Here is a 97750-nt window from a genome sequence, read left to right as displayed (position 1 = left end):
CTGGAACCACGAGTCACCCAGGAACGCGAACGCGACCCAGGCGAGGGCGAGGCTGCCGACGAGTGCGCCGAACAGTGCCCAGTAGAAACCGGTACGACGGCGGAGCAGGCCGTTCTCCTTCACCTGCGCCAGCAGCGCGGAGTAGGTCGAGGTGCCCTTGCGGGCTCCCGTAGCGGGACGAGTGCGGGTGTAACCCGGAGCGAGCGGAGTGGTGGTCATGAGGACCGACCTTCTTGACGGACCGACCCTTCAGCCGGTTCGAGAGAGTTCACGCGATTGCGCTTGGGGCGACCCTAGGTGCCGAACATGCGTGTTGACCGTGCTGTCCGGAACCCGTCGTCCACCGGCCGGCCCGACCCGTCCGTTCCGCCCCGTCCATCCCGCGTCCGCCCGCTACGGTGAGCGGATGGGCAAGGTCACGCTGCAGGACGTCGCCGCGCACGCCGGCGTCTCGATGAAGACCGTGTCCAACGTCGTCCGCGGCTACCAGCACGTCAGCGACCCGATGCGCAGCCGGGTACAGGCCGCCATCGACGAGCTCGGCTACCGCCCGAACGTCTCGGGCCGGTCCCTGGCGACCGGACGCTCGAACATGCTCGCCTTCGCGTTCCCCGACCTGCGACGGCCGTACTTCGCCGAGCTCGCCCACGTGTTCTCGCGGGTGTGCGCCGATCGCGGCTACCAGCTCCTGCTCGAGGAGACCGGCGGTGACCCGGACGGCGAGCGCTCGGCGGTGCGGGGACGTGAGGCCGGAGTGGTCGACGGGGTCGTGATCCACCCGCAGGTGCTCACACCCGAGGCGATCGACCGGATCCGCGGGGACACCGCCGTGGTGTTCCTCGGCGAGGACGTCCGACCCCCGCACGCCGACCAGGTCGTGATCGACAACGCCGGGGCCGCCAGCGAGGCCGTCGCGCACCTCGTGGCGCTCGGCTGCCGCCGCATCGGGTTCTTCGGGCACGAGACCGGCCCGTCGTCGCGCACGTCCGGACTGCGTCTGGACGGCTACCGCGCCGGACTCGTCGCCGCGGGCCTGCCGCTCGACGACGCGTTGCTGGTCCCCCGCGAGGTCGGTGACGCCGCCGGCGCCGAGGTCGCCTTCGGTGCCGCGCTCGACGCCGGACTCCACGTCGACGGGCTGCTCTGCCGCGACGACCTGGCCGCACTCGGGGCGCTCCGCGCCATGCGCCTGCGCGGCCTGGACGCACCCCGCGACGTCGCCGTCGTCGGGTGGGACGCGGTCGGACTCGGGTCGAGCCTGGTGCCGAGCCTGACCTCCGTCGCGCCCGACACGGTCGCCCTCGCCGACACCGCGCTCGACCTGCTGGTCGAGCGGATGGACGGCTCCGACGTGCCCGGCCGGCTGGTCACGGTCGGCCACCGCCTGCTCGTCGGCGAGAGCGCGCCGTACGCGGACGGCACGTCCGACCGGGCGGCGCACCAGGGCGCGTGAAGTGCGGACTGGAGGCCCGTGGCGGTGCCGCCACGGGCCTCCAGTCGGATCTTCCCCTGTCGCGTGCCGTCAGCGACCTGCGGGAGCAGACTCCCCCGGGTGCACGCTGCCGAGCAGCTCGACGACGACGTCCCGCAGGGCGTCGGGCAGGCCGACGGTGCCGAGCCCGACGATGCGGTCCGCACGCGGCAGGTCCTTCGCCACGACCTCCCACGCCTCGAGCTTCTCCGGGTTGCCGGCCTGCGCGCCCTCGAGGACCCGCCGCACGGCCTCCCGTGCGTCGACACCGACGACCGGAGCGCCGACCAGCGTGACCGTTCCGCCCGACGCCGAATCGACGGACACGTCGACCGAGAACCGGTCGGCAGACCGTGCCGATGTCGGTTGTCCGTCGGCCGGCGCGGCGAGGAACGTGACCCGCCACTCTCGGTGGGCGGGGACGACGTCGAGGGCCCCGGTGGTGGCGTGCACCCGGAACTCGGCGTGCTCCGGGTCCCAGGTCAGGCGGGTCCGGGCCGTGCGGCTGCCCTCGCCCTCGTGGTCCTCGACCAGGGTGAAGTCACCCGCCGCGCCCGGTGCGACGAGGACCTCGAACGCCGTCGGGTTGACGGTGGCGTCGAGCTGGTCGACCGCCGCGAGCGGCAGGATCCCACCGGCGCGCAGCAGGACGGGCACCGTGTCGAGCGTGCGGTGCAGGTCGACGAACCGGTCGCCCGCGTACACCGTGCCGGTGAAGACGTCGGTCCAGGTGCCCGGCGGCAACCAGGCCCGGGCGACCCCGTGCCGGCTGACCGGGTCGCGCGGTGCGACGATCGGGGCGACGAGCAGCTCCGATCCGAACGCGTAGGTGTTCGGCACCCGGTACGCCTCGTCGCGGCGCGGCTCCAGGTGGTAGAGCGGTCGGACCAGCGCGGTGCCCTCGGCGGTGCCGTGGTTCATCGTGTGCAGGTACGGCACCAGGCGGTGACGGAAGCGGAGCGCCTCACCCATCGCGGCACGGGCCTCGGCGGGGAACACCCACGGCTCCTTGCGGATGAACGGGTTGTTCGCGGAGTGCAGGCGCATGATCGGTGAGAACACCCCGAACTGCACCCAGCGGGTGGCGAGCTCGTCGTCACGGACGCCGCGGGTGTGGCCGCCGATGTCGTGGCTCCACCAGGGGTAGCCGATGTTCGCGGCGGTGGCGGTGAACTCGGGCTGGAACGCCAGGGACGCCCACGACACGACGGCGTCACCGGAGAACCCGACGGCGTACCGGTGGCTGCCGGGGCCGGCGTAGCGCGAGAAGGTCATGCCGTCGACGGGCGCTGCGGGTGCTCCGGCGACGGTGGCGGTGTCGCTGGCGGTGGCGGTGACCGCGGTCGTGTCGGCGGCTGCGTCTCCGCCCGACGCCGCGTGTCGCGCCGAGTCGAGCAGGTGGAAGTGGTTGAGCAGCCACAGCGGGTCGACCCCGGGCAGCCCGGTCTCACGACCCTGCTGCCAGTCGATCCACCAGAAGTCGACGCCCTGCTCCTCGAGCGGACGGTGCAGGTGTTCGAAGTAGGCATGCAGGAACCGGCGGTCCGTCGGGTCGAACGGGATCGGCTGCTCGGTCTCCGGGTCGACGCCTATCGCCCGCGCCACCGCGGGGTAGGCGTCCTCGAACGCCCGCACGCCGTCGGCCGGGTGCAGGTTCAGCGTCGTGCGCATCCCCCTTCGGTGCAGTTCGGCGAGGAACGCCCGCGGGTCCGGGAACAGCGACGGCTCCCACGAGTACCCCGTCCAGCCGTTGCCGAAGCGCGGTGGGACCGAGTCCACCCGGTGCCAGTCCATGTCGATGACGGCGACCGAGAACGGCAGGTGCTCCTCCGCGAAACGGTCGAGCAGTTCCAGGTACGAGGCGTCGCTGTACGGGTGGTACCGGCTCCACCAGTTGCCGAGCGCCCACCGCGGCATCCGCGACGGCGGCCCGGAGACGGCGTGGTACGTGCGGAGTGCCGCGTCGTAGTCACGCCCGTACGCGAAGACGGTGACGTCGCGGCGCCCGGGGACCCGCGTGCCGATCCAGCCGTCGTCGGCGAACAGGAACGACTCGCTGTCGTCGAGCGCGGTGATGCCGTCGCGGGCCAGGATCCCCGGTTCGAGCGGCATCCGGCCGTCGACGTCGTCGAGGGTGCGGCCGGTGCCGCCGAGGTCGCGCGGCTCCTGCCCCCAGCGCCAGCGGTTGGCGTCCGGGCCGGTGGTCTCGACGACCAGGCCGCTCGGGCTGAAGGGACGACCGTCGTAGCGCAGGCGGGCGCGGTCGGTGGTGACGACCACGCCGTCGGTGTCGGTGCTGCCGCCGCCCGTCCGCTCCACGGCGAACGCCGGCACGGGCAGGCGGCGGCGCATCGCGAAGGTCGACGCCCGGTCCTCGAACCCGCCGTCGTCGCTCCACTCGATCCGGAAGGCCCCGGCGTCGAGCACGGTGATGCGCCAGTGCTCGCCGGTGACCACGGCCGCGGGGTCGGCGACCGGGTCCGAACCCGGGAACGGACGGATGATGGGGAGGACGGTGCCGGTGCCGGTGGTGCTGGTGGTGCTGGTGCCGGTGGTGCTGCTGCTCACGTGGTGCCTCTCAGCTCTTGACCGCACCCTGCGTCACGCCGCTGATGACCCAGCGCTGCGCGAACAGGTAGACGATGATCGTGGGTGCCATCGCCATCAGGTACGAGGCGAAGGCGACGTTGTAGTTGGTGCCGAACTGACTCTGGAAGATGTTCTGGACCACGGGCAGGGTCTGCAACCCCGGATCGGCCGTGATGAGCGACGGCATCATGAAGTCGTTCCACGATGCCAGGAACGCGAAGATGCCGACCGTCGCGTTCATCGGGCCGAGGAGCGGCAGGATGATCCGCCAGAAGATCTGCCACGTGGACGCCCCGTCGATGCGAGCGCTCTCCTCGAGCTCGACGGGGATCGACCGCAGGTACGCCGAGTAGAGGAGCACGCTGAACGACAGTTGGAACATGGCGTGCAGGATCCCGACGCCGATCGGGTTGTCGAGGCCGATCTCGGCGGTCAGCTTGATCTGCGGCAGCGCCACCACCGGGAACGGCAGGAACATCGCCGCGAGCAGGTAGACGAACGAGTACCGGAAGAACCGCTTGTGCCAGTTCCGGACGATCGCGTACGAGGCGAACGAGCTGAGCAGCAGCGTCGCGACGACGGTGAGCGCCGCGACGCCCAGGGACACCGAGAAGGACACCGGGAACCGGGTCAGCTGCCAGGCCTCGGCGAACGAGCCCGGGTTGAACGGGAACGGCAGCGACAGGGCGTTGCCGTCGACTGACTGCTCGGTCGTCTTGAACGCCATCGAGAGCGTGACGTACAGCGGGATGAGCACGGTCAGCGACGCGAGGCCGAGGACCACGGTCAGCGTCCAGTTCGTGCCGCCCAGTCGTCGGCGGTGGCCGCGCCCGGAGCGACCGCCGCCGGTGGTCACGGTGCGGGTGTCGGTCGGGGGTCGTGTGTCGATGGCGGTCATGCGAGTCGCAGGTTCCTTCCGCGGGTCGCCGCGAGCTGCAGCACGGAGATGAGGACGGTGATGATGAAGAACACGGTCGCGTTCGCCATCTGGTAGGCGTAGTCGCCGCCGGTGAAGCCGCCGAAGATGGTCATCGCGACGCTGCTCGTCGCGCTGCCGGGGCCACCGTTGGTCAGACCGACGATCACGTCGTAGGCGCCGAGGTAGCCCTTCACACCGAGCACGGTGTTGATGACGATGAAGCCGCCGAGCAGCGGGAGCGTGATCGAGCGGAGCTGCTTCCAACCGGTTGCGCCGTCGAGCGCACTCGCTTCGTACAGCTCCTCGGGGATGGACGTCAGGCCCGCCGTGTAGATCAGGAGCGCGCCGGGCACGGTCTGCCAGGCGGACACGATCACGATCGCGAGCCAGGCCAGGTTCGGGTCGCCGAGGATGCTCTGCTCGAGCGGGCCGAACCCGACGCTCGTGGCCAGGGCCGGCACGGTGTTCGAGAACAGGAAGTTGAACACGTAGGCGACGATGATCCCCGAGATCACCATCGGGATGACGAACACCGACCGCAACCCGGCGGCGAACCGGATCTTCTTCGCCAGGGCGATCGCCAGGGACAGCGCGACGACCTGCGTGACGACGACGGTGACGGCCGCGAAGCCGAGCGTGAAGCCGTACGACGCCAGGATCGCAGGGTCGGAGACGAGCGCCCGGTAGTTCTCGGCGCCGATGAAGTCCCACTGCCCGAACCCGAGGTAGTCGGTGAAGCTGTAGAAGACGCCGACGCAGGCGGGCGCGACGACGAACGCCGTGAACAGCACGAGGGCGGGCACGAGGAACAGGTAGTACATGCCCTCCGTGCGCCGGAGGGACCCGGCACGACGGTGCGTGCGGGCGGCCGCGGTCGCCGGCCCGGAGGTCTGCGGGTCGGTGTCGCGGGAGAGCGGGGTCTGCATGGTCATGGTGGCTCCTGTGTCCTGGTCCGGGCTCAGACCGTCGCGGAACGGCCGGCGAGCCGCCGCCAGTCCGAGTCGAGCCGCTGCAGCATCGAGGTGAAGTCCCCGCTCCGGATCGCCGACTGCAGGTAGTTACCGAGCGGGATCGACGTGGGGATGAAGGTGCCGGCGCCCTGGTAGAACGCGGCGTCGTCGACGTACCGCTGCAGGCCGGCGAGACGCTCGTCCTGCTGCGGCGGTGCGTCGATGCGTGGCGAGTACGCCAGGTTGTCGCGGTTGTAGGCGTCGATGACCTCGGGCTGCATGAGGAACTCGACGAGCTCCTTCGCCTGCTCCGGGTGCTCGGACGCCGTGGGGATCCAGAGCCCCAGGTCGATGTTGACCCGGGCCTTGCGGTCGGCCGGGTCGTTCGACACCGGCAGGGCGAAGGTGCCGACGGGCAGCTCGTCGTCGATCAGCGCGATCTGCCCGAGCGCCCACGGGCCCTGCAGGTACATCGCGGCCTCGCCCTTGCCGAACGCCAGGTTGCCGTCGGCGTAGGCCCGGGTGGCGTGGTCGCGGTTGAAGAAGGACGAGATGGTCTTCGCACGCTCCATCGGCACCGCGAAGTCCTTCTCGAACGACACCTCGGAGTCCGGGCCGACGTCGGCGCCGAGGGCCTTCATCTTGCGGAAGAACGAGCCGGTGTCGACGAGGCTGCCCACCGAGTAGTCGAACAGGCCCTGCCAGAGCGTCCAGGTGTCCCGGTCAGTGGCGTAGATCGGTGTGGTGCCGGCCTTCTGCAGGGTGCGGCAGACCTCGACGAACTCGTCCCACGTCGTCGGGACCGGCAGGTCGTGGTCGGCGAAGATCCGCTTGTTGTAGATCACCCCGGCTGCGGCGAGCGAGTACGGCAGCACGCTCGTGCGGTCCTCGAACTTCGCGTACTGGTTCGTCAGGGTGTCGATGTCCGGTCGGACCCGCGCTGCCGACGGCAGGTCGCTGAGGTCGCTGAGCACGCCGCGCGAGATGTACCGGGCGAGCTCGAGGTTGTCGTTGAAGCACCCGACGTCCGCCGGTTCACCGCGCACGAACTGCGGGGCGATGGCCGCCGTGCTGTCGTGCACGACCGACAAGCCGGCGTGCTCCCCCTCGAACTTCCGCAGCAGCTCGTCGAAGTACGCGATGACCTCCTGCTTCTGCTCGTAGAAGCGGAGCGTCGTGGCAGCACCGGCGGCACGCCCCGGGGTCGCGCACCCGGCGAGCGCCATCGTGCCGAGTGCGATGCCACCGGCCGCGCCCGCGAGGAACCCCCGCCGGCTCACCGCCGCCTGGAGTGTTGCGGTCCTGCTTCCCACCATCGGGTCTCTCCCTCGTCGCGCATCGTCGCGCAGCCTCTTGTTTACAGCGCTGTAAAGCCTACGTCAACGTTGTAATCGCATGTGGCGGTGGTCGGTGCGCCCCACGGCCGCGCCTTGACGGCACGCCACGACACGCCTGCACGAACGCACAGGAACCCGAGCAGGCACCATGGTCCGCATGGCAAGCACCACTCCTCCCCTGCCCGGACCCGTGACCACGACACCCCGGTTGCGGCGGTGGGTGTTCTGGCCCGCCGCCGTCATCGTGCTGGGGTTCGTGGCCTTCACCCTGATCTCGGCCTCGACCGCCGAGGCACTCTTCCTCGGTCTGCAGGACGGCATCGTCAAGAACTTCAGCTGGTACTACGTGCTCATCGCCGCGTTCTTCGTCGGCTTCTCGCTGTTCGTCGGCTTCAGCCGGTTCGGTGACATCAAGCTCGGCAAGGACCAGGACGAGCCCGAGTTCTCGACCGGCTCGTGGTTCTCCCTGCTCTTCGCCGCCGGCATGGGCATCGGCCTCGTCTTCTACGGGGTGTCCGAACCGCTCAGCCACTTCGCCTCGCCGCGGCCCGGTGTCACCGGCACCGAGAACGAGCTCGCGCAGCAGGCCCTGACCCAGACGTTCCTGCACTGGGGTCTGCACGCCTGGGCGATCTACGTGGTGCTCGGGCTCGCTCTGGCGTACGCGATCCACCGTCGTGGTCGCCCGGTCTCCATCCGTTGGGCCCTCGAACCCCTGCTCGGCAACCGCGTGCGCGGTGGCTGGGGCAACCTGATCGACGTGATCGCCCTGGTCGGCACGCTGTTCGGCGTCGCGACCTCGCTCGGCCTCGGGGTCATCCAGATCGGCGCCGGACTCGAGAGCGCAGGCATCGCCGACAGCAGCATCGTCAGCCAGATCGCGATCATCGCCGTGATCACCGCCGTCACGATCGTCTCGCTCGTCACCGGTGTGACCAAGGGCATGAAGATCCTGTCGAACTTCAACCTGCTGCTCGCCGCAGCGCTGCTGCTGTTCGTGCTCATCGTCGGGCCGACGCAGTTCCTGCTCCGCGACTTCGTGCAGTCGATCGGTTCCTACCTGCAGAACATCGTCGGCCTGTCGTTCAACGTCACCGCCCAGCAGGGCACCGAGGGCGTGGCCTGGCAGGGTGCCTGGACCACCTTCTACTGGGGCTGGTGGATGTCGTGGGCGCCGTTCGTCGGTGTCTTCATCGCCCGCATCTCCAAGGGCCGTACCGTCCGGCAGTTCGTCTTCGGCGTCCTGCTCGTGCCGACCGCACTCACGTTCCTGTGGTTCGCCGTCCTCGGCGGCACCGCGATCCACCGCCAGACCGACGGCTCGGGGGGCATGATCGGCTCGGACGGCTCGGTCGACATCGAGGGGTCGCTGTTCGCGGTCCTCGGCGACCTGCCCGCCGGCGTGGTGCTGACCTACGGCGCGATCCTGCTCATCGGCGTGTTCTTCGTGACCTCGTCGGACTCCGGGTCGCTCGTGATGGCGATGATCGCGTCGGGCGGTGACATCGAACCGAAGAACTGGCTGCGGGTCTTCTTCGCCGGGGTCGCTGCGCTGCTCGCCGTCGCCCTGCTGCTCAGCGGCGGACTGAACGCGCTGAAGACCGCGGCGATCACGACCGCGTTGCCGTTCAGCATCGTCCTGCTGCTCACCTGTTGGTCGACGATCATCGCCTTCACGCGCGAGCGCCGTGCCTACGACAAGGCCGAGCGCGAGGTCCTGCTCGAGCACGTCGGCGCTTACTACGGGCTCGAGGTCGAGGCGCCGACCGAGCGTCCGGCACGGTCCGGCCTCGGCCGTCCGTGGGCCGCGGTGCGGAACCGCGTCCGCGGCGGTCGCGGGACTGCGTCGCCGACGGTGGGTGCGAGCGCGCTCGAGGACTTCCCGGTGCGGCCGGAGTCGATCTCGGCCGACCCGGCGGTCGACCCGAGCCTCGACGCGCGTCCGGCGTCGGACGACGGGCGCGCGACGGAGCAGCCCGGGCGCTGACGTGGCGCGCGGCGCGCCAAGCGCCGCACGCGCCGCGTGGTGCGAGGTTCCGTGTTCGGTGCGACGAACGTGCCCTCGCACCAGAGACGCAACCGCGCACGGGCCGTCGACGCGACCACCTGACGGACAGGAGGCACGGTGCAGGCTGGCACCGTGCCTCCCGTCCGTCGTCGGTCAGGTCTCGGTCTGTGCGGACGCGACCTCGAGGGTCACGACGACCGCCACCACGGCGAGCGCCGTGGTGGGCAGCGACACGGCCGGCACCGCGATCGACGCGAGGACCACGAGCACCAGGACCACCACGACGGCGTTGGCCCGTGCCGACAGCGACGGCCGGATCGCGAGCGCCCAGATCGACAGCACGAACACGGCGACCGGCACCGCGACGGTCGCCGCGACCGAGGCGGACGACAGCGCGACGTGTCCGGCGTCGGCGCTGACCGCGACCTCGATGCCGGCGGGCAGGGCACCGGCGGCGGCGAAGACGAAGTAGTGGCCGTAGCCGAACACGAGCGCGGTGGGCAGCGAGCGGATGTGCGCGTGCTGCTCGCGGGAGAAGTAGATCCACCACATGCCGACGGTGATCACCAGCCCGCACCCCGCGAGCGCCAGCAGGGCCCCGAGGTGCTCGGTGTGCGCGAGGGCGTCGATCACCGCACCGGCCGAGGCCACCAGCCCCTCGCCCAGGACGATGAGGGTGAACAGGGAGAACCGCTCGGCCAGGTGCCGGGTGTGCCACGGGGCCGTGCCCGTCGAGGTCTGCGCCCAGATCGGCACGGAGAGCTCGGCGAGCACGAGGAACGGTGCCGCGTACGACCAGACGTCGTCGGGCAGGGCCAGGGAGACGACCCAGAGCACCTGCACGACCGTGATGCCGACGGCGTGCAGGGTGGCTGTCCTGCGGTAGCGGGTGGAGGACGCGGCGGCGCGGATCCACTGCCCGACCAGGGCCAGCCGCATGACGACGTAGCCGATGACGCCGATCGTGAAGTCGTTCTCGACCATGGCGGCGTGCACCCCGGCGGCGAGGACGAGCACCCCGGCCATCTGCACGAAGGTCATCACCCGGTAGAGCCAGTCGTCGGTGTCGAACGACGTGGCGAACCAGGTGAAGTTCATCCACGCCCACCAGATCGAGAAGAACACCAGCCCGTAAGCCAGGACGGCGGAGGTGACGTGTCCCTCGAGCTCGATCTCGTGCAGGTTCGTCGCGGCGAAGCCCACCGCGACGACGAACACCAGGTCGAACAGGAGCTCCAGGGGGCTCGCGGCCCGGTGTCGCTGGTCGGGGTCGCGCGGCACCATCCGCCGCAGTCCGATGGTCGGCATGGGGGCAACGGTAGGGCATCCCCGGAACGCGGACCACTGACGGCGGGACCGGCCCTGCCGATCTGTCCGTGTGCAGGCCCCGCACCACCAGACCCAGCCCGTCCCGGCCGTGTACGTCGTGTCCGGCCGATCCCCTCCGACAGGAGTCCCGGTGACCTCACCGCGTCCCGCCGTCCGTCCCAGGTCGTTCCGCCGAGCGGCCGTCAGCGCCACCGCCGGCGCACTGGCCGCCGCCACGCTGCTGGCGTTCGCCGTCACCCCGGCGAACGCCGCGACCTCGGACACTCCGCGCTCACCGGCCGATCCGACCGCTGCGGTGGCCGCACAGGAGGGCCAGCCTGGAGGCCCGTCCAGCGTCGGTCCCGCCGCCGACGGCGTGCAGGTGGGTTCCGGTTCGTACGCGCCGGCCCCGCCGGACGAGATCACGGACATCGCCGACGTGCGGAAGACGCTGGACCAGGAGCTGTACATCGACCCGTCGAAGGCCGGCGAGCCGGTGCCGACGAACCAGTGGTGGACGGACCTGCTGGTCAGCAAGTACTCCGGCGACATGTGGGCGTACCCGTTCGTCTCGTCGAACAGTGCTGCGGGCACGAAGCTCACGATCCCGACGCGGTGGAACAGCGACGGCACGGCGATGCGTCTGGAAGCCCCGGTGACGGTCGGCGGGACCGTCGAACCGAGCCCGGACGCGAGCGACCGCACCCTCGCCGACTTCGAGGACGGCCTGCCCGACGGCTGGACCACGACCGGCGACGCCTTCACCGCCACCGCCAGCGGGACGGCCAGCGGGCAGAGCGCGGTCTCCGGGTGGCTCGGCGGACGCTTCCTGAACTCGTTCACCGACGATGACGGCGACGGCGCGACGGGGACGCTCACCTCACCGACCTTCACCATCGACCGTTCGACCCTGGCGTTCCTGGTCGGCGGTGGCCGGCACCCCGACCACGAAGCCGTGCAGCTCCTGGTCGACGGGGACGTCGTGGCGAGCAGCACCGGGACGGACAGCGAGCAGCTGCGCTGGGAGAGTTGGGACGTCTCCGCTCACCGGGGGCAGTCCGCGCAGCTGCGGATCGTCGACGATCTGCGGGCCGGGTGGGCACACGTGCTGGTCGACCAGGTCCTGCTCACCGACACCCCGGACGGTCTCGCCGACCGCTTCACGACCACGTTCCGGGCGAAGCAGGCCGACGCGCTCCGCTGGGGTGACTGGAACGTCAGCTGGCGGATGCCGCAGGACGGCCCGGGCGGGCAGTACATGGACGTCACGAGCGTGCAGGGTTCGCCGTACGAGTGGTTCGAGTTCCACGGCATCAGCCCGCGCCTCACCCTGCAGGACGGTGCCGAGATCACCGACGGGGACGGCGAACCGCTCGACCTGCCGGTGACGACGGACCGGTTCGAGATCCGCCAGGACGGCCACGTCTTCGGCGTGCACGCCCCCGACGGGACGACCTTCACCCGTGTCGGGGACGCGCTGGAGGCATCGTCCGGCACGCCCTACCTGGTGCTCAGCGCGGTCCCCGAGCAGGGCCTGTCCCTCGACGACCTGCACCGCACCGCCTTCGCGGTCCCCCGTGACACGACGATGACGTACTCGTACGACCCGGCGGCGGCGAACGTCCGCCAGCAGTGGGCGATCCGCACCGACGCGCTGCAGGGCGACGACCACGACACCGTGCAGGGCTGGCTGCAGCACCAGTACGCCGACGCCACCACGAACCTGCGCTTCACCGGCGCCACCTACGAGACCCCGCGCGGCACCATGCGGACCACCGTCGGCCACGGCGGCTGGACCCTGGACTACGCGTTCACGGGCATGACCCCGATCGGCGCCACACCCGAGGCGGTCGGCGACGACCCGTACTCCGAGGAGGTCATGCGCGAGTACCTGCACGAGTACGCCGCGAAGACGACGTACGGCGGAGACACCTACTGGGGCGGCAAGGACGTCCTGCAGCTCGCCGAGTACATGACGATCGCGCGGCAGATCGGTGCGACCGAGGACGCCCGGACGCTGCAGGCCACCCTCGAGCGTGCCCTGACCGACTGGTACACCTACACGGACGGCGAGGCGGAGCACTTCTTCGCGATGTACCCGACGTGGAAGGCCCTGATCGGGTTCGCCGACTCGTACGGGTCGGCCCAGTTCAACGACAACCACTTCCACTACGGGTACTTCGCCGTCGCGACAGCCATGCTCGGCCGGGTCGACCACGACTGGGCCGCGGAGTACCAGGGCATGGCGACGCTCGTCGCGAAGCAGTACGCGAACTGGGACCGCGACGACGCCCGGTTCCCGCACATGCGCACGTTCGGCGTCTGGGAGGGTCGCTCGAACGCCGGTGGGGTGTCGTCTCCCGGCGGCAACAACCAGGAGTCCTCGTCCGAGGCGATCCAGTCCGAGGCGGGGCTCTTCCTGCTCGGCTCGGTCCTGGGCGACGAGGAGATGCAGGCCGCCGGTGCCGTGCAGTACGTCACCGAGCGCGCCGCCGTCCGCGACTACTGGCAGAACGTGCGCGGCAACCCCGCCTCGGCGTCGTACGACGGAAACGGCGCGTTCCCGGACGAGTACGAGCACGCGCAGGCGGGGATCCTGTTCGACTCCGGGCAGGCACACGCCACGTACTTCTCCGGCGACCCCGCCTGGATCTCCGGCATCCAGTGGATGCCCATCGCCCCGTGGTTCGACTACTTCGGCTGGGACCCGGGCTTCTCGAAGGCCCTGATGCGCGAGATGATGGCCGCCCGCCCGGAGTCCATCGGGCAGGCCGGCGTCACCGACGGCAACGCGGCACGCATCCAGATGCTCACGAAGAAGTGGTGGGGCGTGGGCAGCTACGGCGACGTCGAGATCACCCGCGACCGCCCGGCCGCGATCGGCGAGTTGCAGGACGCGATCCGCGCCGTCGAGGCGAACCACCCCGGCTACGTCACCCGACGCACCGCGGCGAATCCCCTGTACGACCCGGCCACCGACACCCTGCTGGTGAGCGTGGACGACAGCGGACGGGTGGTGTTCCCGGACCGGTACTGGACCCCGGACACCCTGCCGGCCGCGCTGGTGCCCGCCGAGCTCGACGGTCCCACCGCCGACCGGAACCCCCGGGACTGGCCGACGCCGTCACCGCTGATGCCGTTCCTGGTGGACGACTTCCGCGCCGACACCGCGACCATCGACCAGCTGTACGGCGTCGACCTCACCGACCACACCCCGGGCGAGGACACCGAGCACGCCGCGCGGGTGTTCAGCGGCATGGGCGACGCCCTCGGCAACGTCGTGCTCGGGTTCCTCGGACAGTACGACCCGGACACCTACGCCGACGTGCACGCCGCGCTGTGGGCCGCCGACGACCCGGCAGTGACCGGACAGTCGATGGCCGGCCTCGTGTACCACCAGGCGATGTCGAACCGGACCGTCGGCACCGAGGTCACCGACCGGCACACCTCGGACCCGCTCAGCCAGGTGTTCCGCGCACCCGACGGCACGATCAGCTACGTGCTCGACAACCCCGACACCGTGCAGCACACCTACGACGTCTACGAGGGCACCGAGGTGATCGGCCAGATCGCGGTCCCGGCGCAGACGCAGATCACGTCGCACCTGGACGCGCGGCTCACCGAGGTCGTCGTCAGTGCCGAGGGCGCCCCGAAGACGATCGTCCCCGGCGCGACCACGACCTTCACCGCCACCGGGTCCGACCAGTACGGCGCCACCGTCGCCCTGGACGACGTCACCTGGTCGACCGACACCGGCACGATCGGTGCCGACGGCGTCCACCGCGCATCGGAGCGCGCGGAGCGGGCGACCGTCACCGCCACGGTCGGCGGCGTGCACGGGTCGTACGCCTTCCGGGTCGCACCGGCACCGGTCCTCACCGGGTTCGACGTCACGCCCGGCTTCGACCGGCTCGTCGTCGGGACGCCACAGCGGTTCCGTGCCGCCGGCCACGACCAGTACGGCGACCCGGCGGACCTGCCCGCGGACGTCACCTGGTCGTACACCGGCGCCGGGAGCGCCGGGACCGACGGCACCGTGACGACCACCGCCGAAGGCTCCGGGTACGTCGTCGCGACCGGCGGCGGTGTCGAGGGCTCGGCGGTCGTCGCCTCGGTGACCTCGATCCCCGACGCCGCACTGGGTGCCGACGTCGACGCGAGCTCCTCGGACGGCGGCAACGTCGCCGGGAAGGCCGTCGACGGGGACCGCAGCACCCGGTGGGAGAGCGCGCACGGCGTGGACGAGGTCGACTACACGATCGACCTCGGGCGACTGACCGATGTCGACACGGTGCGGGTGGACTGGGAGAACGCGGCCGCTGCCCGGTACGTGCTGCAGGTCCGGGACACCGCCGACGGTCCCTGGCGCGACGTGCGGACCGTCGACAAGACCACCGCCGACGCGGACACGGTGGCCGTCGGCGAGACCGCCCGGTTCGTGCGCCTGCACCTGACCGACCGGCTGACGGGGTACGGCTACTCCATCTGGGAGGTGCACGTGTCCGGCACCCCGGCCGCCTCGACCGTCGACGTCGAGGACGTACTCGTCGCACCGCGCGCCGCGACGGTCCGCGCCGGTGACACGCTCCGGATGGCGGCCTACGGGTTCGACCACGACGGGTTCGGCGGCCGGCTCGCCGCGGACCGCCCGGAGTGGACCGTCGACGGTGGCGGCGGTGTCGACCGGGACGGCGTCGTCACCGCAGCGGCCGAGGGCGGTGTGACCGCGACGGTCACGGCCACGGTGCCGGGAGCGTCCGGGACGGCGACGGTCATGACCCTCGACGGGGCGACCGACGGTGACGACGACGGAACCGCACCCGCCCGCTCTCGTGACGTGGCCGCCGGCAAGCCCGTCACCACCTCGTCGGACGAGCGCAGCGACCTGTCCGGCGGCAACGCGGTCGACGGCGACGCCCGGACCCGATGGGCGAGCGGAGCGCGCGACGGTGAGTGGTTGGCGGTCGACCTCGGGCAGGTGGTGTCGATCGACCAGGTGCAGCTCGACTGGGAGGCCGCGTGGGCCGAGGCCTACCGCGTCCAGGTGCGCGACGACGACGACGCCCCCTGGCGGACCGTCGCGGAAGAAGCGCACGGGACCGGCGGCGAGGTGACCCACCGGTTGGAGGGCGACGACGTCACCGGCCGCTGGGTCCGGGTCGTCGCGGACCGTCGGCACACCGAGTTCGGCGTCTCCCTCTGGGACCTCCGCGTCACCTCGACGCAGGGCGACCCGACGCCGGACCTGGCACGACGGGCGACCGTGTCGTCGTCGGCCGACGAGGGCGACGGCGTCCCCGCACGGAACGCCGTGGACGGCGACCCGGGCTCGCGCTGGGCGAGCGGGCACACCGACGACCAGTGGCTCGCCGTCGACCTCGGCGCATCGCACCGCCTGCACGGCGCGGTGCTCCGGTGGGAGGACGCGTTCGGGCGCGTTTACCGGATCGAGGCGCGGAACGCGGGCGACGACGGGTGGACGACGCTCGCCATAGAGACGGACGGTGACGGCGCGACCGACCGGCACTCGCTGGACGGCTCGTGGCGGTACGTCCGCGTGCACGGTGTCGAACGCGCGACCCCGTACGGCTACTCGCTGTACGACCTCGAGATCCGGTAGCGCTGACGCCCTGTTTCCCGCACACTCGACCGAACAGCCGACAACCGACGGAGAGACCATGTCACAGCCGCTCGAATCGCTCATGCACGCCAACCTGTTCGAGGTGTTCGGGGAACGGGACCCAGAGCGCCGCCGGGCCGCGATCGAGCGCACGTACGCCCCGGACGTCGTGTTCCTGGACCCTGACGAGGTCGTCACCGGGCGCGAGGCCCTGCACGCCAAGGCGCAGCGCCTGCTCGACGAGGCCCCCGGCTTCGTGTTCTCGCCGGCCGGCCCGGTCTACGAGAACCACGGGATGGGGTACCTCGCCTGGCACTTCGGCCCCGAGGGGCAGCCGCCCGTCGTGTCCGGCATGGACATCTGCTTCATCGAGGGCGACGTCATCGCGAAGGTCTACACGCTGCTGACCGCCTGACCGCCTGACCACCCTCAGCACGTGCGGCGATCGTCGGGCGTGAGCGATGCGGTCACCGCGACCGGCTGACGGACGGGAGGCCCGGTGCCAGCTGGCACCGGGCCTCCCGTCCGCCTGTGGTTACGGTCGAGTCGTTGCCGCATCGAGACACCGGTCCGACCCGTCATGCGGCATGGTTGAGCCACCGATGGTGGACAGGACGGAGCACACTATGGAACGAGTGGTGGGGTGGGCCACGGTCGCGGTGGTCGTCCGATGACGCGCACGGGCCCTGCGGTGAGTCCGCAGCCGTGGACACTGATCGCCGTCGTGGTGCTGGTGGGCTGGGCGGTCGTGACGGCACTGCTGTTCCCGGTCACCGGGTCCGAGGAGCACGAGGGACCCGGTGACCAGGTCTGGCGGACATCGTCGAGCGCGCTCGGCGTGCCGCTCTCGCCAGAGTGGGACCTCCTGGTCTGGCTCGCCGCGCTCGCGCTGGTGCCGGCCGTCGTCGTCGGTCTCGCGTTCCTGCTCCGCCGTCGACGACCGCACACCGCGCCCGTCAGTCCGTCGCCGGGTGGCCCTGCCCGCTGAGGTGCGCTCGGAGCACGTCACGGACACTCGTCCACGGCTGCACGCCGTAGCGGTCGTTGTCGACGTGGCGCAGCTGCGCCTGTCCGCTGAACATGCTCACGAAGTACTGCATCCCCTGCCATGCCGGGAACGTCTCGTCGGGGTCCTTCGACAGGCGCCTGCCGACGGCGCTCATCGCGGACAGGGTCCCGGTCGTGCCGGCCCACTGCAGCCGGAAGCGCTCCCCCGTCAGCTCGCCCACGGTGCGTGCGACGTCGCGCGCGGTGACCTGGTCGCCCGCCATCTCGATCACCCGTGGAGCATCGTCGTCCAGGGCGGCGAGCGCCGTGACCCGGGCGACGTCGTCCTTCGTGGTGAAGTCGAGCACCTGGTCCGCGGACGACCAGAACAGCACGAGCCGGCGGCCGAACAGGATCATCGGTGCCTCGCCGGTCAGCAGGTCGGTGAACATGCCGGTCAGGATCGAGGTCGCCTGCACCGGGGCCGCGTCGAGGTCGGCCGCGAACTCCCGCCGCAGCTCGAAGTTGCGGTTGGTGCCGGGTGCGATCCGCCGGTAGTCGGCCGAGTAGTCGGACGGGATGAACCGCCGGACGCCCGCCGCCACGGTCGCCGCGAGCAGCGCACGCTGGGCGTCGACGATCACCGGACGGGTCCCGCTCACGGCGGAGACCACGACGTCGGCCCCGCTCACGGCCCGGGTCAGGGCGTCGTGGTCGCCGTACTCGGCGGCGACGACGTCGATACGAGGGTCGCCGCCGAAGCGCTCATCGGCGGTCCTGCTGCCGGGCCGGGTGAGGACCCGCACCCGCACGTCGTGCTGGGTGAGCTCGCGGACGATGCGGTGCCCGAGGTCGCCGGTGGCGCCGGCGACGAGGATGGTGGTGGTCATGGGCGGGGCCTCACTGCAGTGGTGGTGGACGTGGTCTTCGCGGTGCGCCGTCGGGATCGCTCCGGGACGGCGAGGGGGTGTTGGAACGTGGGGTCCGCCTGGTCCGGTCCGGCTGCGCCGAGCCCGGCGGTGAGCGCGACGCGGGCCAGGAGCCGACGCAGCGTCGTCTGTTCGTCGTCGTCCAGGTGTCGCATGAGCACGCCCTCGGCGCCGCGCAGGGCGGACCGGGTCCGGGCGAGCAGGGTACGGCCGGCGTCGGTGGGGTGGACCTGCCGTACCCGCCGGTCCGTCGGGGCGGGGCGGCGTTCGACGAACCCACCCGACTCGAGCGCGTCGACGATGTAGGTCATCTGGGTCTTGTCGATCCCGAGCCGCTGCGCGAGTCCGAGTTGCGACGACGGTTCCTCGGTGGTGATCGCGACGAGCACCTGGTACCCGCGGGGCCCGCCCGGCACGTCGTCGACCGCCTCGCTGCCCATCCGCGTGAAGCCCTGGAGCGCCAGCGGCAGCGCCCACCCGAGCTCGGATTCGATCCCCTCGGCACCCCAGTCGATCTCGGGGAGCGCTCCTGCCGACGTCGGACTGTCCATGTCAGAGATCGTAGCCGGTCAAGATCGTCTTGTGCAAAGATCATCTGCAATCAAGACGGACAGCCGTCACCAACCGAGCAGCCGAGGACCCATGCCGGACACCACAGTCATCACCCCGTTCACCCTCGACGTCCCCCAGGCGGAGCTCGACGACCTGCGCGGTCGCCTGTCGGGAACCCGCTGGCCCGACGCCGAGACGGTCGAGGACACCTCGCAGGGACCCCGACTCGAGAAGGTCCGCGCCCTCGTCGAGCACTGGACGACGGAGTACGACTGGCGTCGGACCGAGGCGCTCCTGAACGGCTGGGGTCAGCACACCACCCACATCGACGGACTCGAGGTCCACTTCCTGCACGTCCGGTCTGCCGTCCCCGGTGCCCGCGCGCTCCTGCTCACCCACGGCTGGCCCGGATCCGTCCTGGAGTTCCGCCACGCCATCGGTCCACTCACCGACCCGGTTGCGCACGGCGGCGACGCGGCGGACGCGTTCCACGTCGTGATCCCGAGCCTGCCCGGGTTCGGGTTCTCCGGCAGACCGACGACGACCGGGTGGAACACCGCTCGGACAGCCAGGGCCTGGTCGGTGCTGATGTCCCGGCTCGGCTACACGGACTGGTTCGCCCAGGGCGGTGACCTCGGCGCCACCGTCACCGCGGAGCTCGCAGCCCTGCAGGCCGCGGGGGACATCGGGCTCGCCGGCATCCACCTCAACATGGCGCTGTTCATGCCGACCGACGACGAAGCCCGGAACGCCTCCCCTGACGAGCAGGTCATGCTGCAGGAGAGCGGTCACTACTGGCAGGAGCTGTCGGCCTACTCGCAGCAGATGTCGACCCGCCCGCAGACCATCGGGTACTCGTTGGCCGACTCCCCCGTCGGACTGGCGTCGTGGATCTACGCGATGTTCCAGGACGTCGGCGGCTCGCACGACGAACACGGCGACGCCGAGCGGATCTTCCCGCTCGACGAGATCATCGACGACGTCATGCTCTACTGGCTGCCGAACACCGCTGCGTCCTCGGCGCGGATGTACTGGGAAGCCACCCGGACCGGCTGGGCCACCCCGGGCACCGTCGAGGAACCGCTGACCCTGCCCGTCGGACTGAGCATCATGCCCGGCGAGTACGTCCGCCGGTCGCGCCGCTGGGCGGAGCGCCGCTACACCGACCTGGTGTTCTTCAACGAGGTCGCGCGCGGCGGGCACTTCGCAATGCTCGAACAGCCGGCGCTGCTCGTCGACGACGTCCGGGCGACGTTCCGGAAGCTGCGCTGACGCCGGACGGGAGGCACGGTGCCAGCTGGCACCGTGCCTCCAGGCCGTCACGGCGAGCGCTCCGGACCCGCCCGTTACGCTGTCCCCGTGTCAGAGCCGCGCCGCAGTCCGGGGAACCAAGCTTCACTGCGTGAAGCCAACCGGGGTCGGGTCGTCAGCGCGGTGAAACGGCACGGCGGGCTGACGCAGGTCGAGCTCGCCGGGGTGACGGGACTGTCCCCCGCGACCGTCTCGAACATCGTCAAGGAACTCGTCGCGACCGGCGCCCTGCACGCGACGCCGAGCACCTCGAGCGGCCGCCGGGCGCTCCGCGTGACCCTGCCGCACGGCCTCGGGCTGGTCGCCGGGGTGCACGTCTCACCGCGGCACCTGCGGCTGGCACTGTCGGACCTGAACGGCGCCGTCCTGGCCGAGCGGCACATGCCCCTGGCCCGTGACCACCGTGCCGACGCCGAGCTCGACAAGACCGCGCTGCTCGTGCTGGACATGGTGGAGTCCATCGAGTCGTCGATGGACGAGGTGCTCGCCGTCGGCCTCGCCGTGGCCGCCCCGATCGACGCGCGCACCGGGATGACGGCGCGCGGCGGAATCCTGCGCGGCTGGGACGGCGTCGCGCTCGGGCAGTCGCTCGCCCGGCGGATGGACAAGCCCGTGCAGGTCGGCAACTCAGCCAACCTCGCCGCACTGGCCGAGCACCGGAGCGGGGCGGCCCGTGGCCGCGACACCGTGGTGACGCTCGACGTCGGCAACGGCATCGGTGCCGGACTCGTGCTCGGCGGGCACCTGTTCCGCGGGCACCACGGCATCGCCGGCGAGTTCGGACACACGCCCGTCCTGCCGAACGGGCCCCTGTGCCGGTGCGGCAACCGCGGCTGCCTGGAGGCGATCGCCGGCGCGCCCGCCGTGCTCGAGGGTGTCCGCGACGAGGTCGGCACCCTGAAGCTGGCGGACCTGATCCTGCGCGCGATGGGCGGCGACCAGGTCTGCATGCGCGCCGTGGCCGACGCCGGGCGCGCGATCGGTTCGGCGGCGGTGGGGCTCTGCAACGTCCTCGACCCGGAGCGGGTGGTGGTCACGGGCGAGTTCGCGCGGGCCGGTGAACTCCTGCTCGGCCCGATGCGGCACGCCCTCGAGTCGTCGTTGATCGTCGACGTGGACGGCACCCCGGACGTGGTGCAGGGGCAGCTCGGCGAGAAGGCCGCGGTGACCGGCGCGCTGGCCCTGGCGATCGAGGCCGTGGACGTGACGCGCGCACGCTAGGAGGACCCGCGCCGGGCCGTGCCGACCGGGCGCTCCGTTCTGCACCGGCCGTGCCGCTCCGTGCTGCACCGGCCGTGCCGCTCCGCGCCCTCCGGGTAACGTTTTCGTCACGGCGCGCGGTCGTTGCGTTCAACTCTTGCAGCCAAGAACGCTCACTGTCACACTCAGGGCACCGCCGATGGGGGCGGTCCACTGTTGGAGGACGTTTCAATGAAGAAATCCACCACACGAGCGATGCTGGGCGTCAGCGCCCTGCTGCTCGCGATCACCACCCTGGCGGGCTGTTCCAACGGCGCGGACGCCGGAACCGGGTCCGGCGGAGGCGGCGGGGACGCGTCGAAGGCCAAGATCGGCCTGCTCCTGCCCGACTCCGTCACCGCCCGCTACGCCAGCGCCGACCGCCCGCTCTTCACCGCCGAGGTGAAGAAGCAGTGCAGCGGCTGCTCGGTCGTCTACGCGAACGCTGACGGCGACGCGTCGAAGCAGCTGCAGCAGGCCCAGTCGATGCTCACGCAGGGCGTCAAGGTCCTGGTCCTCGACCCGTTCGACGGCGAGGCCGCAGCGTCCATCGTCCAGCAGGCGAAGGCGAAGAAGGTGCCGGTGATCTCCTACGACCGGCTCATCAACAGCCCCGACCTGAGCTACTACATCTCGTTCGACAACGAGAAGGTCGGTGAGCTGCAGGGCCAGGCTCTGGTCGACGCACTCAAGGCGAAGAAGGTCCCGGAGGGCTCGGGCATCATCATGGTGAACGGCTCCCCCACCGACAACAACGCCTCGCAGTTCAAGAAGGGCGCGCACTCGGTCATCGACGACAGCGGCTACAAGGTGCTCGCCGAGTACGACACCCCCGGATGGGACCCCGCCAAGGCGCAGGACTGGGCAGCCGGCCAGATCAGCAAGCTCGGCAAGGACAAGATCACCGGCGTCTACGCGGCGAACGACGACACGGGCGGCGGCGTGATCGCGGCCCTGAAGTCGGCCGGCGTCACCGAGCTCCCGCCCGTCACCGGGCAGGACGCCTCGCTCGCGGGCATCCAGCGGATCCTCGCCGGCGAGCAGTACATGACCGTCTACAAGGCCTTCAAGCCCGAGGCGTCGAAGGCCGCCGACCTGGCGATCCAGTTCGCCAAGGGTGAGACCCCGAAGGGCGACACCACCGTCGACACCGCCGGCGGCGCCAGCGTCCAGTCGACGCTGCTCGACCCGGTCGCCGTCACCACGGACAACGTCCAGTCGACGGTGGTCAAGGACGGCCTGTACGAGGTGTCGAAGATCTGCACCGCACAGTACGAGGCAGCCTGCGACAGCGCCGGCATCAAGTAGGTCCGACCCCCTCTGCCCGCCCGGTCCGACTGCGGACCGGGCGGGCCTCACCGATCGAGGACGACACCCGTGAGCACGACACCCGTGAGCAACGCGTCACCAGCAGCACACCCCTCCGCCGACCCGGTGATGTCCCTCCGCGGGATCACCAAGCGGTTCGGCGCCGTCCAGGCCCTCAGCGACATCGACTTCGACGTCTACCCGGGCGAGGTGGTCGCCATCGTCGGCGACAACGGCGCCGGCAAGTCGACGTTCGTGAAGATCCTCGCCGGGGTCTACACGCCCGACGGCGGCACGATCACCTTCGGCGGCGACGAGGTCAGCGTCCCGAACCCCGCGGCGGCCCAGACCCTCGGCATCGCCACGGTGTTCCAGGACCTCGCCCTCGCCGACAACCTCGACGTGGTCTCGAACCTGTTCCTCGGTCGCGAGATCGCGCACCCGTTCCTCGACGAAGAGGAGATGGAGCGCCGCTCGTGGGAGCTCCTGCAGCAGCTCGCCGCGCGGATCCCGTCGGTGCGGATCCCGATCGCGTCGCTGTCCGGTGGGCAGCGGCAGACCGTGGCGATCGCCCGCTCGCTGATCGGCGACCCGCAGGTGGTCGTGCTCGACGAGCCCACCGCCGCACTCGGCGTCGCGCAGACCGCCGAGGTCCTGAACCTCGTCGAACGCCTGCGCGAGCGCGGCCTCGGCGTCGTGCTCATCAGCCACAACCTCGCGGACGTGCAGGCCGTCGCCGACCGGGTCGCGGTCCTGCGACTCGGCCGCAACAACGGCACGTTCCGCATCGACGACGTCTCCTACGAGGAGATCATCGCGGCGATCACCGGCGCCACCGACAACGCCGTCACCCGTCGCGCCGCCGCCCGGACCGAGCAGGAGACCAGCGCATGAGCAAGACCGACGAGACCCTCACCGCAGCGACCCCGACGCCCTCGGCCGCGGACCTGCAGGACGAGCGGCTCCTGCGTGACGCCGGGCTCGGCGGCGCGGCGAAGGCGTTCGTCCGACGGGTCCGTGGCGGCGACATCGGCTCGCTGCCGGTGGTCGTCGGGCTCATCGTCATCTGGGCGGTGTTCCAGGCGCTCTCCCCCGACTTCCTGTCCCCGGGCAACCTGGTCAACCTCGCCCTGCAGTGCGCCGCGGTCGGCACCATCGCGATCGGCATCGTGCTCGTGCTGCTGCTCGGCGAGATCGACCTGTCCGTCGGCAGCGTCAGCGGGCTCTCCGCCGCGATCCTCGGCCAGGGCCTGACCACACTCGGCTGGCCGCTGTGGCTCGTGCTCACCGTCGCGCTGGCCGTCGGCGCCGCCGCCGGTCTGCTCTACGGCCTGCTGTTCACCCGCTTCGGGGTGCCGAGCTTCGTCATCACGCTCGCCGGTCTGCTCGGGTTCCTCGGGCTGCAGCTGTTGATCCTCGGCCCGAACGGCTCGATCAACCTGCCGTACGACTCACCGATCGTGCAGTTCGCCTCGGCCTCGTACCTGCCGCCGTGGCTCGCCTACCTGCTCGCTGTGCTGGCAGCCGGCGGCCTGTTCTTCACCGAGGTCCGTCGCGCTGCCCGCCGCCGCCGTGCCGGGCTGTCGACCGGGGCGATGTCCCTGACCATCGTGAAGGCCGTCGCCCTGTTCCTCGGCCTCGCGCTGATGGTCTGGTACCTGTCGCGCGACTTCGGCACCGGCACCTCGTTCGTGTTCTTCGTCGTGCTGGTCGTGCTGATGAACTTCGTGCTGAAGCGCACCCGCTGGGGGCGCTCGGTCTTCGCGGTCGGCGGCAACGTCGAAGCCGCACGGCGCTCCGGCATCCGGGTGAACCGCATCTACATCTCGGTGTTCATGCTGACCTCGCTCTTCGCCACCGTCGGCGGCATCCTCGCCGCCGCCCGCCTGAACTCGGCGAGCCTGTCCTCCGGCGCCGGCGACACCAACCTCAACGCGATCGCCGCAGCCGTCATCGGCGGGACGAGTCTCTTCGGTGGCCGTGGCAGCGCCTGGTCGGCGCTGCTCGGCATCATCGTGATCCAGTCGATCTCGAACGGGCTCACCCTGCTGAGCCTCGACTCGTCGATCCGCTACATGATCACCGGCGCGGTCCTGCTGCTGGCCGTCATCATCGACTCGCTCTCGCGGCGCAGCCGCGCCAGTCACGGCGCGGCCTGAGCGGGGCCCTGGACCCCACCACGCCGACGGACGGGAGGCACGGTGCCAGCTGGCACCGTGCCTCCCGTCCGTCTCGGCGCGCGTCTCCGATCCGGGAGACGCCGGCGTCTCAGCGCGCGCTACTTGCTCTTCGAACCCGAGGTTCCCGGCAGGCTGAGGATGTTGTCGGTGCCCTGCGGCACGACGATCAGGGAGCCGTTGTCGCCAGCGCTCTTGAGGGCCTCGATCTCACGCTGCTTGAGCGCGGCGTCCGAGAGCGGGTGCTCGTTGAGGACCTCGTTGGCGTCGGCCTGACCCTGCGCTTCGGCGACTTGCTGCTGTGCCTGCACCTTCTTGGCGTCCAACAGTGCGCGCTCCTTCGTGACCTGGATCTGCGCCTGCTGTGCCGTGGCGTACGCCTCGGTGACCGACTTCGGCGGGGTGATCTCCTGCAGCGCGAAGTTGTCGACGTGCACGCCGGAGCCCTTCCACCGCGTCTCGAGCGCCTGGATCATCGATTTCTCCACCGTGCCGCGCTTGGTGATGAGCTCGATCGTGGTGAAGTCGTTCGGCACCTGACGGACGACGCTGCGCACCGAGTTGCCGATGAACTGCGTCTTGAAGTTCTCCTCGGTCTTGTACGACCGGTAGATGTCGGTGACCGACTTCGCGTCGATGCTGTACTGCAGGTTCAGGCTGACGTTCGACGAGACGCCGTCCTGGTCCTGCACCGTGACGTACGGGCCGGAGCGCACGTTGCCGTTGTTGTCCGAGTCCGAGCCGTTCACCGCGTTGATGTAGGTGACGGTCTGGTTGCGGATGTTGAACGTGTGGAGCGTGGCCCACGGTGCCTTGAAGTGGAACCCGGAGTCCGTGGTCTGCCCGACGATGTTGCCGGAGATGTCCACCTGGACCTTCGACTCGCCCGTGTCCTGCGCGTAGAGCGTGCTGCCGAGCGTGAGCCCGACGAACAGGACGCCGGCTGCGGCCGCGGTCCACGCGGCGATGAGGTTCGGGCGGCGGGTCGGGACGGCGGGGCGTGCCTCGCGACCGGGTGTGGCCGGGCGTGCGGGGGTGGAGTAGGTGCGTGTTCGGAAGTAGAGCGCGACGAGCGCGATGACGAGGAAGACGATGGCGGCGACGAACATGACGATCACTCCTGGATGCTTGTCCGAGCAGTCTGCCGTACCCGGAGGGGTGCGGGTGACGCGGGTGCGCGTGGGGCGCCGTGTCGCGTGGGGTGCCGTGTCGGGTGGGGCGCCGTGTCGCGTGGTGCGCCGTGTCGCGTGGTGCGAGGTTGTACGCCTGGTGCGACCCTGGCGCCTCGCACGAGGTGTGCAACCTCGCACCGCGTGTGCGACCGCGCACTGCGCGAGGTCAGGAGACGGGCGCGCCGACCCGATCGAGCTCGGCCAGGACTCGGCGGCTTCGACGCACGCCGATCACCGTCGCGACCGTGACGAACACCACGACGACGGCGATGAACACCAAGAACGCCCAACCCCATCCGAACGTCGTGGCCGAGGCACCTCCGAGTCCCACCAGGCTCAGCCCGGTGCCGATCAGGGTCGGGGCCGAGGCCCGGGTGGAGCGTCGCTGCCACGCGAGCATCGCCCGTACGAGCGGCACGGTCTCGGGCGTCACCGGTGCCCGTCCGCTGATCTGTCGGGTGACGGACTTGCGGTCCGCCGGGGTGAGCGCGCCGAGCGGCTGCTCCGGCGTCTCGACGAGGTACGGCAGCAGTCTGCGGTGGCGTCGAGCACGGACCCATGCGGTCACGTTCACGACCGCTCCGGCCAGGGCGAACAAGAACCAGATCACCGAGTCGGTGCGGAGCACGGAGGGAACGCTGATGAACGCCCACAGGATCGACATGCCGGCGAACCCCGCCTGCTGCGACAAGACGACCGCCGTCGGTCCGTGCTCGACCAGGTGGTCGGCGCGACGCGTCGCCTCGACGAGGTCACTCGGGCTCACCACCCCGGCACCTGAACCCGGACCGAACTGATCCGACCGGCGCGTGTCTTCGCCGTCACGGCCGGGTCGTAGCTGTCGGCGGTCGCCAGGTAGAGGGTGCGACCGTCCTCGCCACCGAGCGCACAGTCGATCGCGCAGTCCCCGGGCGCGTCGATGCGGTCCGTGACCTCGCCGCCCTCGACGACCCGCAGGAACTCCCCCGTGTCGACCGAGCAGACCCAGATCGCGCCATCACGGTCGACGGTGCTGCCGTCCGGGGTCACGCCGCCGGGCAGGGCTGCCCACTCGCGCCGCCCGGTCAGCGAACCGTCGTCCTCGATGTCGAAGGCGGTGAGGCGGCCACCCCACGTCTCGCTGACGACCAAGGTGCGGGTGCCGGGCAGGACGTTGGCACTGTTCGGGAACACCAGGCCCTCGGCGGCCAGGCGGACGGAGCCCTCGGGGTCGATCACGTAGAGCGGGCCGGGGCGCAGTTCCTCGCCCGCGTACAGGTCGTAGCCGAAGGCACCGATGTACGTCCGGCCGGTCTGCGCGTCGACCACCAGGTCGTTCACGAGCGACGACTCGATCGTCGAGAGGTCGGCGAACACCGACGTGCTGCCGTCCGGCTCGACGGCGACGACCGTGCGGGACTCCATCGAGCTGACGATCAACCGCCCGTCAGCGAGCCACCCGAGTCCCGACGACTGCCCGTCGACGGTGGCCTCGAGCCGGGGGCCGGCGGTCGAGGACGGGTCGACCGAGAACACCTCGCCGGTGTGCATGTCCGAGTACCAGAGCCGTCCGTCGTGCCAGCGGTTGCCCTCCGGGAACCGGATGCCGGAGATGACGATGTCGGTCGCGGAGTCCAGGGTGATGTGCACGGATCCAGCCTGCCAGCGGGACCGGGAAGCTGCCCGGACGGATGCCGTGACGGCGGCCTAGGGTCGTCCCATGCCGGGTCGTCACCTCATCCACCACCTGGGCGTCTTCGCCAGCGACTTCGCCGCGAGCGACGCGTTCTACACCGCCGCCCTCGCGCCCCTCGGTATCGGAGCGGGCTACCGCACCGACTCCGTGGCCGAGTTCTGGCAGCACGGGGACGACACCCCGAGCGTCTCGCTCGAGACCGCCCGGATCCCCGAGGCGACGACGCGCGGACTCCACCTGGCGTTCGAGGCCGGATCGCGGAGCGAGGTCGAAGCCTTCCACCGCGAAGCCGTGGCTGCCGGTGGGGTGTCACGGCACGAGCCGCGCTACTGGCCGGAGTACCACGCGTACACCGCGTTCGTTTCCGACCCGGACGGCAACAACGTCGAGGCCCTAATCAAGGAGAGCGGTGGCTGACCCGGTGGCTTCACCACGGTCACCGACGGACGAACGGCACGACGCATCTGGCACGATCGACCCATGCCCCTCGACGGAACCCCTCTGCGCCGGCTCGGCTTCCTGACGATCGGGTCGTTCGACCCCGCCCGACCGTCCGAGGGTCACGAGGACACTCTGCGCGTGATCGAGCGCGCCGAGGCCCTCGGCTTCGACAGCGCCTGGCTGCGCCACCGCCACCTGCAGTACGGCATCTCCTCCCCCGTCGCGGTGCTCGCCGCGGCCTCGCAGCGCACCTCGCGCATCGACCTCGGCACCGCCGTCACCCCGATCGGTGCTGAGAACCCGTTCCGTCTGGCGGAGGACCTCAGCACGGTCGACGTCCTGCTCGGCGGCCGCCTGAACCCGGGGTTCTCGGTCGGTACCCCGATGAACTTCGACCTGTACCGCGACGCGATCTACCCCGACACCCTGGAGCACGAGGACCTCGGCAACGACCGGCTCCTGCGCTTCCGTGACCTGGTGCGCGGCGACCCGGTGACGGCCACCGAGACCGTCGAACGCCGCGGCATCGAGGAGTTCGCGAGCACCGTCCAGCCGCACAGCGCCGGCCTGGCCGAACGGATCTGGTACGGCACCGGCAGCACGAAGTCGGCCGTGTGGGCGGGTGAGAACGGCTTCCACCTGCTCACCTCGAGCGTCACCCGCAGTGAGAACGGCACCGACTTCGCCACGAACCAGCGCGCTCAGATCGACGCCTACCTCGACGTCCACCCCGACCCCGCTGCCGCCCGCGTCTCGCAGGGCCTGGTCGTCATCCCGACCGACACCGCGACCGCCGAGCAAGAGGCCCGCTACCGCGCCTACGTCGACAGCCGCTCGGGTCGCGTCGGCGTGCCGCAGGGCCCCGCCGGAATGCTCTTCGCCGCCGACCTGGTGGGCACGTCGGCCGAGATCGCGGACCGGCTCCGTGCCGACGTCGGCTACCAGGCGGTCACCGAGGTCGCCTTCGCGCTCCCGTTCTCGTTCGAGCCCGACGACTACGCCCAGATCATCACGGACATCGCCGAGCGGCTGGGTCCGGAACTCGGCTGGGCGCCGAGATCCGACGGGTGGGACCCGCAGCACGGATGACGAGTCGGCCGATTGCACCGGTGGTCACGGCACTCGATGTCGGGCAAGATCAACGCGAGGGTCATCAGCACCCGTCGACTCTGGGGGGTCACATGCACGACCAGCGTCCCGAAGAACCGGTCCGACAGCACTCGACCGACTTCCTCCCCGGGGTCAGCGGCAACCCGGTCGCCCCGTTCCAGCGAGACCATCGACCGGGTAGCGCGCCGATCCGGAACGACTGGATCTTCTTCGTCCCCATCGGCGGTGTGGTCGTCCTCGGGGTCGTCGCGTACGTCATCTGGGGCTCGTGATGCGGCTCCGGGTGGGGTTCGCAGAGTCAGAGCCCGGCAGCACGCCGACGATCGAACACAATGAACGGCTCATCCGGACCTTCCGGCACACCGCGAGCCGACTGTTGTTCTGGGGGTGCGTGCTGTGTGCGCTCGGCGGCGTCTCGATCGGCTGGTCAGTAGTCGGCCCGATCCGCCTGACGGGGCTGGCTCTGGCGGGCTTCTTCGTCCTCGTGGGCTCGGGCTTCCTCGTCCTGCGGGGCCGAGTGATCCGACGGGCTCGGCCTGCCGTGGCGGCCGCGCAGGGTCGCATCGACCGTTTCCGATCATGGCAACGCTCGCAGCCAGGGTGGGTCCCCCTGGACGCCCTGCGCCGGTCCGGTCGGTGACGGCATCCTCGATGCCGTCACCGGGTCGAGTGACCTCGTCAGTCCTGCTGGTCCGCCTCCACCGCGTCCCGCAGCCGGTCGAGCACGTCCGGCACCGCTGAGCGCACCCGGCTCCAGCTCGGGATGAACGGCTTGTCGTTCGGCCGCGCCGTGAAGGCGCCGCCGGCATCGAGGATCGCCTTGGTGAAGAGCTCCACCGCGGCTTCCTCCGCGTGCTGGTCGAACGCGAGCCCGCTCATCTCGGCTTCGTGCCGGTACACCTCGACGATGTCGAGCGCGTTCCGGTAGTACGTCGCCTTGAGCACGCGGAACGAGTCGGACGTGAGCGGGACGCCCATGGTCGCGAGCTTCCGGAGCAGCGACTGCACGATGTCGTTGCCCATCCGGGCGAGGCCGCCGGTGCCGTCGGCCTCGGCGAGGGGCTGGTGCTTGTGGTCGTACGCGTCGGCGATCTCCACCTGGCACACCTGCCGGGTCGCGTAGTCGCGGTAGACCTCGGAGAGCATGCCGATCTCGAGTCCCCAGTCGCCGGGGATCTTCAGGCCGTTCAGCACGTGGGCACGCATCGCGAACTCGCCGGACAGCGGGTACCGGAAGCTGCTCAGGTACTCCAGGTACTCGGACTCCCCGTAGACCTGGCGGAGCGAGCGGAGCAGGGGCCCCACGAGCAGCCGTGCGGCGCGGCCGTTGATCCGACCGTCGGCGACGCGGGCGTAGTAGCCCTTCGAGAACTCGTAGTCGAACGCGGGGTTCGCGACCGGGTAGAACAGCCGCGCGAGCATGCCCCGCTCGTAGGTGGTGATGTCGCAGTCGTGCAGGGCGATGCAGTCCGCCCGCTCCGACGCCAGCGCGTACCCGGTGCAGTACCAGACGTTCCGGCCCTTGCCGGGCTCCCCCGGTGCCAGGCCCGCACGCTCCAGTTCGGCGTCGAGCTCGCGCAGTCGCGGCCCGTCGTTCCACAGGATCCGATGCCGCTGCGGCAGCCGCGAGAAGAACTCGCGGGCGTGCTCGAACTGCGAGCGGTCGGCCCGGTCGAGCCCGATCACGATCTCGCTGAGCCAGTCGGCCTCGGCCAGCTCGTCGACGATCCGCGACAGGGCTGGACGCTCGAGCTCGGAGTACAGCGCCGGCAGGATCAGGCTCATCGGGCGTTTCTCGGCGAAGCCCCGCAGGTCCTCCTCCAGGCTCGCGGTGCTGCGGCGACCGAGGTCGTGGAACGTCGTGATGACGCCGTTCTGGTGGAAGTCGCTCATCGGTGGCTCCTGACGGACGGGGTGGTGAACCGGGTGAGGCCCTCGGCCCAGCCCCGCGGGCCGGGGGCGGTCGTGCGGTGGACGCGCTCGGGGCGGTCGTCCGCGAGTGGTCCGGGCGTCGGGCCGTGCCCGCGGACCACGACGGCGAAGTCGACCGCGTCGAGCAGCGCGGTGTCGTTCGGGCCGTCACCGAGTCCGATCGTGCGCGGGATCGTCCCCGTCCGACGCTCGTGGTCGGCGATCAGTGTCCGGACCGCCGCGCCCTTGTCGCGGCCCGCCAGCAACACGTGCCAGAACCGACCGCCGCGCACCAGGTCGAGGCCGACCGCGGCGAGCGCCGCGCGGAACGCGTCCGCCCGGTCGTCGTCCTCGGCGTGCCAGAGCAGGACCTCGGACGCCTCGCGCTGCTGCGCTCGTCCAGCCGCTTCGAGGTCGAGCCCCGTCCACGCGGCGACGACCGCGTCGGTCACGTCGCCGAAGGTCTCGAACTGCAACTCCAGTGACTGGCGGACGCGGGCGAGTTCCGCGTGCAGCCGCTCGAGGTCGCCGTCGACCGGTCCGACCAGCACGTCGCCCGCCGGTCCGACCACGAGCGCGCCGTTCTCCGCCACGAACGCGTGCCCGTCGAGCCCGGTGCGCGCCTGCAGTGCCGTGATCTCGGCACGCGTCTTGCTGCTGCAGAACACCACGGGGACGTCGTCCGCCCGCAGCTGTTCCAGCATCGGCAGGGCCGCGTCGAACGAGTAGTCGTGGTGGTCGAGGAACGTCCCGTCGAGGTCCGTGACGATCATCAGGTCGGGTGTTGGCATCGTGCTCCGCTGGCGGCTGGCTGGGCTGCGGGCGACGATGCCCCGGACCACCCTGCCACGCGCATGCGTCGGGCGGGTGAACAAGCCGGCGTCGGTCGCGCGCCGCGACCAGCGGACGGACTGGAGGCGCGTGCCAGCTGGCACCGCGCCTCCAGTCCGTCTCGGCGGATCAGTGCGCGCGCAGGATGCTGAGGAACTCGTCGGCCCACTCGAGGTTGCGGGCGAGCTTCGCCCGGCGTTCCTCGGTGTCGACGACGTACGCGTCGAGCTGCGCCTGCAGCCGGTCGCGCTCGATGCCGTCCGCCGTCTGGAGCCCGTCGAGGATGCCGAGGAGCTCGGCCATCTGCTCGAGGGAGTAGCCGAGGGGCTTCATCCGGCGGATCACGAGCAGGCGTTGCAGGTCGTCGTCGGAGTACAGCCGGAAGCCGCCCTCGGTCCGTCCGGTGGGGTGGAGCAGCCCGACGTCGTCGTAGTGCCGCACGGTCCGGATGGAGAGCCCGGTCCGGTCAGCGAGTTCACCGATCCGCATCGGCGATGCACCTGCTGCGTCCGTCACTGCTGACCCCTTCCGCCCGGTTGCCCGGTCCGGACCGATCGTACCGATGCTTGCGCTGCAACCCTACCGTTGCGTTAGAGTCAGACATGACCGACTCTTCCGTTGCGGAAGGTTCTGGTTCCTGGCCGCACTCGGTCAGTACGCGCGACGAAGCGCCCCACGACATTCCCCCGCGGACGCCGAGCGTCCGCACCCCCTCACCGAAGGAGAACCGTGACGACCGTCACGCCCGCACCGGCTCCGGTGCACGCCAGCCCCACCGTCCTGTCCGCCCTGCGGAACCCGAAGATCCTGCTCCGCGAGGTCCTCGCCGGCCTCGTCGTGGCCCTCGCGCTGATCCCGGAAGCGATCTCGTTCTCGATCATCGCGGGCGTCGATCCGCGCGTCGGCCTGTTCTCGGCGTTCGTGATGGCCGTGGTGATCTCGTTCGTCGGCGGGCGAGCCGCGATGATCTCCGGTGCGACCGGCGCGATCGCACTCGTCGTCGCACCGGTCATGCGGGACCACGGGCTCGACTACCTGATCGCCACCGTCATCCTCGGCGGCGTCTTCCAGCTCGTCCTCGGTGGGCTCGGCGCGGCCAAGCTGATGCGCTTCGTGCCGAGGTCGGTGATGGTGGGGTTCGTCAACGCCCTCGCGATCCTGATCTTCACCGCGCAGCTGCCGAACATCATCGGCGTCGACTGGCTCGTCTGGCCCATCGGGGCCGTCGGCATCGCGATCATCGTGCTGCTGCCCCGTGTCACCAAAGCCATCCCGGCACCGCTCGTGGCGATCGTCGTCCTGACGGTCGTCACCGTGCTGGCGTCCATCGCCATCCCCACCGTGGGCGACGAGGGCAAGCTGCCGGACAGCCTGCCGACCCTGTTCATCCCGAACGTCCCGCCGACGCTCGAGACGCTGACGATCATCGCCCCCTACGCCCTCGCCATGGCCCTGGTCGGTCTGCTCGAGTCGCTCATGACCGCGAAGCTCGTCGACGAGGTCACCGACACCGGTTCCCGCAAGACCCGCGAAGCGCTCGGGCAGGGGGTGGCGAACATCGCCTCCGGCTTGTTCGGCGGCATGGGCGGCTGCGCGATGATCGGCCAGACGATGATCAACGTCAAGGCCTCCGGCGCCCGTACCCGGATCTCGACGTTCCTGTCCGGGGTCTTCCTGCTGGTCCTCGTCGTCGGACTCGGCGACGTCGTCGCGATCATCCCGATGGCCGCGCTCGTCGCCGTGATGGTCATGGTCTCCGTCGGCACCTTCGACTGGCACAGCATCAAGCCGTCCACACTGCGGCGTATGCCGGTCGGTGAGACCGTCGTCATGGTCCTCACCGTCGTGATCGTCGTGGCCACGGACAACCTGGCCATCGGCGTGATCATCGGTGTCATCGCCGCGATGATCGTCTTCGCGCGCCGCGTTTCCCACTTCACCAACGTGTCGCGGAGCATCGAGACGCTCAGCACCGGCGAGCAGCACGCGCGCTACACGGTCGAGGGCGAACTCTTCTTCGCGTCGAGCAACGACCTCACCACGCAGTTCGACTACGTCGACGACCCCGACCTGGTCGTCATCGACATGACCGGGTCGCACATCTGGGATGCCTCCACCGTCGCCGCACTCGACGCCATCGAGACGAAGTACCACCAGCACGGCAAGCGGGTCGAGATCGCCGGGCTGAACGACGCCAGCCAGGCATTCCACAGCCGCCTCGCCGGGAACCTCGGCGCCGGTCACTGACCTCTCGACCTCCGCCCGCCCGACCCGTCAGCGTCGGCGGCTCGCAGGGACGAACGCGAAGACGAACCCGATGAGCGCGGACAGGACGCCGATGACGACGACGAAGGTCGCCCGACCGCTCCAGACCGCCGGCGCGAACCAGATCATCAGCAGTTCCACGAGGATCAGCGCGATGCCGACTCCGGAACCCAGGTTCACCGCACGTTCCTTGTCACTCGACTGCATCGCAGCAACCTACGTCGCGCTCCGCGGCGCGGGCGTCCGGCTCGAGACCGACTCGACCTCCTTCGCAAGAGGGGCAATGACATGCCTGCACCAGGCTTGCAGCGGCCTGGCGGTTCCCCTCTCGCGGCGCCGTTCACTGGTCCTCCCTACGTCACGTGACGGAAGACACCGGGGCCGCGCCGCCCCACGGTGGACCGAGGGCGGCAGCACCGTGGTGCGATCCGTGCCGCACAGCCCACGACACAGAGGAGCGTCGCCATGACAGTCATCGCAGTGATCGGCACCGGCAGGGTGGGAGCGGGGTTCGCGCAGGCAGCCGTCGCCGCCGGCCACAGTGTCGTCCTCGCCAACTCGCGCGGCCCGGAGAGCCTGTCCGAGATCGTGGTCGCACTCGGCGAGCAGGCGTCCGCGGACACCGTGGTCGGGGCAGCGGAGCGGGCCGACATACTGCTCCTCGCCGTCCCGCTGCACCGGTACGACCAGCTCCCGTCGGCCGCGCTGGACGGCCGGATCGTCATGGACGCGGGCAACTACTACACCGACTGGTCCGGGCGCATCGAAGCACTTGACGACGAGTCGACCACCACGTCGGAACTCCTGCAGACTTCGTTCCCGGCCGCTCGTGTGGTGAAGGCGTTCAACAGCATCTACGCCGAGGAGATCGCCACGGACGCACGCCCGGGCGGAGGACCCCGGCGGGCGCTGCCCGTCGCGGGCGACGACGCGGCAGCCAAGGACACCGTCAGCGAGCTCATCCGGAGCATCGGCTTCGACGTCGTGGACGCCGGTCCGCTCCGCGAGGGCTGGCGGTTCCAACGCGGAACCCCGGCGTACGTCGTCCCGCTGACCGCCACCGAACTCGTGCGGGCACTCGCCGACGCGCGCCGCTACCGGGACATGGACGCGGACGAGGTCGTCTCACGTCGGACCCACCTGATGCCGGAGGCCGAGAGGGAGACCGACATCTGACGCGACCGGGCGACGCGATGGCACCCCTGTGACCGCCGACTCAGGGGTGCCCTCCCGGCCACACGACACGCCCGGCGGCGACCGATCTGTGAGGATGTTCCCTCCGTGCACACTGCGCAAGTGAAGGGGGTGGACATGAACCGATCAACCGAGCCGGACAGCGCGCTCGTGGCGGCAGCAGCGCGCGGCGACCGCAGTGCGGTCACCGCGTTGTTCGACCGTCACGCCGAGACCATGACCCGGTACACGTGGGCACTGGTCACGCGGCGCATGGACGTCGAGGAGACCGTGCAGGACGCATTCCTGACCCTGTGGCAGAAGGCCGACACCGTGGAGGTCCCCGGGGAGTCACTCCTGCCGTGGCTGCTCGTCGTGTGCCGGAACCACGCCGCGAACCTGCGACGGCAGCAGCGCCGACACGAGGGCGTCGACCTGCCGGACGAGCTCGCTGCGCCCGAACAGGACGACGATGCCCGCGAGCGGCTGCGGTGGGTCCGCGCCGAGATCGACGCGCTCGCACCACTCGATCGCCAGGTGTGCGAGCTCTGCCTCATCGAGGGCCGCTCCTACGCCGAGGCCGCCGACCTGCTCGGCATGAGCGTCGGCGCCGTCACCCAGCGCGTGTGGCGGTCCCGTGCACGGATCAAGAAGGCGGTGACGAACGATGAACGATGAACGACGAACCGACCACGGGTCCGCGATGAGCAACGAGCCACCCGGTGGCGACGACATGCGCCAGATGCTCGCCGGCATGCGGCAGCAGGTCGTCCGGGGCATGCGCGCCGAGCCCCGCCCGGTGTCCCCTGGCCGTCGGGCCGGACTCACCGCGGCGGTGATCGCGGTGCTCGGCATCGGTGCCGCGAGCGGGTCGATGGCGCTCGGCCTGGTCCCGACGCCCTTCGCCGCCGCGCCGACACCGGCTGCGACCTCTGCGGCGCCGGCCCCGGCACCGTCCGGGTCGCCGTCACCGTCAGCGGCGCGCATCACGCCGACGCCGACCCCGACGGCCGACACGACGGGGACCATCCCCGCGGCGTGCACGGACGCCGTTCCGGCAGCTGATGCTCCGCGCCTGTTCGGTTCACTGGTCCTCGACCAGCTCCGACCCGCGGTTCCCGGTGGGAAGACCGACTACTACGTCGACCCCGAGGAACCGTTCACCGCGGACGCGACGCTGGTCTGCCACTGGTCGCCGAGCGGCAGCACCGAGGACGTCGACAACCTGTTCCTCGGGATGGGCACCGTCGACCGAGGTGTCCTCCAGGCCCGGCTCCAGTCCCTCGCAGGCAAGGGCTGGACCTGCACCGACACACTCGGCGGCCGTTCCTGCCAGCACACCGAGACGTCGATGTACTACTCGGACCGGGTGGACACGACGCACACGTTCTTCGTGCGCGGCGACACCTGGATCGCGGTCACGCAGTCGAACGTCCCGACCGACGGCCTCCTGAGAGCGCTCGTCCAGCAGACCTGGACGGACTGACCGACGGACTGGAGGCACGCTGCCAGCTGGCACCGTGCCTCCGGTCCGTCGTCACGCACGCTCAGAGCCAGTGCCGCCGCTTGAACACCGCCCACAGCACGACCGCCAGCAGGACCATCGCGACGATCGCCGCGGGGTACCCCCACGCCCACCGCAGCTCGGGCATGTGCTCGAAGTTCATGCCGTAGATCGACGCCACCAACGTGGGAGCGAACAGGATGGCTGCCCACGACGAGATCTTCTTCACCTCTTCGCCCTGCTCCATCGACGCCCGAGCCAGCCGCCGGCTCTCCTCCCCCTGCGCCAGGCTCGCGCTGGTCATCCGGCGCATCGCGTCGTTCTGCTCCTGCGTCACCAGGGTCGAGTGCAGCGTGAGGGCGTTCTCGAGCAGCGTCCGGAAGGTGTCCACACGCTCGGTGACGCGGATCGCGTGGTCCAGGACGTTCCGCAGCTGGTTCTGCACCTCGGTGTCCGTGCCGTACTTCCGGGCACCCCGCAGCAAGGCGTTCAGCATCTCGGGCAGCGGGCCGATCGCGCGCTGGAACCCGATGACCTCGCTCAGCAACTGGTAGATCCGCCGCGAGGACGCCGGGTCGACGTCGCCGTCGAACAGGTCGTCCTCGATGTCGTCGATGTCGTCCTGCAGCCCGGCGACGACGGGGGCGTAGCTGTCGATGACCTCGTCGAGGACCGCGCAGAGCACCGCCTCGGACCCGCGCCCCAGGGCGTCCGGGTCGGCTTCGAGTCGCTTCCGCACGTCGGCCAGGTTCGGCTGCTCCGCGTGCCGGACGGTGACGACGAAGTCGCGGCCGGTGAACAGGTGCACCTCACCGAACTCGACCGTCTCCTCGTCCTCGTCGTACCAGGCGGGTCGCAGCACCACGAACAGGGTGTCGCCGTACCGCTCGAGCTTCGCCCGCTGGTGCCCCTTGTGCGCGTCCTCGACGGCGAGCGGGTGCAACCCGAACTCGTCCGCGACGGAGGCCAGTTCGGTGGCGGTCGGTCGGAACAGCCCGATCCAGGCCATCGCGCCCCTCCCGGCGGCGTCGAGCGCTTCGTACGTGCGCCCGAGGTCCGCGGGCGAGTCCGTCCGCGTTCCGTTGACGTAGATGCCGTTGTCGATGAGGGCCACCGGTGTCCTCCTGGTTCCGTGGTGCGTACGGGCAACCTGCCGATCATGCCGGACCGCCGACGGCGCGAGCGCTTCCCTGACGGAGCCCTCACGCTGCGCGCCGGATTCCTGTCGGAGTCCTGACACGCCCTGGGCGCGACCCCGGGACGGACTGGAGGCACGGTGCCGGCTGGCACCGCGCCTCCAGTCCGTCAGCCGTTGCGTTCAGAACCGCCGGCAGCCGGATCCGCTCGTTGCGTTCAGGGGACGTCCTCGCCGAAGGCGAGCAGCGTCCACGGCTCTAGGTCGTGCATCCCGACGCTGGTCTCCCGCTCGGTACGATCCGGCCGGAACTCTCGCTTGACGTAGTCGACGAGATCATCGCCGTAGATGACCACGTCCGTCTGGTACACCGAGAAGACGGGCGCCCCGCTGCCGACCGGCGCGGCAGGCAGGTAGCGGTGCGAGTACAACGGCACCAGCTGCGGCCACTGCAGCAGGTGCCGCTGGGCCACCTCGAGACGCTGCGACTCATCGCTGGGTCGCTCGCCCCACGACCCGGGCCAGAAGGCGTCGTGACGGACGTCGAACAGGACGCCCTCGACCGGCCACCGGATCGCCCGTCGCAGCCGTTCGTCTTTCCGAGCGCGCCAGTCGAACCAGCCGTCCCCGCTCGGCACTGCGAGGGAGAGCAGGGCTCGGTGGTCCGCGCCGAACCGGATGCCGTACCGACGCTCGGCCCGGGCCAGTTCCCGTTCGGACAACCCGCGTTCGATCGCAACGCCGAACGTCCGGAGGAGTTCGACGGTCAGGGCTGCAGACACCCCCGCAGCGTAGGCGGACGGATGCGAGCCCCACGAGCACGTGGCAGACGAGACGGCGTGGATCTGACGGAACCCTCGGCACGACAGCGAAGATGGCCAGGTGAATCGCACCGATCGGCTCTACGGCCTCGTGGAGGAGTTGCGCGCCGTCTCCCCGCAACCGCGGAGCGCGCGTCGTCTCTCGGAGCGGTTCGAGGTGTCGGTCCGGACCATCGAACGGGACATCTCCGCGTTGCAGCAATCGGGTGTGCCCATCTGGGCGGAGCCCGGCCGGACGGGTGGGTACGTCATCGACGCGTCCGCAACACTCGGCCCGGCGGGCTTCACGCCGGACGAGGCCCTCGCGGTGCTGATCGGGCTCGGCTCGCTGGGGCGCAGTCCGTTCCGGCAGGCGGCGCAGACCGCGGCCAGGAAGACGCTCGCGGTGATGCCCGCCGAGGACGCCGCACGAGCCAGCGCACTGGCATCCCGGGTGCACTTCCTGGAGGACGACGAGGACACGGCCGTCCCGGCCGAGTTCGCGGCGGCCCTGCGCGCGGATCGGGTCGTGCGACTCCGGTACCGGGACGCTGGCGGAGCGGAGTCCGTCCGCGACGTCGAACCGCTGGGGTCGATCGGGAAGGACGGTCAGTGGTACCTGATCGCCTGGTGCCGGACCCGCGACGGGGTGCGGGCGTTCCGCGGCGACCGGATGCTGTCGGTCGAGGTCACCGACGAGCGGCCGGCGCAGCGCGTCCTGCGATCCGAGGATCTCGCGATCCAGTACGGACGACTCCGGCCGGTCCTCGACGACTAGCGCGGTCGATCCCCGGAAACGCGGTCGGTTTCCGGAAACACCGACAGGACGGTGTCGCGGCGGCCGGTGAAGCTGGTCGCTCCGAGTCAGCAGCACCACCGTGAGGAACCCCATGTCGTTCGCATCCGTCCGCATCATCACCGACGACCTCGAGGGCATGGTCGCCTTCTACGAGCGGGTCACCGGCCAGCCGGCCGAGCGCCCCGCACCGGTCTTCGCGCAGTTCACGGGCGCGGGTGGGACCCTCGCGATCGCCAGCACCGCCACGGTCGCCATGCTCGGCGGCGCGCTGACGCCGGCGACGAACCGTTCCGTGCTCATCGAGTTCGAGGTCGCTGACGTCGACGGCGACTTCGCCGGACTGCGGTGCAGCAGCGACGACGTCGTCCTGGAGCCGACCACGATGCCGTGGGGCAACCGCTCCGCACTGGTCCGCGACCCGGACGGCAACGTCGTCAACCTGTTCAGCAGGCCCGCCGCCGCCAGCTAAACCGCGTTGCTCAGGCCGCGGCGGCGTTCGCCGACGAGCGGCACTCCTCCGGCGGCCGCCCCGCGACGGACTCCGCCGCGATGTCGCGGAGCCGCGCGAGGCGGTCGTGGATGGCACCGAGGGCCTCGATCTGGCGTCGGATGCGATCGCTCTCCTCGTCGAAGTGGTCGAGCATCGTCCGCGTCGCGACCCCGGTGTCGAGGAAGGGCAGGATCTCGACGATCCGACGACTCGGCATGCCCGCCGCGTAGAGCATCTGCATGAAGCGCACCCGCGCGACATCGGGCTCGCGGTACTCCCGGTGTCCGCCCGTGGTCCGCGCGGATGCCTGGACGCCGCGACTACGCAGAGCGGTCAGCACGCGCGGCTCCCTCGTGGTGGTGGGCGGGGTGCCGTCGAGCTGGTGCTCGGCCTGGAAGACCGAATCGGACACGAGCTGTCGGGCGTGCTCGTTCGTGAGCCGGTAGAAGACGCGTGTGCCTTCCTGTCGGGTGGCGACCGCGCGGCCAGACGCAGCTTGGCGAGGCATTGCGAGACCGCGGCTGGCGACTTACCGACCTGCTCAGCGAGGTCGTTCACGGGCAGCTCGCCGTCGGAGAGCGCCAGCACGATCCGCACCCGGGTGGCATCGGCGAGCATGCTGAACACCTCGACCGCCAGCTCCACGTAGTCACTCTCGACGTGGCGACCACCCCTGCTATCTGCATCTATGCGCAGACTCTTGCATATCCGTTCGGTAGTCGATCGGCCACCGAACGGTGGTGGGCTCACTCACCCTCGAGCGCGTCAGAAGTACATGCGCCCCCGAGCGATGTCGGCCTCGGCCTGCCGAAGGGCGTCCGCGACTTCGGGGTCAGTCCCCTCGAACTTCGCCGCTCGAGAGCCAAAGTTCGTGTAGCGGTGCATGACGAACCACAGCACGAGGAGCACCGCCAAGACCAAACCGGTTCCGATCCACCACCACATGCGGGCAGCGTAAGAGCGACCAACCGCGCGCGCAAGCAATGCAATGCGCCGTCGAAGGAGTGGCTGTGGCGTTCGCGGATCCCAATCAGCTGTTGTCCTCCTGGCTCGACCTGCCCGCAAGAGGTTCCTGCAGCAGAGCTCGAGCACCACGCCGCGTTCATCCGCCGAATGGTCGGTGCCGCGTCGGACGCTGCGGACCGGCTCCGCGGCGAGAAGCCGTCGCACCAGCGGGGCGACGGCGGGCCTGGAGGCACGGTGCCAGCTGGCACCGTGCCTCCAGTCCGTCAGCGTCTCGAGTCCAGGGCCACAGACGACGCGACCACGCCGCTCACCATCGCGGCGCGAGCCGCGAAACGAGCCGACCCCCGGCTGCCCCTTCCTCGGGAGCCGTCCTGGTCGTATGGTTTACAGCGTTGTAAACGGGCCGCCGCAGGGACGGCTCGCAGGTCACGGCCGTTGCACGGCCCGATGGACGACGACGTCCACGAGGAGCACCCACTTGCGCCCCATCTCCTTCCGATCCCGAGGGCTGCGCCGTGCGCTGTCGTCGGGCATCGTCGCTGCGACCGCCCTCGGCATGCTCGCGATCGCTGCGATCCCGGCCGCCGCGGACCCGGCCGCCGACCGCACCGTCGTCTCGGGCCAAGCCCGGTTCGAGGTGCTCTCCCCCACGCTGATCCGCACCGAGTACGCCGGCGACTCGCAGTTCACCGACGGCAGCACCTTCAACGTCATCGGCCGCGACGACTTCGCACCGACCACGTTCACGAAGACCGAGCGGGACGGCTGGCTGACCCTCGACACGGGCGCGATGACCGTCCGGTACAAGGAGGGCTCGGGGGCCTTCACGCAGGACACCCTGCAGACCACCGTGACCACGGCGTCCGGCCAACGGGTCACCGGCACGCCGTGGGTGTCGACGCCCACCCCCTCGTGCACGATCGGGTCGCTCTGCGAGGCCGAGATGCTCGGCCTCACCGGCCTGTCGCTCGCCACCGACCACACGGGCTTCACCGGAGCCGGGTTCGCCGCGGGCTTTGAGTCCGTCGGCAACGCGATGACCTTCACGACCACGGCGGACCAGGCCGGCTCGTACGACCTCGCCCTGCGTTACGCGAACTCGCAGGGCGGCGACGGCCAGGTCGCCACCCGCACCCTCAGCGTGACCGTCGACGGCGGCACCGCGAAGACGATCCGGCTCGCACCCGGCGCGAACTGGGACGACTGGAAGACCACCGCCGCCACGACGCTCGACCTGACGGCGGGCGAGCACCGCGTGCGCATCGAACGCACCGCGGACGACTCCGGCCGGGTGAACGTCGACAGCCTGGCCCTGGTCAGCACAGGCGCCGCCTACCCGGCTCCGTCGACCACGGTCACCGGCGAGGACTGCGCGTTCGGCACCGTGTGCCAGGCCGAGGACTCGGCACGCACCGCTCCGGCGACGACCGCCACGAACCACAACGGCTTCGCCGGGGTCGGCTTCGTCGCCGGGTTCGAGCGTGCCGGCGCGCAGCTGACGACCCGCGTCACCGGGGTGCCCGCCGCGGGCGACTACGCCCTGCAGGTCCGCTACGCCAACGGCTCGGCCGGGACGCCGACGCTCACCGCGGCCCCGACCGGTCAGCAGGCCACCACTGCACCGCTCCCGAAGACGAGCGGCTGGGACTACTGGAACACCGCCACCGTGCCGGTGCGCCTGGCCACCGGCGCGAACGACGTCGTGATCGGGTGCCCGACCGTGGCGAACAACTGCAACGTGAACTTCGACACCGTCGCCGTGGTCGACACCGCGTCGCCGGTCCTCGCCGCACATGCACCGCTCGGCGGGTACCGACGCGACCTCGACACCGCCAACGGATCGGTGAAGACGAACCCGGGTCTGCTCTACCAGGACGGCTGGTCACTCCTCGACGACAGCGCCTCGGCGCTGTACGACCAGGCGACCGACACCGTCACCCCCGCCGGCGACCACGGCGGCGAGCGCTACCAGGACGGCTACGTCTTCGGGTACGGCAGCGACTACCGTCACGCCCTGCAGGAGCTCGCCGTCCTGACCGGTCCGACGAAGCTGCTCCCCCGCTGGGCGTACGGCGTCTGGTACTCCGAGTACTACGACCGCTCGCAGGCCGACTACCTGGCGATCGCGAAGCAGTTCGACGACGAGGACGTCCCCGTCGACGTCATGGCGATCGACACCGACTACAAGATCGGCAGCCCCACCAACCAGGGCGACAGCAAGTGGAACGGCTGGTCGGTCGACCCGTCCCGGATCCCGGACATGACCGGCCTGCTCGCCGACTGGCACGCCCAGGGCATCCACAACACCCTCAACATCCACCCGTCGATCTCGAGCCAGGACCCGCAGTTCGCGAAGGCCCAGGCCACCGCGAAGGGCAAGCTCACCAAGGGCGACGGCGACCGGTACCTGTTCGACTGGTCCGACCCCGACCAGCTGAAGGCCTACTTCGACCTGCACACGTCGCTGCAGCCGAAGGGCGTCGACATGTGGTGGCTCGACTGGTGCTGCAGCGAGAACTCGAAGTACTCCGCGAACGGAGTCACCCCCGACGCGTTCATCAACCAGCAGTACGCGAAGTACACCGACGAAGCGCTCGGCGGCCGGGGGCTCGCGTTCTCGCGGGCGTACGGCTCACTGACCGCGGGCGGCTACGGCAACCCGCAGGCCGTCCCGACCGGCCCGTGGGCGGACAAGCGCACGACCGTGCACTTCACCGGCGACACCACGTCGTCGTGGGACATGCTGCTCGCCGAGGTCGGCTACACCCCCGGTGAGTCCGCCGCGACCGGTCTGGCCTCGGTCAGCCACGACATCGGCGGCCACAACGGTGCGCAGTACGGCATCGAGGGCGCCGAGGAGGGCACGACCCAGCTGCCCGAGGACCTCTACGCCCGCTGGGTGCAGCTCGGTACCTTCCAGCCGATCGACCGCCTGCACAGCAACCACAGCGACCGGCTGCCGTGGCAGTACCCGGCCGCTGCCGAGGCCTCGGCCAAGCGGTTCCTGAACCTCCGCGAAGCCTTGGTCCCCCTGACCTACACGCTCGCCGCCCAGGCCACCGAGACGGGCGCCCCGATCCTGCAGCCGCTCTACCTGCAGTACCCCGAGGCGCAGGAGTCCTACGCCCAGGCCGGCTCGGAGTACCTGTACGGCCCCGACGTGCTCGTCGCCCCGGTCACCACCGCGAACGACGACTCCGGCAAGGCCACCCGCTCCGTCTGGTTCCCGGCCGGCAGCTCGTGGACCGACTGGTTCACCGGCAAGACTTACGCCGGAGGCACCACTGCCGACGTGACGACCGACCTGAACAGCATGCCGGTGTTCGTGAAGAGCGGCGGGATCGTCCCCACCCGCTCCGAGCAGGTCGAGAACGACGCCGCACCGCTCGATGCCGTCACCCTGACGGCGGCGACGGGCGCGGACGGCTCGTTCGACCTGCACGAAGACGCCGGCGAGGACACGGCTGCGAAGTCGAGCCCGATGACCACGGCCGCCGTCACCGCGAAGGCGGAGGCGGGCAGCGCCACCACCGCCGTCCGCTACACACAGCAGGCGACCGGCGGCTCGCTCGACATCGCCCCCGCCGACGGTTCCTTCGCCGGCCAGGTGCAGGACCGTTCGTGGACGGCGACGTTCACCAACGCCGACCGCCCCCGCACCGTCACCATCGACGGCCGCGCGATCGCGGACACCGCGTGGACCTACGACGCCGGCACCCGCACCATCAGCGTGCCGGTCGACGAACGGTCCGTGACCAAGCGCACGGTCGTCGCCTTCAGCAGCAGGGCGGCGGCGACGCCGGTCCTGCGGGTCGAGTCGCCCCGGGTCGACGCGGGCGACATGCAGACCGTGACCGGCGCCGGCTTCCCGGCCGACACCGACGTGGCGCTGACGACCACGCCACGCATCGGTGGTGCCACCGCGCACACCGACGCCCGTGGTGCATTCTCAGCCGACCTGCGGGTGCCGGGCACGGCGTCGGGTCGGGTGACCGTCACCGCGTCGGTCGATGGTGCGTCCCTGGCTCGGGCCGCCTTCACCGTCGTGGCTGCGGCTGCTCCGGCGCCGACCACGTCGCCGGGTGCGGGCCTGCCGGGCAGCGGCGCTCCGGCGCCGGGTGACAGCGGATCCGGCGCACCGGGCGCGGCAGCGCCGGGCAACGGTGGCGCGGATGCGGGCAGCGATCCGGGCGGTGCACTGGCCTGGACGGGCTCGAACCTGCTCCCCCTCGGGCTGTTGGCGGCGGCACTGCTCGCGGCCGGTGGACTCGTGTGGACGCTGCGGAGCCGGCGACGGCGGGCGCGTGGCTGAGCCCGCCTGAGCGGGCGCCCGTCACGGGCAGATCACGGACGGACGGGAGGTGGGCCCCACCCGCCGGTACCGTCGCACCGCGCCAGCGGGGTGACGGCCGTGCCGGGAGGGACGGTGCCAGCTGGCACCGGGCCTCCCGTCCGTCCGTGGTTGCGCTCCGGATCCCCCATCACGCGTGCGCCGTACGGTCGCGGCGAGCGCGAGGTCAGGTCGGTGCGTGCTGCGGGCGCACGTGAGAGAACAGCGAAAGCAGTCGTCCACGTCACCATCGCCCTCAAGCTGTGGGGGACGTCGGCCAGTGGACCCACGCGTCTGCTCCAGATCGACTCAAGGACGTTTTGTGTGCCGCAGCGTGGCGGATGGCAGCTCGCCGAAGCGTTCCGCGTACGAGCCGGCGAACCGGCTGACGTGCAGGAAGCCCCAGCGGGCGGCGACCTCGGACACAGTGACGCTGCCCGAGGGGGCGATGATGAGGTCCTCACGGGCTCGCTCCAACCGGAGCCGGCGCAGGTACGCCATCGGCGTGGTGTCGAGGGCCCGTCGGAAGGCCTCCTGGAGGCTGCGGACGCTCGTCGAGACGGCGGACGCGAGCTCTCCGACCGTCCACGACCGCGCCGGGTCCTGGCGAAGGAGCTCGACAGCGCGTGAGACCGATCGGGCCCCGGATCCTCCCCGGGGCATGTCGAGCGCGTTCGAGTAGTTGTGCGGCTGCCCGAGCAGCAGGCTGTGCAGGAACACCTGCTCGAGGCTGCGCACCGCGAGTGGATGCGCGAGGAGGCCAGGCGTCCGCCGGGACCCCTCGTCGACGAGCCGGACGGCCTGCGACACGGCCCGGCCACCGTCGGTCGTGAGGTCGAACTGGGGCTCGAACTCGAGCGGCGTCGAGGCCGGTGCGTCCAGCAAGAGCTCCAGCTCGGTCTCCAGATCGCTGCGCGTGATCATGATGGCGACCTGCGCGAACCAGTCGCTGCAGTCGAGCTCGACCGATCGACCCGGCATGAAGACCCCGGCGGTCTGCTCGGTCCCGCGGAACCGCGGTCCCCGGGCGGCGCGCATTGTCGTCTGGGACTGAACGGGGATGTCGAGGTGGTAGTTGACGGGCTCCGCGGTGTGTATCCGGACGGCCTCGCGGAAGCGCATGTAGCCGAAGGTGATCCGACCGGCCGTGAGGGCGTTCAAGTGCATGCGCAGACTCGCGGCGGGTTCGGACGGGGAGATCTCCACCGGGAGGAACACCTCACTGAGCACGGCGGCAGCCTCGTCCGCGGTCGCGCTGGCGGCGACTCGGTGCGAGGCGAACACCTCCGTCGCTGCCCCGGTCATGGCGCGACTCTACCGGCCGCGTCCATGTCCACCGGACACGATCCCGCGCTGAACGACGGTGACTCCGCGCGCAACGGATGGCGTGTGCTCTTCCGCCCTGTCTACGGTCGTGTCCAGCCGGCGCGCACCCGTCGGGCTCCCGGAAACCAGAGCAGTCCAGGAGCAGCCGCGTCGAACAAGGAGGTTGACGATGACCATGCTGGAAGCCCCACGACTGCCCGACCGTTCGTCCGCGCCGCGCATCGTCACCGCGTCGGCGAGCGGCGCGGACTCGGACCGGATCCTCGTGTTCGGAGACGCGGTCTTCGCGCCGGGAGAGCCGCTGCACCGAGCGGCACGGAGGCTGGCGGACGGCCTGGCTGCACGGTCCGGTCGCGGTGTCGACGTCACCGCGGTGCCGTGGTCGAGCTGGTCCGGCCGGACGCTGCTCTCGGCCGGGAGCGGGATCCACGTCGCCAACTACGACGTGGCGGTGGTCTGCCTGTCCGGCAGCGTCGTCCACAGCCGCACGACGAACACGGCGCTCGCCGGAGCCGCCGAAGCAGCGCTCGTCCTGGTCGACCAGCTCCGACCAGAGCTGGCGCCGACCGCGGAGATCGTGCTCGCGCTGGCAGGCAAGGAGGACCAGAGCGCCCTCGTGCACGCACTGCAGCAGGCGCGACGAGACCTGGTCGTGCTCGGCGTGGACACCGACGTGGTCACGTACACCCCACCGCTGTTCCTCGAGGTCACGCATCTGCTGCTCGAACAGCAACGGGCCCGCGCCGGGAGCCCACAGTGGATCCGCTCGACGCCGCAGCCGATCCAGCACCGGTACGACGCCATCCGCCGCCTGGACATCGTCGACGCCCCTGCCGACGCAGCCCTCGACCGGATAGTGCAGCACATGACGGAGCTCTTCCAGACGAGGGGGGCCGCGATCACCTTCCTGCCGGTCGGACGGCAGTGGTCCGCCGCGAGTCTGTGGGTCCCCCGTGGGACCCGAGCGCTGCAGGACTCCTTCTGTCGCTCGACCGTGCTGACGTCAGGGCCGACGGTCATCGAGGACGCCTGGGACAGGAACCGCCCACAGGTCGCGCGGCGGGGACGGATCCGCTTCTACGCGGGCCATCCGCTGGAGGACCTGGACGGGACGAGGGTCGGGGCGGTCTGCGTGTTCGACCCTTCCCCACGCGGGGAGGACGCCGTGGAGCTCGACCTCCTGCGCGACTTCGCGGTCCTGGCACGCAACGCCCTGTACCGGCGCTGAGACCTCCACCAGGTTCGGGTCTGGTGGAGCATGCCGCGCCGCACGGCGCGGGGTGCAAGCTCAGACGGGAGGGACGGGATCGGGTACCCCCGCCCCTCCCGTCTGAGCAATCGACTGACGACCAGAAGTCGGCCTCGGCAGGATCGTCTCGACGTCGACGTCGGAGCCGCCCTTCTCGGGTCAGCACCCAAGATCGAGCCTGCTTCGAGCCTGCTTCGAGTCAGCGGGCCGTCGTCATCGCAGCGACGACGTGCGCCTGCGCGAGGGGATCGGTCTCCCCATCGACTGGGACCGATCACGAGCAAGGCGGTTCGAGGTCGGTCAAGGCTGGAAGACCGCCCGCACACACCCACCGGTCTTCTCCTTGAACATGGCGTACCCCGTCGGTCCGTCGTCGAGCGGCATCACGTGCGTCGCGAGGTGCTCGGTGACGATCTCGCCGCGGGCCATCCGCTCCAGGAGCATCGGGATGTACCGCTGTCCGTGCTGCTGCGCGGACCGGATCGTGAGGCCCTTGTTCATCACCGCCCCCAGGGGGAACTTGTCGACGAAGCCCCCGAACACTCCGAGGACGAAGAGGCTCCCGCCCTTGCGCGCGGCGAAGATCGCCTCACGGACGGCGGTGGGTCTGTCGGTCTGCAGTCGCAGCTGCTGCTTCAGCTGGTCGTACGCGAAGTCGGGTCCGTCGTGGTGTGCCTCCATCCCGACCGCCTCGATGCACACGTCGGGGCCACGGCCGCCCGTGAGTTCGCGGAGCTCCGCCGTCACCTCGCTGGTCTCGTAGTTCATGGTCTCCGCGCCGATGACCTGCTCGACCTGCGTCAGCCGCTCTTGGAAGCGGTCGATCACGATCACCCGTTCGGCGCCGAGCAGCAGCGAGGCACGCGCCGCCATCTGGCCGACCCCACCCGCGCCCCACACAGCGACGACGTCGCCCGGCCGGACACCGCCGAGGTCCGCGCCCATCCATCCGGTCGGGGCGGCATCGGAGGCGAAGAGCGCCCGCTCGTCGCTGACCCCCTCGGGAACGGCAAAGGCGCCCTGGTCGGCGTACGGCACACGGATGTACTCGGCGTGGCTACCGGCCCAGCCGCCCAACGCGTGGGAGTAGCCGTAGCAGCCGCCGGGTGCCTGACCCCAGAGCATCTCGGGGATGCCGGCGTTCGGGTTGCCGTTGTCGCAGAGCGAGTAGAGCTCGTTCCGGCAGTACCAGCACTTCCCGCAGCTGATGAACGAGCAGACGACGACGCGATCTCCGACCTTGTGCTTGGTGACGGCTGATCCGACTTCGACGACCTCGCCGATGAACTCGTGACCGAGCACGTCGCCTGCTCGCATGGTCGGGACGTACCCGCCGAGGAGGTGGAGGTCGGACCCGCAGGTCGTGCTCAACGTCACCTTGATGATGGCGTCCTGAGCGTTGAGGATCTCCGGATCGTCGACGTTCTCCACAGAGAGTTCGTTGACTCCGGTCCAGCACAGGGCCTTCACAGCACACCCTCGCCCTTCGCATCGTCTTCTGCCGTGTCGACCGCAGCGCCCAGCAGGGTGCGCGGGCGTTTTCCGTGCGGTCTCGGTGTCGCACGGAGGATCTCGCCGGTCTCGAAGACCTGCTTCGCATCGCGCAGCGCTGCACGCAACGCAGCGTTCGGGTCGCCGTCGACGTCGACGTCGACCCCCTTGCGGACTCGGGCGTGGACCTCGAAGCCCTCGACTCCGGGAGCCGGGTCGATCCGGATCTCGAGCGATCCCGCCAGACGCTGCAACGGTTCGGGGTATCCATCGCGCGCGAAGTCAGAGGCGTCGCCGAGGACGGTGACAGCTTTCCACCCTTCGGGGTGTGCGCCGTCGCCGTCCGACTCGCGCTCCTTCTTGACGAGGGAGCGTGCGACGAGGCCCGCCGCGACACCTGCGACGCCGAGTCCGACTGCGGCAGCCGCTCTCCCAGCCATGATCAGCCCGCCTTCCCCGGCTTGAGGACGACCTTGGTCCACCCGTCGTCGCGGCTGTCGAAGTGCTCGTACGCCTCGGGTGCCTGGTCGAGTGGCAGCTCGTGGCTGACGATGAACGACGGCGTTGCCTTGCCCGCGGCGATGAGGTCCCGGAGCCGGCGGTTGTACTTCTTGACCGGTGCCTGTCCGGTGCCCATGGTCTGGCCCTTGAACCAGTGCAGTCCCATGTCGAAGGCGATCTGCCCCTGCTTCGCGAGTTCGCCGGGGCCGCCGGGGTCCTGCGGCACGAAGACACCGACGGTGCCGATCCGGCCGGTGAACCGCACGGACTGGACGAGGCGGTTGAGCGTGAGGTTCGGCTGCTCGTCCCCGCTGGGGTCGTGCGCCTGGTAGCCGACGCATTCGCAGCCGTTGTCGGCGCCGAGACCCATGGTCTGCTCCAGGACGGCTTGCACCGGATCCACCTTCGAGTCGTCGATCGCGATCGCACCGATGGATTCCGCCAGCCGGAGTCGGTCCGGATGCCGATCGACGACCATGACCTTGCTCGCTCCGCGGATGGTGGCCGACAGGGCGGCCATCAGGCCGACCGGGCCGGCGCCGTAGATGACGGTCTGGTCTCCCGGTTGCACTCCTGCCATCTCGGTGGCGTGGTAGCCGGTCGGGAAGATGTCGGCGAGCATCACGTAGTCGGCTGACTTCTCCTCGGCGTCCTCTCCCAGTCGGAGGCAGTTGAAGTCGCCCCATGGCACCCGCAGCAGCTCGGCCTGGCCGCCCGCCCATGGCCCCATGTCGGCGAACCCGTAGGCAGCACCGGCCCACTCCGGGACGGGTTGCGCGGTGAGGCAGTAGTTGGTCAGCCCCCGCTCGCAGTTCTTGCAGTGCCCGCACGCCACGTTGAACGGCAGGACGACGTGGTCCCCGATCTTGACCTTGTCGACGCCGTCGCCGACCTCGATCACCTCGCCCATGTTCTCGTGCCCGAACCAGCGCCCGGTCTCGAAGCTGGTGCGCCCCTCGTACATGTGGAGGTCGGATCCGCAGATGTTGGTCGTGGTGACGCGCACCAGCACGTCGGTGGGGTGCTCGATGCGCGCATCCGGGACGTCCTGCACCGTGACCTTGTGCGGCCCCTCGTAGACAACGGCTTTCATGTTCGTCTCCTCCCGTGCGGAACGTGCCCTGGCGTGCGCCGCGAGCCGGTCAGCCACGCGACACCCCCATGGCACGCCCCCCGGAGCGGGAGCACCATCGGCAGACATGCCCATACGCGTTAACGCGGTTTGGACCCGTGTGCCGCATCACCGTGCTACACCGGCGACAGACGGGTTTCGGACAACTCCTTCGATGCCCGCTGCCGATGATCGTGAGGTGGTCGAACCGTGACACGCACTGCTCCACTGCGGTTCACCGAGATCGCAGCGCGCCCGGGTCCCGTTCGCGATCGGGCCCAGGCTCTGCTGGACGAACTGCACCACCACATCCCCTTCGACGGTGCATGGATGGCGCTGGCAGAGCGGGGTGGCACGGGGTACAGCGCGATCGCGAGCACGGACCTCGACGAGTCCAGCGTCCGCTATCTGAGCGGTCCCGAGATGGCGCGCGACATCGAAAGGACCGGTGCCGATCGCGCGCGGCCTCCCACCAGCTTGTCCGATCTGCCCTACTCGTCCGCAGACCTGCAGACCTGGGCGGAGTGCCTCCTCCCCGCGGGGTTCCACGAAGCATTGTCCGTCGCGCTGTTCGAGGACGGAGGTCGGCACGTGGGTTTCATGACAGTGCTGTTCCGGAGCGCGGCTCCGCCGTCGCAGACGCTTCGCCGACGACTCGCTCGACTCATGCCGAATCTCGCATCGGCTATCGACCCGGTCCGATCGCTGGCAGCATCGGCAGCCTTCGTCAGCGGAGCCGGGTCCGGTGTGGTGCTGCTTCCCGGGTACGGGGTCGCCCGCATTCCGGGCCTGTCCGATGACGCGCTCCTCGCCACCGATTCCGCACTCATCACCGCGGCCAGGGACGCCATCGACGAGGGGCACAGCTACGCCACGTTCCTGTGGCCGCGTGGGAGCCGGCAGTCGCCGGACGGTTACATGCGGGCGACGGTGCTGGCCTGCGAGCGAGATCTCATCGCGGTGGCCTGCGGGGTCGTCATGCTCTCACCCGCGGGGCACCTGAGAGGCCTGACGCCGCGGGAACTCGAGGTGCTGGGCCACGTCATCGACGGATGCTCCAATCTGGAGATCGCCCGGGCGCTGGCGATCGCACCCCGCACGGTCGCTGCGCACCTGGAGCACATCCTGGCCAAGCTGGACGCCACGTCGCGCACGCTCGCCGCCGTGCGCGCCGAGCGCGCCGGTCTCTACCTCCCCCTCTCGCAAGCCCGGCCCAGGTGAGGGCCGCGCGTTGGCATCGAAGCGCATGCGCGACAGAACGAAGGACCACCATTTCGGAAGGAAGAGTCATGTCCCACCTTTCCATGAAGGCAGGCGTTGCCGTGATCATCGGCGGAGCGGTCGCGGCGATCGCCGCGCTCCTCGGCGTCCCCGATCTCTCACCGCTGTTGGGCTGGGCCATCGCATCAGGAGTGTTCCTCTTCTGGGCGTGGTCCGAGGCCTGGCCGGCCGATCCCGAACGGACCAGATCCCTCGCCCGCCACGAGGAGCGATCGCGGAAGCTGGTCGACGTGCTCGTCATCGCCGCCACGTTCCTCAGCCTCGTCCTCGTGATCTTCGCGCTCATCCGCAGCCAGCAGAAGGACCCCGTCGGGTCCGCGGCCGCGATCCTGGCGGTCGTCGGCGTCGTGGCGGCATGGGCGGTCATGAACACCGTGTACGCCTTCAAGTACGCGCGCATGTACTACATCGACGACCGCCACCGTTTCGACTTCGACCAGGACGAGGACCCGTCCTACAGTGACTTCGCCTACACGGCCTTCTCGATCGGGATGGCCTACAACGCGGGCAACATCACCCAGTCATCCACTCCGTCCCGCAGGGTCGCCCTGGGCCACGCGCTGCTGTCCTACTTCTTCGGAACCTTCGTCGTCGCAGTCGCCATCAACTTGATCACCGGCCTCGCCCAGGGAGGGTGAGAACGAAGACGATCGTGCCCACCAGTGGAACGGACAAGCGGGTCTACTCGACCCGAGATCGAGCTCGCATGCTCACCTTCGACGCCATCCAACGGGCTTGACGAGAAGTGACGGAGTGGCGGCGTCCGATAGGTGATGGGCTACCGGTCGATGCGTGCGAACCGATCGCGGACCAACGCGGCGGTGACTTCGGGTTGCTCGAGGTGCAGGTTGTGTCCGGCGGCGTCCAGGACGACGAAGGTTCCTCTTGGGTAGTGGTCCCGGAGTGCGACCCCGTCGTCGTACCCGAGGACGTCGTCCTGCCGACCGAAGAGGTGCAGCGCCGGCGCGGTGAACGGCTCGGGTGGCGTTCCTCCGGGACTGCCTCCAGTGCGTGGTCGGCGGCGATGCGGTCCATCACCGCGACGTCGGAGCCGCGAAGACCGGGCAGCACATCTCGCTCGAACGCTGCGAACGCGGCCGTGTCCTGGATGACGCTGACCTCCTCGAACGCTTCTCGCGCGTCACCGGCCGCTTCGAGGACGGACGGGTCGGCGTGCAGCACCGTTCGCTCGACGACGGCACGGTCTGCGTGTGCCGAATGCACGACACCCGCGAGGGCTGACGATGTGGACGCTCGCGAGCAACCGTGCTCCGGAGGGCCGAAACCGTCCTCGTGCGACCCCGGACCCAACTCCCGGTGCGCCTCGTCGATGACGACGAGCCGAACCGGACAGCCGGTTAGAGGTCCGCCACCGGCGTCCGTTAGCCGGGCCCGTCCCGGAACGCTGTGTCCGACTCCACCGGGCCGCAACGGTCAGATGACTCGTGTCGCACACAGGTGGTCCGCTGAACGTCGCAGTGAGGCAGCCCTGTACGCACGACCCAACGACAGCCACGGGAACGAAGAAGCCCACCGATATCCTCGGTGGGCATCCGTCGTGGTGTCCGACACGCTTCGGTCGGGCTGACAGGATTTGAACCTGCGACCCCTTGACCCCCAGTCAAGTGCGCTACCAAGCTGCGCCACAGCCCGCGAGTTCCGGAGAACTCAGGATCCCGGAGGATCCTCGCCCGCGTCCGACCGGAGCGCGAGCGACCGGTCCAGCATAGCGGACGTCAGACCCCCTCCGTGCCACGGCGAGTCGGCTGCACCACCTCGCGCCGCGCCCCCAACCACGGCAACCCGAGCCCGACGAGCAACCCGCCGGACCCGTCCGCCGCCAGGTCCCCGATCGTGTCGTCGTACCCGACGAAGATCTTCGAGTCGACGAAGTTGTGCCCGAGCCACTCCCCCATCTCCCAGACCGCCCCGACCGCGAGTCCCGCACACAGCGCGAGCACCGCGACGACCACCCGGCGCTCGGCGTGCGGCGCCGGCACAGCACGCAGGTCGGCACCGATGACGTAGAGCACCGCCGCGAGCAGCCCCGTCAGCACGACGTGCATGAACTTGTCCCACAGGAAAACCGTCGTGTACCACTCGAGCACGCTCGACCACCCGGCGAGGAGCACGAGCACGCACACCGCCACGTCGAACGCCGGCCGCAGCCCGAGCATCCGCGGTACCACGACCCCGAGCAGCGCCAGCGCCATGACCGGGAACGCCGTTCCGCCCCACCCGACGCTCGCCACGACGACGCTCACGAGCGTCACGGCCCGCACCACGTCGGCCACCAGGAACCGCGGCCGCAGGAACGTCGGTCCGAGCGTGGCGATCACGACGCCCACCGCACGACCGCGTGCACGGCGGCGTGGTCGGACGGCCACACGCCGCCTGGCCGCCGCACGTCGACCGCGACGCGGTCCACCTCCGCCTCAGCGGTCACGAGCACCCCGTCGATCCGCCGGCCACCGACGCGCGGACTCCCGTAGTGCGGGTACGTCCCGTAGGGCTCACCCACCTGCCTGGAGGCCCGCCCCCAGCTGTCCTCGACCCCCGCCTCCGCCAGGGCTCGCCATGGTGCGGAACCGGCGGGGCTGTTCCAGTCGGCCATGACCACGGCGGGCAGGCCGCGCTGCCGGACGATCCGGCCGAGCAGTTCGGCGGAGCGGAGTCGGGCCCACGGCGAGGCGACGTCGAGGTGGGTGGCGATCGCCAGGAACCGGACGCCGGTCGCGCGGTCGTCGGCGACGGCTCCGACGGCGTGCCGGGGGAAGGACGTGGCCCACGACCGCGAGCCGGGGCGGTGGGGTGCGCGGGAGAGCGCCCAGGTGCGGCGCTCGACGACGTCGACGCGGGAGCGGTCGAGGAACAGGCCGACCTGTTCGCCACCGCCGCGCGCTCCCCGTCCGGCCAGGACGGGCTCCCAACCCGACCCCAGGCCGACGGTGAGGTCGTCCGCCTGCGTGGGCAGGGCCTCCTGGACGGCGAGGACGGTGGGCGCTTCGGACGTGACGAGCGCGAGCACGGCGTCGCGGCGACGCTCCCAGGCGTCCGGGTGGGTCGGCTGTCGCGGCACGCGGCGACGCACGTTGAACGTCATGCAGTGCACCTCGGGCGACCGGACGGGTCCGATGAGCGGGCGGTCGTCGGGGTGGTGGAGCATGCCTCCCTTCTACGAGACGACACCCGTCGGATTCCCAGGGACCTCTCCGCCTGGCTCGTATGGTGGCCCGATGCGTTCTCGTTCCACCCCTCGTTTCCTGGTCGCGATCGCGGTCTCCGGCCTGCTGCTCGGAGCCGCCGGGTGCACGTCGAGCGAATCGGACACGAGCCGCCCGACCCTCGCGAAGGCCTCGGCCGACACCGTCACGGTGGCCGACGCCTCGGAGGCGGCAGCTCGGTCCATCCGGGTCAGCAAGGCCCTGTTCGCGAGTGCTCCCGGCGCGGTCGTCGCCCGGGCCGGGGACACCGACGGGATCCGCGATGCAGCGAAGGCTGCGGCGAGCGCCCACGTCCCGGTGCTGTTGACCGCAAAGAACACGAGCGCTGCCGTCGCCCGCGAGCTCGACCGGCTCGGTGCCGACTGGTACCAGGCCGAGGGCGACGTGTCGGTCGACACGGACGTCGAACAGCGGCAGGCGCCGGACGGCGGTGACGCGCCGGAGCCGACCCGGGCCTCCCGGCAGGCGACCGTGGTGGTGGCGGACGCGAGTGCGGACGCTGCTGCCGTGGCGACGGCGAAGGCCGCCGGCGCGAAGGTCGTCACCATGCCGGAGGGCGTGACCGATCCGGCTGCCGCACCCGACGTGGTGACGGCGCTGCACGAGTGGGCGGAGCACCCGACCGTCCTGGTCGGCGCGGCGTTCGACGCCCTGCCGGATCCGGAGTGGACGGTCCGAGCTGCCGAGGGCGGGTTCCAGCTGCGGAACGGCGGGCAGCGGCCGTTCGACGGGCACCGGTACGTCGCGCTGTACGGGGCTCCCGGGGCGCCGGCGCTGGGTGTGCTCGGCGAGCAGGGGCCGAAGGAGACCGTGCAGCGGGCCGAGCAGGTCGCGAAGCCGTACCGGGCCGAGTCCGACGAGCTCGTGACGCCCGCGATGGAGGTCATCGCGACCGTCGCCGCCGGGGACGCCGGCGCCGACGGCGACTACTCGACCGAGTTGCCGGTGTCGACGCTCGAGCCCTACGTCGAGGCCGCGCACGAGGCGGACATGCCGGTGATCATCGACCTGCAGCCGGGGCGGTCGGACTTCCTGTCGCAGGCTAAGCAGTACGAGTCACTGCTGAAGAAGCCCGGCGTCTGGCTGGCGCTCGACCCGGAGTGGCGGCTGACGAAGGACCAGGTGCCCCTCGAGCAGATCGGCAGCGTGTCGGCGTCCGAGGTGAACGAGGTGTCCTCGTGGCTGGCCTCGCTCGTGCGCGAGGAAGGGCTGCCGCCGAAGGCCCTGGTACTGCACCAGTTCCGGCTGTCGATGATCCAGGACCGTGGCGCGCTCGAGACCCACCCGGAACTCGACATGCTCGTGCACGTCGACGGGCAGGGGTCGCAGCCGGACAAGCAGGCGACCTGGAAGGCACTGCACCAGGGCGCGCCGGAGGGGCTGCACTGGGGCTGGAAGAACTTCTACGACGAGGACACGCCCATGCTGACGCCGTCGCAGACAATGCAGGACGTGACGCCGACGCCGTCGTTGGTCACGTACCAGTAGTCCACAGACTGGAGGCGCGACCTGCGTTTCGTCGGTCGGTGCTGACAGCATGGGGGCATGGACACCCCCACCGCCGCTCCGTCTGTCGTCTCGCCATCTGCGGACATCGCCGCCGAGGCACAGCAGGCGCTCGCTGCGCTCACGGGGCGCCCCGACGCGGTGTTCCACCCCGGCCAGCTCGAGGCGATCTCCGCGCTGGTCGAGCACCGGCAGCGCGCCCTGGTCGTGCAGCGCACCGGGTGGGGCAAGTCGGCGGTGTACTTCCTGGCGACGCTGCTGCTGCGCCGACGCGGGGGCGGCCCGACGGTGCTGGTGTCGCCGCTGCTCGCCCTGATGCGCGACCAGGTCGCCGCCGCCGCGCGGGCCGGGGTCCGCGCGGTGTCGATCAACTCCGCGAACGCCCACGAGTGGGGCGAGACCCAGGCGGCACTCGCCCGTGACGAGGTCGACGTGCTCCTCGTCTCCCCCGAGCGGCTGAACAACCCGAAGTTCCGCGACGAGCAGATGCCGACCCTGATCGCCCGGATGGGGATGCTCGTGGTCGACGAAGCGCACTGCATCTCGGACTGGGGCCACGACTTCCGGCCGGACTACCGCCGACTGGCCGAGCTCATCCGGTCACTTCCTCACGGCGTCCCCGTCCTGGCCACCACCGCGACGGCGAACGAGCGCGTGGTCGAGGACGTCGCCGAACAGCTCACCGCCGGCCCGGCCGACCCGGTGTTCACGATCCGCGGGTCCCTGGCCCGCAAGTCCCTGCGCCTCGGCGTGCTGACCCTGCCCGATGCCCGGCAGCGGCTCGGGTGGCTCCTCGCGCACCTCGGCGACCTGCCCGGCAGCGGCATCATCTACACGCTCACCGTCTCGGCGGCCGAGGACATCGCCCGGCTGCTGCGCGACAACGGGTACGCCGTCCGTGCCTACACGGGGCGCACCGACACCGGCGAGCGCGAACAGCTCGAACAGCAGCTCAAGGGCAACGAGCTGAAGGCCCTGGTCGCCACGAGTGCGCTCGGCATGGGGTTCGACAAGCCCGACCTCGGGTTCGTCGTGCACGTCGGGGCTCCATCGTCGCCCGTCGCCTACTACCAGCAGATCGGTCGTGCCGGTCGTGCGACCGACAACGCCGACGTCCTGCTCCTGCCCGGGCGGGAGGACCGCGAGATCTGGCAGTACTTCGCCAGCGCCTCGATGCCGACCGAGGCCCGCGCCGCCGCCGTGCTCGGCGCCCTGTCCACCGACACCGCGATGTCGACCGTGGCGCTCGAGGGCCTGGTCGACATCAAGCGTTCCACCCTCGAACTCCTGCTCAAGGTGCTCGACGTCGACGGCGCCGTCCGACGCGTCACCGGTGGCTGGGTGTCGACCGGGCAGCCGTGGGAGTACGACGCGCCCCGGTACGAGCGGGTCGCCGCGGCCCGCGCTGCCGAGGCCGCATCGATGCTCGACTACGAGTCGACCTCGGCCTGCCGCATGCAGCTGCTGCAGCAGGACCTCGACGACCCCTCGGCAGAGCCCTGCGGCCGGTGCGACAACTGCGCCGGTGCCTGGTTCCCGACCGCCGTGTCCGACACCGACTCGTCCGGAGCCGCGGCCGCGCTCGACAAGGTCGGCGTCGAGATCGCCCCGCGTGCCCAGTGGCCCTCGGGGATGTCGTCGCTCGGGGTCTCGGTGCGGGGCAAGATCGGCCCGGACGAGCTCGTGCAACCCGGTCGTGCGGTGGCGCGTCTGACCGACCTCGGCTGGGGCGGCCCCCTGCGTGCGCTGTTCTCGCCGTCCATCCCCGATGCCCCGATCTCGCGCGAACTCGTCGACGGTTGCGTCCGGGCGCTCAAGGACTGGCCGTGGGAGACCCGGCCGACCGGCATCGTGGCGATGTCGTCGCGGTCACGGCCCGAGCTCGTGGGCTCCCTCGCCCAGGCGCTGTCCACGATCGGGCGGCTGCAGTTCCTCGGCACGCTCGGCCGCGCCGGCGGGGCCCCTCGTGGCGACGGTGCGACGAACAGCGCGTACCGGTTGTCCGGCGTGTGGGACACCTTCGTGGTCGATCCGTCGCTCGCCGCCGCCCTGCAGGCGCACGAGGGCCCGGTGCTGCTCGTGGACGACCTGGTGGACAGCCGGTGGACGATGACCGTGGCGGGGCGGGAACTCCGGCGGGCCGGCGCGTCCGCCGTGCTGCCGTTCGCCCTGGCCACGGTCGCGTAGGCCGGGTCGCATCGACCTCGCACCACTCCTGCGACAGTCCACGTGTCGATCGACGCGTGGTTTGTCACAGATCCGGGCCGACCGCGCGAGCGCTACCGCCGCGCGGGCTTCGGGAACGTGGTCCGCATGTGGTCGCTGGTCAGCACGTCGCCGATGCCGACCATGAGCACCGAGAACAGGATCTGCTCGATGACCATCCAGAACGGGTAGAGCCCGGGGATCGCCGCGACGATCAGCGTCACGATCGGGAAGATCCGGCTGAACAACCGCAGCCGCTGGTACGCCCAGTAGTACCCGAGCTGTGCCCGCCAGGCGAACACGTAGAGCGTCAGGGTGATGAGCAGCACCACGGTGGACCGGAACCACACCGCCCACGACAGGGTGTCCCCCGCGCGGGTCAGCAGCACGGCGACCACGATGGCGGTGAGGCCGACGACGGTCTCCGCGACGAGCAGCCACCGGATCCACCGGAACGAGCGGACGGTGTCGGGGTGTTCGAGCATGTCCTCGCGGATCACGTACCCGGACTGCCGACCTCCGGCCAACCGGTCGAGCCGCAGGCGGCACCACACGCGGTCGGCGAGCACACCGAGTCCGTCGTTCTGCTGCGTCACCAGTACATCGTGCCCCATCCCGAGGCCGGCAGCGGACGTGGCCCCGGGCGGGGACGGCTCAGTCCGACGGGACGAGTGCCGCGCCACCCAGCACGGTGCCGGTGTCGGCGTCGAGCAGGACCAGGGAGCGGACCTCGTCGGGCAGTGACCACGGATCGCTGAGCACGACGGTCAGCCCCTGTTCGACCCCGGCGGCCTGGAACAGGTCGTAGGACTCGCCAGCGGGCGTCCACACCGGCTTCGCGCCGCCGCGCACCGTCCCCGCGGACAGTACGACGTCGACCGGGCCGTCCCCGCCGGTCTCCAGGTGGTCGATCTCCACGGCGAGGGTCTCGTCGCCCGTGTTCCCCGCGATCCGCACGTGCCCCGAGGCCGCAGCCCCGATGCCGACAATGTCACCGGAGACCGGCGGGACGCGGCGCCACCACGGTTCGATGGGCGAACCGTCGACCGGACGGACGGGTTGGGGCTCGATCGGTTCCTCGAGGCCGTTGGACGGCGGCAGTCGGACGTCGGGCGACTGCGCCGGCTCGGAGGGCACGGGGTCGGCACGGGTGACCGAGTCGCCGTCGTCCGGTGCGTGCGCGATCGTCCACAGGGACACCGAGCCCACGACGACCACACCGACGACGACGCCCACCAGGGCGGACCGACGTCGGTCCGCTGCCCACGGCCCGGTACGCACGTCCCCATGATGCCGCACCGGCGCGCCGGACCGCCCGCGGGCCTCCAGGCCGAACGCCGACCAGCGATGACCGGGCCCCCGGACGCAGAACGCGCCCCGACGGATCGGGGCGCGTTCTGCGTGACGGGGGTGGGCTCAGCGCTTCCGGCGCTCGCGCACCCGCATGTTGACGTTGATCGGCGTGCCGGAGAAGCCCCAGACCTCGCGGAGACGACGCGTGATGAAGCGTCGGTACTGCGGGTCGAGGAACGCCGACGTGAAGAGCACGAAGGTCGGCGGCTGGCTCGACGCCTGGGTCCCGAACAGGATGCGGGGCTGCTTGCCGCCGCGCACGGGGTGGGGGTGTTCCTGCACGAGCTCGGCGATGAAGGCATTGACCTTGCCGGTCGGGATGCGGGTGTCCCACGACTCGAGGGCGGTCTCGAGCGCCGGCACGAGCTTCTCGAGGTGACGGCCGGTGCGGGCCGAGATGTTCACGCGCGGGGCCCAGGCGACGTGCGCCAGGTCCTGCTCGATCTCGCGCTCCAGGTACCGGCGTCGCTCGTCGTCGAGCAGGTCCCACTTGTTGTAGGCCAGCACGAGGGCACGGCCCGACTCGAGGACGAGGTCGATGATGCGGAGGTCCTGCACGGACACCGGCTCGGTGACGTCGAGGACGACGACGGCGACCTCGGCCTTCTCGAGCGCGGCGGTGGTGCGGAGCGAGGCGTAGAAGTCGGCGCCCTGCTGCATGTGCACGCGCTTCCGGATGCCGGCGGTGTCGACGAAGCGCCACACCTTGCCGCCGAGCTCGATCTGCTCGTCCACCGGGTCGCGGGTGGTGCCGGCGATGTCGTTCACGACGACCCGCTCTTCACCGGCGGCCTTGTTGAGCAGTGAGCTCTTGCCGACGTTCGGGCGGCCGAGGATGGCCACGCGGCGGGGGCCGCCGACCTCCTGCTTGGCGACGGCCGAGGTGTCGGGCAGCGTCTTGATGATCAGGTCGAGCAGGTCCGCGACGCCACGGCCGTGCAGGGCCGACACCGGGTGCGGCTCGCCGAGCCCCAGGTTCCAGAGTTCGTAGGCGTCGAGTTCACGGCGCTCGTCGTCGGCCTTGTTCGCGACGACGATGACGGGGCGGTCGGTGCCGCGGAGCATCTTGACGACGTGCTCGTCGGTGGCGGTGATCCCGACCGTGACGTCCACGACGAACAGCACGGCGTCGGCGAGGTCGATGGCGACCTCGGCCTGCGCGGCGACGGAGGCGTTGATGCCCTCGGCGCCGGGCTCCCAGCCGCCGGTGTCGACGAGCGTGAAGCGCTTGTCGTTCCAGTCCGCCTTGTAGCTGACACGGTCGCGGGTGACGCCGGGGACGTCCTGCACGACGGCCTCACGACGACCGAGGATGCGGTTCACGAGCGCGGACTTGCCGACGTTCGGGCGGCCGACGATCGCGAGCACCGGGTAGGCGGGCAGGTAGTGGACGCCGTCCTCGCCGACCTGACCGGCCTCGAGCAGGGCGAGGTCTTCGTCCTCGAGGTCGTACTCCTCGAGTCCGGCGCGGAGCGCGGTCGCGCGCTGCTCGGCCTCGGCCTCGTCGAGTCCGGCGAGCCGCTCGCCGAGGGCGTCGTCGTACCGGGGGAAGTCGTCGTTGTCCGGGTTGTCCAGCTGAGCCATCTTGGGTTCCTCGCGAGCGGCCGGGGCCGCGGTGTCGGTGGCCGTTGCCGGCCGGGGCCGGGGGTCCGGCCGTGGGGTGACCAGGCGGCCGAGGCCGTCCGGTCGTGCGTCAGTGCGTGGCCGCGCGGGCCAGGTCGACGACCGCCTGCACGGTCTGGTCGAAGTCGAGGTCGGTGGAATCGAGCGTCGTGACGCCGTCGGCGGCGTTCATGAAGTCGACGACCTTCGCGTCCGCCGCGTCGCGACGAGCGAGTGCTGCGGAGGTCTCGGCGGCCGACTGGGTCGTGACCTCTGCCGAGCGTCGGGCCATTCTAACGGACTCGTCGGCCGTCAGCAGGATCCGGACCTCGGCATCGGGTGCGACGACCGTGGTGATGTCCCGGCCCTCGGTGATGATGCCCGGGGCGTCGGTCTTCCGCATGACGTTCCGGAACAGCTGGACCAGGCGCTTCCGGACGTCCGGGAGCTTCGCGATGTGGGCGACCGCGCCGGTGACGTCGGGCGTGCGGATCGCCTCGGTCACGTCGGTCTCCCCCACCTTGACGTAGTAGTCGTCGGGGTCGGTGCCGATGGCGTAGTCGAAGGTGTCCCAGCTCGCCAGGATCGCCGCGGCGTCGTCGAGGTCGACCCGCTGCTGCAACGCGTGCCACGCGAGTGCGCGGTAGGCGGCGCCGGTGTCCTGGTAGCCGTAGCCCAGGGCGCGGGCGGCCGCGCGGGAGACGCTCGACTTGCCGCTGCCCGCGGGGCCGTCGACCGCGATGACGATCTTCGCGACGTAGGCGCCGTCGGCCAGGCCGGACGGCATCGGGGCGCTGGTCGAACCGGGCTCCCCGCCGGGCTCACCGAGGCCGCCGGCCGGACCGCCGAGCGGACCGCCGTCGCCGCCGGAGCCGTCACCCGGGCCACCGAGCGGGCCGCCGGCGCCGCCGGTACCAGGCGCGGGCAGGCCCGAGTCGGGCCCGTCGGTTCCACCGGCCGGAGCGCGTCCACTCGTCACGCCGGAGTCGTTCGTGTCGTCGTTCAGGCCCATGCTGCTGCGATCCTCCATCCGCGCCCCTCGAGTTCCTCGACGAGTCGCTGTTCCTGCTCGGGCAGCACCGACACCTCGACGATGCCGATCTGTGCGCCCGGTGAGTGCTCGAGGCGCATGTCCTCGAGGTTGATGCCGATCTCCCCGATGAACGTCAGGAGCGCGGCGATCTGCCCGGGGGTGTCGTCGACCAGGACGACCACCTGGGCGAAGCGCTTGGTGGTGCCGTGCTTGCCGGGGAGCCGTTCGACCCCGCGGTTGCCGTCGGCGATGGTCTCGGCGATGGTGCGCGGCGACCCGGCACCGTCCGGGTCGCCGAGCGCGTCGATCACGCGGGACAGGTCGTCGCGCAGGTCGGTGAGCACCGGCCGGATGTGCCCGGCGTTCGCCCCGATGATCTGCACCCAGAGCCCGGGGTCGCTCGCCGCGATCCGGGTGACGTCGCGCACGCCGCCACCGGCCAGGCCGAGCGACCCGTCGGGTGCGTCCCGCAGGCGCGAGGCCATGAGGGTCGACACGAGCTGCGGCGCGTGCGAGACGTAGGCCACGGCGAGGTCGTGCGACTCGGGGTCCATCGGCACGACGGTCGCGCCGACGTCGAGCGCGAGGTCCTCGACCACCGCGGCACGCTGGTACGTGATGCCGTCGTGGTCGGCGATCACCCAGGGGCGACCGACGAACAGGTCGGCGCGTGCGGCGGTCGGACCGCTGCGCTCGCGTCCGGCCATCGGGTGCGACCCGATGTAGCGGGAGACGTCGGCCCCGGCCGCCACCAGGGCGGCGAGCGGCCCGGACTTCACGCTGGCGACGTCGGTCACCACGGCGTCGGGGTGGGCGGCGAGCTCACGTTCGACCACCGTCGCGACGACGTCCGGCGGCACCGCGACGACGACGAGCTCCGGCTGGTCGCCGACAGCCGGTCGACGCCCGGCGCCGTAGTCCACGGCGAGCGCCAGCGTGGCTGGCGAGACGTCGTCGAGGACGACGTCCACACCCTTCTCGCGCAGGGCCAGGCCGATCGAGGCGCCGAGCAGGCCGGCACCGACGACCCGGACCGGGCCGCGCAGACGGCGGTCGATGTCGGTCGGGGTCAGGTCGGTCACCGGGCAAGCCTACCGATCGAGGCTCGGGCATCGGTCGATGCCCGAGCCTCGGGTTCGGTCAGTCCGCCGACTCGTCCTCGTACTCGTCGTCGTCCTGGTCGAACGCGACGTCACGGTCGTCACGAGCGGACGGCTTCGCGTCACGGACGGTGCTGAGCAGCTTGCCGACCTCGACCGTGCCGAGCTCGCGCATCTTGCCCGGCGGCAGGCTGCCCAGGTGCAGCGGTCCGAACGACCGGCGGACGAGTTCGAGGACCGGGTGGTCGACCGCCTCGAGCATGCGACGGACGATGCGGTTGCGGCCGGAGTGCAGCGTGATCTCGACGAGCGACTCACCCCGCGAGGACTCGAGCAACCGCACCTTGTCGGCCTTGATCGGGCCGTCCTCGAGCTCGACGCCCTCGGTCAGGCGCTGCACCACGGCGGGGTTCACGTTGCCGTGGACCTTCGCGATGTAGGTCTTCTGCACGCCGAACGACGGGTGCGCCAGCACGTGTGCCAGGTCGCCGTCGTTCGTCAGGACGAGCAGCCCGGAGGTCTCGGCGTCGAGACGGCCGACGTTGAACAGGCGCTCCTCGTAGCGGTCCACGAACTCGGTCAGGTCGCGGCGACCACGCTCGTCCTGCAGGCTCGAGACGACGCCGGTCGGCTTGTTCAGCACGATGTAGCGCCGCGACGAGTCGATCTGCACGGGCACGCCGTCGACGCTGATCGCGTCCTTCTCGGGGTCGACGCGACGCCCGAGGGCGTCCACGACCTCGCCGTTGACCGTCACACGGCCCTCGACGATCAGGTTCTCCGCGACCCGGCGGGATGCCACGCCGGCAGCGGCGATCACCTTCTGCAGGCGCTCGCCCTCTGCCTGGAGGCCCGGCTCGGCCCCGGCAGGCGCCGTTCCGTCCGCCGCGTCCCAGTCCTCGATGATCGGCCGTTCGGGCGTGCCCTCGGCCGGGTTGCCCCGGTCGTCGCGCTGCCCGCTCGGCTTCGGCGTGGTGCGGTCGCTGTTGCGGACGCTCGTGGTGCCGCCGACGTAGCGGCGGCCGTTGTGCCAGACGCGGCTCTGCTGGCCGTCGGGGCTGCGGCGGTCGTCACGGCCGCGGTCGTCGCGCCGGTCGCCGCGGGGAGCGGAGCCGCCGCGGTCGTCGCGACCCCGGTAGCCACCACGGTCATCGCGCGGAGCCGAAGCACCACGGTCGTCACGGCCCCGGTACCCACCGCGGTCGTCGCGCGGAGCGGAGTTGCCTCGGTAGCCACCACGGTCGCCGCCACCGGATCGGTCATCGCGCGGAGCCGAAGCACCACGGTCGTCACGGCCCCGGTACCCACCGCGGTCGTCGCGCGGTGCGGAGCTCCCGCGGTCGTCACGACCCCGGTACCCACCACGGTCATCACGCGGAGCCGAGCTCCCCCGGTACCCGCCGCGGTCGTCACGCGGAGCGGAGCTCCCCCGGTACCCGCCGCGGTCGTCACGCGGAGCGGAGCTCCCGCGGTAGCCGCCGCGGTCGCCACCACCGGCACGGTCGTCCCGGCCGCGGTACCCACCACGGTCGTCGCGCGGAGCGGATCCACCACGGTCGTCGCGGCCGCGGTACCCACCACGGTCGTCACGGGGAGCGGAGCTCCCACGGTACCCACCACGGTCGTCACGGGGAGCGGAGCTCCCACGGTACCCACCACGGTCGCCACCACCGGCACGGTCGTCCCGGCCTCGGTAGCCACCACGGTCGTCACGCGGAGCCGAAGCCCCGCGGTACCCACCACGGTCGCCGCCGCGGTCGCCGCGCGACGGGTACCCGCCACGACGGTCGTCGTCACGCGGCGGGCGTGCGCCCCCGCGGTCGTCGCGACCGTACCCGCCGGAGCGGCCACCGGCACTGGAACCGGCCCCGCCGCGTCCGCCGGCCGGGCGGCCGGAGCGATCCGGGCCTCCCGAGCGTCCGTTGCGGTCGTCTCGGTCTCGGGGCGCGCCGCGCCCCCGGTCGTCAAACCCTGCCATCGGGGATCCCTTCGTTCTGCTCGAAGCCGTCCGCACCGTCGTCCAGGAGGGGCGAGATGAGCGGCAGCTCGTCGAGCGAGTTGATGCCGAGCTGCTGCAGGAGCAGGTCGGACGTGACGTAGTTGATGGCGCCGGTCTCGGCGTCGGTGAACGACTCCTCGATGAGGCCGCGTGCCACCAGGGTCCGGACGACGCCGTCGACGTTGACGGCGCGGATCGCAGCGATCTGCGAGCGGGTGATCGGCTGCTTGTAGGCGACGACCGCCAGGGTCTCGAGCGCGGCCTGCGACAGCCGCGAGGGGCGCTCGGCCTCGACGAACTGCTCGACCACGGGGTCCAGGTCGGCGCGGACGTAGAAGCGCCAGCCGCCACCGACCTCACGCAGTTCGAAGCCGCGGCGGATCGTGCCCTCGACGCCGTCGAAGTCCGCGACCAGGCGTTCGATCGCCTGGCGGACGGCGGGGACGGGTGACCCGACGGCAGCGCCGAGGGCGACGAGTGACTGCGGCTGGTCGGCGATCATCAAGATCGCCTCGAGCTGACGGTCGATGGGGATGGAGGGGTGGGCCGCGGACGCGGCGCGTTCGTGGATCTCGCGTTCGATGGCACGGGCGTCGGCCATCTCGTCGGCGCCGCCGGGTTCGGCGCTGGACGTGTCGTGCGCGTCATCCGTCATAGTCGGCTCCCAGGTTCGCGAGGCTCTCGTCGGACCAGTCCTCGGCGGTCCACCGCAGTGTCAGCTCCCCGAGCGGCTCGAGCTGCTCGAACGAGATCGACGCGTTCCGGTACAGCTCGAGGATCGCGAGGAAGCGAGCCACCACGATACCCGTCTGGTCGACGCCCGCGACCAGTTCGCGGAACGAGACCCCTGCACCGTTGCGGGTGCGGAGGATCGAGACGACGATCGCGGCCTGCTCCCGGATGCTGATGAGCGGGGCGTGCAGGTGGTCGAGGCCGACGGTCGGGATCTCCCGTGGGGCGAAGGCCAGCGCGGCCAGTGCGGCGAAGTCCTGCACCGACAGGGTCCAGACGAGCTCCGGCGTCCGCGCGCGGAACCGCTCCTCGAGCCGGACGCTGCGGCTGTGCCGGCGCGACTCGACGCCCCAGCGCTCCCCGAACCAGTCGGCGGCCTGCTTGAACGCCCGGTACTGCAGCAGTCGGGCGAACAGCAGGTCCCGGGCCTCGAGCAGGGCCACGTCCTCGGCGTCCACGAGCTCACCCTGGGGCAGCAGCCCGACGATCTTCAGGTCGAGCAGGGTCGCCGCGACGACCAGGAACTCGCTGGCCTCGTCGAGTTCGTCGGCGGACTCGGCCTGCCGGACGTACTGGATGAACTCCCCCGTCACGGCACCGAGCGACACCTCGGTGATGTCGAGCTCGTGCTTCGTGATGAGCGACAGCAGGAGGTCGAACGGTCCGTCGAAGTTGGCGAGCCGGACCCGGAACCCCGCGTCAGGCGACGGCGCCACGCTGGACGAGCTCTCGTGCGAGCTGCCGGTAGGCGTGGGCGGCAGGGTGGTCCGGCGCGGTCTGCGTGATCGGGCGAGCGGACACCGTGGCGTCCGGGAACTTCACGGTGCGGCCGATGACGGTGTCGAGCACGCGGTCGTCGAAGGTGTCGACGACCCGCTCCATGACCTCGCGGGAGTGCAGCGTGCGCGAGTCGTACATGGTCGCCAGGATGCCGTCGAGCTTGAGCGCCGGGTTGAGGCGGTCGCGCACCTTGTCGATCGTCTCGATGAGCAGGGCGACACCGCGCAGCGCGAAGAACTCGCACTCAAGCGGGATGAGGACGCCGTGCGCCGCAGTCAGGGCGTTCACGGTCAGCAGGCCGAGCGACGGCTGGCAGTCGACCAGGATCACGTCGTAGTCGTTCGCGACCTTGCGCAGCACGCTCGCCAGGATCTGCTCACGGGCGACCTCGTTGACCAGGTGCACCTCGGCCGCGGACAGGTCGATGTTCGCCGGGATGACGTCGAGGCCGGGGGTGTTCGTCGGCTGGATGACCTGGTTCGGGTCCTTCACGGCACCCATCAGCAGGTCGTACACGGTGTGGATGTCGTGCGTCCGGACACCGAGGCCCGCGGACAGCGCACCCTGCGGATCGAAGTCGACGGCGAGGACCTTGCGGCCGTACTCCGCGAGCGCCGCGCCCAGGTTGATGGCGGTCGTGGTCTTGCCGACGCCGCCCTTCTGGTTGCAGAGCGCGATGATGCGGGCGGGTCCGGTGCTGTCGAGCTCCTCGGGCACGGGGAAGTCCCGGACGGGACGCCCCGTCGGACCGTGGGTGGTCGCGCCGGTGGGGTTGGTCGTCGGGTTCGGGCTCACCCCGTCATCGTACCGGCGACCTCGGGCTAAACCGGGTCGCACCGCCGCGCGGGCGCGCTGCTGGGTGACGGTCTGGCCGCTGCCGCTGCTGCGGCGTTGCTGCTGCTCGTCAGGCAGCGCGCAGGGCGACGCGCATGCTGTCGACCCGCTCGGCGATCACGGGGTCGGTCGACCACCGCTGCTGCAGCCGGCCGACGAGCTCGCCGACCTGCTCGCGGTCGAGCCCCGGGTGCAACGCCAGGCCCACCGTCAGCTCCGGCCCGGCGAACCGGCCGACCGGGTCGCCCGGAGCGAGTTCGACGCGGGCGACGCTGGGCTCCCCCTCGACCGAGGCGGCGAAGGCGCGGGCCACCTCGGGGTCCTCGAAGCACGGGGTCCACGGCAGGTCCTGCCCGAGCGCCCACACCGCCGGACGACGCAGCACGAACTCGGTGGGCGACTTCGGGTCGAGCACGACGAGCTGGGTGTCCTCGCTCGCCGCAGCCATCGCCACACGGCGGGACTCCACCGGCACCGGGCGCGCATCCGGGTCCCACGCGTGCATGGCGTCGACCGAGGTGAACGCCGGCATCACGCTGCGACCGTCCGGACCAGCGACCGTCACGATCGAGAGTTCCTGGGTCTTGTCGACGAGCTTGCCCTCGTCGGTCTCCCCCACGTCACCGGCCTCGGCGATGAGCGGGATGAGCAGGCGCGCGGTGCGGAGGGACTCGACGATCGTCGCCTGGGACGCACCGCCGGCGAGCGAGCCGATCGCTGCGACCACCGCGGGATCGGCGAGTCCGTCGTCATCGGCGAACGCGGTGTCGTGGTGGTCGAACGTGCGACCTGCCCACGAGAAGCCCGCCGAGTCCGCCGCCCCACCGGGGGTGTGCGCGTCGTCGGCGTCCGGCCCGGTGCCGCGGCCGTTCGAGATGCCCGCCACGGCGTTACTCCGAGGCGATGTCGAGTGCGGCCGGCAGCGTGAACGCCCCGGAGTACAGCGCCTTGCCGATGATCGCGCCCTCGAGCCCGTACGGCACGAGTTCGCGGAGCGCACGGAGGTCGTCGAGCGTCGAGATCCCGCCCGAGGCCACCACGGGCTGGTCGGTCCGGTCGCACACCTGGCGGAGCAGCTCGACGTTCGGCCCCTGCAGCGTGCCGTCCTTCGTGACGTCGGTCACCACGTAGCGGGCGCACCCGGCGGCTTCCAGCCGGTCGAGCACCTCCCACAGGTCACCGGCGTCCTCGGTCCAGCCGCGGCTCGACAGCGTCGTCCCGCGGACGTCCAGCCCGACGGCGATCTGCTCGCCGTACTCACCGATCACCCGCGCTGCCCAGTCGGGGTTCTCGAGCGCCGCGGTGCCGAGGTTCACGCGCGCCGCCCCGGTCGCCAGTGCCGCTTCGAGCGAGGCATCGTCGCGGATGCCGCCGGACAGCTCGACGGAGACGCCCTCGACCTCGCGGACGGCGTGCGCGATGACCCGGCGGTTGTCGCCACGGCCGAAGGCTGCGTCCAGGTCGACGAGGTGGATCCACTCGGCACCCTGGTCACGCCAGGTCCGGGCAGCGGCGACGGGGTCGCCGTAGCCGGTCTCGCTCCCCGCCTCGCCCTGGGTGAGTCGCACGGCCTGTCCGTCGACGACGTCGACGGCCGGCAGCAGGACGAGGGGCGGGGTGTCGGTGAGGTCGGTCATGGTCCTGTCGGTTTCGTTGCGGTGGAGAAGGGGCTGCGGACGGCCGGGAGGCCCGGTGCGCGTCCGGCACGGCCGTCGCGCGCGGCGCCGGCCGGGTTCAGAGCGAACGCACCCAGTTGGAGAGCAGGCGGATGCCCGGCTCGCCGGACTTCTCGGGGTGGAACTGCGTGGCGGTGAGCGGCCCGTTCTCGACCGCGGCGATGAACTTCTGCCCGTGCTCGGCCCAGGTCAGACGGGGCGCACGGAACGGCCCGTAGGCCTCGAGCGGGAAGTCGGTCACGCCGTAGGAGTGCACGAAGTAGAAACGCTCGTCGTGCAGCCCGTCGAACAGCACGGAGTCCTCCGGGGCCTGCACGGTGTTCCAGCCCATGTGCGGCAGCACCTCGGCCTGGATCTCCTGCACGGTGCCGGGCCACTGGCCGAGCCCTTCGACGTCGGCGCCACGCTCGATGCCCCGCGAGAACAGGACCTGCATGCCGACGCAGATGCCGAGCACAGGTCGCCCGCCGGCCAGGCGGTGGTCGACGATCTCGCCGCCCTGCACGCCCTCGAGCTGGTCGATCACGGCGGCGAACGCCCCGACACCGGGGACGAGCAGGCCGTCCGCCTTGAGCGCCGCCTGCTTGTCCGAGGTCAGCGTGACGTCAGCCCCGGCGCGCTCGAGCGCCTTGGCGGCGGAGTGGACGTTGCCCGATCCGTAGTCGAGGACGACGACGTTCGGCTTGGCGGCGGTCACAGGGCGCCCTTCGTGGAGGGGATGCCGTCGACGCGCGGGTCCGGTTCGACCGCCTTGCGCACGGCCCGGGCGAACGCCTTGAACTCGGCTTCGGCGATGTGGTGGGGGTCGCGGCCCTCGAGCACGCGGACGTGGACGGTGATGCCTGCGTTGAACGTGATCGCCTCGAACACGTGGCGGACCATCGAGCCGGTGAAGTGGCCACCGATCCGGTGGAACTCGAAGCCCGCGGGCTCGCCGGAGTGCACGAGGAACGGACGCCCGGAGACGTCGACGACGGCCTGGGCCAGCGCTTCGTCGAGCGGGACCAGGGCGTCGCCGTACCGGCCGATGCCGGAGCGGTCCCCGAGGGCCTGCTTGATCGCCTGCCCGAGCACGATGCCGGTGTCCTCGACCGTGTGGTGCACGTCGACGTCGGTGTCGCCCGTGGAGCGCACGCGCAGGTCGATCAGGGAGTGCTTGCTGAACGCGGTCAGCATGTGGTCGAAGAACGGGACGGAGGTCGAGATCGACGAAATCCCGGTGCCGTCCAGGTCGAGCTCGAGTTCGACACTCGATTCGCTCGTCGAACGGCTGATCGAAGCGGTGCGGGCGGTCATGCCTCAACCCTAACCGGCGACTGCTCGGCGGCGACCTGCCGCATGGCGTCGAGGAACGCGGTCGTCTCGGCCTCGGTCCCCGCACTCACCCGCAGGTGGTTCGGGATGCCGAGGTCGCGCACGATGACGTCGCGCTCGAGCAGCGCCTCGAACGCGGCGTGCGGGTCGGCGACACCACCGAACAGGACGAAGTTCGACCAGGTCTCGTAGGTGCGGTACCCCATGGCCTGGAGCTCGGTGACCATGCGGTCGCGCTGCCCCTTGATGTCGTCCACCATCGCCAGCATCTCGGGGGCGTGCCGGAGTGCCGCGATCGCCGCCGCCTGGGTGAGCGCGGACAGGTGGTACGGCAGCCGGACCAGCCGGACCGCGTCGACGACGGCGGGGTGCGCGGCCATGTACCCGACCCGGGCGCCCGCGAACGCGAACGCCTTGCTCATCGTGCGGGAGACCACGAGGCGCTCACGACCGGGCAGCAGCGTGAGGGCGCTCGGGGCATCGGACGGCATGAACTCGGCGTAGGCCTCGTCCACCATCACGATCCCGTCGGTGGCGTCGTAGGCGGCCGCGATGGTCTCGATCTCGAGCGGGGTGCCCGTCGGGTTGTTCGGCCCGCACAGGAACACGATGTCCGGCTGGTGCTCGCGGATGGCCGCGACGACGGTCTCGGGCGAGATGCGGAACGCGTCGTCCCGCTGGGCCGGGATCCACGTGGTGCCGGTACCCGACGCGAGGATCGAGTGCATGGAGTACGTGGGCGGGAACCCGAGCACCGAGCGACCGGGCCCACCGAACGCCTGGAGGAGCTGCTGCAACACCTCGTTCGACCCGTTGGCCGCCCAGAGCTGTTCGGCGGTCAGGTCGTGCCCGAGGTAGTCCGCGAGGGACTGCCGGAGCTCGGTGAACTCGCGGTCCGGGTACCGGTTGACCGTCAGCAGGGCCTGCCGGATCGACTCGACGATGTCGGCAGCGACGTCGTCCGGAACGGGATGCGTGTTCTCGTTGACGTTGAGCTGCACGCGGACGTGCTTCTGCGGAGCGCCGTACGGGCTCTGCCCGCGCAGGTCGTCTCGGATCGGGAGGTCTTCGAGCGTGAATGCCACCGATCCATCGTAGGCCGCAGCCACCGTGCGACGACCAGCCGTCCGGACGGCGCTGCCCGAGTGGCTACTCGCCGTCGGTGTACTTGGTGGGGATGGCGATCTCTTCGCCGGCCTGCAGCGCGGAGCCGTCGAGGGCGTTGAGGCTCACGACGTCCTGCACGAAGTCGCGCGGGTCCGAGTTCGGCGCCGTCTGCTCGGCGAGCTGCCAGAGCGTCTCGCCCGGCTGGATCGTCACGGTCTCGAACTGGGTGCGGGCGCCGCCGGCGGTGGCGTCACCGGCGGAAGCCTGCCCACCGTTCAGCACGCCGAGGGCGACGACGATGAGGAGCGGGAGCGCGGCGAGCGTCGTGAAGACGATGCGGCCGCGACGCGTCAGACGCAGGCGGGTACGCACGGCGGGCGCCGCGGTGCGCTGGATGTCAGCGATGGCGATGGTGCTCATGTCGTTGTTGCCTTCCCGTTCGGTGGAACCGAAGTCGTGTACCGAACATAGTTTCGAATCAGACGACGCACAAGTCCTGGGAGAGGATTTCTGCGGGGTTTTCTTGCGACGCGCTCGAACAGGTGTTTGTCCGGCCCTGGCTGGTCGGATACTGTTTCGATCGACTGGGACAAGCCTGACGGGGACCACCGACATTCCCGCCGCGGCCGGACCGGCACCGACGAAAGCGAGACGACGTGGTGGACGAACTGCGGGGCCAGAAGCCGCTGACGCCGAAGCAGCAGGCGATCCTCGACGCGATCCGTGCGTCGATCGCCTCACGGGGCTACCCGCCGAGCATGCGCGAGATCGGCGACGCCGCCGGGCTCTCCTCGCTCTCCAGCGTCTCCCACCAGCTCGGCCAGCTCGAGCTCGGGGGCTGGATCCGCCGCGACCCGAACCGCCCCCGTGCACTCGAGGTGCTGGTGGACGAGCCGGCGTCCGACGTCAGCGGCCCGGACATCGACGCCACCACGCTCGTGCCGCTCGTCGGCCGGATCGCCGCCGGTGTGCCGATCACCGCCGAGCAGCACGTCGACGAGATCATCCCGCTCCCCCGCCAGCTCGTCGGCACCGGCGAGCTCTTCATGCTCAAGGTCGTCGGTGAGTCGATGATCGACGCCGCGATCTGCGACGGCGACTGGGTCGTCGTCCGGTCGCAGCAGACCGCCGAGAACGGAGACATCGTCGCGGCCATGCTCGACGAGGAGGCGACGGTCAAGGTCTTCCGTCAGCGCGACGGTCACACGTGGCTGCTGCCGCGCAACTCCGCCTTCGAGCCGATCCTCGGCGACGCGGCCTCGGTGCTCGGCAAGGTCGTCGCCGTCCTCCGCTCCCTCTGACCTGCACGACGGAACGCCGCCGGGATCCGGCGGCGTTCCGTGTGTTCCGGAGCGTCCCGGCGACGTGACGACGTCGGCGGGCCGGTGACGGGCCTCCAGGCCGCGCAGCAGCGCCCGCCGGAGGCGACCCTCAGACGGTCGGGACCGGCGTGACCACGTAGGGCTCGAGTTCGGCGACCTGCCGCTGGAAGACGCGCACCCGCAGGCGCGTGCCGTCCTCGACGTAGTCGACGGACTCGACCGAACCGGTGTCGTGGAGCGACGACACCAGATCGCCGCGGTCGTACGGCACCACGATCGTCAGGTCGGCGTCGGGCTCCGGCAGGCGGTCCTCGATGACGCCGAGGAGCTCCGGGATGCCCTCGCCCGTGCGCGCCGACACGAACACCGCGTCCGGCACGAGCCCGATGAGCACCAGGCGCTGCGCGTCGTCGATCAGGTCTGCCTTGTTGAAGACGACGATCTCCGGGATGTCACCCGCACCGACGTCGCCGATGACCTCGCGCACGGTGGACAGCTGCGCCCCGGGGTCGGGGTGCGAGCCGTCGACCACGTGCACGATGACGTCGGCGTCGCCGACCTCTTCGAGGGTGGAGCGGAAGGCCTCGACGAGCTGGTGCGGCAGGTTGCGGACGAAGCCGACCGTGTCGACGAACGTGAACTCCCGGCCCTTGGCGCTCTCGGTCCGACGGACCGTGGCGTCCAGCGTCGCGAACAGCTGGTTCTGCACGAGCACACCCGCGCTCGTGAGCCTGTTCAACAGCGACGACTTGCCGGCGTTGGTGTAGCCCGCGATCGCGACGCTCGGCACCTCGTTGCGGTTGCGCTCGGCGCGCTTGGCCTCACGGGCCGGGGTGAACCCGGCGATCTGCCGGCGGAGCTTCGCCATCCGCGTGTGGATCTTGCGGCGGTCGAGCTCCATCTTCGTCTCACCGGGGCCACGAGAGCCCATACCAGCGCCTCCGGAGACCTGGCCACCGGCCTGCCGGGACATCGAGTCACCCCAACCGCGCAGTCGAGGCAGCAGGTACTGCAGCTGAGCGAGTTCGACCTGCGCCTTCCCCTCGCGGGTCTTCGCGTGCTGGCTGAAGATGTCGAGGATGACGGCCGTGCGGTCGATGACCTTCACCTTCACGACGTCCTCGAGCGCACGACGCTGCGAGGGTGCGAGTTCGGTGTCGGCGATGACCGTGTCGGCACCGGTGGCCTTGACGACCATCGCGAGCTCCTGGGCTTTGCCCTTGCCCAGGTAGGTTGCCGGGTCCGGGTTCGGCCGACGCTGGAGGAGCCCGTCGAGCACCACGGCGCCCGCGGTCTCGGCGAGTGCCGCGAGCTCGCGGAGGGAGTTCTCGGCGTCCGAGGCGTCGCCCTGGGGGTACACGCCGATCAGGACGACCTGCTCGAGCCGCAGCTGGCGGTACTCGACCTCGGTGACGTCCTCGAGTTCGGTGGAAAGGCCGGCGACACGGCGCAGCGCCGCACGGTCCTCACGGTCGTACTGGTCGCCGTCGCCGGTCCAGCTGCGGTCGTCGACCGACTGCGTCTGGATGGCCTGGGCGGGTGCGAAGATGGACGATGCTGCGCGGTGGTCTGCGTTGCGCAACACCCTCTCGACGACACCGTCTGCGCTGTCGTCGTTGGTCTGGTGGTTCTGCTGATGGGTATCCGTCATCCTGTGCACAGGCTACCTCCGGAGGCCCTCCGACACACTCGGTTGCCGGTACGGTTCATCCATGGCGAACGACCACTACTTCTCGGCCACTCCTTCGTCGGAGGTCCGCCAGCGCCAGGTGCACGTCACGCTCGCCGGTCAGCCCCTCACCCTGTCGACCGCGGCGGGCGTCTTCAGCCCCGACGGGATCGACCGCGGCACGAAGGTCCTGCTCGGCTCGGTGCCGGCACCCGCTGCCGACGGAGCACTGCTCGACATCGGCTGCGGCTGGGGGCCGATCGCGATCACGATGGCCCTGCAGTCCCCCGACGCCCACGTGTGGGGCGTCGACGTCAACGAGCGGGTGCTCGGGCTCGCGCGCGCCAACGCGGCTGCTGCGGGGGCGTCGAACGTCACGATCGCCCTGCCCGACGACGTGCCGGCTGACCTGCGCTTCCGCACGATCTGGTCGAACCCGCCGATCCGTGTCGGCAAGGACGAGCTGCACCAGATCCTGCTGACGTGGCTACCCCGGCTCGAGGTCGGGGGCGACGCCTGGCTCGTCGTGTCGAAGGACCTCGGGGGTGACTCGCTGCAGAAGTGGCTCGTCGGGTCGCTCGGCTCGGAGTTCGCGGTCACCCGGGAGTCGACGGCGAAGGGGTTCCGAGTCATCCGGGTGCGCCGCAGCGCGTAGGGCGCGTCCGCACTTCGTGTGCGTGCACCTCGTGTGCGTGCACTTCGTGTGCGTGCACTTCGTGAGCAGGAATGGTCGGGTCGCCGGGGCGCACCCGACCATTCCTGCTCACGAAGCACCGCGGAGCGAGCGACCGCGCGCCGCCGCTCCGCGACCACCCCGCGTCAGACCGTCAGGTCGCCCGAGAACACCAGCTCGGCGGGACCGGACAGCGACACGTGCTCGCCGTCCTCGGTCGCCGTCATCCGCACCGTCAGCAGCCCGCCCGGCACCCGCACGCGCCAGGTGTCCGGCGCCCCCGCGCCGACCCAGTAGCGCGTGGCGAGGGCGGCCGCGACTGCCCCGGTGCCGCACGAGAGCGTCTCCCCGCTCCCCCGTTCGTGCACCCGCATCGTGATCTCACCGACGCCGTCCTTGATGAGCGGATCGCCGGGCAGCACGAACTCGACGTTCGCGCCGTGGTCCGGTGCCGGATCGAGCACCGGCAGGAAGGTCAGGTCGAGGTCGGCCAGTTCGTCCTCGGTCTCGACGGCGACGACCACGTGCGGGTTGCCCACGTCGATGCCGATACCGGGCCGCGCACCGTCGAGGTTCTTGGCCCGCACGAGCACGTCGTCGGAGCCACCGCCCTCGATGCCCAGGCCCCAGCGGCCGAGGTCGGCGGCGAAGCCGTTCGTCGTGCGCTGGATGTCGACGAGCCCCTTGCGGCTGCCGACGGTGAGCGTCTCGCCGGGAGCGAGCTCGACCAGGCCGGACTCGGTCAGGTACCGGGCGAACACACGGATGCCGTTGCCGCACATCTCCGCGACCGTGCCGTCGGCGTTGTGGTAGTCCATGAACCACGTCGCCTCGGGCTCGACGGCGACGAGCGCACGCCCCTCGGGGATCGCCTCGGACCGCACGGCGCGGATCACGCCGTCGCCGCCCACGCCGAAGCGCCGGTCCGCGATGGCGCGGATCCGCTCGGGGGTCAGGTCGACGGTGGCGTCGGGGTCGGCGAACAGGACGAAGTCGTTGCCGGTCCCCTGGCCCTTGGTGAAGTGCAGCTCGGTCACGGCACGATCCTACGGGCCAGTTCCGACAGGTCGCCGCGGTCCGCCCCCGTGACGTCGAGCGTCTCGGCGCCGGCGTACCGGCGGAACCACGACACCTGCCGCCGGGCGTACTTCCGGGTCGCGATGCCGGTCGCCTCGACCGCCTGTTCGCGGGTGGCTGTGCCGGCGAGCACCTCGAGCGCCTGCGAGTACCCGATGGCGCCGCGCGCGGTCCTGCCCCGCTCGAGCCCCTGCTCGCGGAGCGCCGCGACCTCGTCGACGAGGCCCGCCTCGAACATCCGCGCCGCCCGCTCGTGCAGCGCCGACACGAGCTGCTCGCGGTCGCGCCGCAGGTGCAGGATCCGGGACGGTCGCCAGACGCGGGGCGCGGCCGGGAGGCTCGGGGTCACGACCTCGGATCGGCTCGCGATCTCGAGTGCACGGATCAACCGCCGTGGGTTGCGTGCGTCGATCGTCGCGGCGGCCGCCGGGTCGAGGGCGCGGAGTCGCTCGAGCAGGATGCCCGGGCCGAGCTCCTCGTGCTCGCGCTCGAGCTGCGCACGGAGCACGGGGTCGGTGCCCGGGAACGCCAGGTCGAACAGCACCGCGGAGACGTACAGGCCGCTGCCCCCGACGAGGACGGCCACACCACCGTCGGACTGGATGCGGACGACGTCGGCCCGGGCAGCGACCTGGTACGCGGCGACGCTCGCCTCGTCGGTGACGTCGAGGACGTCGAGCTGGTGGTGCGGGATGCCGTGCCGTTCGGCCGGGGGGAGCTTCGCGGTGCCGATGTCCATGCCCCGGTACAGCTGCATGGCGTCCGCGTTGATGATCTCCGCGGGGCGGCCGGCAGCACGCAGCCGCTCTGCGATCGCGATGCCCAGGTCGGACTTCCCGGTGCCCGTCGCCCCGACGACCGCGATCAAGTCCGCGGCGTCACCGGATGCGGGCGAGGCGGCGCTCGTCGGCGCAGCCCCGGGGAGTTCAGCGCCCGACACGGAGCGTGGGCAGCCCGAGCGAGACCGGTCGGGGCCCGTCACCCGCGGCGGCAGCGGGCGTGGGCACGCCGCAGCTCTCGGCCTGCGCGCGGTCCCAGGCGTCACCGGCCCGGGTGCGTCGGATACGCAGCGGACCGCCGTCGTCCGCGAGCAGGAAGTGTGGCGCAGCACGCGTGATGTCCACCGTCACGACGTCGCCCGGGCGTGGGACCTCGGACCCGGCGGGCACGGTGAAGTGCACGAGCCGGGAGTCCTCCGCGCGACCGGAGAGCCGGCGGGTGGCGTCGTCCTTGCGGCCCTCACCCGAGGAGACGAGCACCTCGACGCTCCGGCCGACCTGCAGCGCGTTCTCTTCCGCGGTGATGCGTTCCTGCAGGGCGACGAGGCGCTCGTAACGCTCCTGCACGACCTGCTTCGGCAGCTGGTCGTCCATCGTGGCCGCCGGTGTGCCCGGGCGGATCGAGTACTGGAACGTGAACGCCGAGGCGAACCGTGCCTGCTCGACGACGCGCAGGGTGTCCTCGAAGTCGGCGTCGGTCTCGCCGGGGAACCCGACGATGATGTCGGTGGAGATCGCCGCGTGCGGGATCTTCGCGCGGACGCGGTCGAGGATGCCGAGGAACCGCTCGCTGCGGTAGCTCCGGCGCATGGCCTTGAGGACCCGGTCGGAACCCGACTGCAGCGGCATGTGCAGCTGGGGCATCACGTTCGGGGTCTCGGCCATCGCGTCGATGACGTCGTCGGTGAAGGCCGCCGGGTGCGGGCTCGTGAAGCGGACACGCTCGAGCCCCTCGATGGCACCGGCGGCCCGGAGCAGCTTGCCGAACGCCTGTCGGTCCCCGAACTCGACCCCGTAGGAGTTCACGTTCTGCCCGAGCAGCGTGACCTCGATCGCGCCGTCGTCGACGAGCGCCTGGATCTCGGCCAGGACGTCACCGGGACGGCGGTCCTTCTCCTTGCCGCGGAGCGAGGGGACGATGCAGAACGTGCAGGTGTTGTTGCAGCCGACCGAGATCGAGACCCACCCGCTGTGCGTCGAGTCGCGCTTCGTGGGCAGCGTCGACGGGAAGACGTCGAGTGCCTCGAGGATCTCGATCTGCGCCTCGTCGTTGTGCCGCGCCCGCTCGAGCAGGGTCGGCAGTGACCCCATGTTGTGCGTGCCGAAGACGACGTCGACCCACGGCGCCTTCTCGAGGATGACGTTCTTGTCCTTCTGCGCGAGGCACCCGCCGACCGCGATCTGCATGCCGGGGTGCTCCCGCTTGATCCCCGCGAGCTGCCCGAGGTTGCCGTAGAGACGGTTGTCCGCGTTCTCGCGCACCGCGCAGGTGTTGATGACGACGACATCTGCCTGCTCGCCGTCCGCCGCGGTGTAGCCCGCGGCCTGCAGCGACCCGCTCAACCGCTCGGAGTCGTGCACGTTCATCTGACACCCGTAGGTGCGGACTTCGTAGGTGCGGGGGCGCGCTGCGACGGTGGCCATGGTCGTTCCAGTGTAGGTCGGAGCGACTACTCGAACCGTACGGTCCCGCGGCCGGAAGGCGGCCGTTTCCCGCCGCCGTCGAGCGCACGTGCAACAGCGATCCGGACGACGCCGGAGCTGTAGCCCTTGCGCATCAGGAAGCCGGACAGCCTGCGTTCCGCGGTGGCCCGGTCGAGCCCGCGCATCTGCGGTGCACGCTTGTCGGCGAGCTCCTGCGCACGGATGAACTCGTCGTCCTCGTCATCGGCGGCTTCGTCGAGGGCGGTGTCGATCGCCACCTGGTCGATGCCCCGGCGACGGAGCTCCGTCACGACACCCTGTCGACCGAGGCCCTTGCGGGCGTGCAGCCGATCGACCAGGTCGGTGGCGAGGGCGACGTCGTCGAGGAGCCCGACACGGGTCAACCGCTCGATCTCGTGCTCGACCACGTCGGGGTCGAGGTCCTGCTGCAGCAGCAGCGTCCGCATCTCGGACTCGCTCACGCCCTTGCGCCCGAGGGCACGCAGGCTGAGCCGTTCGGCGTCCGCGCGCTGTTCGTCGAGCGGACGGGGTGCGTCGGCCGGGTCGATCTCCTCGCCGCCGGCGATGGAGAACACCGACGCCGTGGTGGCGTCAGCCGTTTCGGAGTCGTAGCCGTCCTGCTCCGCACGGTTCGAGCGCCCGCTGCCGTCTCCGATGACGGGCGACACCCATGCTGCCGGCCCGCGGGCACCGTGCAGGGGCACCGGCGAATCGGCGTCGAACGGCACCGGGAATTCGTCCGCCCGGGCGTCGCCGGACTCGGGCAGCGCCCAGCCCTCGGCGTCCCGCGGTTCGTCCGGAGACACGGGCGGTGCAGGGATGACCGGCGTCACGGGGGTGACGGAAGCACGACGACGCGACCTCGCACCGAACAGGTCGGTGACCGGTGCGAGGCCGTCGTCGTCGTGGTCGGTGCTCACGCGCCCTTGCGCTCCGCGAGCTTCGGCGCGATCGACTCGACCGGGGCGTCCTCGGCCTTGGCACCACCGACGCCGAGCTTGGCGAGGATCTTGCCTTCGATCTCGGCGGCGATCTCCGGGTTCTGGATCAGGAAGGAACGCGAGTTCTCCTTGCCCTGCCCGAGCTGGTCGCCGTCGTACGTGTACCAGGCACCCGACTTCTTCACGATGCCGTGGTCGACACCGAAGTCGAGCAGCGAGCCTTCGCGCGAGATGCCGACGCCGTACAGGATGTCGAACTCCGCCTGCTTGAACGGCGGCGCCATCTTGTTCTTGACGACCTTGACACGCGTGCGGTTGCCCACCGCGTCGGTGCCGCTCTTGAGCGTCTCGATGCGACGGATGTCGAGGCGGACGGACGCGTAGAACTTCAGCGCCTTACCGCCCGAGGTGGTCTCCGGTGAACCGAAGAACACGCCGATCTTCTCGCGCAGCTGGTTGATGAAGATCATCGTGGTCTGCGTCTGGTTCAGGCCACCGGCGAGCTTTCGCAGGGCCTGCGACATGAGGCGGGCCTGCAGACCGACGTGCGAGTCGCCCATCTCGCCCTCGATCTCGGCGCGGGGCACGAGGGCAGCGACGGAGTCGATGACGATGAGGTCGATGGAACCAGAGCGGACCAGCATGTCCGCGATCTCGAGCGCCTGCTCGGCGGTGTCGGGCTGCGACACGAGGAGGGCGTCGATGTCGACGCCGAGCTTCTTGGCGTACTCGGGGTCGAGCGCGTGCTCGGCGTCGATGAAGGCCGCGATGCCACCGGCGCGCTGGGCGTTGGCGATGGCGTGGATGGTGAGGGTCGTCTTACCCGACGACTCCGGGCCGTAGATCTCGACGATCCGGCCGCGGGGCAGGCCACCGATGCCGAGCGCGACGTCCAGCGCCACCGACCCGGTCTGGATGACGTTGACGGGCGCGCGTTCGTCCGAACCGAGGCGCATGATCGCACCCTTGCCGAACTGCCTGTCGATCTGTGCGAGTGCGGTCTCGAGGGCCTTCTCGCGGTCTGCCGGTGATGGCATGGGGTGCTCCTTCGTGCTCGTGTTCGGCCGCCTGTAGGCTGTCGCGTCCACGCCGGCCGATGGTGCAAGGCCGATGGTTCTGCGACAAGGCTTCGGGCTGTTCCCGATGTCCATCAACCTATGGCGAGCCACCGACATCACTGCCGACGGTCACGCGATCTGTGGATGGAACACCCGGGCGACGCCGCTGTGGAGGAAGCTACCACCGATCGAACACGCGTTCGAGCAACACGCCGAACACAGTTTCGGGTACCCGGCCCCGCGGAACCGGCTCAGTCCCGGGGTTCGGCCAGGCCCTTGCCGTGCCGACGGTCCACCGGGACGTCCTGCGAGTCGCACAGGGCGTCCCACACGCGGCGGGCGTCGATCCCGGCCGCAAGGGCGTCCACGGCGGAGCGACCGCCGAGCCCCTCGAGCACGACGTCACGGGTGACCACGGAACCGTAGGCCTCTCCGAACACCTGGTCGACGGCTCGCCAGAACTCACTCACGCGCATCCGACCAGCCTAGGCGCGTGAGCGTGGGCCGGAACGCAGAACGCCCCCGCCAGGAAGGACCGGCGAGGGCGTTCGGTGCGATGCGCTCAGCGCACCGCGAGGTCGTTGTCGAACTCGGCGACGAGGTCGTCCGGGAGCGTGTCGGGGACGGGGGTCAGCCCCTCGACGATCGCGAGGCGGTCACCCACTTCACGCATGATGGTCGAGATGGGCGTGTCCAGCGCATCCGCGACGGACGCGAGGATCTCCGAGCTGGCTTCCTTCTGCCCGCGCTCGACCTCACTGAGGTACCCGAGCGCGACACTGGCCTTGGACGCGACCTGACGGAGGGTCCGGCCCTTCTGCAAGCGGAAGTCCCGGAGCACATCGCCGATTTCCTGACGAACGAGAACCATGAGAACTCCTCCTCTCTGTCGTCTCCGCGCCCGCTCGGTCCGGTGGATCGAGTTCGGGTTCAGCAACACTAGCGTTGCCGGTTGCAGCATGTTAGCCAGGCTGGCTGCCGTACTGCTGGAGATTTCGTGAGATGTAACCCAGTGGAAACGGGACCTATTCCCGGCCCCGGACCTCGGACGACATCCGTGCAAGGAGTTCGGAGACGGTGGCGTGCCGGATTGCTCCCCGGTCGCCGTCGAGGTGCAGCTCGAAGGCCTCGGCCCCCACGGCGGAGGCGATCCCCACGTACACGGTGCCGACGGGCTTGCCGTCCTGCGGATCCGGGCCGGCGACGCCCGTCGTGCTGATCCCCCACGTCGCGGGCTCCCCGTCGATCGACAGCGCGATCCGGACACCGGCGGCCATCTGCCGGGCGACCTCGGGGTGCACGGCGCCCTCGGCTTCGAGCAGCTCCGCCGAGACCCCGAGCACGGAGTGCTTCACGGGCGTCGCGTAGGCCACGACGCCGCCGCGGACGACGGCGCTCGCGCCCGGCACGTCGACGAGGGTGGCGACCACGAGGCCGCCGGTCAGCGACTCCGCCACGGCGAGCGTCTCGCCCCGCGCCGTCAGTTCGGCGATGAGTCCCGATGCGACCGGGACGGGAGGCGCGGCCTGCGTCGAGCGCTCGGGTCCGGTCATGCCGTGGTGCGGTTGTGCTTCCATGCCTGCCAGAGGTAGTCGATCCCGCTCAGGATCGTTGCCAGGAACGCGGCCGTCATCAGGATGCCGTTGACCCAGTGCGCCCAGTCGCCGACCAGGTTCCACCACGGGAACAGCGCGGCCGTCAGAGCGACGGCCTGCAGCACGGTCTTGATCTTGCCGCCGCGGCTGGCCGGGATCACCCGGTCGGAGAGCACCGCGAACCGGAAGACCGTGATGCCGATCTCGCGCACCATGATCAGCACGGTCACGTACCAGGGCAGCTCCTGCAGGATCGACAGCGCGACGAGAGCACCACCGATGAGCACCTTGTCCGCGATCGGGTCGACGAGCTTGCCGAAGTCCGTGACCAGGTTCTGCCGACGGGCGATGATGCCGTCGGCGCTGTCCGTGACGATCGCCACGACGAAGACGACCGCGGCCCAGATGCGCAGCGGGCCGTCGTTGCCGGCGTCGGTGAGCAGCAGGACGAAGAACAGCGGCGCCATGAGGATGCGCACCACCGTGATGATGTTCGCGACGTTCGCGGTCGACGCAGGGCCGGGGCCCTTGCGCAGGAGCCGCCCGCGCCACGGGAACCGTGCGCCGTGCGTGGTGTTCGTGCTGTCCGAGGCGGTCATCGCCGTCACTCCCTGCCCGTCAGTCCCCACGCGTCCTCATCGGGCTCGTCGTGGACTTCATCGTACCCGCGGGTCATGTCCCCGACGGGGTCGGCGCCGTACCGGTCACCGTCGCCGGACGGCGTCGGCGCCGGCGCTGCCGGAGCGGCCGCTGCGGGCGGCTCCTCGCCACGGAGCTTCGCGAGCACCGCGGGCAGCTGGTCGGCGGTCACCAGGACGTCGCGGGCCTTCGAGCCCTCGGACGGCCCGACGATGTCGCGCGACTCCATCAGGTCCATCAGGCGACCGGCCTTGGCGAAGCCGACGCGGAGCTTGCGCTGCAGCATCGACGTCGAGCCGAACTGGGTCGACACGACCTGCTCGACGGCCGCGAGCAGCAGTTCGAGGTCGTCGCCGATGTCGGCGTCGATCTCCTTGCGCTCGACCACGGCCTGGACGTCCTGGCGGTACTCGGGCTGCGCCTGCCGCGTGACGTGCTGGACGACCTCGGCGACCTCGCCCTCCTGCACCCAGGCACCCTGCACGCGGAGCGACTTGGACGAACCCATCGGCAGGAAGAGCGCGTCGCCCTGCCCGATGAGCTTGTCGGCGCCGGGCTGGTCGAGGATGACGCGGGAGTCCGTGACGCTCGTCACCGCGAAGGCGATGCGCGACGGCACGTTCGCCTTGATCAGCCCGGTGATGACGTCGACCGAGGGACGCTGCGTCGCGAGCACCAGGTGGATGCCGGCGGCACGGGCGAGCTGGGTGATCCGGACGATCGACTCCTCGACGTCGCGCGGCGCCACGAGCATGAGGTCGGCGAGCTCGTCGACGACGACGAGCAGGTACGGGTACGGCTTGAGCTTCCGCTCGCTGCCCGCTGGCAGGACGATCTCGTTGTTCTCGATCGCCTTGTTGAAGTCGTCGACGTGGCGGAAACCGAACGAGGCCAGGTCGTCGTACCGCATGTCCATCTCCTTCACGACCCACTGCAGCGCTTCGGCCGCCTTCTTCGGGTTCGTGATGATGGGCGTGATGAGGTGCGGGACACCGGCGTAGATCGAGAGCTCGACGCGCTTCGGGTCGACCAGGACCATGCGGACCTCGGACGGCTTCGCGCGCATCAGCAGCGACGTGATCATCGAGTTGATGAACACCGACTTGCCGGAACCGGTGGAGCCGGCGACGAGCAGGTGCGGCATCTTCGCGAGGTTCGCGACGACGAAGCCGCCCTCGACGTCCTTGCCGACGCCGATCGTCATCGGGTGCTTCGACTTGCGGGCGGCGTTCGAGCGTAGCACGTCGCCGAGCGAGACGATCTCGCGGTCGGTGTTCGGGATCTCGACGCCGATGGCGCTCTTGCCCGGGATCGGCGACAGGATGCGGACCTCGTTCGAGGCGACCGCGTACGACAGGTTCTTCGACAGGGCCGTGACGCGCTCGACCTTGACGCCGGGGCCGAGCTCGATCTCGTACCGGGTCACCGTCGGCCCGCGGGAGAACCCGGTGACCTTCGCGTCGACCTTGAACTCGGTGAGCACCCCGGTGATGGCGGCGACGATGTCGTCGTTCGCCTGGCTCCGCGCGACCGAGGGCGTCCCGGAGCTCAGCGTCGTGGCGGCGGGCAGTCGGTAGGGCTTCGACGGATCGTCGTCGGCACCGGCGGCGGCCGCGCTGAGCTCGGCGGCGGCGTCGATGTCCTCTGGCTCGTCGACGATCTCGGGCTCGGCCAGCACCTCGGGCACCGCGGGACGGATGTCGGCGGTCGGCTCCGGCCGCGCGGGGACGTCGGTGCCGAACGCGCGGAGGGCCTGCTCGGCGTCCTGCAGGTCCTGCTCGACGGAGTCGTTGAGGTTGACCGACGCGGGCTCGGCCGGCGTGAGGTCGACGAGCCCGGCGGCTGCACCGGCGTTCGGGCTCACGGCGGGCGCAGCGGGCACGACGGGCGCAGCTGGTGCGACCGCAGCGGCAGCCGGGGCGACCCCGGTGGCCGGGGGCAGCACGGGGCTGTCGTACGCCGGGTCCTCTTCGCGGCCGGACTTGTTCCGGCGCCACCACGGCACGTTGTCGCCCCCGGCCTCGGCGTCGGCAGCGGCCGGCTCGTCACCGAACCCGAGGTCGTCGAACAGCTGGAAGTCGGTGTCGCCCTTCTTGCCGCGCTTCGACGTGCGGGCGCGGGCGGCGGGCTCCGCCACGGCGGCGGCGTCGGCCTCGGGTTCTGCTGCGGGGGCCGGGGCGCCGAACAGGTAGGCGTAGAGCTCGTGCAGGCGTCGCCCGAGCTTGTTCGGCGGCGTCTTGGTGATGATGAAGAGCGAGAGCACGAGCAGCACGATCGCCACGGGGACGGCCACCCAGGCGGTCGCGATCGTCACGAGCCAGCCGATGACCACCCAGCCCAGCACCCCACCGGCGGCGGCCAGCGCGGGCATGCCGTCGGCCGCGCTCGGTCGGCCACCGAAGACGTGGCAGAGCGAGGCGATCGACACGATCAGGATGCCCAGGCCGATGCCGATCCGGGTGTTGTCGTGCACCGAGGCCGGGTGCCGGAACAGCCACCCGGCGAATACGATCATGATGACGGGCAGGGCGAACGCCAGACGTCCGAACAGCCCGCCGAACGTGTACGCGTCGAGTGCGACGGAGACGCTGTTGGTCGGGTTGAGCCACTCGACGACCCCGCCGGCGATGGCCAGCAGGAACAGCAGGAACGGGAACCCGTCGCGCCGCTGGTCCTTCTCGAGGGTCTCCTTGCCGAGCAGCCGGAACATCGCGCCGACGCCGTGCGCCATCGCGAGCCAGAAGGTCACGAGCGGGTTCTGCTCGCGGAACACCGGCGTGGGTGCGGCCTGCGGCAGCTTCTTCGTCGTGGCCTGGGTGCGCGACGAACCGCGCGTCCCGTTGCCACGGGACGACGTGGACGCGCGCGAGCGCGTGGTCGACTTGGTGCCTCCGGCCATGGGCAGAACCCTAACGCCCGCTCAGGACAAACGCAGGAAGGCCCGCCGCAGCGTCCGTGACGGACGCTGGACGGGCCTCCAGAGCGGGGACGAACCCTACGCCTCGATGACCACCGGGACGATCATCGGACGACGACGGTGCTTCGTGTTCACCCAGCGGCCGACGGTGCGACGGACGACCTGCGCGAAGGCGTGCGAGTCGCGCGTGCCGTTCGCGGCAGCCTCGGAGATCGCCTTGGCGATCTGCGGGCGGACGTCGTCGAACACGGAGTCGTCCTCGGCGAAGCCGCGCGACTGGATCTCCGGACCGATCACGCACTGCCCGGTGGTGAAGTCCACCGCACAGAAGATCGAGATGAAGCCCTCTTCCGACAGGACGCGGCGGTCCTTCAGGTCCGCGTCGGTGATCTCGCCGACGGTGGAGCCGTCGACGTAGACGTAGCCGATGTCGAGCTGGCCGGCGACCGTCGCGACGCCGTCCTTCAGGTCGACGACGATGCCGTCCTGCCCGAGGATCACGTTGCGCGGCGGGACACCCGTCTGGATCGCCAGGTCGGCGTTCGCGTACAGGTGGCGGTGCTCGCCGTGGACGGGGAGCACGTTGCGCGGCCGCAGGATGTTGTAGCAGTAGAGCAGCTCGCCGGCAGAAGCGTGTCCGGAAACGTGCACCTTCGCGTTGCCCTTGTGCACGACCTTCGCGCCGAGCTTGGTCAGCCCGTCGATGACGCGGTACACGGCGTTCTCGTTGCCCGGGATGAGCGAGGACGCGAGGATGACGGTGTCGCCCTCGCCGATCTCGATCTGGTGCTCGAGGTTCGCCATGCGGGCCAGGACGGCCATCGGCTCGCCCTGCGACCCGGTCGACATGTAGACGATCTGGTCGTCGGGGACGTTCTTCGCCTTCTTCGTGTCGATGAGCACGTTCTCCGGCACCCGCAGGTACCCGAGGTCGGCGGCGATCGTCATGTTGCGGATCATCGAGCGCCCCATGAACGCGACCTTGCGGTTCGCTGCCGCGGCGGCGTCGAGGACCTGCTGCACGCGGTGCACGTGCGACGAGAAGCTCGCGACGACGACCTTCTTGCGGGCGCGCATGATGATGTTCTCGAGCACCGGGCCGATGTCGCGCTCCGGAGCGGTGAAGCCCGGCACGTCGGCGTTCGTGGAGTCCGGCAGGAACAGGTCCACGCCGGCCTCGCCGAGACGGGCGAACGCACGGAGGTCGGTGATGCGGTCGTCCAGCGGGAGCTGGTCCATCTTGAAGTCACCCGTGTGCAGCACCCGACCGGCGGGGGTCGTGATCGCGACGGCCAGGGCGTCCGGGATGGAGTGGTTCACGGCGACGAACTCGAGGTGGAACGGGCCGATCTGCTCGGTCTGGTCCTCGGCCACGACGAGCGTGTACGGCTTGATCCGGTGTTCCTTGAGCTTCGCCTCGACGAGCGCGAGGGTCAGCGTGGAGCCGATCAGCGGGATGTCGTCGCGGAGCTTGAGCAGGTACGGGACGGCGCCGATGTGGTCCTCGTGGCCGTGCGTGAGCACGACACCGAGGACGTCGTCGAGGCGGTCACGGATCGGCGAGAAGTCCGGCAGGATCAGGTCGACACCGGGCTGGTGCTCCTCGGGGAACAGCACGCCGGCGTCGACGATGAGCAGCTTGCCCTCGTACTCGTAGACGGTCATGTTGCGACCGATCTCGCCGAGGCCCCCGATGGGGACGACGCGGAGGGTGCCGGCTTCGAGCGGCTGCGGTTCGGAGACTTGTGTGGGCATTCGGTCCTACGGATTCGGGCGACGCGCGTGCTGCGCGCCGCGGTGTTCGCTAGCGGGTGGTGCCTGGCACCTTCGGTAGTGCACCGCCGGCCGCCGCGTTGCGGTCGGGGCGGAAGTTCGAGAAGTCGGCGCCGGGCACGTCGCGCACGGCTTCGAGGGAGGTCTCGATGGCGTACGCCTCGGAGTCCTCCGGGCCGACGAGCGGCAGTCGGACGCGCGGACTGCCGATGCGGCCGAGTCCGTGCAGGATGTACTTCGCGGCCACGGTACCGGGAACGTGCGTCATCACGGCGCGGACGAGCGGCTCGAGTCGCTTGTGCTCAGCCGTCGCGGTCGCCAGGTCGCCCCGGTTCACGGCGTCGACGATGGTGCGGTACGGCGCGCTCGTGATGTTCGCGGTCACGCCGATCAGGCCGGTGGCGCCGATCGACAGGTGCGGGAGCACGTTCGTGTCGTCGCCGGAGAAGTACATGAGGTCGGTGTTGTTCAGCACCCGCGAGACCTCGGCGAAGTCGCCCTTGGCGTCCTTCACGGCGAGGATGTTCGGGTGCTTCGACGCACGCAGGATCGTGTCGTACGTGATCGGGATGCCGGTGCGGCCCGGGATGTCGTACAGGATCACCGGCAGGTCGGTGGCGTCCGCGATCATCCGGAAGTGGGTGAGGACACCCGACTGCGTCGGCTTGTTGTAGTACGGCGTGACGATCATCACGCCGTCCGCGCCGGCCTGCTCGCTCTGCTTGTACAGGTGGATCGCGTGTGCGGTCTCGTTCGAGCCACCGCCCGTGATGATCTTCGCGCGGCCGGCCGCGACGGACTTGCCGACCTCGACCAGACGGAGCTTCTCCGGGTCGGTCAGCGTCGACGTCTCGCCGGTCGTGCCGGTGACGACGATGCCGTCGGCGCCGGCGGTGATGCAGTCGTCGATGTGCTGCTCGACGCCGGGCCAGTCGACCTCGCCGTCGGCCGTGAACGGGGTCACGAGGGCGACGAGGACCTGACCGAAGGGATTCTCACGCGGGGACACGGGCACCAGCGTACCGGGGATGCGCGCGAGGACCGCCGTCCGTGTGGACGGTGGACCGCCTGCGGCGCGACCGGGAGGCCCGGATCACGTCCGTCACGCCGGTCACGCCCGGCCCGTGCGCGTGCTCAGGCGCGGCGCTGCCACTCCAGGAACCGGTAGCGGGTGCCGCCGTTCCGGGACTCCTGCCACGGGCCCTCGTCGGTGAGCTTCCAGCCGGCCGCCTCGCCGAGCATCGGTGCGACGGTGTCGCCGGGCACGTCGACGTCGATGAGGGTCTCGGAGACGTGGTCGGCCGCGTCGAGTGCGGCGGCGTAGACCTGACCGCCCCCGATCACCCACACGGTCTCGTCGGCGCCGTCGGCACCCTCGAGCGCGGCCTGCAGGTCGTGCACGGCCTCGGCGCCGTCGGCGGTCCACGTCGTGTCACGGGTGAGCACGACGTTGCGCCGACCGGGCAGCGGCCGGAAGCGCTCGGGCAGGGACTCCCAGGTGCGCCGGCCCATCAGCACGGTCGCGTCGCCGGTGACCTGCTTGAAGTGCGCCAGATCTTCGGGCACGTGCCAGGGCATGCCGCCGTCGGCACCGATGACACCGGTGGTCGAACGGGCCCAGACCATGCCGATCATCAGACGGCGACCGCGGCCTTGATCGCCGGGTGGTGCTCGTAGCCGACGACGGTGAAGTCCTCGTACTCGTAGTCGTCGATCGAGTCGCGCGGAGCGAGTTCGAGCGTCGGCATCGGGTACGCCGTGCGGGACAGCTGCTCCTCGACCTGTTCGACGTGGTTGTCGTAGATGTGGCAGTCGCCGCCGGTCCAGACGAAGTCGCCGACCTCGAGCCCGGTCTGCGCAGCGATCATGTGGGTCAGCAGCGCGTACGAGGCGATGTTGAACGGGACGCCGAGGAACATGTCGGCGCTCCGCTGGTAGAGCTGGCACGAGAGCTTGCCGTCGTTGACGTAGAACTGGAAGAACGCGTGGCACGGGGCGAGTGCCATGTCCGGCACGTCGGCGACGTTCCACGCCGAGACGATGAGCCGGCGGCTGTCCGGGTTCGTCCTGATCTGGTCGATGACCTGGGCGATCTGGTCGACGTGCTCACCCGAGGGGGTGGGCCACGAACGCCACTGCACGCCGTACACCGGACCGAGGTCGCCGTCGGCGTCCGCCCATTCGTTCCAGATCCGGACACCGTGCTCCTGCAGCCAGGTGGCGTTGCCCTCGCCGCGGAGGAACCAGAGGAGCTCGTACGCGACCGACTTGAAGTGCACGCGCTTCGTGCTGACGAGGGGGAACCCCTTCGACAGGTCGTAGCGGAGCTGCGCGCCGAACAGGCTGCGGGTGCCGGTGCCGGTGCGGTCGCCCTTCGGCGTTCCCTCGGTCAGGACCCGGCGGAGCAGGTCTTCGTAGGGGGTCGGGACGGAGGCGTCGGGCTGTACGGTCTCGCTGTCGGTCACACACAGAAGCCTACGTCGGTGTGAGTAGCGTTGCGGGCATGCCCGACACGACGGAACAACCGCTCTCGATCCTGGTGGCCGGCTCGTCCGGGTTCATCGGAACGCCCCTCGTCCGCGCCCTGCGCGCGGCGGGGCACCACGTCACCACGCTCGTCCGCCGCGAAGCGCGCACCGCGACCGAGTTCCGCTGGGCGCCGGGGCGGCGTCCGCTCGACCCAGCGATCCTCGACGGAGCCGACGTGGTGATCAACCTGGCCGGCGCGAACATCGGCAAGCTGCCGTGGACGGACGCCTACCGCGGGGAGATCCGCAGCTCGCGCATCGACGCCACCGACACCCTGGTCGAGGCGATGCGGCACGCCGCCACTCCCCCGGCGCTGTTCCTGTCGGGCTCGGCCTCGGGCGTGTACGGCGACCGCCCGGCCGACGTGCTGCAGGACGACGCCGCCCCGGGCACGGGATTCCTCGCCGACGTCTGCACCGCGTGGGAAGCCGCCGCGAACGCCGCTCCCGCCGGGGTCCGCGTCGTCACGCTCCGCACCGGCATCGTCATCGGCAAGGGCGGCGGTGCACTCGCGCCGCTCGTCCCGCTGACGAAGCTCGGCGTCGGCAGCCGGCTGGGCACCGGTGGCCAGCACTGGCCGTGGATCGCGCTCGAGGACGAGGTGGGCGCGATCGTGCACCTGGCGACCGCGGCGCCCGACGTCTCCGGGCCGGTGAACCTGGCGGGCCCTGAGCCCGTTGTCGCCGACCGCATCACGAAGCACGTCGCCGAGGTCCTGCACCGCCCGTACCGCTTCCGGATCCCCGAGTTCGCCCTGCGCCTTGCGCTGCGGGACGCCGCCGACGACATGCTCCTGTCGAGCCAGCGGATGGTCCCCACGAAGCTGCTCGAGTCCGGCTACACGTTCCGGTACACGCAGGCGGCGGACGCGATCGACGCCGTCTTCTGATCCGACGCCGGCCCCGGGGTCAGCGGTCGGCGGCGCGCGCCAGGGCGGTGCGCATCGCCGATCGCGCACGCTTGCGGTCACCGGCGGCGTCGTAGACCACGCCGAGCCGGTACCAGGCACGCCAGTCGGCCGGGTCCTGCTCGACCGCGTCTCGGTACCGCGGGAACAGCTCGTCGGCGGCATCGCGGATCGGCCGGCCCGACGGCCGCACCGGGACGACGTCATCCGGGGTGCCGCCCTCGGCCTCGAGCCGCGCGCCGAGCCGGGTGATGCGGATGCCGAAGCGGAACTCCAGCACGAGCAGGAGCGCTCCGATCGCGGCGACGACGAACAATGCGACACCGATGCCGATGCCGATCGGGATGCCGGTCGCGATGAAGGCGACGGCGCGCTGGCCGACCAGCACGATGTACAGGGCGAGCAGCACCGCCATGAGCGCCGCGCCCCAGAACGGCGAGCGGATCGTGCGTCCGGCCCGCTCCATCCGACTCATGACGCCTCAGCCGATGCCGAGGACGCTGCCGAGGCCCACGGTGAGGCCCCGCGCCGACACCACGTCCGCCAGCGCCGCACGGATGCCCGCGACGTAGGCGACGTCGTCGTTGGTGTCGTGTCGGATCGTCAGCGTCTCGCCGGGGCCGCTCAGCACGACGTCCTGCACGGCCTTCACCCCGGGCAGGCGGAGCGAGTGGACGGGCACGCTGGCGACCTGCTGGCCGCGGGCGCGCTGGTCGACGTGCGGGGCGTCGACGGGACCGACCTCGCGCCGGGCGTCGGCCATCAGCTCGGCGGTGCGCACCGCGGTGCCCGAGGGCGAGTCGATCTTGCCGGCGTGGTGGGTCTCGACGATCTCGGCGGCGGGGAACCACGGAGCCGCGATCGTCGCCAGGTGGGTGCCGAGCACGGAGCCGATCGAGAAGTTCGGGACCACGAGCACCCCCTGGTCCGGACGTTCCTGCAGCGCGGTGCGGAGCTTCGCGAGCCGGTCGAGCGACCAGCCGGAGGTGCCGACGAGCACGTTCGCGCCGCTCGACAGCGCGTTCTCCACGATCGCCGGGCTGAGCGACGGCACCGTCACGTCGACCACCAGGGCCGCGCCGCCGAAGACCGACGGCGGCGCCTCGTGCGCGCCGTCCTTCGACGACAGACGGGCGACGAGCTCGAACTCCGGGAGTTCCTCGACGACGGACGCGACGAGGCCCCCGAGACGACCGGTGGCGCCGACGACGGCGACGGGAGTGACCATGCGGTCCATCCTAGGATCGACGCATGTCAGTCGAGGTCAGGACCGTGCCGGCCGATCTGCCCGAGGTCGACGCGCTGCTCGACGCGTACCTGGACGAGCGCGAGGCGACGTTCCCGAGCGCGCAGGGCACGTACTCGCGGAAGCGCACCCCCGCGGCCGAGTTCACGCCGCCGAACGGGGTGTTCGCGGTGGCGTACTACGACGGCGTCGCGGTCGGCTGTGGCGGCCTCCGCCGGATCGCGGACGGGGTCGACACGTCCGGTGCCGTCGACGTCCGGTTCGAGGTCAAGCACGTCTTCGTGGCGCCACCCGGGCGCGGCCAGGGCGTCGCGACGGCCGTGATGGACCTGCTCGAGCGGGCCGGCGCCGGCCTCGGTGCGACGAGCATCGTCCTCGACACGAACGACTCGCTGGTGGCGGCCGGCGCGATGTACCGCGGCCGCGGGTACCAGCGGGTCGAGCCGTTCAACGAGAACCCGAACGCGACCGCCTGGTACCGCAAGCCGATTGTCTGAGCCGCCACGGGCCTCCCGGCCGCGCCGTCGCACGACCGGACGGGCAGCCGCTAGACCGGCTGGTCGACCGGCAGACCGGTGCGCAGCTCCACCGGCAGGTGGGCCAGGTCGTTCAGCGTGACCACCTCGGCGGGCTTCGCCGAGCGGATCCGGATGATCGTGAGGGCGGTGTGCGCGACGTTGGTGCCCATCCACCGCCACTCGGGGGCCTGGAACGCCTCGCGCACGAACCAGCCGATCACCGCGTTGTGGGTGATCAGCAGGTCGTGCCGGTCCTCCCGCGCCGGGGTGAACCACTCCGACACGGCGTCGCCCATCTGGGCCTGCCCGGCGACGATCTCCTCTTCGGTGATGCCGCCGTACCAGCCCTGGTAGGCGTGCGGCATGTCCGGGGTCGGGCCCGACGGGATGCAGTCGAACAGCAGTGTCGAGGGCTCGGGCTGGATCGACGGCAGGCGCTGCGACAGGAACGCGGCCGTCTCGCTCGGGGCCTCGAGCGGCGAGTGGTACACGCCGTCGAAGGGCACGCCGCCGAGACGGTCCGCGATCAGGGTCGCCTGACGCTTGCCGCGTTCGGAGAGCTTGCCGTCCCGCAGGCCGTGTTCGGCGTCCTGGTGTTCGCCGTGCCGGACGAGGTACAGGTAGTGCGACATGTCCGTGCTCAGCTGCCGATCCCGGTCGCCGCGGCGAGTTCGTCCTGCTGCACGGCACCGACCACCGAGGTGATCGTCGGCCGGGTGAGCAGGTCGCGCGCGAGTTCGAGCACCCCGCCGGTCGTGACACCGTCGACACGCTCGAGCGCCGTGGACAGGTCGGTGTACTCGCCGGTGCCGAGCTCGGAACGGCCGAGCCGGGTCATGCGGGCGTCGGAGTCCTCGAGCGAGAGCGTCAGCGCCCCCTCGATCTGGCCCTTGGCACGTCGGAGCTCGTCGTCGGTGATGCCGTGGTCGACCATCCGGCGGAACTCGGCGTCGACGATGTCGATGACACCCGCGACGTTGTCCGGGGCGCAGCCCGCGTAGACACCGAAGGCACCGTTGTCCAGGTACGCGGGGGCGAACGACGACACCGCGTAGGCCAGACCGCGGCGCTCACGCACCTCCTGGAACAGCCGCGAACTCATGCCCCCACCGAGTACGGCGTTCAGGACACTGAGCGAGGGACGGCGGTCGTCGCGCAGGTCGAGGCCCTGCGAGCCGCGGAGCATGCTGACCTGCTCGGTCGGGCGGTGCACCACGGTCAGCTTCGCCTCGACCGGGTCGGCGACGGTCTCGGGGGTGCGGCGCGGCAGCGGCTCGGCGTCGGGGGCGTCGTCGAAGACGCCGGCGACGAGCTCGCAGAACCGGTCGTGGTCGACGGCACCGGCGGCGGTGACGACGATGCCGTTCGGCGCGTAGTGCTCGCGGTAGTGGGCCAGCACCTCGTCGCGCTGGACCGCACGGATGCTGTCCGGGGTGCCGCCGATCGGACGGCCGAGGGGGTGCCCGCCGAAGGCCGCGGCGAAGAACGCCTCGCCCGCGACGTCGGCCGGGTCGTCGGCGGCCATCGCGAGCTCTTCGAGGATGACCCCGCGCTCGACGGCGAAGGCGTCCGGTTCGAGCACCGAACCGGTGACCATGTCACCGATGACGTTCACGGCCATCGGGACGTCGGTGTCCCGGACCCGTGCGTAGTAGCAGGTGTACTCCTTGGCGGTCGCAGCGTTGTGCTCACCGCCGACCGAGTCGAACGCGATGGCGATGTCGAGCGCCGACCGGGTCTCGGTGCCCTTGAAGAGCAGGTGTTCGAGGAAGTGGGTCGACCCGAACTGCCCGTCGCGCTCGTCGCGCGAACCGACGCCGACCCAGAACCCGATGCTCGTCGACGCGGCACCCGGCACCGCCTCGGTCAGCACACGGACACCCGAGGGCAGCACGGTGCGACGGACGAAGGCCCCGCCGGACGTCAGGAACGACGTGTCCGGGGCCCCGAGCGGCAGTGGCACTGGCTGGTTCATCGCAGACGAGCCTACTGATCCGGCGATGCCCGCCGCCCAGTTTCCCGATCTGGGACACGTGCCACTCGAAGTGGGGTACAAGAAATGTGGACAGACCGACTCGTCTGTCTGTCCTCCTTGTGCTACTGTTGGCCACGCCGGATCGAAAGCCCCCCTAAGTTCCGATCCGGCGGCTCGGGACATCAGTCCTGCGCGACCACCGAGTCCCCCCACTCCGGTCGCGGAGCCGATGAGTCCGAGGAGTACACGCTGTGACGGTCGATTCCCCCCAACCGGCCGTCCAGCGTCTCCCCGGCCCGAGCACGAACCTCGCGTCGCCGGACGGGTCGAGCGTCCCCCCGACTCCCCGCTCCGGCGGCGCGAAGGTCCGTGTCCTCGAGACCGCCACGCGACTCTTCTACGAAGAGGGCATCCACAGCGTCGGCGTCGACCGTCTCATCTCCGAGGCGAGCGTCACGAAGGCGACGTTCTACAAGCACTACGGGTCGAAGGACAACCTGATCCTGGCCTACATCCGCACCCAGCACGAGCGTGTGCAGGAGCGGATGGAGCAGCTCATCGCCGACGCCGGCTCCCCCGAGCGGGCCGTCCGTGCGTGGGTCGCCGCACTGGCCGACGACGTCAACGACCCCGCCTTCCGCGGTTGCGCGTTCCTGCACGCCGCCGCCGAGTACCACGACCCGCGCGACCCGGTACGCCAGGTCGTCGCCGTGCACCGCGACTGGTACACCGAGCGACTCGCGACCCTGCTGCAGGAGGCCGGACACCCCCTTCCCGGCGACGGTGCCGACGAGCTCATGCTCGCGCGCGACGGTGCGATGGCCGGCGCGTACGCCGGTGACGCGATCGCCGCCACGGCTGCGCTCAACCGCGTGGTCGACCGGGTGCTCGCGGGCTGACGCCGCCTCGTCGCTGTCGCTGTCGCTGTCGCTGTCGCGTTCGGCTGTCACCCTCGCGGGAGCGACAGATCACCGCGAACAGATCGCGGCATCCTGTCGCCGTCGCGGCGCCGACGCGCCCACGCGACGCGGATCTGTCGCTTCCGCGGGGCGGTCGAGGCGACCGCAGGCGGACGGGAGGCCCGTGGCGGGCCCGTACCGAGCCTCCAGACCGTCGTGTGCGAACCCCCACAGCCCCGAGCGCGCACCGAGCGCGGCCCGAGCCGGCGGGTGTTGGCTTGGGGCATGGCCAACGACCCCAACTGGAACCTGCCCGACGTCCCGTCCTTCACCCTGACGAGCCCCGACTTCACCGACGGAGGCGAGCTGCCCACCTCGGCACGCGGCTCCGACGTCGGCGGCGAGGACCGCTCCCCCGCACTCGAGTGGTCGGACGCACCCGAGGGCACGAAGAGCTTCGTCCTGACCGTCTACGACCCCGATGCCCCGACCGGTTCCGGCTTCTGGCACTGGAGCCTGACCGACGTCCCGGGCACGACGACCTCGCTCCCCGCAGGCGCCGGCACCGACGATGCCCTGCTGCCCGCCGAGGCGCTCCGCCGCCGCAACGAGTTCGGGACGGACACGTTCCTCGGAGCCGCTCCGCCCGCGGGCCACGGTGTGCACCGCTACTTCTTCACGCTGAGCGCCCTCGACGTCCCCGTGCTCGAGGTCCCTGCCGACGCGACCCCCGCGGTCGTGGGCTTCATGCTCCGCGGGCACCTGCTCGGGCGCGCGCAGCTCATGGGCACGCAGGAGACCCCCGCGGCCTGACCGGCACGAGGCACCCACGCACGC

Annotated in this window: 90 protein-coding genes, 1 tRNA gene and 2 pseudogenes; 32 read left to right on the top strand and 61 right to left on the bottom strand. The window is 70.9% G+C overall.

The genetic code is table 11. The features are described from left to right. Positions 1-219: pseudogene (locus Q9R26_RS11475) on the bottom strand (acyl-CoA desaturase); the annotation flags it as partial. Between the two features lie 187 nt (positions 220-406). On the opposite strand from Q9R26_RS11475, the gene Q9R26_RS11470 reads away from it, so the two are divergent. Next, positions 407-1453, top strand: coding sequence for a LacI family DNA-binding transcriptional regulator (locus Q9R26_RS11470; protein WP_311227340.1), 1047 nt, complete (start codon positions 407-409; stop codon positions 1451-1453). 69 nt (positions 1454-1522) lie between these two features. On the opposite strand, the gene Q9R26_RS11465 is transcribed toward Q9R26_RS11470, so the two are convergent. Genes Q9R26_RS11465 through Q9R26_RS11450 form a run of 4 tightly spaced genes read right to left on the bottom strand, consistent with a single transcriptional unit; the run spans position 1523 to position 7209 of the window. Beyond that, on the bottom strand, positions 1523-4039 hold the full coding sequence (locus tag Q9R26_RS11465) for a TIM-barrel domain-containing protein (RefSeq protein WP_311227339.1): 2517 nt from the start codon (positions 4037-4039) through the stop codon (positions 1523-1525). 10 nt (positions 4040-4049) lie between these two features. Beyond that, positions 4050-4958: a carbohydrate ABC transporter permease gene (locus tag Q9R26_RS11460; RefSeq protein WP_182066003.1), complete on the bottom strand. Its 909-nt coding sequence runs from the start codon at positions 4956-4958 to the stop codon at positions 4050-4052. After that, positions 4955-5911 carry a carbohydrate ABC transporter permease gene (locus Q9R26_RS11455; protein WP_182066002.1) on the bottom strand — a complete coding sequence of 319 codons (957 nt, stop codon included), beginning with the start codon at positions 5909-5911 and terminating at the stop codon, positions 4955-4957. Before Q9R26_RS11455 ends, Q9R26_RS11460 begins: the two co-directional genes overlap by 4 nt. Before the next feature lie 26 nt (positions 5912-5937). Further along, positions 5938-7209, bottom strand: a complete 1272-nt coding sequence (locus Q9R26_RS11450; RefSeq protein WP_311227338.1) for an extracellular solute-binding protein — start codon at positions 7207-7209, stop codon at positions 5938-5940. 214 nt (positions 7210-7423) lie between these two features. On the opposite strand from Q9R26_RS11450, the gene Q9R26_RS11445 reads away from it, so the two are divergent. Continuing rightward, on the top strand, positions 7424-9253 hold the full coding sequence (locus tag Q9R26_RS11445; RefSeq protein ID WP_311227337.1) for a BCCT family transporter: 1830 nt from the start codon (positions 7424-7426) through the stop codon (positions 9251-9253). A 174-nt stretch (positions 9254-9427) separates the two neighbouring features. On the opposite strand, the gene Q9R26_RS11440 is transcribed toward Q9R26_RS11445, so the two are convergent. Further along, entirely contained in the window at positions 9428-10582 is a 1155-nt protein-coding gene (locus Q9R26_RS11440; protein WP_311227336.1) for a low temperature requirement protein A, read from the bottom strand. A 151-nt stretch (positions 10583-10733) separates the two neighbouring features. Here Q9R26_RS11440 and Q9R26_RS11435 point away from each other — a divergent pair, with 151 nt between their 5' ends. From Q9R26_RS11435 to Q9R26_RS11425, 3 genes are all read left to right on the top strand, one after another. Beyond that, entirely contained in the window at positions 10734-16202 is a 5469-nt protein-coding gene (locus tag Q9R26_RS11435) for a discoidin domain-containing protein (RefSeq protein WP_311227335.1), read from the top strand. A 58-nt stretch (positions 16203-16260) separates the two neighbouring features. Then, positions 16261-16617 carry a nuclear transport factor 2 family protein gene (locus tag Q9R26_RS11430; RefSeq protein WP_247737495.1) on the top strand — a complete coding sequence of 119 codons (357 nt, stop codon included), beginning with the start codon at positions 16261-16263 and terminating at the stop codon, positions 16615-16617. A 276-nt stretch (positions 16618-16893) separates the two neighbouring features. Further along, a complete protein-coding gene (locus Q9R26_RS11425; protein WP_311227334.1) occupies positions 16894-17190 on the top strand; it encodes a hypothetical protein in 297 nt (98 codons plus the stop codon). Here Q9R26_RS11425 and Q9R26_RS11420 read toward each other — a convergent pair. Both Q9R26_RS11420 and Q9R26_RS11415 read right to left on the bottom strand, forming a co-directional pair. Further along, positions 17159-18079 carry an NmrA family NAD(P)-binding protein gene (locus Q9R26_RS11420; RefSeq protein WP_311227333.1) on the bottom strand — a complete coding sequence of 307 codons (921 nt, stop codon included), beginning with the start codon at positions 18077-18079 and terminating at the stop codon, positions 17159-17161. The genes Q9R26_RS11425 and Q9R26_RS11420 overlap by 32 nt on opposite strands. Continuing rightward, the gene (locus Q9R26_RS11415) at positions 18076-18669 is read right to left on the bottom strand and encodes a MarR family winged helix-turn-helix transcriptional regulator (RefSeq protein ID WP_311227332.1); all 594 of its coding nucleotides are present in this window, start codon (positions 18667-18669) and stop codon (positions 18076-18078) included. The genes Q9R26_RS11420 and Q9R26_RS11415 overlap by 4 nt, the downstream gene beginning before the upstream one ends. Positions 18670-18760: 91 nt before the next feature. Between Q9R26_RS11415 and Q9R26_RS11410 the strand changes: the two genes are divergently transcribed. From Q9R26_RS11410 to Q9R26_RS11390, 5 genes are all read left to right on the top strand, one after another. Continuing rightward, a complete protein-coding gene (locus Q9R26_RS11410; protein WP_311227331.1) occupies positions 18761-19942 on the top strand; it encodes an alpha/beta fold hydrolase in 1182 nt (393 codons plus the stop codon). A gap of 87 nt (positions 19943-20029) precedes the next feature. Next, a complete protein-coding gene (locus tag Q9R26_RS11405; RefSeq protein ID WP_311227330.1) occupies positions 20030-21202 on the top strand; it encodes an ROK family transcriptional regulator in 1173 nt (390 codons plus the stop codon). A 210-nt stretch (positions 21203-21412) separates the two neighbouring features. Continuing rightward, positions 21413-22528: a sugar ABC transporter substrate-binding protein gene (locus Q9R26_RS11400; RefSeq protein WP_311227329.1), complete on the top strand. Its 1116-nt coding sequence runs from the start codon at positions 21413-21415 to the stop codon at positions 22526-22528. A 129-nt stretch (positions 22529-22657) separates the two neighbouring features. Next, complete coding sequence (locus Q9R26_RS11395) at positions 22658-23422, top strand: ATP-binding cassette domain-containing protein (protein ID WP_110864792.1); 765 nt, start codon at positions 22658-22660, stop codon at positions 23420-23422. Then, positions 23419-24687: a sugar ABC transporter permease gene (locus tag Q9R26_RS11390; RefSeq protein ID WP_138802952.1), complete on the top strand. Its 1269-nt coding sequence runs from the start codon at positions 23419-23421 to the stop codon at positions 24685-24687. The genes Q9R26_RS11395 and Q9R26_RS11390 overlap by 4 nt, the downstream gene beginning before the upstream one ends. 119 nt (positions 24688-24806) lie before the next feature. On the opposite strand, the gene Q9R26_RS11385 is transcribed toward Q9R26_RS11390, so the two are convergent. From Q9R26_RS11385 to Q9R26_RS11375, 3 genes are all read right to left on the bottom strand, one after another. After that, positions 24807-25814, bottom strand: coding sequence for an SPFH domain-containing protein (locus Q9R26_RS11385; RefSeq protein WP_247737528.1), 1008 nt, complete (start codon positions 25812-25814; stop codon positions 24807-24809). A gap of 229 nt (positions 25815-26043) precedes the next feature. Then, on the bottom strand, positions 26044-26643 hold the full coding sequence (locus Q9R26_RS11380; protein ID WP_311227328.1) for a hypothetical protein: 600 nt from the start codon (positions 26641-26643) through the stop codon (positions 26044-26046). Beyond that, complete coding sequence (locus Q9R26_RS11375) at positions 26640-27506, bottom strand: SMP-30/gluconolactonase/LRE family protein (protein WP_311227327.1); 867 nt, start codon at positions 27504-27506, stop codon at positions 26640-26642. Before Q9R26_RS11375 ends, Q9R26_RS11380 begins: the two co-directional genes overlap by 4 nt. A 70-nt stretch (positions 27507-27576) precedes the next feature. On the opposite strand from Q9R26_RS11375, the gene Q9R26_RS11370 reads away from it, so the two are divergent. The 3 genes from Q9R26_RS11370 to Q9R26_RS11360 all read left to right on the top strand — a co-directional run bounded on the left by Q9R26_RS11370 (position 27577) and on the right by Q9R26_RS11360 (position 29375). Beyond that, a complete protein-coding gene (locus Q9R26_RS11370; protein WP_182065988.1) occupies positions 27577-27969 on the top strand; it encodes a VOC family protein in 393 nt (130 codons plus the stop codon). Between the two features lie 63 nt (positions 27970-28032). Next, on the top strand, positions 28033-29082 hold the full coding sequence (locus tag Q9R26_RS11365) for an LLM class flavin-dependent oxidoreductase (RefSeq protein WP_311227326.1): 1050 nt from the start codon (positions 28033-28035) through the stop codon (positions 29080-29082). Between the two features lie 92 nt (positions 29083-29174). Then, the gene (locus tag Q9R26_RS11360; protein WP_111057409.1) at positions 29175-29375 is read left to right on the top strand and encodes a hypothetical protein; all 201 of its coding nucleotides are present in this window, start codon (positions 29175-29177) and stop codon (positions 29373-29375) included. Between the two features lie 406 nt (positions 29376-29781). Here the strand turns inward: Q9R26_RS11360 and Q9R26_RS11355 are convergent, their stop codons facing one another. The 3 genes from Q9R26_RS11355 to Q9R26_RS11345 form a co-directional block, all read right to left on the bottom strand. Continuing rightward, positions 29782-30996: a glycosyl transferase gene (locus tag Q9R26_RS11355; protein WP_027464806.1), complete on the bottom strand. Its 1215-nt coding sequence runs from the start codon at positions 30994-30996 to the stop codon at positions 29782-29784. After that, entirely contained in the window at positions 30993-31805 is an 813-nt protein-coding gene (locus Q9R26_RS11350) for an HAD-IIB family hydrolase (protein ID WP_311227325.1), read from the bottom strand. Before Q9R26_RS11350 ends, Q9R26_RS11355 begins: the two co-directional genes overlap by 4 nt. A 169-nt stretch (positions 31806-31974) precedes the next feature. Beyond that, positions 31975-32361 (bottom strand): MerR family transcriptional regulator, encoded by a 387-nt coding sequence (locus Q9R26_RS11345; protein ID WP_311227324.1) that lies wholly within the window; start codon positions 32359-32361, stop codon positions 31975-31977. 213 nt (positions 32362-32574) lie between these two features. On the opposite strand from Q9R26_RS11345, the gene Q9R26_RS11340 reads away from it, so the two are divergent. Beyond that, positions 32575-34092 carry a SulP family inorganic anion transporter gene (locus tag Q9R26_RS11340; RefSeq protein ID WP_311227323.1) on the top strand — a complete coding sequence of 506 codons (1518 nt, stop codon included), beginning with the start codon at positions 32575-32577 and terminating at the stop codon, positions 34090-34092. A 27-nt stretch (positions 34093-34119) separates the two neighbouring features. Here Q9R26_RS11340 and Q9R26_RS11335 read toward each other — a convergent pair whose 3' ends face one another. After that, positions 34120-34317: a hypothetical protein gene (locus Q9R26_RS11335; RefSeq protein WP_311227322.1), complete on the bottom strand. Its 198-nt coding sequence runs from the start codon at positions 34315-34317 to the stop codon at positions 34120-34122. A gap of 258 nt (positions 34318-34575) precedes the next feature. On the opposite strand from Q9R26_RS11335, the gene Q9R26_RS11330 reads away from it, so the two are divergent. The 3 genes from Q9R26_RS11330 to Q9R26_RS11320 all read left to right on the top strand — a co-directional run bounded on the left by Q9R26_RS11330 (position 34576) and on the right by Q9R26_RS11320 (position 36769). Beyond that, a complete protein-coding gene (locus Q9R26_RS11330; protein ID WP_311227321.1) occupies positions 34576-35286 on the top strand; it encodes an NAD(P)-binding domain-containing protein in 711 nt (236 codons plus the stop codon). Positions 35287-35421: 135 nt separating this feature from the next. Further along, positions 35422-35961 carry a sigma-70 family RNA polymerase sigma factor gene (locus Q9R26_RS11325; RefSeq protein WP_311227320.1) on the top strand — a complete coding sequence of 180 codons (540 nt, stop codon included), beginning with the start codon at positions 35422-35424 and terminating at the stop codon, positions 35959-35961. Positions 35962-35986: 25 nt separating this feature from the next. Beyond that, positions 35987-36769 (top strand): hypothetical protein, encoded by a 783-nt coding sequence (locus tag Q9R26_RS11320; protein WP_311227319.1) that lies wholly within the window; start codon positions 35987-35989, stop codon positions 36767-36769. 61 nt (positions 36770-36830) lie between these two features. Here Q9R26_RS11320 and Q9R26_RS11315 read toward each other — a convergent pair whose 3' ends face one another. Together Q9R26_RS11315 and Q9R26_RS11310 are read right to left on the bottom strand one after the other, a co-directional pair. Next, on the bottom strand, positions 36831-37901 hold the full coding sequence (locus tag Q9R26_RS11315; protein WP_311227318.1) for a magnesium and cobalt transport protein CorA: 1071 nt from the start codon (positions 37899-37901) through the stop codon (positions 36831-36833). A 239-nt stretch (positions 37902-38140) separates the two neighbouring features. Then, complete coding sequence (locus Q9R26_RS11310) at positions 38141-38704, bottom strand: hypothetical protein (protein WP_311227317.1); 564 nt, start codon at positions 38702-38704, stop codon at positions 38141-38143. A gap of 100 nt (positions 38705-38804) precedes the next feature. Between Q9R26_RS11310 and Q9R26_RS11305 the strand changes: the two genes are divergently transcribed. Further along, entirely contained in the window at positions 38805-39500 is a 696-nt protein-coding gene (locus Q9R26_RS11305) for a YafY family protein (RefSeq protein WP_311227316.1), read from the top strand. A 112-nt stretch (positions 39501-39612) separates the two neighbouring features. Continuing rightward, a complete protein-coding gene (locus Q9R26_RS11300) occupies positions 39613-39990 on the top strand; it encodes a VOC family protein (RefSeq protein WP_311227315.1) in 378 nt (125 codons plus the stop codon). 10 nt (positions 39991-40000) lie between these two features. Here the strand turns inward: Q9R26_RS11300 and Q9R26_RS11295 are convergent, their stop codons facing one another. The 3 genes and pseudogenes from Q9R26_RS11295 to Q9R26_RS11285 all read right to left on the bottom strand — a co-directional run bounded on the left by Q9R26_RS11295 (position 40001) and on the right by Q9R26_RS11285 (position 40956). Continuing rightward, on the bottom strand, positions 40001-40351 hold the full coding sequence (locus Q9R26_RS11295; protein WP_259362843.1) for a MerR family transcriptional regulator: 351 nt from the start codon (positions 40349-40351) through the stop codon (positions 40001-40003). Continuing rightward, positions 40332-40629: pseudogene (locus Q9R26_RS11290) on the bottom strand (ArsR/SmtB family transcription factor). Before Q9R26_RS11290 ends, Q9R26_RS11295 begins: the two are co-directional and overlap by 20 nt. Before the next feature lie 147 nt (positions 40630-40776). Next, positions 40777-40956, bottom strand: coding sequence for a hypothetical protein (locus tag Q9R26_RS11285; protein ID WP_182065978.1), 180 nt, complete (start codon positions 40954-40956; stop codon positions 40777-40779). 499 nt (positions 40957-41455) lie between these two features. On the opposite strand from Q9R26_RS11285, the gene Q9R26_RS11280 reads away from it, so the two are divergent. Continuing rightward, positions 41456-45289: a TIM-barrel domain-containing protein gene (locus Q9R26_RS11280; protein WP_311227314.1), complete on the top strand. Its 3834-nt coding sequence runs from the start codon at positions 41456-41458 to the stop codon at positions 45287-45289. 327 nt (positions 45290-45616) lie between these two features. Here Q9R26_RS11280 and Q9R26_RS11275 read toward each other — a convergent pair whose 3' ends face one another. Next, positions 45617-46612, bottom strand: a complete 996-nt coding sequence (locus tag Q9R26_RS11275) for a helix-turn-helix domain-containing protein (protein WP_311227313.1) — start codon at positions 46610-46612, stop codon at positions 45617-45619. Between the two features lie 190 nt (positions 46613-46802). On the opposite strand from Q9R26_RS11275, the gene Q9R26_RS11270 reads away from it, so the two are divergent. Further along, the gene (locus Q9R26_RS11270) at positions 46803-47861 is read left to right on the top strand and encodes a GAF domain-containing protein (RefSeq protein ID WP_311227312.1); all 1059 of its coding nucleotides are present in this window, start codon (positions 46803-46805) and stop codon (positions 47859-47861) included. 321 nt (positions 47862-48182) lie between these two features. Here Q9R26_RS11270 and Q9R26_RS11265 read toward each other — a convergent pair whose 3' ends face one another. From Q9R26_RS11265 to Q9R26_RS11255, 3 genes are read right to left on the bottom strand one after another with little or no spacing between them, the layout of a single operon-like run. Beyond that, positions 48183-49313, bottom strand: a complete 1131-nt coding sequence (locus Q9R26_RS11265) for a zinc-dependent alcohol dehydrogenase (protein ID WP_396136825.1) — start codon at positions 49311-49313, stop codon at positions 48183-48185. 35 nt (positions 49314-49348) lie between these two features. Further along, positions 49349-49813, bottom strand: coding sequence for a hypothetical protein (locus Q9R26_RS11260; protein WP_182065974.1), 465 nt, complete (start codon positions 49811-49813; stop codon positions 49349-49351). A 2-nt stretch (positions 49814-49815) separates the two neighbouring features. Next, positions 49816-50967, bottom strand: coding sequence for a glutathione-independent formaldehyde dehydrogenase (locus Q9R26_RS11255; RefSeq protein ID WP_311227310.1), 1152 nt, complete (start codon positions 50965-50967; stop codon positions 49816-49818). A 228-nt stretch (positions 50968-51195) separates the two neighbouring features. Here Q9R26_RS11255 and Q9R26_RS11250 point away from each other — a divergent pair, with 228 nt between their 5' ends. The 3 genes from Q9R26_RS11250 to Q9R26_RS11240 all read left to right on the top strand — a co-directional run bounded on the left by Q9R26_RS11250 (position 51196) and on the right by Q9R26_RS11240 (position 53508). Then, the gene (locus Q9R26_RS11250; protein ID WP_311227309.1) at positions 51196-52206 is read left to right on the top strand and encodes a helix-turn-helix transcriptional regulator; all 1011 of its coding nucleotides are present in this window, start codon (positions 51196-51198) and stop codon (positions 52204-52206) included. 68 nt (positions 52207-52274) lie between these two features. Further along, on the top strand, positions 52275-52904 hold the full coding sequence (locus Q9R26_RS11245) for a DUF1345 domain-containing protein (protein WP_182065971.1): 630 nt from the start codon (positions 52275-52277) through the stop codon (positions 52902-52904). 373 nt (positions 52905-53277) lie between these two features. After that, positions 53278-53508 (top strand): hypothetical protein, encoded by a 231-nt coding sequence (locus tag Q9R26_RS11240; protein WP_311227308.1) that lies wholly within the window; start codon positions 53278-53280, stop codon positions 53506-53508. Positions 53509-53845: 337 nt separating this feature from the next. Here Q9R26_RS11240 and Q9R26_RS11235 read toward each other — a convergent pair. From Q9R26_RS11235 to Q9R26_RS11225, 3 genes are all read right to left on the bottom strand, one after another. Further along, positions 53846-53919: transfer RNA gene (locus tag Q9R26_RS11235), tRNA-Pro, on the bottom strand. A gap of 83 nt (positions 53920-54002) precedes the next feature. Next, positions 54003-54605, bottom strand: a complete 603-nt coding sequence (locus Q9R26_RS11230) for a hypothetical protein (protein WP_311227307.1) — start codon at positions 54603-54605, stop codon at positions 54003-54005. After that, entirely contained in the window at positions 54602-55432 is an 831-nt protein-coding gene (locus Q9R26_RS11225; protein WP_311227306.1) for an endonuclease/exonuclease/phosphatase family protein, read from the bottom strand. The genes Q9R26_RS11230 and Q9R26_RS11225 overlap by 4 nt, the downstream gene beginning before the upstream one ends. Before the next feature lie 70 nt (positions 55433-55502). Here Q9R26_RS11225 and Q9R26_RS11220 point away from each other — a divergent pair, with 70 nt between their 5' ends. After that, positions 55503-56978 carry a hypothetical protein gene (locus Q9R26_RS11220; RefSeq protein WP_311227305.1) on the top strand — a complete coding sequence of 492 codons (1476 nt, stop codon included), beginning with the start codon at positions 55503-55505 and terminating at the stop codon, positions 56976-56978. 57 nt (positions 56979-57035) lie between these two features. After that, positions 57036-59183 (top strand): RecQ family ATP-dependent DNA helicase, encoded by a 2148-nt coding sequence (locus Q9R26_RS11215; protein ID WP_311227304.1) that lies wholly within the window; start codon positions 57036-57038, stop codon positions 59181-59183. Between the two features lie 92 nt (positions 59184-59275). On the opposite strand, the gene Q9R26_RS11210 is transcribed toward Q9R26_RS11215, so the two are convergent. The 15 genes from Q9R26_RS11210 to Q9R26_RS11140 all read right to left on the bottom strand — a co-directional run bounded on the left by Q9R26_RS11210 (position 59276) and on the right by Q9R26_RS11140 (position 73151). Next, positions 59276-59797: a hypothetical protein gene (locus Q9R26_RS11210; protein WP_182065965.1), complete on the bottom strand. Its 522-nt coding sequence runs from the start codon at positions 59795-59797 to the stop codon at positions 59276-59278. A 58-nt stretch (positions 59798-59855) separates the two neighbouring features. After that, the gene (locus Q9R26_RS11205; RefSeq protein WP_311227303.1) at positions 59856-60482 is read right to left on the bottom strand and encodes a hypothetical protein; all 627 of its coding nucleotides are present in this window, start codon (positions 60480-60482) and stop codon (positions 59856-59858) included. A 135-nt stretch (positions 60483-60617) separates the two neighbouring features. Then, positions 60618-62138, bottom strand: a complete 1521-nt coding sequence (gene der / locus Q9R26_RS11200; RefSeq protein ID WP_071405612.1) for a ribosome biogenesis GTPase Der — start codon at positions 62136-62138, stop codon at positions 60618-60620. A 109-nt stretch (positions 62139-62247) separates the two neighbouring features. Next, positions 62248-62943, bottom strand: coding sequence for a (d)CMP kinase (gene cmk / locus Q9R26_RS11195; protein WP_051596569.1), 696 nt, complete (start codon positions 62941-62943; stop codon positions 62248-62250). 215 nt (positions 62944-63158) lie between these two features. Beyond that, positions 63159-64271, bottom strand: coding sequence for a prephenate dehydrogenase (locus tag Q9R26_RS11190; RefSeq protein ID WP_311227302.1), 1113 nt, complete (start codon positions 64269-64271; stop codon positions 63159-63161). Positions 64272-64329: 58 nt separating this feature from the next. Beyond that, positions 64330-65118 carry a pseudouridine synthase gene (locus Q9R26_RS11185; protein WP_311227347.1) on the bottom strand — a complete coding sequence of 263 codons (789 nt, stop codon included), beginning with the start codon at positions 65116-65118 and terminating at the stop codon, positions 64330-64332. Positions 65119-66253: 1135 nt separating this feature from the next. Further along, on the bottom strand, positions 66254-66943 hold the full coding sequence (scpB, locus tag Q9R26_RS11180) for an SMC-Scp complex subunit ScpB (RefSeq protein ID WP_311227301.1): 690 nt from the start codon (positions 66941-66943) through the stop codon (positions 66254-66256). After that, positions 66933-67736: a ScpA family protein gene (locus Q9R26_RS11175; RefSeq protein ID WP_311227300.1), complete on the bottom strand. Its 804-nt coding sequence runs from the start codon at positions 67734-67736 to the stop codon at positions 66933-66935. Before Q9R26_RS11175 ends, scpB begins: the two co-directional genes overlap by 11 nt. After that, positions 67720-68595, bottom strand: a complete 876-nt coding sequence (locus Q9R26_RS11170) for a ParA family protein (RefSeq protein WP_017885900.1) — start codon at positions 68593-68595, stop codon at positions 67720-67722. The genes Q9R26_RS11175 and Q9R26_RS11170 overlap by 17 nt, the downstream gene beginning before the upstream one ends. Positions 68596-68704: 109 nt before the next feature. Further along, on the bottom strand, positions 68705-69520 hold the full coding sequence (locus Q9R26_RS11165) for an SseB family protein (RefSeq protein ID WP_311227299.1): 816 nt from the start codon (positions 69518-69520) through the stop codon (positions 68705-68707). A gap of 4 nt (positions 69521-69524) precedes the next feature. Then, on the bottom strand, positions 69525-70271 hold the full coding sequence (gene priA, locus Q9R26_RS11160; RefSeq protein ID WP_017885902.1) for a bifunctional 1-(5-phosphoribosyl)-5-((5-phosphoribosylamino)methylideneamino)imidazole-4-carboxamide isomerase/phosphoribosylanthranilate isomerase PriA: 747 nt from the start codon (positions 70269-70271) through the stop codon (positions 69525-69527). Positions 70272-70368: 97 nt separating this feature from the next. Further along, positions 70369-71007: an imidazole glycerol phosphate synthase subunit HisH gene (hisH, locus tag Q9R26_RS11155; protein ID WP_110893151.1), complete on the bottom strand. Its 639-nt coding sequence runs from the start codon at positions 71005-71007 to the stop codon at positions 70369-70371. Then, a complete protein-coding gene (gene hisB / locus Q9R26_RS11150) occupies positions 71004-71606 on the bottom strand; it encodes an imidazoleglycerol-phosphate dehydratase HisB (protein WP_311227298.1) in 603 nt (200 codons plus the stop codon). Before hisB ends, hisH begins: the two co-directional genes overlap by 4 nt. Next, a complete protein-coding gene (locus Q9R26_RS11145) occupies positions 71603-72709 on the bottom strand; it encodes a histidinol-phosphate transaminase (RefSeq protein WP_311227297.1) in 1107 nt (368 codons plus the stop codon). The genes hisB and Q9R26_RS11145 overlap by 4 nt, the downstream gene beginning before the upstream one ends. 64 nt (positions 72710-72773) lie before the next feature. Next, positions 72774-73151 carry a LysM peptidoglycan-binding domain-containing protein gene (locus Q9R26_RS11140; protein ID WP_027464774.1) on the bottom strand — a complete coding sequence of 126 codons (378 nt, stop codon included), beginning with the start codon at positions 73149-73151 and terminating at the stop codon, positions 72774-72776. A 236-nt stretch (positions 73152-73387) separates the two neighbouring features. Between Q9R26_RS11140 and lexA the strand changes: the two genes are divergently transcribed. Next, complete coding sequence (lexA, locus tag Q9R26_RS11135; protein ID WP_311227296.1) at positions 73388-74032, top strand: transcriptional repressor LexA; 645 nt, start codon at positions 73388-73390, stop codon at positions 74030-74032. 130 nt (positions 74033-74162) lie between these two features. Here lexA and hflX read toward each other — a convergent pair whose 3' ends face one another. Next, positions 74163-75704 (bottom strand): GTPase HflX, encoded by a 1542-nt coding sequence (gene hflX, locus Q9R26_RS11130; protein ID WP_182066685.1) that lies wholly within the window; start codon positions 75702-75704, stop codon positions 74163-74165. Positions 75705-75765: 61 nt separating this feature from the next. On the opposite strand from hflX, the gene Q9R26_RS11125 reads away from it, so the two are divergent. Further along, positions 75766-76377 carry a class I SAM-dependent methyltransferase gene (locus tag Q9R26_RS11125; protein WP_182066686.1) on the top strand — a complete coding sequence of 204 codons (612 nt, stop codon included), beginning with the start codon at positions 75766-75768 and terminating at the stop codon, positions 76375-76377. A gap of 164 nt (positions 76378-76541) precedes the next feature. Here the strand turns inward: Q9R26_RS11125 and dapF are convergent, their stop codons facing one another. The 14 genes from dapF to Q9R26_RS11055 all read right to left on the bottom strand — a co-directional run bounded on the left by dapF (position 76542) and on the right by Q9R26_RS11055 (position 91304). Further along, positions 76542-77432, bottom strand: a complete 891-nt coding sequence (dapF, locus tag Q9R26_RS11120; RefSeq protein WP_259581144.1) for a diaminopimelate epimerase — start codon at positions 77430-77432, stop codon at positions 76542-76544. Further along, on the bottom strand, positions 77429-78340 hold the full coding sequence (miaA, locus tag Q9R26_RS11115; protein ID WP_311227346.1) for a tRNA (adenosine(37)-N6)-dimethylallyltransferase MiaA: 912 nt from the start codon (positions 78338-78340) through the stop codon (positions 77429-77431). Before miaA ends, dapF begins: the two co-directional genes overlap by 4 nt. 58 nt (positions 78341-78398) lie before the next feature. Continuing rightward, positions 78399-79895, bottom strand: coding sequence for a tRNA (N6-isopentenyl adenosine(37)-C2)-methylthiotransferase MiaB (miaB, locus tag Q9R26_RS11110; RefSeq protein ID WP_311227295.1), 1497 nt, complete (start codon positions 79893-79895; stop codon positions 78399-78401). 26 nt (positions 79896-79921) lie between these two features. Then, entirely contained in the window at positions 79922-80836 is a 915-nt protein-coding gene (locus tag Q9R26_RS11105) for a regulatory protein RecX (protein ID WP_311227294.1), read from the bottom strand. Next, positions 80833-81894 carry a recombinase RecA gene (gene recA / locus Q9R26_RS11100; protein WP_214530699.1) on the bottom strand — a complete coding sequence of 354 codons (1062 nt, stop codon included), beginning with the start codon at positions 81892-81894 and terminating at the stop codon, positions 80833-80835. The genes Q9R26_RS11105 and recA overlap by 4 nt, the downstream gene beginning before the upstream one ends. Before the next feature lie 272 nt (positions 81895-82166). Next, positions 82167-82391, bottom strand: coding sequence for a DUF3046 domain-containing protein (locus Q9R26_RS11095; RefSeq protein ID WP_182066689.1), 225 nt, complete (start codon positions 82389-82391; stop codon positions 82167-82169). A gap of 86 nt (positions 82392-82477) precedes the next feature. Next, on the bottom strand, positions 82478-82786 hold the full coding sequence (locus Q9R26_RS11090; protein WP_027464765.1) for a helix-turn-helix domain-containing protein: 309 nt from the start codon (positions 82784-82786) through the stop codon (positions 82478-82480). Between the two features lie 154 nt (positions 82787-82940). Next, the gene (locus tag Q9R26_RS11085; protein ID WP_311227293.1) at positions 82941-83468 is read right to left on the bottom strand and encodes a nicotinamide-nucleotide amidohydrolase family protein; all 528 of its coding nucleotides are present in this window, start codon (positions 83466-83468) and stop codon (positions 82941-82943) included. After that, positions 83465-84109 carry a CDP-diacylglycerol--glycerol-3-phosphate 3-phosphatidyltransferase gene (gene pgsA / locus Q9R26_RS11080; protein WP_071405653.1) on the bottom strand — a complete coding sequence of 215 codons (645 nt, stop codon included), beginning with the start codon at positions 84107-84109 and terminating at the stop codon, positions 83465-83467. The genes Q9R26_RS11085 and pgsA overlap by 4 nt, the downstream gene beginning before the upstream one ends. Before the next feature lie 5 nt (positions 84110-84114). Then, positions 84115-87048: a DNA translocase FtsK gene (locus Q9R26_RS11075; protein WP_182066691.1), complete on the bottom strand. Its 2934-nt coding sequence runs from the start codon at positions 87046-87048 to the stop codon at positions 84115-84117. Between the two features lie 96 nt (positions 87049-87144). Continuing rightward, positions 87145-88821, bottom strand: coding sequence for a ribonuclease J (locus Q9R26_RS11070; protein ID WP_182066692.1), 1677 nt, complete (start codon positions 88819-88821; stop codon positions 87145-87147). A gap of 49 nt (positions 88822-88870) precedes the next feature. After that, positions 88871-89848, bottom strand: a complete 978-nt coding sequence (gene dapA / locus Q9R26_RS11065; RefSeq protein WP_182066693.1) for a 4-hydroxy-tetrahydrodipicolinate synthase — start codon at positions 89846-89848, stop codon at positions 88871-88873. Between the two features lie 125 nt (positions 89849-89973). Then, on the bottom strand, positions 89974-90474 hold the full coding sequence (locus tag Q9R26_RS11060) for a dihydrofolate reductase (protein WP_259581130.1): 501 nt from the start codon (positions 90472-90474) through the stop codon (positions 89974-89976). Next, positions 90474-91304 (bottom strand): thymidylate synthase, encoded by an 831-nt coding sequence (locus tag Q9R26_RS11055; RefSeq protein ID WP_182066695.1) that lies wholly within the window; start codon positions 91302-91304, stop codon positions 90474-90476. Before Q9R26_RS11055 ends, Q9R26_RS11060 begins: the two co-directional genes overlap by 1 nt. A 38-nt stretch (positions 91305-91342) precedes the next feature. Here Q9R26_RS11055 and Q9R26_RS11050 point away from each other — a divergent pair, with 38 nt between their 5' ends. Next, positions 91343-92257 (top strand): TIGR01777 family oxidoreductase, encoded by a 915-nt coding sequence (locus tag Q9R26_RS11050; protein ID WP_311227292.1) that lies wholly within the window; start codon positions 91343-91345, stop codon positions 92255-92257. Positions 92258-92276: 19 nt separating this feature from the next. Here the strand turns inward: Q9R26_RS11050 and Q9R26_RS11045 are convergent, their stop codons facing one another. Both Q9R26_RS11045 and Q9R26_RS11040 read right to left on the bottom strand, forming a co-directional pair. Further along, positions 92277-92741 carry a tetratricopeptide repeat protein gene (locus Q9R26_RS11045; protein WP_017885925.1) on the bottom strand — a complete coding sequence of 155 codons (465 nt, stop codon included), beginning with the start codon at positions 92739-92741 and terminating at the stop codon, positions 92277-92279. Positions 92742-92756: 15 nt separating this feature from the next. Beyond that, entirely contained in the window at positions 92757-93503 is a 747-nt protein-coding gene (locus tag Q9R26_RS11040; protein ID WP_247737497.1) for a 4-hydroxy-tetrahydrodipicolinate reductase, read from the bottom strand. 23 nt (positions 93504-93526) lie between these two features. Between Q9R26_RS11040 and Q9R26_RS11035 the strand changes: the two genes are divergently transcribed. Continuing rightward, positions 93527-94018, top strand: coding sequence for a GNAT family N-acetyltransferase (locus Q9R26_RS11035; RefSeq protein ID WP_311227291.1), 492 nt, complete (start codon positions 93527-93529; stop codon positions 94016-94018). Between the two features lie 50 nt (positions 94019-94068). On the opposite strand, the gene Q9R26_RS11030 is transcribed toward Q9R26_RS11035, so the two are convergent. Both Q9R26_RS11030 and Q9R26_RS11025 read right to left on the bottom strand, forming a co-directional pair. Further along, on the bottom strand, positions 94069-94671 hold the full coding sequence (locus Q9R26_RS11030) for a histidine phosphatase family protein (RefSeq protein WP_027464756.1): 603 nt from the start codon (positions 94669-94671) through the stop codon (positions 94069-94071). Between the two features lie 8 nt (positions 94672-94679). Beyond that, complete coding sequence (locus Q9R26_RS11025; protein WP_311227290.1) at positions 94680-96014, bottom strand: pitrilysin family protein; 1335 nt, start codon at positions 96012-96014, stop codon at positions 94680-94682. Between the two features lie 251 nt (positions 96015-96265). Here Q9R26_RS11025 and Q9R26_RS11020 point away from each other — a divergent pair, with 251 nt between their 5' ends. After that, positions 96266-96913 carry a TetR/AcrR family transcriptional regulator gene (locus Q9R26_RS11020; RefSeq protein WP_110891918.1) on the top strand — a complete coding sequence of 216 codons (648 nt, stop codon included), beginning with the start codon at positions 96266-96268 and terminating at the stop codon, positions 96911-96913. A 285-nt stretch (positions 96914-97198) separates the two neighbouring features. Further along, positions 97199-97726, top strand: a complete 528-nt coding sequence (locus tag Q9R26_RS11015) for a YbhB/YbcL family Raf kinase inhibitor-like protein (protein WP_311227289.1) — start codon at positions 97199-97201, stop codon at positions 97724-97726. The last annotated feature ends 24 nt before the right edge of the window (positions 97727-97750 follow it).

It is taken from the genome of Curtobacterium sp. BRB10 (assembly GCF_031844325.1).
GTDB classification, from domain to species: Bacteria; Actinomycetota; Actinomycetes; order Actinomycetales; family Microbacteriaceae; genus Curtobacterium; species Curtobacterium poinsettiae_A.
Note: the sequence above shows the minus strand (reverse complement) of the source record. Positions and strands in the feature narration are given on the sequence as shown.

What these genes read in the sequence shown, in the direction of transcription:
- Q9R26_RS11470 (WP_311227340.1), top strand. Translation starts at nt 407, where the DNA reads ATGGGCAAGGTCACGCTGCAGGACGTCGCCGCGCACGCCGGCGTCTCG.
- Q9R26_RS11460 (WP_182066003.1), bottom strand. Translation starts at nt 4,958, where the DNA reads ATGACCGCCATCGACACACGACCCCCGACCGACACCCGCACCGTGACC.
- Q9R26_RS11455 (WP_182066002.1), bottom strand. Translation starts at nt 5,911, where the DNA reads ATGACCATGCAGACCCCGCTCTCCCGCGACACCGACCCGCAGACCTCC.
- Q9R26_RS11445 (WP_311227337.1), top strand. Translation starts at nt 7,424, where the DNA reads ATGGCAAGCACCACTCCTCCCCTGCCCGGACCCGTGACCACGACACCC.
- Q9R26_RS11440 (WP_311227336.1), bottom strand. Translation starts at nt 10,582, where the DNA reads ATGCCGACCATCGGACTGCGGCGGATGGTGCCGCGCGACCCCGACCAG.
- Q9R26_RS11430 (WP_247737495.1), top strand. Translation starts at nt 16,261, where the DNA reads ATGTCACAGCCGCTCGAATCGCTCATGCACGCCAACCTGTTCGAGGTG.
- Q9R26_RS11420 (WP_311227333.1), bottom strand. Translation starts at nt 18,079, where the DNA reads ATGACCACCACCATCCTCGTCGCCGGCGCCACCGGCGACCTCGGGCAC.
- Q9R26_RS11415 (WP_311227332.1), bottom strand. Translation starts at nt 18,669, where the DNA reads ATGGACAGTCCGACGTCGGCAGGAGCGCTCCCCGAGATCGACTGGGGT.
- Q9R26_RS11410 (WP_311227331.1), top strand. Translation starts at nt 18,761, where the DNA reads ATGCCGGACACCACAGTCATCACCCCGTTCACCCTCGACGTCCCCCAG.
- Q9R26_RS11400 (WP_311227329.1), top strand. Translation starts at nt 21,413, where the DNA reads ATGAAGAAATCCACCACACGAGCGATGCTGGGCGTCAGCGCCCTGCTG.
- Q9R26_RS11395 (WP_110864792.1), top strand. Translation starts at nt 22,658, where the DNA reads ATGTCCCTCCGCGGGATCACCAAGCGGTTCGGCGCCGTCCAGGCCCTC.
- Q9R26_RS11390 (WP_138802952.1), top strand. Translation starts at nt 23,419, where the DNA reads ATGAGCAAGACCGACGAGACCCTCACCGCAGCGACCCCGACGCCCTCG.
- Q9R26_RS11385 (WP_247737528.1), bottom strand. Translation starts at nt 25,814, where the DNA reads ATGTTCGTCGCCGCCATCGTCTTCCTCGTCATCGCGCTCGTCGCGCTC.
- Q9R26_RS11370 (WP_182065988.1), top strand. Translation starts at nt 27,577, where the DNA reads ATGCCGGGTCGTCACCTCATCCACCACCTGGGCGTCTTCGCCAGCGAC.
- Q9R26_RS11365 (WP_311227326.1), top strand. Translation starts at nt 28,033, where the DNA reads ATGCCCCTCGACGGAACCCCTCTGCGCCGGCTCGGCTTCCTGACGATC.
- Q9R26_RS11360 (WP_111057409.1), top strand. Translation starts at nt 29,175, where the DNA reads ATGCACGACCAGCGTCCCGAAGAACCGGTCCGACAGCACTCGACCGAC.
- Q9R26_RS11355 (WP_027464806.1), bottom strand. Translation starts at nt 30,996, where the DNA reads ATGAGCGACTTCCACCAGAACGGCGTCATCACGACGTTCCACGACCTC.
- Q9R26_RS11350 (WP_311227325.1), bottom strand. Translation starts at nt 31,805, where the DNA reads ATGCCAACACCCGACCTGATGATCGTCACGGACCTCGACGGGACGTTC.
- Q9R26_RS11335 (WP_311227322.1), bottom strand. Translation starts at nt 34,317, where the DNA reads ATGCAGTCGAGTGACAAGGAACGTGCGGTGAACCTGGGTTCCGGAGTC.
- Q9R26_RS11330 (WP_311227321.1), top strand. Translation starts at nt 34,576, where the DNA reads ATGACAGTCATCGCAGTGATCGGCACCGGCAGGGTGGGAGCGGGGTTC.
- Q9R26_RS11325 (WP_311227320.1), top strand. Translation starts at nt 35,422, where the DNA reads ATGAACCGATCAACCGAGCCGGACAGCGCGCTCGTGGCGGCAGCAGCG.
- Q9R26_RS11320 (WP_311227319.1), top strand. Translation starts at nt 35,987, where the DNA reads ATGAGCAACGAGCCACCCGGTGGCGACGACATGCGCCAGATGCTCGCC.
- Q9R26_RS11300 (WP_311227315.1), top strand. Translation starts at nt 39,613, where the DNA reads ATGTCGTTCGCATCCGTCCGCATCATCACCGACGACCTCGAGGGCATG.
- Q9R26_RS11285 (WP_182065978.1), bottom strand. Translation starts at nt 40,956, where the DNA reads ATGTGGTGGTGGATCGGAACCGGTTTGGTCTTGGCGGTGCTCCTCGTG.
- Q9R26_RS11275 (WP_311227313.1), bottom strand. Translation starts at nt 46,612, where the DNA reads ATGACCGGGGCAGCGACGGAGGTGTTCGCCTCGCACCGAGTCGCCGCC.
- Q9R26_RS11270 (WP_311227312.1), top strand. Translation starts at nt 46,803, where the DNA reads ATGACCATGCTGGAAGCCCCACGACTGCCCGACCGTTCGTCCGCGCCG.
- Q9R26_RS11260 (WP_182065974.1), bottom strand. Translation starts at nt 49,813, where the DNA reads ATGGCTGGGAGAGCGGCTGCCGCAGTCGGACTCGGCGTCGCAGGTGTC.
- Q9R26_RS11255 (WP_311227310.1), bottom strand. Translation starts at nt 50,967, where the DNA reads ATGAAAGCCGTTGTCTACGAGGGGCCGCACAAGGTCACGGTGCAGGAC.
- Q9R26_RS11245 (WP_182065971.1), top strand. Translation starts at nt 52,275, where the DNA reads ATGTCCCACCTTTCCATGAAGGCAGGCGTTGCCGTGATCATCGGCGGA.
- Q9R26_RS11225 (WP_311227306.1), bottom strand. Translation starts at nt 55,432, where the DNA reads ATGCTCCACCACCCCGACGACCGCCCGCTCATCGGACCCGTCCGGTCG.
- Q9R26_RS11220 (WP_311227305.1), top strand. Translation starts at nt 55,503, where the DNA reads ATGCGTTCTCGTTCCACCCCTCGTTTCCTGGTCGCGATCGCGGTCTCC.
- Q9R26_RS11215 (WP_311227304.1), top strand. Translation starts at nt 57,036, where the DNA reads ATGGACACCCCCACCGCCGCTCCGTCTGTCGTCTCGCCATCTGCGGAC.
- der (WP_071405612.1), bottom strand. Translation starts at nt 62,138, where the DNA reads ATGGCTCAGCTGGACAACCCGGACAACGACGACTTCCCCCGGTACGAC.
- cmk (WP_051596569.1), bottom strand. Translation starts at nt 62,943, where the DNA reads ATGCCGTCCGGCCTGGCCGACGGCGCCTACGTCGCGAAGATCGTCATC.
- scpB (WP_311227301.1), bottom strand. Translation starts at nt 66,943, where the DNA reads ATGACGGATGACGCGCACGACACGTCCAGCGCCGAACCCGGCGGCGCC.
- priA (WP_017885902.1), bottom strand. Translation starts at nt 70,271, where the DNA reads ATGACCGACCTCACCGACACCCCGCCCCTCGTCCTGCTGCCGGCCGTC.
- hisB (WP_311227298.1), bottom strand. Translation starts at nt 71,606, where the DNA reads ATGACCGCCCGCACCGCTTCGATCAGCCGTTCGACGAGCGAATCGAGT.
- Q9R26_RS11140 (WP_027464774.1), bottom strand. Translation starts at nt 73,151, where the DNA reads ATGAGCACCATCGCCATCGCTGACATCCAGCGCACCGCGGCGCCCGCC.
- hflX (WP_182066685.1), bottom strand. Translation starts at nt 75,704, where the DNA reads ATGACGGATACCCATCAGCAGAACCACCAGACCAACGACGACAGCGCA.
- Q9R26_RS11125 (WP_182066686.1), top strand. Translation starts at nt 75,766, where the DNA reads ATGGCGAACGACCACTACTTCTCGGCCACTCCTTCGTCGGAGGTCCGC.
- miaB (WP_311227295.1), bottom strand. Translation starts at nt 79,895, where the DNA reads ATGGCCACCGTCGCAGCGCGCCCCCGCACCTACGAAGTCCGCACCTAC.
- recA (WP_214530699.1), bottom strand. Translation starts at nt 81,894, where the DNA reads ATGCCATCACCGGCAGACCGCGAGAAGGCCCTCGAGACCGCACTCGCA.
- Q9R26_RS11095 (WP_182066689.1), bottom strand. Translation starts at nt 82,391, where the DNA reads ATGCGCGTGAGTGAGTTCTGGCGAGCCGTCGACCAGGTGTTCGGAGAG.
- Q9R26_RS11090 (WP_027464765.1), bottom strand. Translation starts at nt 82,786, where the DNA reads ATGGTTCTCGTTCGTCAGGAAATCGGCGATGTGCTCCGGGACTTCCGC.
- Q9R26_RS11085 (WP_311227293.1), bottom strand. Translation starts at nt 83,468, where the DNA reads ATGACCGGACCCGAGCGCTCGACGCAGGCCGCGCCTCCCGTCCCGGTC.
- pgsA (WP_071405653.1), bottom strand. Translation starts at nt 84,109, where the DNA reads ATGACCGCCTCGGACAGCACGAACACCACGCACGGCGCACGGTTCCCG.
- Q9R26_RS11075 (WP_182066691.1), bottom strand. Translation starts at nt 87,048, where the DNA reads ATGGCCGGAGGCACCAAGTCGACCACGCGCTCGCGCGCGTCCACGTCG.
- Q9R26_RS11070 (WP_182066692.1), bottom strand. Translation starts at nt 88,821, where the DNA reads ATGCCCACACAAGTCTCCGAACCGCAGCCGCTCGAAGCCGGCACCCTC.
- Q9R26_RS11060 (WP_259581130.1), bottom strand. Translation starts at nt 90,474, where the DNA reads ATGATCGGCATGGTCTGGGCCCGTTCGACCACCGGTGTCATCGGTGCC.
- Q9R26_RS11050 (WP_311227292.1), top strand. Translation starts at nt 91,343, where the DNA reads ATGCCCGACACGACGGAACAACCGCTCTCGATCCTGGTGGCCGGCTCG.
- Q9R26_RS11045 (WP_017885925.1), bottom strand. Translation starts at nt 92,741, where the DNA reads ATGGAGCGGGCCGGACGCACGATCCGCTCGCCGTTCTGGGGCGCGGCG.
- Q9R26_RS11040 (WP_247737497.1), bottom strand. Translation starts at nt 93,503, where the DNA reads ATGGTCACTCCCGTCGCCGTCGTCGGCGCCACCGGTCGTCTCGGGGGC.
- Q9R26_RS11035 (WP_311227291.1), top strand. Translation starts at nt 93,527, where the DNA reads ATGTCAGTCGAGGTCAGGACCGTGCCGGCCGATCTGCCCGAGGTCGAC.
- Q9R26_RS11030 (WP_027464756.1), bottom strand. Translation starts at nt 94,671, where the DNA reads ATGTCGCACTACCTGTACCTCGTCCGGCACGGCGAACACCAGGACGCC.
- Q9R26_RS11025 (WP_311227290.1), bottom strand. Translation starts at nt 96,014, where the DNA reads ATGAACCAGCCAGTGCCACTGCCGCTCGGGGCCCCGGACACGTCGTTC.
- Q9R26_RS11015 (WP_311227289.1), top strand. Translation starts at nt 97,199, where the DNA reads ATGGCCAACGACCCCAACTGGAACCTGCCCGACGTCCCGTCCTTCACC.